Annotated in this window: 106 protein-coding genes and 3 pseudogenes (2 of these 109 cut by a window edge); 61 read left to right on the forward strand and 48 right to left on the reverse strand. The window is 54.7% G+C overall.

What is annotated here, in order from left to right:
• The 5 genes in view from ACLIBF_RS22685 to ACLIBF_RS22705 are tightly spaced (at most 39 nt apart) and all read left to right on the forward strand, a layout consistent with a single transcriptional unit that may run on beyond the window.
• A protein-coding gene (locus ACLIBF_RS22685) for a DoxX family protein (RefSeq protein ID WP_448310735.1) crosses the window boundary here: on the forward strand, positions 1 to 244 show its 3' portion. Its footprint begins 167 nt before the window's first position; only the last 244 of its 411 coding nucleotides appear in the window; its start codon lies beyond the left edge, outside the window; its stop codon occupies positions 242 to 244.
• Positions 245 to 283: 39 nt separating this feature from the next.
• Positions 284 to 955: a sugar dehydrogenase complex small subunit gene (locus ACLIBF_RS22690; protein WP_448310736.1), complete on the forward strand. Its 672-nt coding sequence runs from the start codon at positions 284 to 286 to the stop codon at positions 953 to 955.
• On the forward strand, positions 942 to 2534 hold the full coding sequence (locus tag ACLIBF_RS22695) for a GMC family oxidoreductase (protein ID WP_448310737.1): 1593 nt from the start codon (positions 942 to 944) through the stop codon (positions 2532 to 2534). The genes ACLIBF_RS22690 and ACLIBF_RS22695 overlap by 14 nt, the downstream gene beginning before the upstream one ends.
• Positions 2534 to 3901 (forward strand): c-type cytochrome, encoded by a 1368-nt coding sequence (locus ACLIBF_RS22700; RefSeq protein ID WP_052720639.1) that lies wholly within the window; start codon positions 2534 to 2536, stop codon positions 3899 to 3901. The genes ACLIBF_RS22695 and ACLIBF_RS22700 overlap by 1 nt, the downstream gene beginning before the upstream one ends.
• An 11-nt stretch (positions 3902 to 3912) precedes the next feature.
• On the forward strand, positions 3913 to 4380 hold the full coding sequence (locus ACLIBF_RS22705; RefSeq protein WP_031378109.1) for a GlcG/HbpS family heme-binding protein: 468 nt from the start codon (positions 3913 to 3915) through the stop codon (positions 4378 to 4380).
• 15 nt (positions 4381 to 4395) lie between these two features.
• Here the strand turns inward: ACLIBF_RS22705 and ACLIBF_RS22710 are convergent, their stop codons facing one another.
• From ACLIBF_RS22710 to frlA, 5 genes are all read right to left on the reverse strand, one after another.
• Positions 4396 to 4599 (reverse strand): hypothetical protein, encoded by a 204-nt coding sequence (locus ACLIBF_RS22710; protein WP_031378110.1) that lies wholly within the window; start codon positions 4597 to 4599, stop codon positions 4396 to 4398.
• Positions 4580 to 5311, reverse strand: coding sequence for a GntR family transcriptional regulator (locus ACLIBF_RS22715; RefSeq protein WP_448310738.1), 732 nt, complete (start codon positions 5309 to 5311; stop codon positions 4580 to 4582). Before ACLIBF_RS22715 ends, ACLIBF_RS22710 begins: the two co-directional genes overlap by 20 nt.
• 99 nt (positions 5312 to 5410) lie before the next feature.
• A complete protein-coding gene (gene frlD, locus ACLIBF_RS22720; RefSeq protein ID WP_152659118.1) occupies positions 5411 to 6196 on the reverse strand; it encodes a fructoselysine 6-kinase in 786 nt (261 codons plus the stop codon).
• Between the two features lie 99 nt (positions 6197 to 6295).
• Entirely contained in the window at positions 6296 to 7318 is a 1023-nt protein-coding gene (frlB, locus tag ACLIBF_RS22725; protein WP_448310739.1) for a fructoselysine 6-phosphate deglycase, read from the reverse strand.
• A gap of 21 nt (positions 7319 to 7339) precedes the next feature.
• Positions 7340 to 8680, reverse strand: coding sequence for a fructoselysine/psicoselysine transporter FrlA (gene frlA, locus ACLIBF_RS22730; RefSeq protein ID WP_089562206.1), 1341 nt, complete (start codon positions 8678 to 8680; stop codon positions 7340 to 7342).
• 584 nt (positions 8681 to 9264) lie between these two features.
• Here frlA and ACLIBF_RS22735 point away from each other — a divergent pair.
• From ACLIBF_RS22735 to ACLIBF_RS22750, 4 genes are all read left to right on the forward strand, one after another.
• On the forward strand, positions 9265 to 12093 hold the full coding sequence (locus ACLIBF_RS22735) for a hemagglutinin repeat-containing protein (protein WP_448310787.1): 2829 nt from the start codon (positions 9265 to 9267) through the stop codon (positions 12091 to 12093).
• Positions 12094 to 12159: 66 nt separating this feature from the next.
• A complete protein-coding gene (locus ACLIBF_RS22740) occupies positions 12160 to 13083 on the forward strand; it encodes an IS5 family transposase (RefSeq protein ID WP_001118645.1) in 924 nt (307 codons plus the stop codon).
• A 93-nt stretch (positions 13084 to 13176) separates the two neighbouring features.
• Entirely contained in the window at positions 13177 to 13494 is a 318-nt protein-coding gene (locus ACLIBF_RS22745) for a hypothetical protein (protein ID WP_448310740.1), read from the forward strand.
• Entirely contained in the window at positions 13491 to 13829 is a 339-nt protein-coding gene (locus ACLIBF_RS22750) for a hypothetical protein (protein ID WP_448310741.1), read from the forward strand. The genes ACLIBF_RS22745 and ACLIBF_RS22750 overlap by 4 nt, the downstream gene beginning before the upstream one ends.
• A gap of 88 nt (positions 13830 to 13917) precedes the next feature.
• On the opposite strand, the gene ACLIBF_RS22755 is transcribed toward ACLIBF_RS22750, so the two are convergent.
• The gene (locus ACLIBF_RS22755) at positions 13918 to 14052 is read right to left on the reverse strand and encodes a SymE family type I addiction module toxin (protein ID WP_448310742.1); all 135 of its coding nucleotides are present in this window, start codon (positions 14050 to 14052) and stop codon (positions 13918 to 13920) included.
• A 313-nt stretch (positions 14053 to 14365) separates the two neighbouring features.
• Between ACLIBF_RS22755 and ACLIBF_RS22760 the strand changes: the two are divergent.
• The 10 genes and pseudogenes from ACLIBF_RS22760 (at position 14366) to ACLIBF_RS22805 (ending at position 20093) form a co-directional block, all read left to right on the forward strand.
• Positions 14366 to 15049, forward strand: a pseudogene (locus ACLIBF_RS22760) (DNA/RNA non-specific endonuclease).
• The gene (locus ACLIBF_RS22765) at positions 15039 to 15374 is read left to right on the forward strand and encodes an immunity protein YezG family protein (RefSeq protein WP_448310743.1); all 336 of its coding nucleotides are present in this window, start codon (positions 15039 to 15041) and stop codon (positions 15372 to 15374) included. The pseudogene ACLIBF_RS22760 and the gene ACLIBF_RS22765 overlap by 11 nt, the downstream one beginning before the upstream one ends.
• A gap of 68 nt (positions 15375 to 15442) precedes the next feature.
• Entirely contained in the window at positions 15443 to 16282 is an 840-nt protein-coding gene (locus ACLIBF_RS22770) for a VENN motif pre-toxin domain-containing protein (RefSeq protein ID WP_448310744.1), read from the forward strand.
• A 311-nt stretch (positions 16283 to 16593) separates the two neighbouring features.
• Positions 16594 to 16752, forward strand: coding sequence for a hypothetical protein (locus tag ACLIBF_RS22775; protein WP_448310745.1), 159 nt, complete (start codon positions 16594 to 16596; stop codon positions 16750 to 16752).
• Positions 16753 to 16761: 9 nt separating this feature from the next.
• The gene (locus tag ACLIBF_RS22780; protein ID WP_448310746.1) at positions 16762 to 17109 is read left to right on the forward strand and encodes an immunity 8 family protein; all 348 of its coding nucleotides are present in this window, start codon (positions 16762 to 16764) and stop codon (positions 17107 to 17109) included.
• 2 nt (positions 17110 to 17111) lie between these two features.
• Positions 17112 to 17357 carry a hypothetical protein gene (locus tag ACLIBF_RS22785; protein ID WP_448310747.1) on the forward strand — a complete coding sequence of 82 codons (246 nt, stop codon included), beginning with the start codon at positions 17112 to 17114 and terminating at the stop codon, positions 17355 to 17357.
• Positions 17344 to 17601 carry a hypothetical protein gene (locus ACLIBF_RS22790; protein WP_354475705.1) on the forward strand — a complete coding sequence of 86 codons (258 nt, stop codon included), beginning with the start codon at positions 17344 to 17346 and terminating at the stop codon, positions 17599 to 17601. Before ACLIBF_RS22785 ends, ACLIBF_RS22790 begins: the two co-directional genes overlap by 14 nt.
• 25 nt (positions 17602 to 17626) lie before the next feature.
• Positions 17627 to 17992: pseudogene (locus tag ACLIBF_RS22795) on the forward strand (VENN motif pre-toxin domain-containing protein); the annotation flags it as partial.
• Between the two features lie 103 nt (positions 17993 to 18095).
• Complete coding sequence (locus ACLIBF_RS22800) at positions 18096 to 18611, forward strand: O-acetyl-ADP-ribose deacetylase (protein ID WP_089562405.1); 516 nt, start codon at positions 18096 to 18098, stop codon at positions 18609 to 18611.
• A gap of 477 nt (positions 18612 to 19088) precedes the next feature.
• Positions 19089 to 20093, forward strand: a complete 1005-nt coding sequence (locus tag ACLIBF_RS22805) for a LacI family DNA-binding transcriptional regulator (RefSeq protein ID WP_312759932.1) — start codon at positions 19089 to 19091, stop codon at positions 20091 to 20093.
• Here ACLIBF_RS22805 and ACLIBF_RS22810 read toward each other — a convergent pair.
• The 3 genes from ACLIBF_RS22810 to ACLIBF_RS22820 are packed head-to-tail and all read right to left on the reverse strand — an operon-like array spanning position 20086 to position 23776.
• Positions 20086 to 20970, reverse strand: a complete 885-nt coding sequence (locus ACLIBF_RS22810) for an NAD(P)-dependent oxidoreductase (RefSeq protein WP_312759930.1) — start codon at positions 20968 to 20970, stop codon at positions 20086 to 20088. The two genes, ACLIBF_RS22805 and ACLIBF_RS22810, sit on opposite strands and share 8 nt — an antisense overlap.
• A 57-nt stretch (positions 20971 to 21027) precedes the next feature.
• Positions 21028 to 22383, reverse strand: coding sequence for an NAD(P)H-dependent oxidoreductase (locus ACLIBF_RS22815; RefSeq protein WP_031377937.1), 1356 nt, complete (start codon positions 22381 to 22383; stop codon positions 21028 to 21030).
• A gap of 34 nt (positions 22384 to 22417) precedes the next feature.
• Positions 22418 to 23776, reverse strand: a complete 1359-nt coding sequence (locus ACLIBF_RS22820) for an MFS transporter (RefSeq protein WP_082097626.1) — start codon at positions 23774 to 23776, stop codon at positions 22418 to 22420.
• Between the two features lie 736 nt (positions 23777 to 24512).
• Between ACLIBF_RS22820 and ACLIBF_RS22825 the strand changes: the two genes are divergently transcribed.
• Complete coding sequence (locus ACLIBF_RS22825; protein ID WP_031377939.1) at positions 24513 to 24722, forward strand: YdgH/BhsA/McbA family protein; 210 nt, start codon at positions 24513 to 24515, stop codon at positions 24720 to 24722.
• A 204-nt stretch (positions 24723 to 24926) separates the two neighbouring features.
• Here the strand turns inward: ACLIBF_RS22825 and ACLIBF_RS22830 are convergent, their stop codons facing one another.
• From ACLIBF_RS22830 to ACLIBF_RS22845, 4 genes are all read right to left on the reverse strand, one after another.
• Positions 24927 to 25475 (reverse strand): NADPH-dependent FMN reductase, encoded by a 549-nt coding sequence (locus ACLIBF_RS22830; RefSeq protein WP_448310748.1) that lies wholly within the window; start codon positions 25473 to 25475, stop codon positions 24927 to 24929.
• 34 nt (positions 25476 to 25509) lie between these two features.
• Positions 25510 to 26631, reverse strand: a complete 1122-nt coding sequence (locus ACLIBF_RS22835; RefSeq protein WP_448310749.1) for a porin — start codon at positions 26629 to 26631, stop codon at positions 25510 to 25512.
• 656 nt (positions 26632 to 27287) lie between these two features.
• Positions 27288 to 32858 carry a trifunctional serine/threonine-protein kinase/ATP-binding protein/sensor histidine kinase gene (locus ACLIBF_RS22840; protein WP_448310750.1) on the reverse strand — a complete coding sequence of 1857 codons (5571 nt, stop codon included), beginning with the start codon at positions 32856 to 32858 and terminating at the stop codon, positions 27288 to 27290.
• Positions 32855 to 33241, reverse strand: coding sequence for a response regulator (locus ACLIBF_RS22845; protein ID WP_312760124.1), 387 nt, complete (start codon positions 33239 to 33241; stop codon positions 32855 to 32857). Before ACLIBF_RS22845 ends, ACLIBF_RS22840 begins: the two co-directional genes overlap by 4 nt.
• 485 nt (positions 33242 to 33726) lie before the next feature.
• Here ACLIBF_RS22845 and ACLIBF_RS22850 point away from each other — a divergent pair, with 485 nt between their 5' ends.
• Positions 33727 to 33936: a YdgH/BhsA/McbA-like domain containing protein gene (locus tag ACLIBF_RS22850; RefSeq protein WP_448310751.1), complete on the forward strand. Its 210-nt coding sequence runs from the start codon at positions 33727 to 33729 to the stop codon at positions 33934 to 33936.
• Positions 33937 to 33981: 45 nt separating this feature from the next.
• Here the strand turns inward: ACLIBF_RS22850 and ACLIBF_RS22855 are convergent, their stop codons facing one another.
• Together ACLIBF_RS22855 and ACLIBF_RS22860 are read right to left on the reverse strand one after the other, a co-directional pair.
• Positions 33982 to 35451 (reverse strand): amidase family protein, encoded by a 1470-nt coding sequence (locus ACLIBF_RS22855; RefSeq protein WP_448310752.1) that lies wholly within the window; start codon positions 35449 to 35451, stop codon positions 33982 to 33984.
• 117 nt (positions 35452 to 35568) lie between these two features.
• Complete coding sequence (locus tag ACLIBF_RS22860; RefSeq protein WP_031377945.1) at positions 35569 to 36057, reverse strand: GNAT family N-acetyltransferase; 489 nt, start codon at positions 36055 to 36057, stop codon at positions 35569 to 35571.
• A 94-nt stretch (positions 36058 to 36151) separates the two neighbouring features.
• On the opposite strand from ACLIBF_RS22860, the gene ACLIBF_RS22865 reads away from it, so the two are divergent.
• The gene (locus tag ACLIBF_RS22865) at positions 36152 to 37096 is read left to right on the forward strand and encodes a LysR family transcriptional regulator (protein ID WP_316554040.1); all 945 of its coding nucleotides are present in this window, start codon (positions 36152 to 36154) and stop codon (positions 37094 to 37096) included.
• Between the two features lie 32 nt (positions 37097 to 37128).
• Here the strand turns inward: ACLIBF_RS22865 and ACLIBF_RS22870 are convergent, their stop codons facing one another.
• The 8 genes from ACLIBF_RS22870 to arnB all read right to left on the reverse strand — a co-directional run bounded on the left by ACLIBF_RS22870 (position 37129) and on the right by arnB (position 46380).
• Positions 37129 to 38658: a Fic family protein gene (locus ACLIBF_RS22870; protein WP_448310754.1), complete on the reverse strand. Its 1530-nt coding sequence runs from the start codon at positions 38656 to 38658 to the stop codon at positions 37129 to 37131.
• 355 nt (positions 38659 to 39013) lie between these two features.
• Positions 39014 to 39382, reverse strand: a complete 369-nt coding sequence (arnF, locus tag ACLIBF_RS22875; protein WP_046289404.1) for a 4-amino-4-deoxy-L-arabinose-phosphoundecaprenol flippase subunit ArnF — start codon at positions 39380 to 39382, stop codon at positions 39014 to 39016.
• On the reverse strand, positions 39379 to 39702 hold the full coding sequence (arnE, locus tag ACLIBF_RS22880) for a 4-amino-4-deoxy-L-arabinose-phosphoundecaprenol flippase subunit ArnE (RefSeq protein WP_159224015.1): 324 nt from the start codon (positions 39700 to 39702) through the stop codon (positions 39379 to 39381). The genes arnF and arnE overlap by 4 nt, the downstream gene beginning before the upstream one ends.
• Positions 39702 to 41363 carry a lipid IV(A) 4-amino-4-deoxy-L-arabinosyltransferase gene (gene arnT / locus ACLIBF_RS22885; protein ID WP_448310756.1) on the reverse strand — a complete coding sequence of 554 codons (1662 nt, stop codon included), beginning with the start codon at positions 41361 to 41363 and terminating at the stop codon, positions 39702 to 39704. The genes arnE and arnT overlap by 1 nt, the downstream gene beginning before the upstream one ends.
• Positions 41354 to 42271, reverse strand: a complete 918-nt coding sequence (gene arnD / locus ACLIBF_RS22890; RefSeq protein WP_448310757.1) for a 4-deoxy-4-formamido-L-arabinose-phosphoundecaprenol deformylase — start codon at positions 42269 to 42271, stop codon at positions 41354 to 41356. Before arnD ends, arnT begins: the two co-directional genes overlap by 10 nt.
• The gene (arnA, locus tag ACLIBF_RS22895; RefSeq protein WP_089562415.1) at positions 42268 to 44250 is read right to left on the reverse strand and encodes a bifunctional UDP-4-amino-4-deoxy-L-arabinose formyltransferase/UDP-glucuronic acid oxidase ArnA; all 1983 of its coding nucleotides are present in this window, start codon (positions 44248 to 44250) and stop codon (positions 42268 to 42270) included. Before arnA ends, arnD begins: the two co-directional genes overlap by 4 nt.
• Entirely contained in the window at positions 44247 to 45242 is a 996-nt protein-coding gene (arnC, locus tag ACLIBF_RS22900; protein WP_031377949.1) for an undecaprenyl-phosphate 4-deoxy-4-formamido-L-arabinose transferase, read from the reverse strand. Before arnC ends, arnA begins: the two co-directional genes overlap by 4 nt.
• Positions 45235 to 46380, reverse strand: a complete 1146-nt coding sequence (arnB, locus tag ACLIBF_RS22905; RefSeq protein WP_448310758.1) for a UDP-4-amino-4-deoxy-L-arabinose aminotransferase — start codon at positions 46378 to 46380, stop codon at positions 45235 to 45237. Before arnB ends, arnC begins: the two co-directional genes overlap by 8 nt.
• A 777-nt stretch (positions 46381 to 47157) precedes the next feature.
• Between arnB and ACLIBF_RS22910 the strand changes: the two genes are divergently transcribed.
• Positions 47158 to 47736 (forward strand): YceI family protein, encoded by a 579-nt coding sequence (locus ACLIBF_RS22910; RefSeq protein ID WP_089562416.1) that lies wholly within the window; start codon positions 47158 to 47160, stop codon positions 47734 to 47736.
• Positions 47737 to 47753: 17 nt separating this feature from the next.
• Here the strand turns inward: ACLIBF_RS22910 and ACLIBF_RS22915 are convergent, their stop codons facing one another.
• The 5 genes and pseudogenes from ACLIBF_RS22915 to ACLIBF_RS22935 form a co-directional block, all read right to left on the reverse strand.
• Positions 47754 to 48533, reverse strand: a complete 780-nt coding sequence (locus tag ACLIBF_RS22915) for an anti-sigma factor family protein (protein ID WP_448310760.1) — start codon at positions 48531 to 48533, stop codon at positions 47754 to 47756.
• The gene (locus ACLIBF_RS22920; protein WP_181956060.1) at positions 48530 to 49006 is read right to left on the reverse strand and encodes a sigma-70 family RNA polymerase sigma factor; all 477 of its coding nucleotides are present in this window, start codon (positions 49004 to 49006) and stop codon (positions 48530 to 48532) included. Before ACLIBF_RS22920 ends, ACLIBF_RS22915 begins: the two co-directional genes overlap by 4 nt.
• A 57-nt stretch (positions 49007 to 49063) precedes the next feature.
• Positions 49064 to 49599, reverse strand: a pseudogene (locus ACLIBF_RS22925) (tetratricopeptide repeat protein).
• Positions 49596 to 49823: a hypothetical protein gene (locus tag ACLIBF_RS22930; protein ID WP_046289398.1), complete on the reverse strand. Its 228-nt coding sequence runs from the start codon at positions 49821 to 49823 to the stop codon at positions 49596 to 49598. The pseudogene ACLIBF_RS22925 and the gene ACLIBF_RS22930 overlap by 4 nt, the downstream one beginning before the upstream one ends.
• A 231-nt stretch (positions 49824 to 50054) precedes the next feature.
• Positions 50055 to 51068, reverse strand: coding sequence for a Gfo/Idh/MocA family oxidoreductase (locus ACLIBF_RS22935; RefSeq protein ID WP_089562418.1), 1014 nt, complete (start codon positions 51066 to 51068; stop codon positions 50055 to 50057).
• Between the two features lie 109 nt (positions 51069 to 51177).
• Here ACLIBF_RS22935 and ACLIBF_RS22940 point away from each other — a divergent pair, with 109 nt between their 5' ends.
• The 4 genes from ACLIBF_RS22940 to ACLIBF_RS22955 all read left to right on the forward strand — a co-directional run bounded on the left by ACLIBF_RS22940 (position 51178) and on the right by ACLIBF_RS22955 (position 57194).
• On the forward strand, positions 51178 to 52188 hold the full coding sequence (locus ACLIBF_RS22940) for a LacI family DNA-binding transcriptional regulator (RefSeq protein WP_089562419.1): 1011 nt from the start codon (positions 51178 to 51180) through the stop codon (positions 52186 to 52188).
• Between the two features lie 801 nt (positions 52189 to 52989).
• A complete protein-coding gene (locus tag ACLIBF_RS22945; protein WP_031377956.1) occupies positions 52990 to 53193 on the forward strand; it encodes an Hha/YmoA family nucleoid-associated regulatory protein in 204 nt (67 codons plus the stop codon).
• Between the two features lie 270 nt (positions 53194 to 53463).
• The gene (locus tag ACLIBF_RS22950; protein ID WP_448310762.1) at positions 53464 to 53781 is read left to right on the forward strand and encodes a hypothetical protein; all 318 of its coding nucleotides are present in this window, start codon (positions 53464 to 53466) and stop codon (positions 53779 to 53781) included.
• Positions 53782 to 54290: 509 nt separating this feature from the next.
• Positions 54291 to 57194, forward strand: coding sequence for an autotransporter outer membrane beta-barrel domain-containing protein (locus ACLIBF_RS22955; protein WP_448310763.1), 2904 nt, complete (start codon positions 54291 to 54293; stop codon positions 57192 to 57194).
• A gap of 269 nt (positions 57195 to 57463) precedes the next feature.
• Here ACLIBF_RS22955 and ACLIBF_RS22960 read toward each other — a convergent pair whose 3' ends face one another.
• From ACLIBF_RS22960 to ACLIBF_RS22970, 3 genes are all read right to left on the reverse strand, one after another.
• Positions 57464 to 58018 (reverse strand): hypothetical protein, encoded by a 555-nt coding sequence (locus ACLIBF_RS22960; RefSeq protein WP_448310764.1) that lies wholly within the window; start codon positions 58016 to 58018, stop codon positions 57464 to 57466.
• A 117-nt stretch (positions 58019 to 58135) separates the two neighbouring features.
• Positions 58136 to 58768 carry a helix-turn-helix transcriptional regulator gene (locus ACLIBF_RS22965; RefSeq protein WP_448310766.1) on the reverse strand — a complete coding sequence of 211 codons (633 nt, stop codon included), beginning with the start codon at positions 58766 to 58768 and terminating at the stop codon, positions 58136 to 58138.
• A 45-nt stretch (positions 58769 to 58813) separates the two neighbouring features.
• A complete protein-coding gene (locus ACLIBF_RS22970) occupies positions 58814 to 59404 on the reverse strand; it encodes a helix-turn-helix domain-containing protein (RefSeq protein WP_046289396.1) in 591 nt (196 codons plus the stop codon).
• 1032 nt (positions 59405 to 60436) lie between these two features.
• Here ACLIBF_RS22970 and ACLIBF_RS22975 point away from each other — a divergent pair.
• The 11 genes from ACLIBF_RS22975 to ACLIBF_RS23025 all read left to right on the forward strand — a co-directional run bounded on the left by ACLIBF_RS22975 (position 60437) and on the right by ACLIBF_RS23025 (position 72107).
• On the forward strand, positions 60437 to 60751 hold the full coding sequence (locus tag ACLIBF_RS22975; RefSeq protein WP_031378153.1) for a hypothetical protein: 315 nt from the start codon (positions 60437 to 60439) through the stop codon (positions 60749 to 60751).
• Between the two features lie 12 nt (positions 60752 to 60763).
• On the forward strand, positions 60764 to 60988 hold the full coding sequence (locus ACLIBF_RS22980; RefSeq protein WP_031378154.1) for a hypothetical protein: 225 nt from the start codon (positions 60764 to 60766) through the stop codon (positions 60986 to 60988).
• A 112-nt stretch (positions 60989 to 61100) separates the two neighbouring features.
• Positions 61101 to 61631 (forward strand): fimbrial protein, encoded by a 531-nt coding sequence (locus ACLIBF_RS22985; protein ID WP_031378155.1) that lies wholly within the window; start codon positions 61101 to 61103, stop codon positions 61629 to 61631.
• 64 nt (positions 61632 to 61695) lie between these two features.
• Complete coding sequence (locus ACLIBF_RS22990) at positions 61696 to 62433, forward strand: fimbrial biogenesis chaperone (protein ID WP_448310768.1); 738 nt, start codon at positions 61696 to 61698, stop codon at positions 62431 to 62433.
• Positions 62434 to 62460: 27 nt separating this feature from the next.
• Positions 62461 to 65055 carry a fimbria/pilus outer membrane usher protein gene (locus ACLIBF_RS22995; RefSeq protein ID WP_448310769.1) on the forward strand — a complete coding sequence of 865 codons (2595 nt, stop codon included), beginning with the start codon at positions 62461 to 62463 and terminating at the stop codon, positions 65053 to 65055.
• 11 nt (positions 65056 to 65066) lie between these two features.
• On the forward strand, positions 65067 to 66122 hold the full coding sequence (locus ACLIBF_RS23000; RefSeq protein WP_279811306.1) for a fimbrial protein: 1056 nt from the start codon (positions 65067 to 65069) through the stop codon (positions 66120 to 66122).
• 63 nt (positions 66123 to 66185) lie between these two features.
• Positions 66186 to 66842: a response regulator transcription factor gene (locus ACLIBF_RS23005; protein ID WP_046289394.1), complete on the forward strand. Its 657-nt coding sequence runs from the start codon at positions 66186 to 66188 to the stop codon at positions 66840 to 66842.
• A 35-nt stretch (positions 66843 to 66877) separates the two neighbouring features.
• On the forward strand, positions 66878 to 68200 hold the full coding sequence (locus tag ACLIBF_RS23010; RefSeq protein WP_448310771.1) for a TolC family outer membrane protein: 1323 nt from the start codon (positions 66878 to 66880) through the stop codon (positions 68198 to 68200).
• A gap of 26 nt (positions 68201 to 68226) precedes the next feature.
• A complete protein-coding gene (locus ACLIBF_RS23015; RefSeq protein WP_279811313.1) occupies positions 68227 to 69486 on the forward strand; it encodes an HlyD family secretion protein in 1260 nt (419 codons plus the stop codon).
• A 16-nt stretch (positions 69487 to 69502) separates the two neighbouring features.
• Positions 69503 to 71692, forward strand: coding sequence for a peptidase domain-containing ABC transporter (locus tag ACLIBF_RS23020; RefSeq protein ID WP_448310772.1), 2190 nt, complete (start codon positions 69503 to 69505; stop codon positions 71690 to 71692).
• On the forward strand, positions 71649 to 72107 hold the full coding sequence (locus tag ACLIBF_RS23025) for a DcrB-related protein (RefSeq protein ID WP_238585856.1): 459 nt from the start codon (positions 71649 to 71651) through the stop codon (positions 72105 to 72107). The genes ACLIBF_RS23020 and ACLIBF_RS23025 overlap by 44 nt, the downstream gene beginning before the upstream one ends.
• A 330-nt stretch (positions 72108 to 72437) precedes the next feature.
• On the opposite strand, the gene ACLIBF_RS23030 is transcribed toward ACLIBF_RS23025, so the two are convergent.
• The 4 genes from ACLIBF_RS23030 to ACLIBF_RS23045 form a co-directional block, all read right to left on the reverse strand.
• The gene (locus ACLIBF_RS23030) at positions 72438 to 73358 is read right to left on the reverse strand and encodes a substrate-binding domain-containing protein (RefSeq protein ID WP_031378161.1); all 921 of its coding nucleotides are present in this window, start codon (positions 73356 to 73358) and stop codon (positions 72438 to 72440) included.
• Between the two features lie 72 nt (positions 73359 to 73430).
• Entirely contained in the window at positions 73431 to 74210 is a 780-nt protein-coding gene (locus ACLIBF_RS23035; RefSeq protein WP_046289390.1) for a TIM barrel protein, read from the reverse strand.
• Positions 74210 to 75223, reverse strand: a complete 1014-nt coding sequence (locus ACLIBF_RS23040) for a Gfo/Idh/MocA family oxidoreductase (protein ID WP_046289389.1) — start codon at positions 75221 to 75223, stop codon at positions 74210 to 74212. Before ACLIBF_RS23040 ends, ACLIBF_RS23035 begins: the two co-directional genes overlap by 1 nt.
• A gap of 12 nt (positions 75224 to 75235) precedes the next feature.
• Positions 75236 to 76684, reverse strand: coding sequence for a sugar porter family MFS transporter (locus ACLIBF_RS23045; protein WP_046289388.1), 1449 nt, complete (start codon positions 76682 to 76684; stop codon positions 75236 to 75238).
• A gap of 189 nt (positions 76685 to 76873) precedes the next feature.
• On the opposite strand from ACLIBF_RS23045, the gene ACLIBF_RS23050 reads away from it, so the two are divergent.
• The 4 genes from ACLIBF_RS23050 to ACLIBF_RS23065 all read left to right on the forward strand — a co-directional run bounded on the left by ACLIBF_RS23050 (position 76874) and on the right by ACLIBF_RS23065 (position 82309).
• Positions 76874 to 78832, forward strand: coding sequence for a sigma-54-dependent Fis family transcriptional regulator (locus tag ACLIBF_RS23050; RefSeq protein ID WP_279810261.1), 1959 nt, complete (start codon positions 76874 to 76876; stop codon positions 78830 to 78832).
• A gap of 146 nt (positions 78833 to 78978) precedes the next feature.
• A complete protein-coding gene (locus ACLIBF_RS23055; protein ID WP_448310775.1) occupies positions 78979 to 79593 on the forward strand; it encodes a TetR/AcrR family transcriptional regulator in 615 nt (204 codons plus the stop codon).
• A 249-nt stretch (positions 79594 to 79842) separates the two neighbouring features.
• The gene (gene fabF, locus ACLIBF_RS23060; RefSeq protein ID WP_279810260.1) at positions 79843 to 81129 is read left to right on the forward strand and encodes a beta-ketoacyl-ACP synthase II; all 1287 of its coding nucleotides are present in this window, start codon (positions 79843 to 79845) and stop codon (positions 81127 to 81129) included.
• Positions 81130 to 81424: 295 nt separating this feature from the next.
• A complete protein-coding gene (locus tag ACLIBF_RS23065; RefSeq protein ID WP_159224155.1) occupies positions 81425 to 82309 on the forward strand; it encodes an ROK family protein in 885 nt (294 codons plus the stop codon).
• Here ACLIBF_RS23065 and ACLIBF_RS23070 read toward each other — a convergent pair.
• Positions 82306 to 83259 (reverse strand): LacI family DNA-binding transcriptional regulator, encoded by a 954-nt coding sequence (locus tag ACLIBF_RS23070; RefSeq protein ID WP_279810259.1) that lies wholly within the window; start codon positions 83257 to 83259, stop codon positions 82306 to 82308. The two genes, ACLIBF_RS23065 and ACLIBF_RS23070, sit on opposite strands and share 4 nt — an antisense overlap.
• 289 nt (positions 83260 to 83548) lie before the next feature.
• On the opposite strand from ACLIBF_RS23070, the gene ACLIBF_RS23075 reads away from it, so the two are divergent.
• From ACLIBF_RS23075 to ACLIBF_RS23090, 4 genes are read left to right on the forward strand one after another with little or no spacing between them, the layout of a single operon-like run.
• On the forward strand, positions 83549 to 83878 hold the full coding sequence (locus tag ACLIBF_RS23075; RefSeq protein ID WP_069729930.1) for a PTS sugar transporter subunit IIB: 330 nt from the start codon (positions 83549 to 83551) through the stop codon (positions 83876 to 83878).
• Complete coding sequence (locus ACLIBF_RS23080) at positions 83875 to 85203, forward strand: PTS sugar transporter subunit IIC (protein WP_448310776.1); 1329 nt, start codon at positions 83875 to 83877, stop codon at positions 85201 to 85203. Before ACLIBF_RS23075 ends, ACLIBF_RS23080 begins: the two co-directional genes overlap by 4 nt.
• A gap of 20 nt (positions 85204 to 85223) precedes the next feature.
• On the forward strand, positions 85224 to 86624 hold the full coding sequence (locus ACLIBF_RS23085; protein ID WP_448310777.1) for a glycoside hydrolase family 1 protein: 1401 nt from the start codon (positions 85224 to 85226) through the stop codon (positions 86622 to 86624).
• On the forward strand, positions 86621 to 86935 hold the full coding sequence (locus ACLIBF_RS23090; protein WP_031378229.1) for a PTS lactose/cellobiose transporter subunit IIA: 315 nt from the start codon (positions 86621 to 86623) through the stop codon (positions 86933 to 86935). The genes ACLIBF_RS23085 and ACLIBF_RS23090 overlap by 4 nt, the downstream gene beginning before the upstream one ends.
• A 243-nt stretch (positions 86936 to 87178) precedes the next feature.
• Here the strand turns inward: ACLIBF_RS23090 and ACLIBF_RS23095 are convergent, their stop codons facing one another.
• On the reverse strand, positions 87179 to 87967 hold the full coding sequence (locus ACLIBF_RS23095; protein ID WP_046289443.1) for a MipA/OmpV family protein: 789 nt from the start codon (positions 87965 to 87967) through the stop codon (positions 87179 to 87181).
• Positions 87968 to 88097: 130 nt separating this feature from the next.
• Between ACLIBF_RS23095 and ACLIBF_RS23100 the strand changes: the two genes are divergently transcribed.
• The 4 genes from ACLIBF_RS23100 to ACLIBF_RS23115 all read left to right on the forward strand — a co-directional run bounded on the left by ACLIBF_RS23100 (position 88098) and on the right by ACLIBF_RS23115 (position 94239).
• Complete coding sequence (locus ACLIBF_RS23100) at positions 88098 to 88793, forward strand: response regulator (RefSeq protein WP_448310779.1); 696 nt, start codon at positions 88098 to 88100, stop codon at positions 88791 to 88793.
• Positions 88790 to 89959, forward strand: coding sequence for a sensor histidine kinase (locus ACLIBF_RS23105; protein ID WP_031378228.1), 1170 nt, complete (start codon positions 88790 to 88792; stop codon positions 89957 to 89959). The genes ACLIBF_RS23100 and ACLIBF_RS23105 overlap by 4 nt, the downstream gene beginning before the upstream one ends.
• 93 nt (positions 89960 to 90052) lie before the next feature.
• Entirely contained in the window at positions 90053 to 91189 is a 1137-nt protein-coding gene (locus ACLIBF_RS23110; RefSeq protein ID WP_279810258.1) for an efflux RND transporter periplasmic adaptor subunit, read from the forward strand.
• Positions 91186 to 94239, forward strand: a complete 3054-nt coding sequence (locus ACLIBF_RS23115) for an efflux RND transporter permease subunit (protein ID WP_279810257.1) — start codon at positions 91186 to 91188, stop codon at positions 94237 to 94239. The genes ACLIBF_RS23110 and ACLIBF_RS23115 overlap by 4 nt, the downstream gene beginning before the upstream one ends.
• Positions 94240 to 94291: 52 nt before the next feature.
• On the opposite strand, the gene ACLIBF_RS23120 is transcribed toward ACLIBF_RS23115, so the two are convergent.
• Positions 94292 to 94537 carry a hypothetical protein gene (locus tag ACLIBF_RS23120; RefSeq protein WP_031378213.1) on the reverse strand — a complete coding sequence of 82 codons (246 nt, stop codon included), beginning with the start codon at positions 94535 to 94537 and terminating at the stop codon, positions 94292 to 94294.
• Positions 94538 to 94624: 87 nt separating this feature from the next.
• Positions 94625 to 95515 carry a LysR family transcriptional regulator gene (locus ACLIBF_RS23125; RefSeq protein WP_279810256.1) on the reverse strand — a complete coding sequence of 297 codons (891 nt, stop codon included), beginning with the start codon at positions 95513 to 95515 and terminating at the stop codon, positions 94625 to 94627.
• A gap of 104 nt (positions 95516 to 95619) precedes the next feature.
• On the opposite strand from ACLIBF_RS23125, the gene budA reads away from it, so the two are divergent.
• The 6 genes from budA to ACLIBF_RS23155 all read left to right on the forward strand — a co-directional run bounded on the left by budA (position 95620) and on the right by ACLIBF_RS23155 (position 103225).
• Positions 95620 to 96402, forward strand: coding sequence for an acetolactate decarboxylase (gene budA / locus ACLIBF_RS23130; protein ID WP_031378215.1), 783 nt, complete (start codon positions 95620 to 95622; stop codon positions 96400 to 96402).
• 14 nt (positions 96403 to 96416) lie between these two features.
• Complete coding sequence (gene alsS, locus ACLIBF_RS23135) at positions 96417 to 98096, forward strand: acetolactate synthase AlsS (RefSeq protein WP_046289440.1); 1680 nt, start codon at positions 96417 to 96419, stop codon at positions 98094 to 98096.
• A gap of 23 nt (positions 98097 to 98119) precedes the next feature.
• Positions 98120 to 98893, forward strand: coding sequence for a (S)-acetoin forming diacetyl reductase (locus ACLIBF_RS23140; RefSeq protein WP_031378216.1), 774 nt, complete (start codon positions 98120 to 98122; stop codon positions 98891 to 98893).
• Positions 98894 to 99099: 206 nt separating this feature from the next.
• Positions 99100 to 100551: a flagellin N-terminal helical domain-containing protein gene (locus ACLIBF_RS23145; protein WP_448310780.1), complete on the forward strand. Its 1452-nt coding sequence runs from the start codon at positions 99100 to 99102 to the stop codon at positions 100549 to 100551.
• Between the two features lie 357 nt (positions 100552 to 100908).
• Positions 100909 to 102222: a CitMHS family transporter gene (locus ACLIBF_RS23150; protein WP_279810253.1), complete on the forward strand. Its 1314-nt coding sequence runs from the start codon at positions 100909 to 100911 to the stop codon at positions 102220 to 102222.
• A 163-nt stretch (positions 102223 to 102385) separates the two neighbouring features.
• On the forward strand, positions 102386 to 103225 hold the full coding sequence (locus ACLIBF_RS23155) for an MBL fold metallo-hydrolase (protein ID WP_279810252.1): 840 nt from the start codon (positions 102386 to 102388) through the stop codon (positions 103223 to 103225).
• Positions 103226 to 103377: 152 nt separating this feature from the next.
• Here ACLIBF_RS23155 and ACLIBF_RS23160 read toward each other — a convergent pair whose 3' ends face one another.
• Together ACLIBF_RS23160 and ACLIBF_RS23165 are read right to left on the reverse strand one after the other, a co-directional pair.
• Positions 103378 to 103668, reverse strand: a complete 291-nt coding sequence (locus ACLIBF_RS23160; protein ID WP_031378219.1) for a hypothetical protein — start codon at positions 103666 to 103668, stop codon at positions 103378 to 103380.
• Between the two features lie 152 nt (positions 103669 to 103820).
• Positions 103821 to 104396 (reverse strand): hypothetical protein, encoded by a 576-nt coding sequence (locus ACLIBF_RS23165; protein ID WP_448310781.1) that lies wholly within the window; start codon positions 104394 to 104396, stop codon positions 103821 to 103823.
• Positions 104397 to 104994: 598 nt separating this feature from the next.
• Between ACLIBF_RS23165 and ACLIBF_RS23170 the strand changes: the two genes are divergently transcribed.
• Positions 104995 to 105288 carry a hypothetical protein gene (locus ACLIBF_RS23170; protein WP_279810250.1) on the forward strand — a complete coding sequence of 98 codons (294 nt, stop codon included), beginning with the start codon at positions 104995 to 104997 and terminating at the stop codon, positions 105286 to 105288.
• Positions 105289 to 105393: 105 nt separating this feature from the next.
• On the opposite strand, the gene ACLIBF_RS23175 is transcribed toward ACLIBF_RS23170, so the two are convergent.
• The 6 genes from ACLIBF_RS23175 to ACLIBF_RS23200 all read right to left on the reverse strand — a co-directional run bounded on the left by ACLIBF_RS23175 (position 105394) and on the right by ACLIBF_RS23200 (position 112281).
• Positions 105394 to 105810 carry a type II toxin-antitoxin system VapC family toxin gene (locus ACLIBF_RS23175; protein ID WP_031378188.1) on the reverse strand — a complete coding sequence of 139 codons (417 nt, stop codon included), beginning with the start codon at positions 105808 to 105810 and terminating at the stop codon, positions 105394 to 105396.
• Positions 105807 to 106037: a type II toxin-antitoxin system VapB family antitoxin gene (gene vapB / locus ACLIBF_RS23180; RefSeq protein ID WP_031378187.1), complete on the reverse strand. Its 231-nt coding sequence runs from the start codon at positions 106035 to 106037 to the stop codon at positions 105807 to 105809. The genes ACLIBF_RS23175 and vapB overlap by 4 nt, the downstream gene beginning before the upstream one ends.
• Positions 106038 to 106464: 427 nt before the next feature.
• A complete protein-coding gene (locus ACLIBF_RS23185) occupies positions 106465 to 107928 on the reverse strand; it encodes a YsnF/AvaK domain-containing protein (RefSeq protein ID WP_448310782.1) in 1464 nt (487 codons plus the stop codon).
• 283 nt (positions 107929 to 108211) lie between these two features.
• Positions 108212 to 109141, reverse strand: coding sequence for an alpha/beta fold hydrolase (locus ACLIBF_RS23190; protein WP_279810248.1), 930 nt, complete (start codon positions 109139 to 109141; stop codon positions 108212 to 108214).
• Between the two features lie 63 nt (positions 109142 to 109204).
• A complete protein-coding gene (locus tag ACLIBF_RS23195) occupies positions 109205 to 109777 on the reverse strand; it encodes a pyridoxamine 5'-phosphate oxidase family protein (protein ID WP_279810247.1) in 573 nt (190 codons plus the stop codon).
• Positions 109778 to 109920: 143 nt separating this feature from the next.
• The gene (locus ACLIBF_RS23200; RefSeq protein WP_279810246.1) at positions 109921 to 112281 is read right to left on the reverse strand and encodes a glucose/quinate/shikimate family membrane-bound PQQ-dependent dehydrogenase; all 2361 of its coding nucleotides are present in this window, start codon (positions 112279 to 112281) and stop codon (positions 109921 to 109923) included.
• 346 nt (positions 112282 to 112627) lie between these two features.
• Between ACLIBF_RS23200 and ACLIBF_RS23205 the strand changes: the two genes are divergently transcribed.
• Both ACLIBF_RS23205 and ACLIBF_RS23210 read left to right on the forward strand, forming a co-directional pair.
• Positions 112628 to 113173, forward strand: coding sequence for a GNAT family N-acetyltransferase (locus ACLIBF_RS23205; protein ID WP_279810245.1), 546 nt, complete (start codon positions 112628 to 112630; stop codon positions 113171 to 113173).
• Between the two features lie 60 nt (positions 113174 to 113233).
• On the forward strand, positions 113234 to 114157 hold the full coding sequence (locus tag ACLIBF_RS23210; RefSeq protein WP_031378128.1) for a GNAT family N-acetyltransferase: 924 nt from the start codon (positions 113234 to 113236) through the stop codon (positions 114155 to 114157).
• 10 nt (positions 114158 to 114167) lie between these two features.
• Here ACLIBF_RS23210 and ACLIBF_RS23215 read toward each other — a convergent pair whose 3' ends face one another.
• Positions 114168 to 114413: a hypothetical protein gene (locus tag ACLIBF_RS23215; protein ID WP_031378127.1), complete on the reverse strand. Its 246-nt coding sequence runs from the start codon at positions 114411 to 114413 to the stop codon at positions 114168 to 114170.
• Positions 114414 to 114644: 231 nt separating this feature from the next.
• On the opposite strand from ACLIBF_RS23215, the gene ACLIBF_RS23220 reads away from it, so the two are divergent.
• Positions 114645 to 115178: an SRPBCC family protein gene (locus ACLIBF_RS23220; RefSeq protein ID WP_031378126.1), complete on the forward strand. Its 534-nt coding sequence runs from the start codon at positions 114645 to 114647 to the stop codon at positions 115176 to 115178.
• Positions 115179 to 115343, forward strand: the start of a protein-coding gene (locus ACLIBF_RS23225) for a zinc-dependent alcohol dehydrogenase (protein WP_046289436.1). It continues 1002 nt past the right edge of the window; only the first 165 of its 1167 coding nucleotides appear in the window; the start codon lies at positions 115179 to 115181; its stop codon lies off the right edge, out of view.

Consider the following 115343-nt stretch of genomic DNA (forward strand, 5'->3'; position numbering starts at 1 on the left):
TGCAGGCAGTCTCGCCATAACGTTCGGATTTTTAACCCGTTTTGTTTGCATTTTCATGGTCATCTTTTCTCTGCTTTCCGCGTTTATTTTTTATCCCGGTTATTCGCACGCCCATCTGATGGTGTGGTTGAAAAATATATCCTGCTGTGCCGGATTCCTGATGCTAATAATTCACGGTGCCGGCCCCTGGAGCATCGATAAATGGCTGAACCAGCGGATTCAAAATAAAAAATACGCCGTTTAATCCGCATTATTTCTTACCCTACCTACACCTGGAGGAAAAATGAACAGGCGTACATTCCTGCGCATGATGATTTCATCAAGCGTCATTATCAGCGTGCCCGCTATCATGCCTGCTGCGCTGGCCGGTCCCGGCAGTGAAGAGACATTACTTTTTGTCAGCCAGACCTTAACGGGTCGACAGGGACTGGATCCGGCCATCAGTCAGCGTCTCTATCTGTTGCTATCCCGCCAGACGCACGATTTTGACCAGCAACTTACGCGGCTGGCTGAACGCTTACGTCGCCATATCCACCTGTCGCCGGAAGAGCGTCTCGCGCAGCTCTCTGAAGAGGAGGTTACAACCGCGCTGTCCATTATCACGCCGTGGTATCTGGGCTATACCGGTAATCCTGCCACTACCCGCGCCACTGACGACGCGCAGTTTGTCACGTTCCTCTCGGCATTGATGTATGAGCCAACGGCCAGTATTACGCCACGCCCCTCCTATTCGCAGCGCGGACATGATTACTGGCAGGCGGTGCCAGAGGGTGTAACTGCGCCCCCGATGCCGGAAAACATCACCGCCTGGGGCACCGACTCACCGCGTGCAGCCCGCGTTATCACCGAGCCGCAGCCCGAATGGCTGGCGATGGTGGAAGGGCGAGCCAGAACCCATGCCGATGCGGTGCGTCTGCTGAGCCATGCAGAGGACGTAAATCATGACGCAGTATGATGCCGACGTGGTGATTATTGGCTCTGGCGCACTGGGCGCCAACGCAGCCTGTCAACTGGCCAGAGCCGGCAAGTCGGTGATTATGCTGGAGGCGGGACCCTACATTCCGCGCTGGAAAGTGGTAGAAAATTACCGCAACAGCGCCAGCAAGCGTAACTGGTGCGCGCCTTATCCGAACCTGCCCTGGGCACCCAATAGTTATACCGATGGCTACATTGAGGCGCACGGCGATGCGGATTTTCAGTATGTCACCAGCTTTCTGAAAGTGGCTGGCGGCAGTACCCGCCACTGGGCATCCGCCTGCTGGCGGCTGCTGCCGAATGATTTCAAACTAAAAAGCGTTTACGGCGTTGGCCGCGACTGGCCGATCGATTATGACGATCTCGAACCCTGGTATCTTCTCGCCGAGCGTGAAATTGGCGTAGTGGGCAGCGCTGATGAGGATCAAAGCGGTCAGGGCCGGACGGCATGGCCACCGCGTTCCGCGCCTTATCCTTTGCCGCCGGAAGCCAAACCCTACATGGTGCAACGGATGCAGGCCAGACTTGGGCCGCTCGGTTACCAGGTGATACATGAACCGCATGCCCGGATTTCGCAGCCTTACGATGGTCGTCCAGCCTGTGCCGGCAACAACAACTGCGAACCGGTTTGTCCCATCGGTGCCATGTATTCCGGTGATATGCATGTCGATAAAGCGGTGGCGCTGGGCGTTGATCTGCGCACTGAATCGGTCGCCTGGCAGCTGGAGAAGGGCGCTAGCAATCAGATCGTCGCGGTGCACTACCGCAAACCTGACGGCCGTAATGTGCGACTCCGCGCGAAAAAATTCATCGTGGCTGCCCATGGGCTGGAAACTGCAAAATTGCTGTTGATGTCGGAGGTGGCGAACAGTTCCGATCAGGTTGGCCGCAATCTGATGGATCACACCGGTTTAAGCATGACGTTTCTGGCGGATGAACCCCTCTGGACAGGCCGTGGTTCCGTTCAGCACGGCAGTATTGCCACCCGACGCGATGAGCCGAGCCGTGCCCAACACTCTGCCATTCGCTATTCGTTGCGCAATCTGGTGCCGAATATTGACGTGACACCGTCACTGCTAAAGCAAGGGCTGATGGGACGTGAACTTGATGCGGCGATTCGCGATCGCGCTTCGCGCATCATGAACATCAGCACCATGAGTGAAACTCTGCCCAGCCCCACCAATCGCGTGATTCCGCACCCGAGCCGGCGTGATGCTATCGGACTACCCATGCTGCAGGTGAACTATCAGCTGGACGGTTATGTCCGCGGCATGCGTGCACAGGCTTACCGGGATTTCGCTAATTTTCTGATGGCCTTTAATGGCGAAATAGTTGAGGCACCCACAGGATGGCGTAATCAGTATCACATCATGGGCACCACGATTATGGGCGACAACCCACGCGACTCGGTGGTCGATGCGCACTGTCGCAGCTGGGATCATTCGAATCTGTTTCTCGCCACCACCGGGGTCATGCCAACCTCAGCCACGGTGAATCCGACGCTGACCGGCATCGCGCTGGCGCTCCGTCTGGCTGACACCCTGATTCGGGAGTTGTAATGATGCGAATGACGCTGGTCTTTCTGTTGCTGCTTCCGGTGCTGGTGCGGGCAACCCCTGATGAGGCGACGCTTAAGCGCGGTGAATATCTGGCGATTGCAGGTGATTGCTCGGCCTGCCACCGCAATCCCGATAACGGCAACCCCTTTTCTGGCGGTTACCGGATCTCATCTCCTCTGGGCGATATCATCGCCACCAATATTTCTCCCTCACGGCTGAATGGCATTGGCCGTTATTCACTGAGCGACTTTCGGCGCGTAATGCGGGAAGGCCGACGACCGGATGGCGGTTATCTCTATCCGGCAATGCCTTACACCGCCTTCGCATCGATGACCGATGCGGACATTGACGCACTCTATAACTACTTGATTTACGGCGTACCGGCGGAAGATCACCGCGTGCCTGAGACGCAGCTTCCATTTCCGTTCTCTGTCAGATCGATGATGTCCGTCTGGAATGCCCTGTTTCTGTCTCAGGAAGCCCTGCCCGCCGGAAGTCCTGATCAAATCAGCACAACGCGCGGTGAATATCTGGTGAAAACGCTGGGGCACTGCGGCAGTTGCCATTCACCACGCAACCTGATGATGGCAGAGAAAAGCGGGAGCTTTTTGCGTGGAGGCGAAGTCGGCAGCTGGAATGCCCCCGATCTGACCCAGGCCCATTTGTATGACTGGTCAGAACAGGCGCTGACCACCTATCTCAAAACCGGCTCGCTGCCGGGCAAAGCCATTGCGGCGGGTGAAATGGGCACTGCCGTAGAGAATTCCTTCTCACGTCTTACTGATAATGACCGTCACTCTATTGCCCGCTATCTGTTAACGCTGGGAGAAGCGCCGGCAAAACCTCAGGCTCTTTCCGCGCCGGACAAGTTTAACGTGGTGTCGGTTGAATCCGGGCCGGCGGCAACGCTTGAGGATGCGATATCCGGCAATCATCTGAGTGGGGCGCAGCTCTACAATGCCGCCTGCGCCAGCTGTCATGGGGCAGAGGGCGAAGGCACTCACGATAATCCGCAATCCTTTCCGCGATTAACCGGCAGCTCTGCAGTGATCGCGGCCGATCCCGCCAATCTGATTATGACCGTTGCTGAAGGGGTCAATCGTACCACCGAGGCCGGGCACGCTTTTATGCCTGCCTTCGCCCATCAGATGAGCCGTGGCGAGCTGACACGCCTGCTGGATTACGTTTCAACCCGATTTGGTAAGCCCGATCAATCTGTCACCGAAGCGCAGGTAGAAAAGGTATTGCTACAGCCTAAAAACAACCCCTGGCTGCAGCGCGCGCCGTGGATCGTTTTGTGTCTGCTGGTGCTGCTGCTTATCTGCCTGCTGCTGAAGCAGTATCGCGCCAAAAAAATGAACCGGTAAAAGGAGAAACAATGAAGAAAACACTTTGTACCTCGCTCTGCATGCTCGCCACGCTCTGGACAGCGACGGCTGATGCCACCCTGACCCAGACGATCCTCAGCGCTGAAGATGCACAGCACATGATTGCCCGGGCTGAAAAGCAGGCGCAAACCCTGAATGCGCAGGTTTGCATCGCGGTGCTGGATCAATCGGGCCAACTGCTGGCGTTTAAGCGAATGGATAATGCGCCAATCGGCTGTATCGACTCTTCGATCCAGAAAGGACGTGCCGCCGCGCTTTATCGCACCTCAACCGATCGCTACATGGCGCGTGCCAATGGCGCTGAACCTGCCATCGCCACGCTGCCGGGAATGGTGCCGCTGGGCGGCGGGTCGGTGGTCACCCTGAATAGTCAGGTCACCGGTGCGGTTGGCGTCAGCGGCTCAGCCAACCCAAATGAAATTGCCATTGCCAAAGCGGCCAGTGAGGCGCTGAATTGAGGTAGCCGAAGCCGGTCAGCTCACCTGGTGCAGTAACGCCACATCCGGGTGAGCGACATCCATTCCGTCACGCTGGCGGTAATTGTGTCGCAGCTCTGGAATAGCGGGATCATCCAGACGCGATCTCGTGCGGCTGGTATCCAGACGCGATGTAGCTTCAGGGTTGGGTTCAGCATCATCCCAGCCGATACGGCGATTTTCAGTGACGATGGTTATCAATTGTCAGGCTTACACGGTTTGCCCGACAGAACAGCTCTGAATAGTGCACCGGTTTGTCGTGCTGGTCGTAAGCGATCTTACTGATGCGAAACAGCGGTTCGCCCAGTTCGCACTGCAGTCTGAGCGCTGCGGCTTTGGTGGCGGTGAAAATATCGATGGTTTTTTTGTCGCTGACCACGCGGCTGTCATATTTTTCATGGAAAAGTTTATAGGTTGACGCACCGACGCGATAAACCTGATCAAAGCCGGGATACCGCGAGAGGGGGATCCACGAACAGTCGATAAACAGCGGCTCGTTATCAAGATACATCACCCGCAGCAGGCGAAACATTTCGCCATTGCCAGCAATATTAAGCCTTTCGCAGAAGGGATCACTGCTGACACGTTCCTGTTCAATCACCTCTTCACGCGTCGGTTTTCCCTGCGAGACGCCGAAATCAGTGAAACCGCTCACCGTAAGCAGCGCGTTCTCAACTTTTTTGCTCTGCACAAAGGTGCCTTTCCCCTGCCAGCGGATCAATACGCCATCGTTAACCAGCTCGGTTATCGCCTTACGAATGGTAATGCGGCTGACGTTATACAAGCTGCATAAGTCGCTTTCGGTCGGGATTTGCTGGCCCGGCAGGTAAGTGCCCTGCGCAATATCATCCAGCAGGCGCTGACGTACCGTGGCATAGAGCAATTGATGTGAATATCGCGCCGTCGCTGGCATGAGTCGACCCTGACAGTTGGAAACAGTGGAGGTGATTATAGGAGGCTTTAGGGCGGAGTCATAGGGGTTGGCGCGCCCAGCGTCACGCCAACGCAGGGATTACCAGGCGCCATGATAGCGCAGTGTGCGGGCGGCACAGCACGATCCCTGCTGCATGGCCTTTACGATCGGCAGGCCGGCAGCAACCGCGCAGAGAAAGCCAGCAATGTAAGAATCACCGGCCCCCATCGTATCCACCACGCTCACCGGTTCAGGCGGCATACGCCAGAACTGCTTACCATCCCAGGCGAGACTGCCATTTTCGCCCAGCGTGGCAATCGCGACGCCCGCGCCGCACTCTACTACGGTTTGCAGTCGGTCACGTAGCCAGGCCGATTCGACATGCGCCGACGCAAACAGGTAGTCAAGATGCGGCGGTAAACTCTGCCACAGCGGGTTTTCCCATTTATCGGCAAAGTCGAAGGAGACGATCCTGCCCGCCGCTTTTAACGCCGGCAGCGCCGATTCCGCATGCCCCCAGACAGCCGAATGGATCATATCAAAGCCGTTAAGCCATGCCAGATCTTCATTAGTCAGCGTAAAATCCGCCATAACGCCTTCGGTGTAATCGCCCAAAATGCGGTCGTTGTCGCGCAGCTCAACCTGGGTCTGCGCGGTCACGCCAGCTTTAGTGTGAAGATGCGAAATATCGACACCCTGTTGCAGCAGGTCGCGCTTCAGCAGCGCGCCATACGCATCGTCACCGACCCAGCTCACGCAGGCAGACTGCATGGCGTAACGTCTGCTGTAGACCGCGACATTCACCGCGTTACCGCCGGAAAAGGCTTTGTTGAGTTGAGGATAGATATCCACGCAGTTATCGCCTACCGTCGCCAACCGCATCATCCCGTCAGGCTGCGCTGTTGCACCTTCAGCTGCATTATCCTTTTTCATTTCGCTTCTCCTGGTCGCTACGCCCGGCCCTCATCAGGCCGGGCAAAAGGATTAATACTCAACCAATCCGCCGTAATAACGGCGATCGTCCGGGTTATGATCTTTATAAATAGAGAGGTAGTAGCAGAGCCACTCCATCGGGACGAACATCAGGAAAGGTGCCAGCCACGGATGCAGTCCCTGAGAAATCTCCGCATAATCAATCACGATCACCTTATCGGTGCGCTCGCGCACGAAGCGAATTGCCCGCTCGGTGGTATGACGACTCTCATCGCTGCCCAGCAAAAACAGGAAAGGTACGCCAGGCTCGACGACTTCAAGCGGCCCGTGACGAAACTCACCGCTCTCAATCACCGAACCGTGCGTCCAGGTAAATTCCATTAAGGTGACAATGCCCTCTTTATAGCCGAGTGGACGCAGCGGACCGGCCGATACGGTATAGATCATCGGCCACTGACTCGCCTGTTCGCCAAACTGACGGCCTTTATCTTCCCATGTGCGCACCAGATGCCCCAGCGCCTGCGGCAACTTACGCAGGTCATTTTTGATTTTGCCGATCTCGGTATGCGGTGAGAGACGGGTAATCATTTCGATCACCACGCTGTAGCAGAGCAGCAGGTGTATCTCCCAGATACAATCCGCTTCATAGGCCAGAACATGGTCAGCCGCCTGGGTAATCGGGCTGTCGTGATGTTTAGTGAAGGCAGCCGTGAACGCACCGCAGGCCGCACCCAACTCCAGCGCCTTAATCACCTCCTCGGTTTTACCGTAATCCGAGACGCCAATAACCGCGCAGCGCGCATCGAGACGATGCGGTGTGTTATCGCAAAATTCCCAGCCGGACAGCGCATAAACCTGCAGGCTGGAGAAGCGATCGGCGAGGTGCTTTGCCGTCTGGGCGGCATTGAGCGGTGACCCGCAGGCAACGAAGTAGATGCGATCGATTCCGCGCTGTACCATCTCATCAACCATGGCGTCAACGCGCGGCACATCCCGTTCCAGAATCTTTTCAACTTCCGGTACCATATTTTCAGTTACCAGAAAATCCACACTGCGTTTATCAATATTCAACATGAAACAACTCTCCAGACAGGGTTAAGAAACGTGAGCCAGACGGCGATTGCGCTTTTCCCAGAAGGCGTAAGCGGGCAGACCGGTAGCGATGACAATCAGGGCGCAGATAAGCCCCGGAACAGGCGCCCATACGAAGGTAGACGCCACAAGAATCAGGCTGGAGGCGATAGCGGCGAAGGTCATCAGACCGAAGGCGGGCGTGCGCCACAGCGGTTTGTAATCGTCGCGTTTGCGACACCAGATGATGGAGCTGAAGGTGAGGGTGTTTTTAAAACACATTACCAGCGTAAAGTAGCCGAGCAGGCTGGTGAGATCGGAAACGAAGATAAAGAAAATACCGAGTGCGCATTGCAAAATGATCGAGACATCCGGCGTGTTGAATCGGGGATGAACGTGAGCAAAGCTTTTGAAAAACAGCTTGTCTTTGGCCATCGCATATTCCAGCCGGGGCTGATACATCACACAGCTGGAGAGCGAGCCGAGGATGACAATAATGGCCGTCACCGCGACAAAAATACCCGCTACGCTACCGAGCGCCGGTATATAGGTGAGAGCATCGGAGAGCGGCGTTTCGGATGCAGCCAGTTTGTCGAACGGCATTAGCCCTGAAATCACCAGCGCTAACAGCGAGTAGAGCACCAGAACCAGCAGGCAGGATCCAATCAAGGCGCGTGGCATCGTTTTGCCCGGATTTTTGATTTCGCCGGTCATGTAACAGATCGACGCCATGCCGGTATAGGACCAGCTGGTGGCTGAAATTCCCGCCAGCAGTGCCATAAAGCCTGCTGTCGCGCTGGTCGTTACCGTACTCTGCGCGACGACAAAGTTGTCACCTTTTAGCCAGAAGATACCGATGCCGATCACGATGACAAAAGGAATGATTTTGGCGATGGTGATCAGCGTCTGAAAGGTGGCTCCGCCTTCTACCGAACGCAGATGCAGCAACATAAAAGCCAGAATCAGCCCGGTCGCTACCAGCTTGCCGCTCAGCGGATCGAGTGGGATCAGAAAGCCCAGATTACTGACAATCGCCAGCGCCATGATCGAGAGTGACGGCGCATCATTCGCCCAGAAGCTGGCCCAGCCAGACAGAAATGCCAGCGGACGACTGCCGGCGTTTTTCAGGTAAATATAATCGGCGCCGTTCTCAGGATAGGCAGTAGAGAGTTCCGCATAGACACACATCTGGGGAATGACGATAAGCCCGCCAATAACAAATGCCAGCACGGTAAGCCACGGCGTGCCCGCCGCTTTTGCAACTTCACCCACCGAAACGAAGATACCGGAACCGACGGTGGTTCCGACGGAAATTGCCAGCACGGCCCAGAAGCCGAGCTTGCGTTGCAGATCCTGGCTTTCCATATCGTTACCTTTTTTAATTTTCAGGGTTGTAGGGTTACGAGCAGCTCGTCGAAATAACGCCAGCAGAAAGCCGCATGTCCCTGAACGGCGCGGGTCATGGATAATCAGCCAAATGATTTAGTAACGAGATGACTCATAACAAATATAACAACACATGATGAATGTGATTGGCGAGGCAGATCACAATTTCATCACAATTGGCGACGATGAAAGCTTATTGGCAATCAATGCATTGATTTATATGAATATAATATTTCTGACGGGTAAAGCCAGGAGCATGCGACTCGTCATTACGCAGCAATGTCGGAATCAGTCGGTAAACCCTGATTTTCGCTGTGGTAGCGATTAAACGTCAAAACCCACCAGCGCCAGGCTGGTACTGTTTTTTGCGCTTTTCAAGGCGGATATTCGCGTTATCTCTACCACTAATCTGTCGGGAGAAAGAAATTCTGGTAAATGATTGGTTAATAATTACAGTAAATTCTGACATCCGATGAAATACCCTCAGCGTAACAATTAATAGTTCACCCAGCGATTCAACAAAGACCAAAAAAGGGCTTTTCAGCAAGAAAACGACTCACACCATCAGCGAAGAGAGTTCAACTGTCGAAAAAGGCTCACAGCTGAGCGGTGATCGGGTGTCGATCATTGCGGGTAATGACCTGACGGTAAAAGGTTCATCGGTGATTGGCGAAAGTGATGTGGGCCTGAAAGCCGGTAACGATCTTACCCTCGCAGCGGCTACTGAGAGCCAGACCCGCTATCGTCTGAGTGAAACCAAAAAGAGTGGCATGCTCAGCAGCGGCGGTATCGGCGTCACGTTTGGCAGCGCCTCGTCGAAACAGCAGTTGAAACTGGATGGTACGACCCAAAGCCAGAGTGCCAGCACAGTAGGAAGCACGGGGGGGAATGTCACTCTGGTTGCCGGACGCGATGCGCATGTGGCGGGTTCAGATGTGATTGCGAAGCAGGATATCAGCCTGGTCGGCGGATCGGTTACTATCGACCCGGGCAATGATACGCTGACACGTCGTCAGAGCTATGAGCAGAAACAGAGCGGCCTGACGCTTCAGCTCACCAGCCCGATTACTGATGCGCTACTCAGTCTGGGCTCGCAGGCAAAGGAGGCGGGTCAGGCAGGTGATGATCGCCTCAAGGCGCTTAATGCCGTGAAAATGCTGGAAAGCGGCTGGGCGATGTCAGGTGCTGCCGGGCAGTCCGCCACCGCGCTGGCTAATGGCAACATGAAAGAGGCTGGCATAAAAATCGCTCTTAGCGTCGGTGCCAGCAAAAGCAAATCCTCATCGGAATATAATAGCAATACCGTCAGCGGCAGTTCGCTCAGCGGGGGCGGTAGCGTCGCGGTGGTAGCCTCCGGTGGCAACGGTACCAGCGGCAATCTGACACTGGCAGGCAGTGGGATCACCGGCAACAACGTCACGCTGGCTGCCGCGCACGACCTTAATCTGGTTGCCGCCAGTAATAATACCGAACAGAAGAGTAGCAATAATTCATCTGGCTGGAGTGCCGGAGTCCATATTGCTATTGGCCAAAGCACCGGTATTGGCGTGCAGGCTAGCGGATTTATGGCCAGCGGTGCGGAAAACGGCAACAGTACGACGTTCGTCAACAGCCGCGTCAATGCCAAAGATAACCTGACCCTCAGCAGTGGTAACGACATGCTGCTCTCTGGTGCCCAGGCACTGGGCGACAGTATCAGCGTTAACGCGGGCAACAACCTTACGCTGGCCAGCCTGCAGGATACCGATAACTATCAGAGCAAGCAGCAGAGCGCCAGCGGCGGCTTCAGCTTTACCTTTGGTAGCATGACCGGCTCTGCTGGCCTGAGCCTCAGCAAATCTAAAATCAACAGCGAGTACGCGAGCGTCGGTGACCAGAGCGGGCTGTTTGCCGGCGACGGCGGTTATGACATCTACGCCGGCAACCATACGCAGTTGAACGGCGCAGTCATCGCTTCCACTGCGGATGCGGCAGATAACCGCCTCTCCACCGGCACGCTGGGCTGGGACAGCATCGGGAATCACGCTGCATACCACGCCAGCAGCACCGCCATCGGCATCAGCGGCGGATATGACAGCAGCATGGCCTCCGGCCAGCAGTTTGGCGGCGGCGCGCTTCCGGCGGTAGTGAACATGAGCGGTAGCGCCTCCGGCACCACGCATTCGGCCGTAGCGGATGGCTCGCTTACCGTGCGCGATACGCAGCGCCAGACGCAGGATGTGGCCGGCCTGAGTCATGACACGGACAATGCCAACGGCCATATCGACAAAATATTCAATAAAGAAAACGTTGCCAGTCAGATGGCGTTTGCCCAGGGCGTACAGGAGCTGGCGGGCAAAGTCGCCGGCGACGTCAGGGCCTGCAAGCTGGACGCGGCAGCGAAGGAGACCTCTGACCGCCTGCTTAAAGAGAATCCGGAAAACGCCAGTCTGTCAAAAGATGCGTTCAGCGCGCTGGTGCAGAAAGATGCAGGCTATAAAGCCGTGGCGGCTCAGTGGGGCACCGGCGGTACTTACTCGATGGTTGCCAGCGCCGTGGCGGGTGCACTGGGTGGACTGAGTGCGAATAACCTTGGTGCAGCCGCGGGCGGGGCGATGGCTCCTTACATCGCCAACGCCATCAAAAAGGCAACCACCACTCAAAACGCTGACGGCACGGAAAACACCAACCTGGTGGCCAACACCATGGCGCACGCGGTGGCGGGCGCAGTGCTGGCACAGATAGCAGGCAGCAATGCCGGCGCCGGCGCAGCCGGTGCCGCAGGCGGTGAGCTGGCCGCACGCGCAATTGTGGCGGCAATGTATCCTGACACCGGCATCAGCAAGCTGACGGAAAGCCAGAAGCAGATCGTCAGTACTCTAAGCCAGATAGCGGCAGGGCTGGCGGGCGGTATAGCGGCAGACTCGTCGGCCGGTGGTGCTGCCGGTGCCGGAGCGGGTAAGAATGCGGTGGAGAATAACTCGTTAAGCCTAGTAGCAAGAGGCTGTGCGATGGCTGCACCTTGCAGGACGAAGGTTGCAGAGCAGTTACTGGAAATCAGCGCAAAAGCCGGGATAGCTGGTCTTGCCGGTGCAGCTATCAAGGACGTGGCGGATAAGATGACCTCAGATGAACTGGATCATCTTGTTACCCTGGAAATGATGGGCAATGACGAGATAACCGGTAAATACCTGAGTTCGTTGCAGGATAAGTATGCGCCTTCGCATACAGGGAATAATGATGCTCAGATTAATGCCGGGCCAAATCATACAGGGAACAATGCTGGTCAGGTTGATGCTGGACCGAATCATACCGGTAATAGTGGCAGTCAGATTATTACCGGACCAAATCACACTGGTGGGGACCAGTCTTTAGAGCAGTTGCCAAACAATACTGGTAACAGGCTTTGTTGAATAAATCGAACTTTTGCTGAGTTGAAGGATCAGATCACGCATCCTCCCGACAACACAGACCATTCCGTGGCAAAGCAAAAGTTCAGAATCACCAACTGGTCCACCTACAACAAAGCTCTCATCAACCGTGGCTCCCTCACTTTCTGGCTGGATGATGAGGCGATTCAGGCCTGGTATGAGTCGGCAACGCCTTCATCACGAGGAAGGCCCCAGCGCTATTCTGATCTCGCCATCACCACCGTTCTGGTGATTAAACGCGTATTCCGGCTGACCCTGCGGGCTGCGCAGGGTTTTATTGATTCCATTTTTGCCCTGATGAACGTTCCGTTGCGCTGCCCGGATTACACCAGTGTCAGTAAGCGGGCAAAGTCGGTTAATGTCAGTTTCAAAACGTCCACCCGGGGTGAAATCGCACACCTGGTGATTGATTCCACCGGGCTGAAGGTCTTTGGTGAAGGCGAATGGAAAGTCAGAAAGCACGGCAAAGAGCGCCGTCGTATCTGGCGAAAGTTGCATCTTGCTGTTGACAGCAACACACATGAAGTTGTCTGTGCAGACCTGTCGCTGAATAACGTCACGGACTCAGAAGCCTTCCCGGGCCTTATCCGGCAGACTCACAGAAAAATCAGGGCAGCCGCGGCAGACGGGGCTTACGATACCCGGCTCTGTCACGATGAACTGCGCCGCAAAAAAATCAGCGCGCTTATTCCTCCCCGAAAAGGAGCAGGTTACTGGCCCGGTGAGTACGCAGACCGCAACCGTGCCGTTGCTAATCAGCGGCTGAGCGGAAGCAATGCACGGTGGAAATGGACAACGGAATATAACCGTCGCTCGATAGCGGAAACGGCAATGTACAGAATGAAGCAGTTGTTGGGAGATTCACTGACGCTGCGTGACTACGATGGTCAGGTAGCGGAAGCTATGGCCATGGTGCGTGCGTTGAACAGGATGACAAAGGCTGGGATGCCAGAAAGCGTGCGTATTGCCTGAAAATCCAGCCAGCTACAGGGTCGTTCGCAAGAAATCTTATTTATTCAACAAAGCCCTGGTAACACTGAAGGTGTTCCTGATTTACCAAATTACATGGAAAGTCAGGGTTATGAACCAAATAAAAACGCTGTTGGAAATATGGGTGAATTCCTGAAACAACCGGGGTTCGGTAGTACAGTTAAGGATAACACCCAAAAAACCAATCAGCAGTATCAGGGGCAAGCCATTTACAAAGCCACTGATAATGTTGGCAATTATATTAAAAAAGGCGACCAGTTTTATCTGGATGGTTTACATAAGGATCATATTGAAGTTTTTGATAAACGAGGAAACTTCAGGGCCGTTCTGAATTTGGATGGTTCTATAAACGAAAGAAAAACCCAAGAAGCCGAAGGACGGAAATTAAAATGATGTCAACTTTAAGCAGGCTTAAAAGTAGTCTGCTCACACTGTGGGCAGAGAAAAAAGTAGCATCTGGTATAAACATTGAGTCGGGTGTCGTAGAAAATTATGAGAACTATGTGGCCGATTTTTTCAAGGCGACTAAGCTGCTTGAAAAAACTATAAAAGAAAAAGATCAGGTGGCCATTAGGTGTGCATTAACAAGGGTAAGAATGGCATCTTTAAATATGTCTAATCTTTACCAAGATATTATTGATGACGTTGTAACGATAAATCAGCAAGAATCTTGGCCCGAAATACCAGAAGGGTACAAACTTCCGGATCGTTATAGTGAACCTGATTGAAAAAGTCAGGCAACAATTGCGTAAGGACAAAAAAGGGTTACCTAAATAACTAAAGATTCCGGCCATTGAGCCGGGATCTTTTTGCCAGTTACTCAGCAGGCCGGATCACCAGTTGCCCCTGTTCAACGGCCACGGTAACCGGCGTATCGGTTCCGAATCCGGCCTCTGCCAGCCAGTCGCCCTTCAGGTGCAGGCTGGGCGTGCGGCTGTAGTATGTGGTCATACCGGTAGCCCGCTTAATATGCCGGACACTGGTGTATCCGATTTTAGTTGAGAATAACTCGCTGAGTGTGCCGCAGATAGATGATTTTGCGGCAAGAGCGAAAGGGTGTGACGCTCGTGGTGACTGCGGTCAGATCGTGAAGGAAATGGAAGATCTGAGCCTAAAACAGCAGCAGAAAATGATCGCGGTCTGCTCTGCCAATCCTTTGGCCTGTAAGGATAAGTACGGTGATATCCCGGCTAATGGAATGCTGGTACGTGAAGCGATAGATCGCGTACTGGGTGCAAATGTGCCGTCAAAAATGAAGAATGATATGTCTTCATTGCTGGCGCAGCAGATTGAGGCAGAAGGCGTTGTCTCCAGTACTGAATTTGCTAATCAACTGAAAACCCGTTACGGAATAGACGATCAGCAGGCTGATATTTTAGCGACTGCTGCTCTTGGTGCTGTTACCGGTGGAATGGGCAAAGGCGGGAAACCTGCCGCTGGAACGGTAGGTAAGAATATTGTTGTTGTTGACTCAGGTAAGAAAGGAGCCTGGAACAAAGCGATGAATAAGCCGGAGCCGAATACGGTTTATAAGGTTGATGGTGATAAAACTTTCCATACGGATGCACAAGGTCGAACCAGTCTTGCTGCAAGCACTTTATCTCCGACGAAAAATGATCGTAATGGGTATCAGCAATGTAAAGCAGGAAAATGCGGAAATACGGGTGATGAAGGTGGCCATTTAATAGCCAGTATATTTAATGGCCCTTGAGAAAAATTAAACCTGTTACCAATGGATGGAAACCTGAATAAGAGGGCCTGGAAGCAGATGAAAAATACCTGGACTAAGGCATTAAATGAAGGAAAAGAGGTAAAAGTCCGTATCCAGCCGTCTTATACTGGTAGCAGCCTCAGGCTGGATAAGTTCTATGTAGAGTATTCTATAAATGGCGGAAGGCCGATATCTGATACGTTTAAAAATGCACCAGTGGTAAGTGATGCGAACTGATCAAGAGATTTATAATGACATTGGTTCAATACTGCTATCTATTGTGCCTGAAGATGCATCTAAAGTTATCATGAGAGCAGAACTGTCTTCTGAAAATGATCATTGTAAATGTGAGTTTGATTATATAAATGCAGACACAGGCGATACTGATTGGTTTTCGGCTGGGGCACAAGCAAACAGTGACTTATTTGATTTTCTTGTGGAGTTAAGAAATTATTTTATAGATAATTTTAAATCTCAAGAAAAGCCGTTCTGGCATGGTTGTGAAGTAACAGTAGATGTAGAAACCTTAAAGATTAATATCGATTTTAAATACGACGATTAATATATAATAGATCCCGGCCAAAAGTCGGGAGCACTTTCCTGTTACTCAGTTACAAGCCGGATCACCAGTTGCCCCTATTCTACGGCCACGTTAACCGGCGTGTCGGTCCCGAATCCGGCCTCATCCAGGCAGTCGCCACTAAAATACAGGGTGAGCGAGCATCTTTAACCTACAATGCTGACGGCACGGAAAACACCAACCTGGCGGCAAACACCATGGCGCACGCCGTGGCGGGCGCAGTGCTGGCACAGATAGCAGGCAGCAATGCCGGCGCTGGCGCCGCCGGTGCCGCAGGCGGTGAGCTGGCCGCACGGGCGATCGTGGCGGCAATGTATCCTGACACCGACATCAGCAAGCTGACGGAAAGCCAGAAGCAGACCGTCAGTACTCTAAGCCAGATAGCGGCGGGGCTGGCGGGCGGTATAGCGGCAGACTCGTCGGCCGGTGGTGCTGCCGGTGCCGGGGCGGGTAAGAATGCGGTTGAGAATAACTATCTGAGTCAGAAACAGCAGGCTCAGAAAGAGAAAGAAATTGCTGAATGCCAGACAGTAGCCTGCAAAGCGGGAGCACAGGCGAAATGGACGGCGATTGACTTGGGTCAGGACGGCAGCTTTGCGGCGGGCATGGTGGCCGGGGTTCCGGCAGGTCTGTATGACGCTGTGGACAGCATTGTGAAAACAGCCAACAGTCCGGTGGAAACCTACGAAGCATTGAAGACGCTGTTTAACAGCGGCGATGTGCTGGGCAATGTCTCGGATGCGGTGAAACAGTCCTACATTGACCGTATCGACCAGATGGAAGCGGAGTATCAGAAGGCCGGAGCCAGCGGCTCGTTTAATGCCGGTGTTGAAGGCGGGAAGCTGGTCACGGATATCGCAGGCCTTCTTGCTGGCGGTGCCGGGTTGTAAAAGGTGGTGCGGTACTGACGGAGAAGGTAGTTGCTAAGGTTGCGGGTAAGGCTGAATCGGCAACTGTAAATGCAGGAAAAGCAACCAGTGGTGCGGAAAACGCAGCTACTTATCCGAAGCTGAAAGAAGATCTGGTACAACAAAATCTGAACAATATTGCAAAGCAGGATCCGCGACTGGATGCGGTTGTTAAAGGTGATAACGGGAAACTTAATTATGGTGTTGGCTCAGGTACTAATGCAGAAGCTGACCGGTTAGGTCAAATCTGGGTTGGTGATGGAGCAAAATCGACCAGTGATGGAGCGGGACTAATGAGTGCTGATGGAATGCGTGTATATCGCTATCCCGCACCAAAGAAAAATAGCCCATATGCAACAACAGGTCTTCAAGCTAACTTTGAATCTTTTAAAATAGATCCTGTTACAGGAGACAAAGTTAAAATCGGCAATGGACATCTAAATGTAAAATAGGTAATGAGCATGAAAGCCACTTTAAAAAGCATCTCAAGTGATAATTATGACTTGGATAAATATTACCCAGAAGATGACGAACCATTCTCTCTTCGTTTGCTGATTCGTATAGGGACTGATGATAATGGCGGGGCAGATAATTTTGATCTTCGTATCTGCACCCCCGAATGGCTTTGCAAACACCAGTGGCTACCGGAACTGATGCGCCATACGCTTCTGGTTCGTAAATATGATCTGGATGAGATCAAAAAGACCATCACTGATTATATTGATCAGTGCGAAGGTAATGACTGGATGGAGATAGCGCAAAAGCTTTCCCGCGTCTTCGCCTGGGAGTATGAAGATTATCAGCCCTGAAATTGAATAAGGACGGCACCACCCAGAGCCAGAGTTTCAGTACCGTGGGGTCGACGGGCGGCAGCGTCAGCATCAGCATCAGCATCAGCGTAGGCGGTGAAATAATAAAAGGGGTCGGCTCAAAGCTTGGAAAAGATGCAGTATCTGATTTAACAGGTGCAGTTCTTGGAGGCTACATCGGTGAGAAAACAGGGAATGCTGTAAAAGATGAACTTGATAAGAAGGATAAAACCGATGCTAAAAAATAATCTTTCTAGTTTGATCAAACTCATATTGAGTTGCCTGATTTTATTTCTTATTGGTGATGTTGTAGCTGAACTACTTGCATCAGTGATTATTTATTTTAAAAAAGGTTTTTTCCCGTTCAGTTGGAGGGATGTTTTTGACTCTTTCTTCAGATCCGGGTATGTCGGCGGCCTCATTTTGGGTGTTGGGATCTGGATAAAAATCTGGTTAAAGGAGAGAAAAAGCCAGACAACTCCGTCTGAATGAATGCTCGATTCCAACCCCAGCGGCTAAGTTTGTTGTTGAGAATAACTATCTGAGCCAGAAACAGCAGGCTCAGAAGGATAAAGATATTGCTGAATGCCAGACAGTAGCCTGCAAAGCGGGAGCGCAGGCGAAATGGACGGCGATTGACATGGGTCAGGATGGCAGCTTTGCGGCGGGTATGGTGGCCGGGGTTCCGGCAGGTCTGTATGACGCTGTGAACAGTATCGTGAAAACAGCCAGCAGTCCGTCGGTGGAAATTTACGAAGCACTGAAGACGCTGTTTAACAGCGGCGATGTGCTGGGTAACGTGTCGGATGCGGTGAAGCAGTCCTACATTGACCGTATCGACCGGATGGAAGCGCAGTATCAGAAGGCCGGAGCCAGCGGCTCGTTAATGAAAAATCTGGACATGATTGTTATTCCACTGACAACAACGAAGCGCAGAATCGATGTTCACTGAGCTAATCACTAAAGTTAAAAAGCAGGCAAATACGATGAATAAAATAACCGTAATTCAGGGTGATATCACTAAAATCGCGGCAGAAGCGATTGTCAATGCCGCCAATTCTTCATTACTGGGTGGCGGCGGCGTTGATGGCGCAATCCACCGCGCAGGCGGGCCGGCGATTCTGGCTGAGTGTCAGGCAATCCGCAATCGTCAGGGTGGCTGCAAAGTCGGTGATGCCGTTATTACCGGCGCAGGCAATCTGCCCGCTGATTACGTCATCCATACCGTTGGCCCGCGCTGGAGTGATGGAAGACATGACGAAGATGCGCTGTTAAGAAGGGCCTACCTGAGTTGTTTTAAACTCGTCGACCAGCATGACATCAAAACGGTTTCGTTTCCCAACATCAGCACAGGAATTTATGGTTTCCCTAAAGAACGTGCCGCGGCGATTGCCTTAGAAGTAATCAAACATTGCATCGCTGAGAACAGCAAAATCGGCAAGGTTAACTTAGTCTGCTTTGATGCGGAAAATTATGATCTGTATCTTAAACTACTGGCCTGAGGATTGGTGCGAGCAGGTCAGAGGATGCGTTTATTAGCCAGGACAAACGTCCTGAAGGTCAGCCGCATTGGCATCCCGCTGAAGAGCAGTGTCTTCGTTGTTGAGAAGGCTCTTCGAGACAGGCCGGCCTGTCGAATGCTGTCTGAATCTTAATCGCCAGGGCAGCTGAAAGGCGCCAGAGCGACAGACAGGGTAAAGGAAATCACCCGTCACGCTTAAGACTGCTCCCTATGCTGAGGACTATTACTGGCTGCGCGTGGATCCTGGTGTGACGGATCTGCCGGAAAAGAGTTTGGCTAAAGCCCGGACATCTCAAAACAGCCTTAATCACCTCCCGCCAACACCAAATCCTCCAAAGCTGAGTAATGCAGTCTCACGCCTGCTAAAGAAGGCTGATCACTGAAGAACGTTTATCTTATGAAGTGATTAATCTAACATGACCTTAGCTAACCTGATGATGTGAGGCTGAGTGTTGCGTTGACAGAGAAAAAGAAAAGTACCATCAAAGAGGTGGCGGCCTTAGCAGAGGTCTCTATCGGTGTGGTTTCTCGGGTATTGAACCCCGGTTCAGGTTCAGTATCTGAACGCACCCGTCAGCGTATTCTGGAGGCAATGCAAACGCTGAATTACACTCCTCAAAGTGCCGCTCGTGAGCTTAAAACCAGTCTGAATAACACTATCGGCCTGGTTGTAGCAGACATCGCAAACGATTTTTTTTCTGAGATCTCCGATCTCATTGTCCGCCGCGCCAGAGAAATGGCGATGAATGTCATTTTGGTGACTACCCAGGAAGACCCGCTGCTGGAGCGGGAAAGCTTGAGTATGTTGATGCAAAAGCGGGTTAAAGCCATCATAGCAACGCCCACCAGCGCAAATAGCGATATGTGGCAATCCATTAGCGAAATGGGTATCGCTATTGTTTTCATCGATCGCTACCTTAGCGAGGTGACACATGCCAGTGTCATCGGCTTTAACAATGAAGCTTCCGCTTGTGAGGCAACCCGTTATCTTGCTCAGCAAGGCCATCGCCGTATTGGCTGGATAAGCGGGCCGCTGAACACCTCGACCTCTTTGCAAAGGCTGAAGGGTTATAAACAAGGATTGAAAGAGTATGGAATTGACTGGGAAAAACAGTATGCGGTAGTGAAGAACTTTCGTGATCCGCTAGCCAGTCAGGCGCTTGATGAGTTGTTATCGCTTGAAGAACCACCGACTGCAGTCATTATTGGAAATACGTCGATTGCACCGATGATTATGTCGCGCATCCGGCAGTTGAAGCTCTCTGTTCCTGAAGACCTCTCGCTGATTGTTTACCATGACAGCCACTGGAGCCGTCTCCTGAGCCCGTCAATAAGCGTTATCAAACATCCTCTTGAAGCGTTGGCCGATAAGGCACTATTAAGTCTCTCCGTTGAGAAGCAGACGACCTGTGAACTAAACAGCACGTTAATCAAACGTGAGAGCGTGGCCCGGGTTAAATAGTCATGCCGTTTAAACGCTGAATTTGCCTGATAATGGCGCAGTGATCTAAGTCGCCATCGCCAGCTTCAATCATCTGGCTGAAAAGCTGGTTCACCGTCTCAGTCAGCGGCAATGTCAGACCAAATTGCTCAGCCAGCGCCACACTACTGCGCGTATCTTTAAGCTGCCACTTTGCCGCGCCGCGGGCCTTAAAGTCCTGGTTTACCATACGTTCCCCTTGCTGTTGCAGCAGGGTTGAGTCAGCAAAACCACCCAGCAATGCTTCCCGCACTTTTGCCGGATCGGCTCCGCCGCGCTGGGCAAGGGTAAAGGCTTCCGACAACAAGCTTAGCGTGCCTGCGACAATAATCTGATTGGCGAGTTTTGTCAGCTGACCCGCGCCCACCTCACCGACCCGCGTGACTTTTCCCAGTTGAGACAGCAGAGGGCGTAACCGGTCAATAGTTTCTGCCTTACCACCGGCCATCAATGACAATGTGCCGTTTTCAGCCCCCGAAGTGCCACCTGAGACAGGCATATCGATATAGTCCGCCTGTGCTGCGTTCGCCTTGTGTTGCTGCTCAATCACAATCTGTGGCGACAGGGTGCTCATCATAATAATGACTGCTTTTTTCTCGATGTGCTTCAGCGCATCATCAGTAAAAAGAACATCGTTACAGGCTTGAGCATCGCTCAATAAACAGATGATGACATTACTGCCTGCTATTAACCGGGCGGGCGTGTCTACCGCCGTAACGCCATACTTTTCCAGCGCATACGCTTTATCTTTAGAACGATTCCACACCGCAACGGAGTAACCGGCAGCAGCTAAGCGCCGTGCCACCGGCTGTCCCATTAATCCGGTGCCAGCCAACCCAATACGTATTTCTGAAGCCATGTTGTTCCTCCTGACATTACCCGCTACTGCAACGTCAATAGCGGGTAATGTCACTGTTTATAATCCTGCCAGACTGACCATCTGCTTGCGCAACTCGACGATATCCAGATTGTTATCAAACTGAACATCTGAAAAACGCACCGCTTTGTCTTTGGCGACATCTTTCACCAGACGAACGTGATGCGCTAATCCCATAGGTAACAGATCCTGCGCCACGCTGATGTTAGCAGGCAGAGCATTGGCCCAGACGGTAAACCCACCTTCGCCATCCAACATTTCGCCCGCTTTGAGGTCTCGTTTAGCCGTTGCGACAGCATCACCCCGGAAGCTTAAAGCCGAACCGGTGGCTTCATTACGCAGCACCGCAGAGAGAATACTGATGCTGGTTTCAAGGCCAATGAGATGGAAAGGGCGCCACATAGAGGCATACCAGCCACTGGGATCGGTCAACAGTCCGTACTGTTTAAAACAGGCGCGGCTGTATTCATCCCGGGCTTTAAAGGTGACAAATACGCCATAGCGAATGTTGTTCAGTACCTCCCTGCCATCAGGCTCCTGGCTGGCAGCAATATCCACCAGACCGCTACGGCTCAGTCGCCCACCGTCAGACTCAGGTGAGAAGACCCGCGCCAGGTCATGCACACCGGCTGGAGGGAAGGCCAGTCCGTTATCAGGACAATCCAGTCCGGTAGCGTTGGCCACCGCCGCCATTTCAATTGCCGCTTTAGTGCCGTCGGTGAAGGAATTGTACATCTTTGGATTAAAGTCTCCGGCCGCCACTTCTTCTTCGCTCCAGCCAAAAAATCCCCAAACTGTATCCGGAGTAGAATAGCGATAGCGTGGTTCAAAGTTCATGCCTTTGCCGGCCGCAACAATTTCAAATCCACAGGCTTTGGCCCAATCCACCAGCTCACAAATAATGGCGGGTTGATCGCCGTACGCCATGCTGTAAATCACACCATTTTGACGTGCACGCTCAGCGATTAACGGGCCACACAGCACATCGGCCTCAACGTTTACCATCACCACATGCTTGCCATGTTCAACCGCATGGAGTGCATGACGCGTTCCCGCCAGCGGATGTCCAGTGGCTTCAACAATGCAATCGATCTGCTCGCAGCGGAACAGTTTTTCCGCATCCTCAACCACACAGGTTGAACCTTCGCGTAACGCAGCCTCGATAGTTTGTGCCTGATACTGAGATTCAGGCCAGCCCACACGCGCCAGAGCTGCACGGGCTTTACTCACGTCAAGATCGGCAATGGCGACCACCTGTAAACCGTCCAGATGGCGCAGTTGGGCAAGAACCATCGACCCAAATTTACCTGCGCCAATGATGCCAACCCGGATCGGTTGTGCTGCACCTGATTTCACGGCACAGGCACGCTCAGCTAACAGTGCTGCTAAGTTCATTTTCTACTCCTTGACAGGGTTTGATGCGTGGGATTTAACGCCAGCCAGCGACCTGACGGCGACTTTTACTCAGGAGATAAATCAGTAGCGGCGAGAACAGCACCAGAATCGATAACAGATAGAGGCCGTTTTGTGATTTACCGGTAAGAGAAATAGTGAGACCCACCAGGAAAGGGCCAAAGAAACCGCCAACATTCCCGATAGAGTTGATGAGCGCCAGGCCACCCGCAGAACCCTGGCTGGTAAGGAAGGAGGCGGGCAGAGTATAAAACGTCGGTACACATGCCAGCATACCAACAGTCGAAAGCGTCAATCCCAGCATGGATATGACGGGAGAATCGCTGATAGCTGCGACCACGAAACCGACAGAAAACAGCAGCGAAGGCAGAATGAAATGCCAGGTGCGCTCGTTGGTTTTGTCAGAATGATTTGACCACCAGCACATCACCACGGCACCCACGATATAGGGAATAGTGCCAAGCAGTCCTACCACCGTGTCTGAATAGTCGAAGCGTTTAATAAACTGCGGCATCCAGAAACCGAGACCGGTTAAGCCAATGACCGTAAAGAAGTAAGCCAGGCCTAAGATCCATACCCGCCGGTCTTTGAACATCGCTTTCAAACCAGAGTGTCCCACCGCTAATGTTGCCTGCTGCTCTTTTTCCATCAGCTCCTGATAGGCCTGACGTTCCTCAGGCTTAAGCCAGGAAGCTTTAGCCGGTTTATCCGTGAGGTAAAGAAAAACGATGACTGACAAAATTACCGGCGGACATCCTTCAATTAAAAACAGCCACTGCCAGCTTTCCAGCCCACCCACATCATGGAAATTGTCGAGAATATATCCTGATAAAGGATTGGCAATAATAGCGGCCAGCGGTACACCTAAATAGTAAATGGAGAAAACCCTGGCCAGCTCTTTTTTGGGAAACCATGTGGTGAGATAAAAAACAATACCAGGCGCCAGACCTGCTTCGGCTACACCTAATAAGAATCGCAGGATACTGAGACTCACCACACCTTGTGCGAACGCCATCGCCATCGAAATAACACCCCAGGTGATCATGATCCTGGCTAACCAGAAGCGTGCACCATAACGTTCCAGCAGAACATTGCTGGGAATTTCAAACAGGATGTAGCCAAAAGAGAAAATGCCGACAGCGAAGCCAAAATGCTCAGGCGTTAACCCTAAAGACTGGTTCATGGTTAATGCCGCCATGCCGATATTAGAACGATCAATAAACGCCAGCAGATACATCATCAGGATCAGCGGCATTAAGCGCATCCGGGCTTTTTTGATCGCGCCACTGGCCAGTGATGATATTTCTGGCTGAGGATGATCCGGCATCACATCAATGCCGACCAGTGAATTATCGTACTCTTCTACGTGTTTCATGATGTATCCCAGTAGAGTTATAACCCCCGGAAATATCACGGAAAATGCATATATACCGCGACGCCTGAGTCGAAAAGTAAAACGTTTTACTTTCTGCAAGTTTTACGACAGAGCGGTGAACAGTCAAGAGATGGAAGCGTGAAGTTAAAAAATTGTGACTGAGTTAACGCATAGCACTCGCCACGGGTAAAGCGCCTGTCACGAGATCTAAAATGACTCCACTGGGGTTTCGACAGCGGCAATCATAACGTGGAGTTCTGGCTGCTCTGACGCATTGGCTTTGTAAAGGGCGGCAATCGCTCGCTCGCCGCCGGTATCCTGACGAGTGAAGGGAGGGGTGTACCCGCGATATCACCTGTGATGAAGACAGATATCCGTAAAGCTAACTTCACTATAATTTAACATAATCTATGTTTTGCGCACTTAAATCTCTGGCATATTTCATTCTTCTTTCCAGACAGCAACGCCTGTTCAACCATCCCTCAGCAGCAGTTGCCGCCAGACAAAACATGCCATCACTCCGACGTCACCACTCATCCGCGGCTCTCGAAAGCTACGGCCACGCATACTAAAAAAGCCTCCTCTGTTTAAGACTCTGTGCCGCACAGACATCATTCATATTTTTTGATAAAGCAAAGCAATAAACACGGATTTTCATTGTCAGGCCTGTTCTCTATTATTCATTCCATCGAGTCACAACGCCTCACAATCTAAAAATCAACTTCAGGAACTGACCATGAAAAACTTCAAAAAATTCGTTGTTGTCGCTGTACTGGCCTTCATCTCATCAGCAAGTTTTGCGCAGACCGTAACCGCGACAGCCTCCACGCTGGATGGTGCGGAAGCACAAATTGCGGCCCGGGCAAAAATGGCCGGTGCGGATTACAGCATTACTGAGGCGTACAGCGGGAATCAGGTTCATATGACCGCGCGACTGATTAAATAATCATGGTCGCAAAAGGATTTGCCAGAAAGGGCTGCCGTCAGGCGGCCTTTTCTGGTTTTGCGGGTTGCTGAAGCGGTATAGAAATTCCACGGCGGATAGGCCTCAGCCAGAGTCTGGCTGCCCGTCACTGTGCCGTTTAAGGGGCTGCCGCAGCGACTGTTTTGTACAGAATCACGTCAGACCTGCGCGTAAAGAGATCCGCGTTTATTTAACTGCAAAATCTCTGAAAGCCAGCAGCTGGCGTGACAGGAATTGACGGGTAGATTCATCGGTCAGGATGCCGTCTGTAACCTTATCACTCACTTCACCAATGATAGCCTCCGGCTTGTTGAGGATACGGGCATCGAAGTAGCCGAGGATCTGTCGCAAATGCAGTTGCGCCCTTACCCCACCCAGCTTGCCGGGCGAAGCTGACTGAATCAGTACCGGTTTACCGGCGATCGGCTGAGGTGATACCCGGGACAGCCAGTCGAGGGCATTTTTGAGCACGCCCGGAATCGAATGGTTGTATTCCGGTGTAATGATAATCAGCCCGTCGGCTTTGAAAATCGCCTCAGCCATCGCCAGCACTTCAGTTGGAAATCCTGCTGCTTCGGTGTCCTGGCTGTAATGCGGGAATGAACCTGGCGATCCTAACGGCTCAAAAGTGACGCCTTCAGGTCCCAGTTCCGGTAGCGCGGCTGCAATGGCGGCATTAAATGAACCGGCTCGCAGGCTGCAGGTTAGCGTGACAAACTTCAGGGCAGTATTCATGGTGATCCTCATTATTCAGTAAACAACGGCACAATCAGAACTGATAAACCAGACCGACGGCCAGAATATCATCGGTGGATACGCCGGCCTGTTGAGAAAATTCGCTGTTATCAATCAGGTTGAGTTTGTAATCGACGTACGCCAGCATATTGCGGTTAAACAGGTAGGAGCCGCCAAAGTCGATGAACTTCACCAGATCCTGACTACCGTAGACGCGGCCATTACCTGCCGCGCCAAGGTCTTTTGCCCGGGACTGGCTATAGGCGATAAAAGGAACCCAGCCGGTATCAAAGGTATATTGCGCAAACAGTTCGATGATATCTGACCGGTTAGCGTAGCCATAAATCCCGGTTGCACTGCTGCTGCCAAACCGCGAGGCATTGAATGCCTGCGTATACATCACCGCCAGATAGAGGTTGTGGGCGTCATATTTAAGCGACGCAGAGTAAGCTTCCGCTTTGTCGCCCTCCCCCATCATTCCGGCGTCACTGTTCTGGGCAGCGGTACGACCAGAACGGGTTAACGCTCCCACCGCTTTAAAACCTGCGCCAAAGGAATATGAGGCAGAGACGCCGTATCCCTCACCATTCTGACGCAACACATCCCGTGTACCCGGTTCACCAGTGCCGCTATTTTTCCCCTGATACTGCAGGGCAAAATCCAGACCGTTCACCAGGCCAAAGAAATCGGTGTTGCGATAAGTGGCCAGGCTGTTTCCTCGCCGAAACATAAACTGATCGGTGTTATAGGTTTGCGCATCAAACTCGGGCTGCATGTCGGTCTGGCTCAGCGCGTCATACAACACGCCGACATTGCGGCCATAATCAAATGACCCGTAGCGACCGACCTTAATACCGGCAAAACCGAGGCGGGTGAACAGACTGTTGCTGTCACTTTCTGACTGGTTAGTGTTGAACTGACCCTGCCACTGGCCATAGCCAGTGATCTGCTCAGCGATCTGGCTTTGTCCTTTAAAACCTATTCGCATATAAGACTGATCGCCATCCTGGCTTTTGTCATCACTTATATAACGGAGTCCGGAAACCAGACCATACAGATCAATCTTATTCCCGTGGTTATTATAAATTTCAGCGGCAGACACTGGCAGGGTTAAAAAAAGACAAGACGTCATTAGCGCCAGATAATTCGCTTTCATTTATTCCTCATAGCCTGTTAAGACCGCTTATCGGCCTCGTCAGACAGGTTCACGACGCCGCTGATTGCTTAATGTCAGGGCAATAATTTCCACAACAGGAGACCAGGGATTATCAGGCGCGAACGGGGAAAAGAGAAGTTATACAAAGGGATAGGTATACCAATGGATAATAGCTAAAACGGCACATCTGTTTTTTGCCGTTCGCCCAGCCCCTTTTCACTGCAGCAGGATATAAAACGCAGGATGTTCAAATTAACTGATTTACTTCAGCATAATCTCTCTGTTTCAAAGCGGGTGCTGAACGCATAACATTCATCTCGACGACACCGGTTATCGCCGTGCTGAATATCAGCGCAAAGATAAGGTGTTGAGAAAATGAGAGTGAGTTTTACACCCGCGCCATCAACAGGTCCGCAGTGCGGATAAATAATACCGCCGCCGGTCTGCCGGCAATTAAATGAGATAATTACCGTGAATATGCTGAAAACCTGGGTTGTGCTGATCGTTGTTGGCCTGTTTTTGCTGATTTTAAACAAATACGCCAGGCCTGCGGGATGAGGACGGTGATAAACCGGCTCGCGAAGGTGGGCGAACCCGGCCGTTCAGCCTGCCCGCCCACCCTGCCCGGTTCTGCGCTCAACACAACGGGAGCGCACTCAGGCGGTCGTCTCTTTTCCTTCTAATGGCAATGTGAACCAGAACAGGCTGCCGCCCTGCGGACGGTTTTCTGCGCGTAGCTCACCGCCGTGACGTTTAATAATCTCATTGCTGATGGTCAACCCCATGCCCATCCCTTCCGCTTTGGTGGTGTAAAACGAGTCGAATATTTTTCCGATCACCGTATCAGACAGACCCGCGCCGTTATCAGCAACCTCGATGCGAATCACCTTAGCGGAAGGATGTGAAGAGGCGATGCGTAAATGACGCGCACCGATGTTATCGGCCATCGCTTCAATTGCATTGATCACCAGGTTGAGCAGCACCTGTTGTATCTGAACGCTTTCACAGAAAACATTGTCGTTATCTGCCGCCAGATCCAGCTCCAGTGAGACAAACCGACGTTCCAGCTCCAGACGCGACAGAACGATAATATCGCGGGTAATCAGGTGCATTTTTGCCGGCGCAAATTCGGCAACCTGATTCCGCGTCAGCGCCTGCAGTCCGCGAATAATATCGCCAGCCCGCCGGCCTTCCCGGATGATCTCATCAAGACTGTGACTGGCATTTTCCAGATTCGCCGGATCACGTTTAAGCCAGCGCTGGCTGGCACCGGCATTGGCCACGATTGACATCAGTGGCTGATTAATCTCATGGGCAATGGAAGAGGTAAGCTGGCCAACGGTGGTTGCCCGCGCGACGCGAGCCAGTTCCGCCTGAGCGATGCGCACCGCATCTTCCGACTGGCGCTGAGCCGTGATATCGGTGAGCGTGCCAAAATATTCGGCCACTTCTGGCCAGTTTTCATTGGGCTCGCCGATGCCTTTGATGTAGCGGCATTCACCGTCATCGCGAATGATACGAAACTCAGCCTGCATCACCGTCCCTTTTCGCACACTGGTCTCGATCAACTCCCTCAGGCAGAGTATGTCATCCGGATGAACGCGACGCTGAAACTCCACCATTGAGGTGCTTGCCTGCTCCTGTGGCAGTCCCATAATGCGTTTATATTCATCGGAGATGTACTGAATATCCGGTTCAAGATGCCAGTGCCAGGTGCCGGTATGACTGATTTTCTCGCCGAGCATTAAAGAGGTCTGGCTGGCACGCAGCTGCTTCTCAATTTTGCGGCGTTGAATATTCTCATCAACCAGCTCGGCGTACAGGCGAGCTGTCTCAAGTGATACCGCAGCCTGCGCTCCCAGCATTGAAACGATCCGCGAGTGATCGGCGGTAAATACGTCTGGCATCAGGCGGTTTTCCAGATAAAGCACACCTACCATCTGCGCCTGTCTGAACATCGGGACACACATTACCGCCGCGCCGGAGGCAACCAGATAGTTATCCTGACTGAAGGGGCTGAATACCTCTGGCTTACCGGTACGGATCTCCTGCCCGGTACGGATCACCGCAGACAGCACTGACAGCGGCAGATCGGTGGCGACCGGCAACTCACGTACGATTTTGACCTTAACGCCGTCGACGGTGGTCGAAGCCCTTGCCTGGATTTCCGGGATATTGCCGTCGACCAGTCGAATCAGCATGCAGTGCTGGGCACCGGCACGCTCCACCAGCATCATCATCAGCACATGAATAAGCCGGTCCAGATTAATCTCTTCGGTGAGCGCTCGCATCACCGTCACCATACTTTGTAAATCGCCGATCACCGCACTTTGCTCAAACGGAACGGTACTCAGCGCGGTCTGCGTTGCCTGGCTGGCCAGCGCCGGATGCTGCATCTCCAGCTGGCGAACCTTAGCCCCGGCTCCCCAGCGATCCCAGGCGGCGATGGCCCCTTTAATGTAGGCATCGCCAGCAAACGTCATATTACTGGCATAGGCCATCCGTGCAGCCAGTTCGCAGGTCAGCCCGTTAATATGATGAAACTGCCCTTCGCGTGACAACACGATCGCCTTTTCAAATTGCTCAAACGCCGGTGCGGTTTTCCCTTCCAGACGCAGCCACTCGGCGCGCAGCAGCGCCTCTTTATCGGCGAACGTTTTGCTGTTTTCGTTTGACCAGGTCACGATCCTGTCGAGGTGCTGCTTCAGCTGCAGTCGTAACTTATCCGTCATCGCTCCGGTTTTAAGCGGCACGGTCAGCGAAAGCGCGCTGTAGAGATGATAATCGAGCATATGCACATGCCCCGGTATACGTGCGGTGAACGGTTCGGCCTGCTTAAACCATGCCTCTGCCGCCGCATACTCACTGGCAAAGAAGTGGGCCATCGCTTTATAAAGCCGGGACCAGAACTGCATCAGGTAGATAGGTTCAACCGCATGTTCAGGTTTAACCACCGCCAGCACCGGCGGCTGAAAGTCATCACCGGTGAAGATAGTGCTGCGCGGCTTGCGCAGGAAAAGGACGTAGTCCAGCTGCATCCCGAGGATCACTTCCACGTCGCGGTATTGTGCCTTTCTGACAAACTGCATGCCTCGCGCAATCGAGGTGTGTACGCCATCAAGATGATCGCCGCGCGCCAGATAATTCATGACGATGTGCCGCAGTGCCAGACACGCCGACGTCCGGTCGCCGGTTTCAACCCCCACGTCAAAGGTGGCCTTCGCCCGCTCGATGGCATAGGTTAGCGGCATCGTCCAGATACTGACCTGATCGAGCGGGAGCAGCGTCCGGGCTTTAAAGCTGACAAAGTCATGCTTATAGACCAGCTCGCGCGCCAGCAGCGTGCTGGCAAAGCCGCGGCTGTACTCATCATACTGGTCGCCGCACACCACGCCATACCACGAGAGCGCCAGCGTCGAGGCGCCACTTAGCCCACGCTCCATTGTCAGGTGCAGCAGCTGGCACAGGATCATAAAGTGCAGTCGCGGATTGATGAAGGCGGCAAATGTACTGGCGCTGGCCAGCAGATTCATCACCGCTTCGGTATTTTTACAGTCGACCCGGGCCAGCGAACGGAAGCGGGCATAGGGATTTTTCCCCACCGCCTCCTTCAGCTTCACTCTGGCCGCATCGCACTCCGCCTGGTCCGGATGACGGTTCAGATGAATGCCAAACACCGCCAGCCAGGCGAGCGCGTTCTCCAGCGCCAGCTTACTGTCCGACTGACGCATATGAATTTCAGCAATCAGGCAGGCCGCACCGGCTTTATCGGCGGCGTCGCCGGGTGAAGACTGGACCCGGGAGCTTAAGGTCAGTGCGGCGGGCAGATTGCCGTTAAGAAATTCGCATTCCGCCTCTTCCAGCAGAAATTCGCTGCTTCCGGCATCACCGGCACCGTCGTGCAATACCCGGGCGGTCTGCAAATAGCGCAGCGCAGAGAGATAATCGCCGGTAGTTTTTGCCCGCCGGCTGGCGCTGAGCAACAGCTGGCAGAACGGCCCGGTTTCATGTTGGAGGAGCGTAAGCTTTTTAACCGCCAGCAGGTGATGCGCCGCCCGGAACAGCACCGCATTGGTGATATCGTGCTGCGATTGATGCATGTAAAAGCGTGCCGCGGCGCAATGGAAAGCATCTTTATCTGCATCCGGCAGAAGATTAAGCGCCGCCTCATGCACGCTGTCATGCATAAAGGCGTAGCCCTCCTCATTGCGGGTGACCAGCCTGGCCGTCACCGCTGGCAACAGTATCGCCTCTATCTCCGCGCTGGAGACGGCAAGAATCTGGCTCAGGACCTGCAACTCGCCGGCACTGCCCAGCAAGGCCAGCTTACCCAGCATATGCCGGGCCATCAGCGGTAGCGAGGCAAGGTGCAGCAGCACGCTGGCCGCGACGTTAGCGGTGTAGTGGCTGTTTTTAAGCGCCTCTGCATCGTAGGTCCATCTGAACGGTGCATGGTGGGTAATCAATCCCTGCTGCACCGCCTGGCGGAAAAAGTTATGAGTGGCGAGCGGATTACCGCCGGTTTTTTCGTGGATGACCCGTGCCAGCTCAGCCGTTGCCGAACTGCGGGTATGAAACTGCCCCGCCAGCCAGCCCGCAATACTCTTTTCCGACAGCGGCTCGGGCGTGATCGCCATAATGCGCAGGGTGCTCGCGCAGAGTTGGTTCAGATTACCCGCAATGAGCGGACAGGGTAACGAGGTGATATCCCGGTGCGCGATCACCAGCAGCAGCGGGATCTCTTCACCCTGACTCAGCAGATTTTGCAGCAACAGCAGCGTCGCCTGATCGGCCCAGTGGCCATCATCAATAAGAATAACCAGCGGCCGCCCCTGGGCCGTAAACGCTTTAACCAGGCTACAGGCAACCAGATTAAAGCGATTTTTCGCATCAAGCGTATGCGAGTGCGGCAGAACCGCCGCTTTCTGATTAAGCAATATTCCCAGTTCTGGCACCAGGTTTACCGCCAGTCCGGCATAGGCACCGAGCAACCGTGAAATATGTGCTTTCCACTGGGCCATTTCCTCAGCGGGCAGACCCAGCACGTGCAGGGTCAGCGTCCTGAAGGCTGCAGTAAAAACCGTATAGGGTAACACCGGCGCATGCTGATCGACTTTCACCAGGGTGAGCAAGGTTTTCCGGGTGCGCAGCAGTTTGAGCGCGGAGGCAATCAGGGAGGATTTCCCGGCACCGGCAGCGCCACTGATGGTTACCAGGCTGTGTTTGCCGCTGTTGCTGACCTCATCCAACGCCGCCAGGATGCTGCTGGCCTGCGGATGATCGCTACACAGCGAATCAGCAGACAGACTGGCGGCAGGTAAATCCTGCAGTCCCAGCGTAAACGGCTCAATCATGCCATCCGGCTGCAGCGTGGCCGCACAGCGACGAAGATCGGCCAGCAGCCCATCGGCGGTCTGATAACGGTACTCCGGCGATTTGGCCAGCAGTCGCAGGATGATGGAGGAGAGGATCACCGGCACGTCAGGACGCAGCAGATGAGGCGGCAATGCTTCCGAGGCGATGTGATGGTGCACCCACTCCGCGTGGCCGCCCTCAATGCTGCCATAAGGCAGTCTGCCGGTCAGCAGCTCATAAAGCACAATGCCGAGACTGTACAAATCACTGACGTGACTCACCTGATGGGCTGAACGGGAGGTATGTTCTGGCGACATATAGGCAAGAGTACCGCCCGTTACAGGCAGGCGCTGCTGCTCCGGCAGCGGATTATGCAGCGAGGAGAGCCCAAAGCCCCCGAGATAAACGCCATCCTCATCGCTCAGAAAGAAGTTTGCCGGTTTGATATCACCGTGCACCAGTCCCTGTTGATGTAGCTGGCTCAGCGTACTGCACAGCATCGCGGCAGATTTGAGAAACTCAGAGAGGGGGCCAGGCGGCATGCACAGCACATCCGTCAGGGTGCGATAATCAAAGGCGGGATAAACCAGCGCATAGCGTCCCTGGTAATGGGTGTGCCATTGCGGTTTCAGCGCCCAGCTTTCCGCTAACCGGTCACGAAGGGCATATTCATTTTTCAGCAGCTGCGTGACATGAAAGACCGACGCTTCATTGCCTGCGGTCGCCAGCACAAAGGTGTCACCGGAGGTGGTGTGCCGGCACAGCAGCCAGTCGATATTGCCCTCCTGCGCCAGCGGGCTGAAGAGAATATCCTCTGATAGTGCGATTTCATCGTTTTCTGCTGAATGTAACGCCTGCGGATTAGTACTCATTGGCGGGCAGCCCTTGAGGAGAATTCCTGTCGGATATGTTCAAACAACGTATCAATTTCGATCGGCTTTGGCAAAAAGGCAATCGCCCCCAGGTTGATGGCATACCGCAACATGGTGTCGTCACCGTTGCCGGAAATGATAATCCCCGGCGGATTTTCAATGCGCTGGGTCAGGTTGATAAACAGCTCAAACCCATTCATCCCCTTCAGTTGCACATCAATGATAAAAAGCGCGGCACTCGCTATCGCGGCTTCATCACAAAGCAGAGATTCTGCCGACTCGAAGGCATTGGTCAGATAGCCCTCAGACTGGAGCAGGTTGGTCAGACCACTACGAACAGAACGTTCATCATCGATGACGACAATACGCTGCGACAGCTGCATGCTGTTTTCCTTAAATAAAGCTCAGGCCTGTGTCAGGCACGTCCGTAGCAGGATTTGTCACCTGAGAACGGTGGAGAGTTGCCGATGTCAGCGGAAAGTCCGTGACGAAACGGCTGGCGGTTCATTCCGCTTGCCGTCCGCCTTTGCTGGGCAGCATGCCAGGCAGCAGAGCCGGTCACGAGCGCGGATTGGTCAGCTGAATCAAACCGATCCGCCCTGAGGCCAGCCGCTTTCGCGTTGCGTAACGGTCTGGCGCCATTGTAAGAACCTTTTTTTCTTCGGACTATTATCTTTAGGTATAACTATACCGACCCGGACTGTCTGTCTGTCTGGCTGACGCCGGGTTACCGGAAAATCGCATGCATCAGTTTTTTTGATTTATTTCAGCATATTTTCGAGATTTTCATCGCCGCCTTTCCTGCGTAATCTTCACTCCATCGAGGTAGTCCGCCTCACAAACACAGATTAACGCCGGGAAAATCGCCATGAAAAACGTCAAAAAATTCGCTGCAGTCTTCGTTATGTTACTGATTTCAACCACCAGCTTCGCGCAGACGGTGACAGCCACAGCCTCCACGCTCGACGCAGCCGAAGCGCAGATCGCCGCCAGAGCGAAAATGGCGGGTGCCAGCTACAGCATTACGGAAGCCTACAGCGGCAATCAGGTGCACATGACCGCCCGCCTGACTAAATAATCCCTGCTTCTGCACCAGGGCTGCTTGCGGGCAGCCCTTTGTTGTTCAGATTTCTGTTGTGATTAATGACTCAGTGTCAGTGATAGCGGGCATCAGACGCTGGCCAATGACGCTTTCAATGACCATGGCTGCCTGCAAAATAGCTGCATCCTGGCCCGGCGCGGCGTATACCGTAACGCCGAACGGCAAGCCTGCCGAATCTGCGCCTGCGGGTATCGCCACCACCGGCGCGCCCGCTTTTCCGGTGCATTTTGCCGCTGCCGACATCGGCGACAGCAGCACATCTGCCGGTCCGGCGTTCAGCGCAGCCAGAATGCCGGCATTCAGGCTGAGGGCAATGTCCTGCCGCCGATCGTCAATATAGGCTGATGAGCGAAGATCCGGCGCGGCATCCGTCGCTTCAAGCAGAGACTGACCATAGGGAATGCTCTGCGGATGTGCGCTGTTCCACGCGATAATGTCCTGCAGAGAGCGCATGCCGCACGGCTTAAGCGCCGTAAGCAGGCTGTTAAGACCGGCACGAAACTCCGCGCGAAAAACGCATGAGCGCACGCCATTCAGCTGTTCTGCCGAAGGCAGATCGCAGGGATCGACAATCACCGCCCCCGCCTGGGCCAGTGCGTGCAGCAGGCGTTCAAACACTGCCTCGCGGTCGGGCGTCAGCACCGTGTCGGCGATAAAGCGCCGCGGGATGCCGATTCGCAGCCCCTGCAGGCTTTGATTACCCCGGGTTTCAGCCGGAAAAACGGTAAGCGTGGCGGTATCTTTCATATCCGCCCCGCCGATCGCCTGATAAACCAGCTGCGCGTCATCAACGGTCCGGGTAAGCGGACCGGGAGAATCCTGACTGGCAACCAGCGGAATAAAGCCGTGACGACTGACGCGGCCTACCGTGGGTTTAAAGCCGACGACCGCACTGTGAACCGCCGGAGCCTGAATCGAATTTTGTGTTTCCGAGCCAATAGCAAAACCGCAAAAACCGGCTGCCACCGCGGCCGCCGACCCGACGCTGGAACCCATTCCCCGATCGTATCGCCCGCCCAGCGGATGCCGCACCACATCGCCCGCTCCGCTAAACTCAGCGGGCATGGTTTCGGCAACGAAGTCGGCAAATTCGGTCAGGTTAGTTTTACCCAGCAGTACAGCGCCCGCCTCGCGAAGACGCGCCACAACCGTCGCTTCATAAGGCGGGATAAACTCTGCCAGCGCACTGGCACCTGCCGAGGCAAAGCTGCCGTCGAGGGTAAACGCATTATCTTTGATCAGATAAGGCACGCCATGCAGCGGTCCTGCCGCCTGACCGGCAGCCAGCGCGGCATCGGCACGTCGCGCCTCTTCCCGCGCCAGACGGGATACCGTTCTGACGCAGTTAATGCCCTCTTTACCCTGATCTAATCGCTCAATACGATCCAGGTACCATTCGGTAGCTTCAAGCGCGCTGATTTCACCCGCCGCAATCGCCGCACCGATCGCCCGTGCTGAGCCCGAAGCCAGCAATGCTGATCTCTCTTTCATTACAAATTCCGCCCTTTCCGCGCGAACACGAGGTGCGCAGTGCTTTTCCCGCCCTCAGGATGAGGCGGCTGAGATCATCCTGCCACGGGACGGGCCGGCCGGTTTTTACAAATTGGTTCAGTTGAGTTCACGTGAGGCAAATCGCGCCAGCGCCGGGCCATCCAGCCGGTAGCGCACCCATTCACTCAGCGGAAGTGCATCAATACTCTGATAAAAATCTTTCGCGGATTTATCCCAGTCCAGCACATTCCACTCAATCCGGCTGCATTGCCGGCTGACTGCCAGCTGAGCAACGTAATGGAGCATCGCTTTGCCCGCACCTCTGCCGCGATAATCAGGCGTAAAGTAGAGGTCTTCCATATTCAGGCTCTGGCGGCCAATCCAGGTTGAAAAGCTCATCGAAATGACGCAGTAACCTGCAATCACCCCCTCAATTTCACAGATGTAGGCTTCTGCTGTGCTGTCAGCTCCAAACAGGGCGTGTCTGATTTCGTCAGCGTCCGGTATCGCCTGCAGGGGGGCTTCGCTGTATACGGATAAGCCGTTGATCATGTTATAGAGGGCATCCGTATCTTCCGGGCTGGCCTGGCGAATAATCACGCTCATAAATATTCTCTGATCAGTACTGTTTGATGCCCGTAAGGATAATCGCTATTCTTTAATGAATTAAGTGCAATAAAATCAATTACAGGTGAATTTCATGCATCATGTGCTGAGACGTCTCGATCTCAATCTTCTGCCTGTTTTCGATGCCGTCTACCGCCACCGCTCTGTCAGGCTGGCTGCGGTTGAACTCTCTATGAGTACTTCTGCGTTAAGTCATGCGTTAACCCGCCTGCGTGAATTCCTGAAAGATCCGCTGTTCTATCGCGAAGGGCATAAGATGTGTCCCAGCGTCTTTGCGCACCAGCTGGCACCGCATATTGCTGCCTCACTCGCGGTGCTCAATCAGCATCTCAGCCCGGTACAACCCTTTGATCCCCGGACCAGCACCCAATCTTTTCGGGTTGCCGTAACGGACTACACCGCTTTTTGTATCTTTCCGGAACTGATCAAAGCGCTGGAAAAAACCGCGCCCGGCGTTAATTTCGAACTCTGCCACCTGCCGCACAACCCGGCGCTGACAGAATTACTGGCCGGTGAGGTTGACCTGGCGTTGAGTTTTAGCGAGCCGGATGATGTCCGGCATCAGGATCTGGATGAGGTGGATTTATTCAGCGATGAATTTGTGGTGATCGGTAACATCAATCGCCAGAGCCTGACGCTGGAGGAGTATCTGGCCGCTGGTCATCTGGTGGTGACGCCGTGGAATGAAAAAAAAGGGTTGCTGGATACGCATCTTGCCCGGCTGGGGCTGACGCGCCGGATCGCGCTCAAAACCCCGTCAATGCTCAGTTCGCCGCACATTGTGGCGGAGAGTGAATTGCTGATGGCTATTCCCTCCTTTGTCGCCGGTAAAATTGCGCCGGTCGCGCAGGTCAGAATCTTCAGATTGCCCTTCCATGCGCCCCCTTTTACGGTAAAAATTTTTTCCCACCAACGCAGCGGCAAGAAGTCCTCTACCGACTGGCTGAAGAACAATATTTTTCAGAGCATCCAGCGACAGAATCTGACGCTTAACCGGCAAGCCCAGCCGGTCGGCTAATGGCCTGATAGCCCTGCCACAGACGCTGCTGCCTAGCGCACCGGCTCTTCAAACGCCGATCTGACTGCCGCGATAATCCGCTGGGCTTTTTCGGCATCATCAAGCTGCGGGAAGGCCTTTTTCAGTTTGCCGGAAACCTGCCAGCCATTCTCTTTCAGCGAACGGATGATGCGGCTGGCGTCCTGATCGGGCATCTCAATCACCTCTTTCAACCGCTCCTGCGCCCGCTGAAAAATCACCAGCACTCTGGCCTCATCTGCCATTTCGGTTCGCACCGTATGCTCGACCACCCGGGCGGTATACAGCACCTGTTCGGTCAGGTCGGGATAACGCCAGGCAAAACGCGCATCGTCATAGTCAGTGAAAACAAAGTTACTCAGCGTGCCATCTTCATAGGTGATCAGTTCAGCAAACCGATAGCTGCCGGCGTAGCGCCGCATCAGCCGTTTTGAAAAAACGTCCAGCGTGCGATCGTAGCCAGCGCGGAAATCAAGTGAACTGGTGATGGTAGCCGAGACCGGCAGAATAACGCCCTCCGGCACGGCATGGTCGCGGATCAGCGTATCGTTGATTAAAAAGCGGTGGATGCGGCCGTTACCATCGCGCATCGGATGGATATAGACAAAACCAAAAGCGATCACGCCAGCCCGCGCCAGCGGTTCTGCCCCGCGCGTTGCCTGCTCGAAGGCTTTCAGGCCCTGCATAAAACGTGGAACATCGCTAAACTGCGGCGCAATGTAATGGACGATATCTTCGCGCATTGTCGCCTGGCCGACAAATACCGGCGAGCGGCGCAGCCCCAGTCCGAGCGCATCGTGACCGAGAATGCCCTTCTGCAGGGTGTGCAGACTGGCATCGCTGAGCGGATCGTCAAGCTGGCCGCAGTATTGCGCGATGACGTGCGCAAAACGCTGAATACGATCGGCCTGGCTGGCCTCTTTCTCTATCAGAAAGCTGGCGCGGGATTCCTTAAACGTCAGCCAGCTGGCGGTACGCAGCAGGATATCGGCACCAAACGCATTATCCAGCTCAGCGAGGGCGCTCTGCAGATCAAAAGCCAGCGCCTGTTCGGTGGCGGCCGTCCGACGCACTATCGGGCAGAAATCAACGCTGCCAGGCAGATTGTCATTGATGCGCCAGCGTTTTGACCGCTTCAGGCTGGTGCGGGTCAGGTAGGCCTTGGTTGAAATCGCATCCACATAGCCGCCGTTGGTCACATCCGGCACTGCCAGCGTCTCGCCGGTCAGCCACTCATAGAAAAAACCGGCGCGGCGCGCATATTGCCCGTAAGGCTCACGGCGGCACCAGTTCACCAGCGGTTCGGGGCCGATGGCTGCAAACAGGCGGGCAAAAAACTCCAGATGGATCTCTTCATATTTGAGACCAAAGGCGAAGTGACCAGCAATATCGTCTTCCGGGCGGTAGCTCGGCGGATAGCGGTTCTCTATCTGCCCCTGACTCTCGTGGCGGGATCGTACGGTGCCGATAAAGGACGCCACACGCAGCGGTTGCGCCAGTTCAATAGCATAACGTTCAGACAGCGCTTTAAAACCGACCAGCATGGGTTAAATCCTTTATCAGAAGACGAAAAACGATAATAAAAAGCAGATTTAACACGGAAATGATAATTTCGCCAGCCGCGAAACGCTAATGCGTGCGCGAAAAGGGTAATCAAAACGACATTAGCAGTGAAAATGATAACCGGCAGGCGTGGCGCAATTTCATCACCGCGCCAGTCGGGACAGCAGGGTAACCACCGGGAATGGGGATGGACGTAAGAGTAGAGAGGGAACGGACCGGCAAACCTTTCCCCGCCGATAATCTGCGAAAGGCCAGCATTGCCTGGTCAGACGGCAGATGCGTCCGTTGCCGTTTGACCACAGTAAGGTGACGCGAGTGGCCGGGGTGGTGAAGGTTTTATTCCTCCAGCACCAGACACGTTACCCCGAGAATGATAACGGCGATACCTGCCAGCCCGCGCCAGCTAAAAGGTTCATGGAAAAATGGCAGGCTGACAGCCGCCAGCCACACCAGCACATAGCTCAGGCTCAGCAGGGGATAAATCCGGCTGAGCGGAAAACTGTGCAGCGCCCGTAGCCAGCACAACATCGACAATCCGTAGGCCACGAGCCCGACCATCAGCAGCAGAACCGGCAACAGGGCAAACGGATTGCCGGATGAGATCGGTCCATACAAATCGGGCAGTTGCGGCATTGCCCAGCGCATCATCAGTTGGGCCGCTGACACCAGCAGCACGCTGCCCGCTATCCAGCCGTAGCCTTTCATAGCTGGCTGCCCATCAGCGTCACCCCAATTACCACCAGCAGCGTGCCGCCGATCTGGCGCAGCGTCAGGCGCTCACGCCAGATGATGCGCGCCGCCAGCGCAACAAAGATAAAATTGAGGCTCAGCATCGGATATGCCTGGCTGACCGGCACCCGCTGCAACACCGCCAGCCACAGGATCATGGCGATCACCAGCAGCAGTACGCTGCCCGCCAGCCAGCCAGAAACCGCCAGCCGGGAACCGCTGACCCGCGTGGCCTGTTTCTGACACAGTTGCGCGCTGCAGCTGAGCAGGCTCACCAGCACAATCAGCAGCACCATCAGGGAGTCTGACCATAATAGAGGCTGACCAGTCTGCCCTGACGATAAACCGCATCCGGTACCGGGATTGCCGCTCCGATATCGCTGTGCACCGAGTCAACCAGCAACAGCAACGACACGCTACCGGTACGGCGATGCGCCGCGAGCCAGCCGCCCAGAGCGGCCTCGCTGACAAAGCGGGATTGCGCATCCGGATAGCCCAGCCCATATTCCAGTTCGCCTTTCTGGTCATAAAAACCGATATCGCTGCGCCGCAGATGCCAGGCAACCGCCGCGGCGACGCCCGGATTATCCGCCAGAATATAACGGCTGCCAGCCAGCCGATCGCTGATTGCCGCCACAAAATGCTGTGGCTGCTTGGCATCACGTATTTTATCCGGGATCACAGGGCCGATCGTCAGCGCAACGACTAACGGGCAAAGCGCCGCTGCCTGCCAGCGATGGCTGGCGTAACGGGTGCTGTACAGGCCGATCAGCGACCAGCTGAGGAACGCCAGCGCCGCCAGCGCCAGCTTGCTGTTTTCATCCGGCGCAAACAGCGGATGGTGTGTCAGGCTCCACGGTGCCAGCACCAGTAGCAAAGCAGCCAGCATCACCACGCCATACAGGGCATTCAGCCAGCCGTTGATCTTCAGCGCCCGCCCCGCCCGCTGCGCCGTCTGTAGTCCGTAGTGCGCCATCAGCAGCGACAGCGGCACAAAACAGGGCAGAATATAGGTCGGCAGTTTGCCTTTTGCCAGGCTAAAAAACAGCAGCGGCATCACCGTCCAGCTCAGCAGATAACGTGCGGCAGCCTGATACTGACCTTCGCGCCAGCCCGTCATCAGCGCACCGGGCAGCAGTCCCAGCCAGGGTAACGTCCCCAGCAGTAAAACCGGCAGGTAATACCAGAATGGCGCTTTGTGTTGCGCATTCGGTTCGGCAAAACGCTGAATATGCTCAACCCAGAAGAAGTAGTGCCAGAAATCGGGCGCCTGATGCCAGATCGCCAGCGCCCAGGGTGCGCTAATCGCGGCAGCCGCCAGCACCGCCAGCGGACCATAGAACAGCAGTTCAGTGCCCCGCCGACGCCAGACCGCCCACGGCAGAATCGCCAGCACCGGCACCGCCAGCGCCAGAAATCCTTTGGTCATGAATCCCATACCGCAGGCGAGGCCGAGCAGCAGGTAGCCACCGACCCGGGTGGTGCGCGCGTCATATTGGGTTGCCAGCCAGTAGCTGCACATCGCCGCCGCCAGCCACAGCATCAGCATCGGATCGAGCACCGCATAGGTACCGATGCCGTAAACCAGCAGAGAGCTGAGGAAAATCACCGCGCCCACCGCTGCCGTACGCCGTGAATCAAACAGCCGTTTGCCCAGCCAGTAAATAAGCGCGGCGGTCAGCGTGGTAGTGATTATCGATCCGGCCCGCACGCCAAAAAGAGTGTGACCAAACAGCCACTGGCACAGCGTGTTGACCCAATAGCCCGCCACCGGCTTTTCAAAATAGCGCAGGCCGAAAAAATGCGGTACCACCCAGTCACCGGTCGCCAGCATCTCGCGGCTGATCTCAGCATAGCGGGTTTCATCCGGCTGCCAGAGATCGCGAAACATCGGCGGGATCAGGTAATACAGGGCAAAAAAACCCAAAAAAAGCAGCCATTTGCTGGTTATCCGCATCGGGGCTCTTTCACCTCATCAATCAGTTTCTGACAGCCCAGCCACCCTTCCCGCCCGGCAATTTCGCCTCTCACCACTTTGCCGCGCGGCAGGGTTGAGAGATCGGCAGGCAACAGCGCGCTTAACGGGCAAAACTCAATGCCGTTGCGGCCCGCCCACGTCAGCAGCGTGGCAAAGTCCTGATAGCCGACAATGCCTTCCACCTCGGCATGAATGGTGTAAACCGGCGTTTCCCCGGCGGAGAGCATCTGCTCGAGGATATAGCCATTGAAACCGTTCGCACTGACCTGTCGGCCCACTACTTCATCCCAGGTGGGCAGCGTGACCGGTATCTGTACCGTGCCGGGCTGCCCGTCAGGCAGTATCGGCAGGAACGGGCCGCTGCCACGGCAGTCGCTGTTGTAGTGAAAGCCAAAGTTCTGTTTAGCAGCCATCACCCGCCCATCGGCGCGCCAGCCTGCGGCGGCCGAGCAGCTGATGGGCTGACCCAGGATCTCGCTCAGCGTCTGGTTGCCGCGGGCTATCTGCTCAATCAGTTTCTCTTCCGGCCAGACACCGGCCCAGGTTTGCCAGGCAAAATGATCCCAGGCGTGCAGTCCGACCTCATGCTGCCGGGCCGTCTCCTGCATAATGCGACTCAGGCCGCGCCCAATCGGCTTGCCCGGCCATGCGGTGCCGGCCAGCAGGATGTCCCAGCCGTACAGCGAGGCGGCGCGCGAACGCATCATTTTCCACAGAAAAGCCGGCTTAATCAGACGCCACAGATGGCGTCCCATGTTGTCGGGTCCGACACTGAAGAAAAAACTGGCGCGTATGGCGTGCTGCCTGAACAGCGCCAGCAGCGCCGGTACGCCCTGCTGCGTGCCGCGCCAGGTATCCACGTCAATCCGCAGACCGATCCTTTTCATCGATGATCAGCCTGCTGCTCAAGGGTTCGCAGGAAGAAGTCGAGCGTATTATCGATGGTGGTATCCATCGTCACGGTCGGCGTCCAGCCCAGCAGCCGGCGCGCGTTGCGGATCGCCGGTTTGCGGTGCTCGACATCCTGATAGCCTTTGCCGTAGTAGCTGCTGCTCTCCACCTCACGGAAACCGGCAAACGGCGGGAACTGGTGACGCAATGGATGACGTTCGAAGCTGGCCAGCAGCTGCTCTGCCAGCTCTTTAATGCTGGCTTCGTTATCCGGGTTGCCAATGTTGATGATTTGACCATCACAGTTCTGCTGCTTGTTTTCGATAATCCGGAACAGCGCTTCCACCCCATCCTGAATGTCGGTAAAGCAGCGCTTCTGCCTGCCGCCATCTATCAGCTTGATCGGTGAACCCTCGACCAGGTTGAGGATCAACTGGGTGATGGCGCGTGAACTGCCGATGCGCGCCGCATTGAGGTTATCCAGCCGCGGTCCCATCCAGTTGAACGGACGGAACAGGGTGAAACGCAGCCCTTCTTTCTCGCCGTAGGCCCAGATCACCCGATCCAGCAGCTGTTTTGATACCGAATAGATCCAGCGCTGCTTGTTAATCGGTCCGACCACCAGATTGGAGCAGTCCTCATCAAAGCTGGCGTCGGTACACATGCCGTACACCTCCGAGGTAGAGGGGAAGATGATGCGCTTTTGATACTTCACGCAGTCGCGGATGATTTTGAGGTTCTCCTCGAAATCCAGCTCAAACACCCGCAGCGGATTACGGGTGTATTCGATCGGTGTCGCAATCGCCACCAGCGGCAGAATGACGTCACATTTCTTAATGTGGTACTCAATCCACTCGGAATGGATAGCGATATCCCCCTCGACAAAGTGAAAGTGTGGATGATCGAGAAAACGGCTGATGGCATCGGAACTGATATCCAGTCCATAAACCTCAAAGTGGTCATCCTGTAATAGCCGTTCGGTGAGATGGTTACCGATAAAGCCGTTTACGCCGAGGATCAACACCCGGGTACGGCGCTGCAGTACCGACTGCGGTTGCGAGTAGAGCAGCGCGCCCGGCACCATCCCTAAGCTTTGCGCCAGCTGGCTGCCGTTCATGTAGACGCCATGCTCAGACTGCCCGGTCTGGATCTCCAGCGCGCCGTCACCACAGGCGATCAGAAAAGGGTGTTTCGACAGCACCGTGCCCGGCCTGGCGTGGTGTTGCTGCGGATGAACCCGGCTCTTCCAGACGATAAATTTTACCGAGCCGGCAAAGGCGAAGGCACCCGGCCAGGGATCGGTGACTGCCCTGACCAGATTGTGAATCGCCTGCGCCGGCTGATGCCAGTCGATGCGGCCATCTTCGGCGGTGCGCCGTCCAACCCGGCTAGCCTGGCTCTCCTCCTGCGGCCATTCGCTGATTTGCCCGCGACGCAGATCGGGCAGCAGATCGTTCAGCAGCTGTTCCGCCGCCGCCGACAGTTTGCGGTGCAGGGTCAGCGCCGTGTCCTGATCCTCAATCGCCACCCGCTGCTGCGCCAGGATATTACCGGCATCGGCCCGTTTCACCATCCGGTGCAGGGTGACGCCGGTCTCGCGCTCGCCATTGATCAACGCCCAGTTGAGCGGTGCCCGGCCCCGATATTTTGGCAGCAGCGAACCGTGCAGATTAAACGCGCCATGACGGGCGCACTGCAAAATCTCGTCGCTCAGCAGATGCCGGTAGTAGAACGAAAAAATCATGTCGGGTGCCAGAGTGCGGATGCGGTCAAGCCAGATCGGATGGTTCGCCTCGTCCGGGGCATAGACCGGGATACCATGCTCAGCCGCCAGCCGCGCCACCGATCCGAAAAAGTGATTTTCGGTCGCCTCATCGTTGTGGGTAAAAATGGCGGCGATCTCATAGCCAGCATTCAGCAACGCCGTGATACCAACACAGCCCATGTCGTGGTAAGCGAAAACGAGGGTCTTCATAGTGAACTTTCCTGTACTGATGGCTGTACTGAAGGCGCTTGCGGAGCCTTAACAACCCGTTGAACGAAATAGCGCGGACGCGCCCGAACATCGTTATAAATACGCCCGATATACTCACCGAGCAGGCCCATACCGACGAACTGCGCGCCGATAAACATGAACAGCACGGCAAACAACACGAAAACGCCGTCGCCCGCCCAGGCGGCACCAAAAAACAGCCGCAGCACAATTAACACCAGGGAAAAGGCGAAGCCGGTCAGCGCAATCAGGCTGCCGACCACGCTGAGCAAGCGCAGTGGCGTGGTGGTCAGGCAGGTCACCAGGTCATACATCAGGTTGATCAGCCGCATGAAGCTGTATTTCGAGTCGCCAAACGCCCGTTCGGCGTGGATGACCGGCAGCTCAATGGTGTGGCGGGCAAAGGTATTCGCCAGTATCGGAATAAAGGTGCTGCGTTCGTGGCAGTTGAGCATCGCATCGACAATATGACGACGGTAGGCGCGTAACATGCAGCCGTAATCGCCCATCGCCTGGCCGGTCACCCGCTGGATCAGCCGATTGAGGGTGCGGGAGGCCTGACGACGGAACCAGCTATCCTGCCGCTGTTGCCGCACGGTCCCGACCACGTCATAACCCTGACGGGCGGCGTCAACCAGCCGCGGGATCTCTTCCGGCGGATTTTGCAGATCGGCATCAAGCGTGACAATGACGTCGCCGCGGACGTGGCTGAAGCCCGCCATGATGGCGGAGTGCTGACCATAATTACGGTTGAGCAGCACCCCAATCACCGGGCTATCCGGAAGGGCTGCCGCCTGTTCAATGACCTCTGCTGAGCGATCGCTGCTGCCGTCATCAACCAGCAGGATTTCATACTCCAGTTCCAGCGGATCGCAGGCTGCGCGGGTGCGGCGAATCAGTTCAGGCAGACTCTCCTGCTCGTTGTAGACCGGGATAACCACGGACAGCAGGTTGATGGGTTTTACGTCACGCATTACAGGCTCCCGCAATGTCATGCAACGCCGCGATCACCCGTTCCACATCCTGATCGGTCATGCCGGGGAACAGCGGGATCGAACACATTTGCTGGCTGTTGCGTTCACTGGCAGGCAAACGCAGCTGCGGGTAGTGCTCACGGTAATATTTGTGGGTATGGGCAGCGCGGAAATGCAGTCCCGATCCTATCTCCCGCGCTTTCAGCGCCTGCATAAACGCATCGCGTGACAGTCCGCAGCGCGACTCATCGATGCGCAGAATAAACAGATGCCACGCATGCTGATGCGGCCAGTCGGGCAGCGACAGTGGCGTGAACGGCAGCGTTTGCAGGGCATCCAGATAGCGCCGGGCAATCTCACTGCGGCGCGCGATAAAACCCGGCAGTTTTTTTAACTGCACCAGCGCTATCGCGGCGCTGATGTCAGGCAGGTTGTATTTAAAGCCCGGCATCATCACTTCAGCCTGCGGCTGGCGGCCGTGAGTCTGGCGGTCGAAGGCATCAACCGCCAGACCGTGAAACTTCAGGCTGCGGATCCGATCGGCCAGCGCGGCGTCATCCGTCACCACCAGGCCGCCCTCCGCGCAGGTGATATTTTTAATCGCATGAAAGGAAAAAATCGCGGTGCCCTGATGCCCGACATGCTGGCCATGATAAGTGGTACCGACCGCATGGGCGGCGTCTTCGATCACCGCAATGCCGTGCTGGCGCGCCAGCTGATAAATCGGCTCCAGATCCACCGGCACACCGGCGTAGTGCACCGGTATAATGGCGCGGGTGCGCGGCGTGATGGCGCGGGCAATCTGCCCGGGCATCACCATCAGATGATCCGGGTCCACATCAATCATCACCGACGTTGCCCCAAGCAGGGTGATCAGATTGAGGGTGGAAACCCAGGTCATCGACGGGGTAATCACCTCATCGCCCGGCTGAATGCCGAGGGCCATCAGCGTGACGTGCATCCCCGCCGTCGCCGAACTGACGGCGATTGCATGCTGATTGCCGGTCAGCTGAATAAATGCCTGCTCCAGTTCGGCGCATTTCGCGCCGGTGGTTATCCAGCCGGAGTCAAAAACCGCTTTTACGGCGGCCAGTTCCTCATCGCCAAACGCGGGGCGTGAAAAAGGCAAAAATGCCATGGTGAAGCTCCTGCAGTTCTACACAATAAACAGGCACGCACGGTTAATCATGCGCAACGCCAGTAATAGCGAGGAAATAGCGAATCTCCCGCCGACACCCTTTCAAAACAGAGCACGTTGATCTTCTTAATAAATTAAAAATATCAGACTGGTGATACACGCTAACGCACAAAAGTTAACTAAACATTAAATGAAGTGGGTTAAATCCAATAAAATAAAAACAGTTTCATTTAATGATTTCTGGAAAAGTTCATTTATTTAATATTAATAATCATATCGATTGCCACTCTCTCCATTTTATTGACACTACGTTTATAATCGATGAATATCAGGAGAGTTAATGGCTTTGTCATAAAATTGAATTAATAACCAGAATTCGATTAAAATGCGTTTGTTTTCATAATGATAAAAATAGTCCCGACACGCAAAATGAATTAAAAACCGCTGTGACTCACACGGAAGAATAATTTGAGAAGAAATGTTATCAGCTTAAGATTTTCTTAATATTAGCCATGCCGGTTTACGCACGCACTGTACTCACCTGTTAACCGTGCGTGGAGATCGATGTTGTTAGCACCCGGCTATTCCCCCGCAGGCCAGCGGTTTCAGTTGCGAAAATATGCTGATGGCGGTCAGGCGCGGTGCCGGGCAATAACGCTGTTCGCGCTACTGGCCGGAGTTATTCAGGCGATAGTAAAGCTGGCCGTGCGATAAAATGAATACATACAGCCCGACAGACGTTAACACCTTACCTGCACGTATAAAGAGAGCCATCTGATGATCCGCACCGCCTGTCTGTTAAGCCTGAGCTGTTTCTTAAGCGCGTCGCTTCACGCCGCGCCGATCACCTACGCCATCGCCACCGATAAAACTGCCATCGGGCTGTCGTGGCGTGCCTTTGGCCACAGCTTTTCACAGGCGCATCTTGAAGGCGTGACCGGTACCGTGACGCTGAACCCCGATCAGGACAGGGACGATCGTGTTGAGGTGAATATTCCCGTCGATACGCTGGTCGCCTCAAATACGTTATTAACCTGGCAGCTAAAAAGTGACATGTTCTTTGATGCGCAGCATTACCCGGGGATTCGCTTCGTCAGCAGCCGGGTTGCCGCGCTGGGAGCGGGGGAATACCGAATCTTTGGCGTCCTGACGGTGAAAGATGTCAGCCGTCCGGTGGTGATGCTGGCGACACTGGAAGGTGGCCAGCCGCTCACGTCTTCATCACAGTCGCTGACGCTGCATGCCAGCACCGCGATATCCCGCACCGCCTTCCGGGTTGACCGGCTGGTCGGGATAGTCGATGACCGCGTGGCGATTGCCCTTACCATCACGGCTCAGACGAAGTCCCCGTTATAACCGCTGTGCAATCAGCCTCAGCGCAGCGCTGACCGTAATGCTTCGGCGATTGCGGCCAGTTGCCGCGGTGGATTACGGCCGATCAGTACAAACTGATGTCGCTGATCTGCCCACCAGGCGAGCTGCATACCGTGGCGCTGCTCGCGCTGAACGACATGGCTTGCCTGCGTTTCGGGCGAGATACAGAGCGCCAGCGGGCCGAAATCGGCGTGTAGCCAGGCAATCTGCGCAATTGAGGTGCGCTCATAGCGCAGCATCCGCACCATTTTCAGCTCAGCCTGCGGCAGGTGCAGCTGCTGTTGCGTAATCTGCAGGCCCAAATCGAGCCGGGTGCGATCCAGGCCACGTTGCAACAGATCGGGATCGCCCGGCGTATCCGCCAGGGTTTCCGCACTGTAAAGCGACATGTAGCGCGCCTCAAGATCGCGGACATTCTGGCTTTCGTCGGCGCTTTCCGGTGCCGGGCGGGCCAGTAAACCGAGACCACTTCCCACCAGCAGAAAGCTCACCGAGGCGGCAATCAGCGCACGGCGACTGTAGCCAGCCACGGGTGACACCGGCGACAGCGCCGCCAGCCGCTGCGCCATTATTTGCTGCGGCGCCTGTTCCAGTAACGGTGCAAAAGCCTGCTGAAAATCGATGCTGCCATTACGCAGTTCCTCAACCCGTGCCGCCAGCAGCGGATCACGCACGATATCCTGTTCAAACTGCACCGCATCGTGACGGCTCATCTCACCATCCAGCCAGGCGACAATCGCTTCGTCGCGCCACGGCGGCATAAAATTCCCTGTGGTCATAGCCGTTTCTCCTGCGGGACGGGCGGGGCCGTGGTTGTTTTCGCCAGCGTGGCGCGGGCGGCGGCCAGACGGCTCATAATAGTGCCAATCGGTACCGATACCGTATCGGCCGCTTCCTGATAGGAGAGCCCTTCCACGTAAACCAGGAACAGGGCATTCCGCTGCGCTTCGGGCAGCGCGTTGACCTGCTGCATGATGCGCCGGAAATGGCGGTTATCATCATCTGCGGGGTGCGTATCGGCAGCCAGCAGCAGATCGGGATCGACAAAACCCTGTCCCTGCCGGACTTTACGCGCGCGCAAATCACTGACCCAGATAGAGTGCAGAATAGAGAACAGCCACCTGTCAATGCGGGTGCCCGGCGTATACTGCGCGCTCCGCTCCAGCGCGCGCACGCAGGTCGACTGCACCAGCTCTTCGGCCAGATCGCGGTTGTGCGACAGCACATAGCCATAACGCCAGAGGCGCGTCAGGTGCGCCGCAAGGTGCTGTCGGACGTCGCTATAGGTAATTTTGCTCTCCCCCACCGATCAGGTTTCAGGATGCCCGTTGATGGCTGCCTGCAGATCACGATATTCCTCGCAATCTGTACCGCAAATTCCGGCAATGGTTTTTAACTGCTCGCGCGCCAGATCGGGACGCCCTTTGATCATCCAGGCTTCCCAAGATATTCGCGCACTTTAGCGTAACGCGGATCGATCGCAATGGCGCGCTGGTAATAACCAATCCCTTCATCGGTGCGGCCCAGCTTGCGGGTGGCATAACCGCGATAATTCCACGCCTCGCGCGTATCCGGATTTTTCAGCGTATCCAGCAGGTTCAGTGCCGCCTGATATTCGCCTTTTTTCGCCAGATGGTAGGCGTAGCGCGTTTTATCCTCATCGCTGAGCATGCTGGTCTTTTCCGGCACGCAGGTTTTGGTTTTACCGTTATAAACCTGCCCTTTGGGGCAGTCCGGCACCTTTGTATCACTGTCATTATCGCCCATCGCCATACTCAGCGGCGCGTGCAGGGTGAGCAGCAGTACGGGAACGGCAAACAGGCGGACGCCATAGCACTTTTTCATGATTGATCCTTGAATCGCTGAGTTAGCACGACGAGGCAGTACTCTGTCGCGAGGGTGAAAATATTGACGGTGCGCGGCCAGCGCAGGCGGGCCTTCAGCGTCTGAACGATTTCACGTTGCCGGCTGTCGTGCTCAGGCAGCGCCCGGCGAAGCGCAGTGCCACGCGCGGCCGTCAACATGGAAAAAGAGACCTGTCGGGCCGGGAAGAAACGAACAGAGGGCATCGTCGTTGTCCTGAAAAGGTTCACTGAGCAGTAAACACTTCACCGCCGGTTTCTATTCGATAATTTTTTTGTCACTGCGGTGGAGGGCGGCAGCGAGTCAGGCGCATGCCAGGCACGGGATAATCAGCAGCGCGGGCTGAAGCTGTTACCACACTCAGGGCGCGATGGCGGCAGACGGCAAACTCAACAGCGCATCAGTGACCGGCAGGCAGATCGTCCTGCCGGTCCGGATTACAGCGAGACTTTTTCAACCGGACAGAAGCGATGTTCGGCCAGCGAAATCACCGCCGCCTCAGCAATCGCCTGGGCTTGCAAACCATCTTCCAGCCCAGGCAGATCGGCAACCGTCTCGCCATTCAGCGAACGGACAAACGCATCCAGTTGCGCATACCAGGTCGCCTTTACCCGGCTGAGCCAGTCAGGCAGCAGCCCGGGCTGCTGGATCTGCTCGCGCTGATAGCAGGTCACGCCCTGCTGCTGCTGACTGCGGGACTCCAGCATACCAAGCGGCCCCATCACGCTGATCCGCTCGTCGTAGCCGTAGCCGGTGCGGCGGGCGTTATCCAGTTGCGCCAGCCCGCCACGTTGCAGCCGCAGCAGCAGCGTGCTGGTGTCTACGTCTGCAAAATCGCTGATGGCCGGCAGCGCCAGCGCCGCCCCCATGGCGGCCACTTCCGTCACTTCGTCATCGGTCAGCCAGCGTAGCAGATCAAAAAAATGGATCGCCTGGTCACGCATCTGTCCCCCGGACGCCTGCAGATAGGCCAGCGGCGGCATCTCTGAAGAACGGCAGACCATCTGAATCAACTCAGCTGGCCCGACTCTGCCCTGCCGGAGCTGCTGTTTAAGCTGCTGGTGACTGATGTCGAAACGGCGATTGAATCCGACCGTTACCGGCACATTACAGGGCAACACCTGAGCCACCACCCGGCGCGCGCGCTCCAGAGACAGATCGATAGGTTTCTCACAGTAGATCGCTTTGCCGGCACGCGCCGCCGCCACCAGCAGATCGGCATGGGTCGGTGTCGCACTGGCGATGAGCACCATATCGATACTGTCATCGTTCATTACCTGGCTGACTGGCGCGGCGTGAGCAGCAAAACGCGCAGCAAATGCAGCGGCGCGTGCGCTATCGGTATCGGTTACCGAGACCAGTTCTGTGGCCGGATGCGCCTGCAGATTGACGGCATGTACTTCGCCTATAAATCCACAGCCCAGCAGGGCAACACGTTGCTTTTTATTCATTTATTTGAACTCCATCATAGTCCGGTGGAAAGCGCCGTTTGCAGCTTAGCCTTGCTGGTTACACTGGTGACATCGCGTTGTTGAGGTCTTTACCTCAGGGGAGAAAAGAATGTCGCTGAAAGAGATCGCCCGGCGTGCGGGTGTCGGTCTGGCGACCGTGGATCGGGTGCTCAATGAGCGCGGTGGCGTGTCACCCCAGACGGTGCGTAAAGTCCTGCAGGCCGCGCGTGACAGCGGTCTGAAACGCATTTTGCCGCAAGAGCATCGCCAGCCGTGGCAGATTGAGGTGTTAATCAGCAGCAACGATGCCTTTTTCTTCCGCCAGCTGGCGCAGGATTTGATTGAAGCGGCAATGCATCCGGGCTATCAGCGGCTGACGCTGCACCGTACCTTTGTGCCTGAAGCGCAGCATGAGCGACTGGCACAGCGCATTATGGCTGGCAGTGAAACGCGGGACGGCCTGATGGTGTTTGCGCAGGCACATCCGGCGATTTACGCTGCGCTGGCGCACTGTGAGGCGCGTGGCGTGCCGGTTATCACGCTGGTGACCGATCTGCCTGACGCGGCCCGGCTCTGTCACGTCGGCATAGATCAGCGAAAAGCAGGACGCACCGCCGGTCAACTGATGGGCAAAATGCTGCAACAGCCGGGTGAGGTACTGATGGTCAGTGGACGGATGGATTACACCGCGCACCGGGAGCGGATCGACGGCTTTCGGGATGTGCTGAGCGCGCGTTTTCCGCATCTTCATTTGCGGGAGGAGCTGGCGGCTGAGGAAAATCGCGATGTCATCAGCAAACTGCTGGAAAAACAGCTGATCCGCGGCGGCAATCTGCTGGGTATTTACAATACGGGACTGGGAAATACCGAAATAGGCCAGGCGCTGGCGCGCCATCGCCGCCTGAATCAGTGCGTGTGGATCGCCCATGAGCTCTATTCCACTACCCGCACGCTGCTGGCGCAGCAAAGTCTTGCCCTGACGCTGGACCAGAACACCCGGCAACATGCGCAGCTGGCACTGCAACTGATGCTGAACTATCTGGAACAGGGAGAAAAGCCCGACACCTACGCTGCCGGAAAAGTTGAGTTCGTCATTTACACCTCTGAAAATAGTGTTTAAGCAACAGGCTATCAATGCCTGCCCTCCCACCCTGCACGCCAGCTTCAAACCAGCTGCGGGATTAGCGGATCAGCCATTTATGTCACCACTTTACCCTTTAGGGTTTGCGGCTGCGCCTTCCAGCACGCGCACTGCGGGTCATCATATCCTCCTGGTCAAACTTATTTTATTTTTCCATTTTATTTCTGGACCAGCCGTTGTCTGGTTATTTAGGGTTTGTTGAAATCAGGTTAATAATAAAACCAGGAATATTTATCCGAAAAAGAAAATACCCTTTAATTACAGATAAATAGCATTCAGTAGTAGAACGCACTTAAGTATTAATTTTATTTAACCTAAATAGCACTGATTAATAAACAACCAGACCCGATCACTATGACGATTTATATCAACTTTATCCTGGCTTGAGATGTCTGATAATGACGGCGCTTACAGATACCTCTTACGGTTCTGTTAACACCGGAACGCGTCACTATTGCAGCTGAGCCAGAAGAATCTGCTTAGCCAGTATTCACATCGGGTTTTAGCATCATAAAACGTCCGGTGGGTTGGAAATCAATTACCTTTCTGCCGAACAAGGAGAGAAATAACGAGAAACTGTAACGCGCCCGGAGGGTATCGATGCATCAGCGATGCGGGAGACGACACCGCGACCCGCAGGTTAATGCCCTGATGCACACGATTACTCAGGCCGGACCTAAGCAGTGCGCCTTACATTAAACTTATCAGCCAGATTGCCGAATGATTGGCGTCTCATGTTGAGACGTCGCGAATTTTTACGCATTGATTTTACGAGGATATATGGAAAAGATTGATTATTTAATGCAGCTGCGACATTGTCCCTGCACAGACATTCTTGATATTGTCACCAGTTATATGCGCTATCGTGTTCCGGCAGAGGATCTTTCCTCGTTTGAAGGTGCTTACGATCATCGCAAAGCGGAACTGGTGATGAACGAAATCTATAACCAAGTACCCATTGAAGCCTGGCGGTATGTCAGTTAACCCCGTTCGTTTCTGTATCAAATCAGGTTATGACTATTTCCGGCCGCCATTATTGAATGAATAATCGTCTGGCCGAGAGAAAAACAGAGCAGCACCGCACAGGGTGATGCTCTGTAAAAATGAGCCCCTGGCCGCTAGTCGATATCTAAGTCAGCGGCTCTCTGACTTTGCTTTTACGCAGGCATTAACGCGCATGGTGTCTGCAACCGCCACGGCGAATCAAAAGTGAGCAACAGACACGCTGCCGCTTTTACTAAGGTGCTTAACACTGTGGCACTGCAGCCTTTTCCTGGTTCTGGACACGCCAAAGCAACAGCAAAATGGCGTCACGCTCAATCGCGCTGCATCGGCCCCGGTGCGGTCAAAAGAGATAACCGTCGCGTACCCACGTCAGAAATGACATTAACTGCGTTCCCGGCAACGCCTATTTATTTAATTCAAGTGAGTTTATTTAATTCATCCGATTTGCGCCCGCTGCTTAACCTCAGATGCCTCTGTTTCAATGGTTGCGGAACAAATGGCAATATGTCTGCCACTGCGCGCCATATGTTTCTGCAGTTTAAGCAGAGAAGTAAGTTATTTAATTAACAGATGAACCTTCTGCCAGCCACGCACTTACCAGAAAAAATTTAATTAGCGGCATTACTATTAAAAAGCAATTAATCCGGGAAGCTGAATTTATCTTACCCACCCTGCCTTTAGCTCTCGCCGATTTTAAACATAATCAAAATGCAATGCAGGTGAATTATTTTAACATTTCTAACCTGCGGACTAATGCCGCATCGCCTTAATTTTTAAAGAAGAATGTTTCCGACAGATGTTCTTAACCTGCTGGCGGCCTGAAAATAGCGCATGACCTTATCTTTACATAATTCGGCCCTGCCCGGCATAATCCTGTTACCTGCACTCAGGATGGGAGCGTAAATTAATTCATTTCTTTCAATCTGACCCGTTTTTATTCAGCCGGTTAATTCATCACGCCTAATGACATACTAAAGGTGTTCGGGATTAATTGCGCTGAATTTGGGTCATCAATAAAATCTTAAGGAAGAGTTACGGGCATGAATAATCAATTCAGAATAAGCAGAGTCGCAAAAATGCTAATGCTGGCCAGTGGTGTGAGCGTTATGCCAGGCTTCGGCTATGCAGCAATGTCAGGCAGCCTGACGGGCAGCGAGATTACCCTGCCTGACGCGACCATGCTGATAGCCGACCAGACCCTGAATGGCGGACTGTACGGTATCATGGTGCCCAGCACCGTTCCCGGTAAGGTGGTTATCGGCACTGGCAGTACCGTTCGCGTTACCGATGCCGAACACTATGCCCAGGGCATTTTTATCAAAGGGCCGAACAGCCTTTTTACGGCAGATAAACTGATTGTGAGCGTGTCGGGCATAACAGCCAGCGCCTTTGAGCTTACCGGTAAACAGTCCACGGCTGATTTAGGCACCGGCAGTTCGCTAAACACGGCGGCAACCGGCATTGCCTATGCGGAAGGCCTGACGGTGAGCAATGCTTCCAGCCTCACAGCAGAACAACTACAAATCTCTACCCAGGGCATTAATGGACTTGCCCTGCATATTTCCGGCTACGATACGCAGGTCAGCCTGGGGAATAACAGCGCCATTCAGACCAACGGCAACAACAGCGATGGCGTGCGGATTGATGCCTTTACAGGCAATCCCACCGGCAGCTCGCCGTTACTGACAGCCAATCATCTCACTATCAATACGCTGGGCAACAGTTCGCCCGGCATCAATATTCAGTCAGACAGCGAGGTCAGGCTGGGCAGCAATTCAACCATCATCACCTCAGGCGTTACCTCTGTCGGCATCGTGAACATGGGGACTGTCACGGCAGATCACCTGACCATCAGCACCGCCGGTGATGATTCGGCGGGTCTGTCTGTCAGAGCAAGCGGGCTTGCCAACATTGGCGCAGGTAGCCAGGTTGCGTCAGCGCAAAGCGGTGCCATCGTGGCTATGGATGAGGGTTCCACGTTAAATTTTTTCGGCACTGAGGCAGAACGTAGCACGCTAAAATCCGCCGGATTATATGGTGCGATGGCGCAGCTGGCAGGCGCGACGGTAAATCTGCGTAACACCGATATTGCCATTAATAGTGTCAATATTATTGGGCATGGCTTGCTGGCAATCAGCGGGCAGATCACCGGTCAGAACCTGACTATCAACGGCCTGGCGACAAGTACCTATGGCGTTTACGCCGTGGCCGGCGGTCAGATTCATCTTCAGGGCGACCTGAAGATTGATATGGGTTCGCCAGATGGCGTTGCGATGGCTACCGAGCACTTTGATGGTTTTGCACCCGGCGTGATTGATGCTGACGGCAGGATGAACATCACCGGTAGCGTTGGGTCGCTGGGCGGATTAATCGACCTTAACTTTGCCCCAGGTTCGCTCTGGTCTGGCAGAGCGGTCAGCGATAACGTGAACGGCGGCCATCTCAACGTCCAGCTGACCGATAGCCAATGGCGGGTTGCCGGTGATTCCGTAGTCGATAACCTGCAAATGCAGCATTCTCTGGTCGATCTGACCGCCGCCAGCGACGATAACCGCTACGCCACGCTGAAGGTTGCTAACCTGAGCGGCAGCGGGGATTTTGCGTTGCGCACGGATCTCGCGGGTGACGGCAATGGAGTTAATAACATTGGCGATAAAGTGGTGGTGACCGAAAGCAGTGCCGGTGATTACCGGTTGTTAATTCAGAACCGGGGCAGTGCTGCCACAAACGGTGATGAAGTATTGACGGTGGTCGAAACGCCGGATGGCGTCGCACGCTTCACCGGAGATTCGGCTGTTGAACTGGGCGGTTATGTTTATACCGTCAATCAACAGGGCACTCATTGGGTACTCTCTTCACCAGCGGCTGAAGCCGAAGCGCCGGAAATCATCCCCACCGTACCGGCAGAGAAGCCTGAAACCGTTCCCGTCGCGCCGGCTGAGGATACCGAAGCCGCACCTGCCACTCCGCCAGACAGCGCAGAAGCCGCACCGGTCATCACCGGAGATAACGAAAGTCCCTCACCCGCTGCCCCGGCAGTTATTCCGCCCGACTCCAGCGGCCCATCTGTGATCAGCAGCAGTGCCAATGCTGGCGCGAACTTCCTTAATATTGGCTATCTGATCAACTATGCCGAAACGCAAACGCTGATGCAGCGTATGGGTGATATTCGTCAGGGTAAAACGGATGGCAATGTCTGGCTGCGAGGGATTGATGGCCGTTTCAGCGGTTTTGCGACGGGCAAATTAAGCCACTTCAGCCTGAACTATACCGGCTATCAGTTCGGGGTGGATAAACGCTTATCCGATGAGGTGCCGGTTTATCTCGGTCTGTTTATGGGAGCGACGACAGGCTCGCCCCACTATCAAAACGGCAACGGAACCACCCGCTCCAGCCATTTTGGCCTCTACAGCAACTGGATGAATGAGGAGGGTTTCTACATTGATGGCGTGGTGAAATTCAACCGACTGAAAAATCAGTTTAGCGTCAACGATACGCAGCAGAACCGGGTGGCCGGGAGCGGCGTCTCGTCCGGTTTCAGCCTGTCGCTGGAAGCCGGTAAGAAGTTCAGCCTCTCCGATAATGCCAACGGTTTTTACCTGGAACCTCAGATGCAGATGACAGCGGGTCACCAGAATGGCAGTTCGCTGCGTGCCTCGAATGGTCTGAACATTGATCTGTCGAACTATAAATCCGTTCTCGGCCGGGCAAGCGTGTTGGCGGGTTATGAGATTAATCAACGGGGCTACCAGCTCAACGGCTACCTCAAAACCGGCATGATGCGCGAATTTGCCGGCAACGCAAATTATGCGCTGAATGGATCTCGTGAAACGTTGTCATTCAAAGGGAACAGCTGGAATAATGGCATTGGCGTCAGCGCTAAGCGCAATAATCACACGCTGTTTATCGAAGCCGATAGTGATGATGGAAGCCGTTTCAGGCAGCGCCAAATCAATGCGGGTTATCGTTTTAGTTTTTAACCTGCAGCCCCGTTAGCTTACCTCCCTCACAGCAGCGGGTAGTCAGGAAAACGGGTCATGTGAGGTTCATCCTCCTGTTGGGCAGAACAGGAGGATGACGGAAGCAAAAACAGGGGGACGGTCGGCACGTCACGTTAACGAATATCGTGAGCGGACAGGGTGATTGCAGCTGCCGGACGGAATGCAACGACATAGCCATCAAAGTCCGATGCTGAGTGCGGTATTGCTCAGCATCCGGGTTGCCGGAACGGCTTAACCTATCGCATCACTTATTTCAGGCAGTGTTCATTGCCAACGCGAAACAATCTCAGCAACTGCGGTTTCTGATTAAACAGCGCGTTATCTGCCTCTTTTTCAGACACCCAATGTACCGATATCCTTTCCAGCTTGTTCAACATAATCCGATAGAAATAGCGCTTTCCTGCCTGCAGGGTAGGCGTAATCGCTGGCATATTTTCAGATCGCCCGAAGCGATGTTTATCCAGCTGGCCGATAGCGATATCAAGCGTGCCGATTCTAGGACAGAGGATAAACTCCACCGCGCGATTGTGGGGAAGAATACTGGTATGGTATTGATTATTAATAAAGATACTCACCACTTTATTTGAAACCGGCAAGTTATCTTCATCTACCCGATAGACAATGACATGCGCATAGTTATCCGGTTCGTTTACTGCAGGTTCAGGTTGTACCGGGGGCGCAGCGACGGCATAGTTGCAGTAAAGATAGCTCCCTGAAACGATCAGCATACCGATGATGATAACGGTGACAAACCTGACAGGAACAGCAAGGGGAGTGATGTTTATTTGAGAATGATCTTTCATTACAGGATCTCAAAGAATTCGAAAAGAAACTGATCGGTGCTGCGCCAGAATGACGCCCGGTGGTGAACGCTGATGAAATGTGGATAGCGGATGCACGTTTAACAACGTGCATCCGCTCTATGCATCTTCTATTACACCTTTATATAATTCGATTAAAGAAACAGTATTGAGGAAAGCATGAAACTCGTAATCTCCCTTGATATTGTATTTTTTCATCACGTTATACTTATGCGCGTAAACCGTTTTCACTGACAGGCCGAGGAACTGTGCCGTATGCTGAACATTGTTCCCTTTCTTGAGAAAACTCATTACCTGTAACTGCACCAGTGAAATACGGGAAAAGCAGCAGCGTTTACAGTCTGATGGGTGATAGTCACGCATTGGATCATCATGCGCCTTCAACCAGGCTTTAATAATCTTATTTTTGATGTTGGTGACGTTCTCGTTCCACGAGATCACGGTTAACGACTGATAGCACACCGGCATATGTTCAGCGATAATTTTGTCAGGCTGCTCGGTAAAGACCAGCAGTACACTCCCGCTTTTGCGGTACTGGTAAGCAGGCTGACACAAATAAAGTCGCCATAGCGAGACACTGATGATCACTATGTCTGCCTTTGCCAGGTTCTCACTATCAAACCCGGTCAGAAATCCGACGTTCGCGCTAAAAAGGAAAGCCTCATTAATCAGCTCAGATATGCCGAATCTGAAATAATAGTTATCGTCCTTGCAGATAATCTTAACATCCATTTTTTTTCCTTTTACATCCAGATATCCGAGCCTAAGGGTGTCCTGCTAGGTAAACTTACCGTTAATCAATTCCAGCTCCCCTTTCTCTTTCAGATCCTTTAAAACCCGACAGATAGAACTTTTTGAAAGGTGAGAGCTATGCTCAATCAGGTAAAGTGCAGAGAAACGCCGCTTCAGGTGCGGAGGTAATTTTGTCCAGCGGCCAATTAAAGAAAGCACTTCATCGTAAGAGTTGCTTTTCGGTAACTGGATGTAGCTCATCAGATCAGAATACTGACCCGAGAGAATTGACATCGCATCGTTGAACAGATTTTTTTCAAAAACCAGCATCCAGAACTTTTCATAGTCAATAAAGCTTATCTTGCCGTAATCAACCCTTTCAAGATATATCGGGGGCTCATCCAGCGCCGGTGTTACCCCAACTACCGCCGGCGCGGATAAGATGTTGAGGACTTTATTCTCTCCTTTAATTTTAACCAGAAAATCGCCATCCAGAATGAACATTACCCGGCGAACGTTATCCTTCGTTAAATGATAGCGGCGCTTTCCGCGCGATATCTCATCGGGATTAGCGATTTGGGTATAACCCGCCAATGCGTCGATGATTCGCTCATGATTTTCAGTCACTCTATGCATATCGATTAACTCAATCCAATTGATAGACAAGGCAAGGCTGACTACCTCGTTATCGGTATTTCAATTATAAAAAAACCAGTCTGCGCTGTTCTCTTTGCTTAGTGCTGGCGAATCGATTTCTATAGCTACTTATCCTTAAAATCCGAGGCATGAGAAAAGAGGGTTATCGGTTTCGCTATAATAAAATCAGTCCGGTAAAATTCAATCCCACAAACCCGTGAAAAGGAAGGATCAAAATCCAGCAACAAAGAAAACAACCACACCATACACTGCTAACAACTTATTTTTCAGATCATATATCCGCGAAACTGAGATATAATTATTGTGTTATAACTTTTTTCTGAAAATTTGTATTTTACATCACCATATGAATACCTATGTTATCTGGTCGATTTGTAAAACATTTAATATCACAAATATTTAATTATAAAAGTACATTTGAAATACCCCTTTCATTTGTGGAACCAATGTTAATACGCGAGCAAAAACAATTCCTGGTCTGAAAGAGTCATCATTCTTAAAATTAACCAGGCGAGTCTCAAAACAGAGATTTAAAGAGTCGAATCAAATTTACTTAGGGTTTTATTCTGATAATTTGAGGTCAATAAGCCTAAAACACCAAACAAGAGGCAGGCAGGCTGTAAAGTTATGTGGCATTAAGAAAGGATGATTCAACTAAATGGATTAACTTGTCAGGGACCTGCCTGGCTTAATGACAAATGTATTTGCAGTTGACCTGATCCTACCCTCGGTGAGAACGGACATTAATGTCCGCTAACGAAAGCGGTAATAAGAGCTGACCAATAAACCGCAGATATTCCCTGGAAAAAGTAGCGCTTATGCCAATACCCCATAAGCATTATATTATCATCATGAAGGTTAAATTTTTGTAGTCAAAATAACAGGAATATTACTCAGCATTAAAACCCATTAAATTATGGATAATTTACTATTTAAATTGAGTCAATTAATCCATTTAATAACGCAGCTCAAATGAGAGGGCAAAAAAAATAAATATAGGGAGATAGGTAAGTGAGAGAGTTAACTTCTTTTGAAATGCAGCATGTTTCAGGCGCAGGTTTTTTTGATTTTGTTGGTGCAGTTGTTGTTGGCTCATTGGCTGGCGTCACCGCTTTCGGTTTGAAGTGGGCAATGAGCGGCGGAAGCGCGGGCGGCGTCCTGGGTGTAGGTCTTATTTCCGGCGCCGCAGGCTTAATTATCGGTGCCTCTGTCGGCCTGGTGATGGGTGCGATGTATGGCGCGCTAAATGGCTGGGATCCCACAGTCGCCTGGTTTAACCAGATTGTCGAAAATCAGTTTGATTTAGATACCAAGCCCGTTACCTGATAAGGAAATAACATGCGTGAATTAAAACAAAATGAGATTTCAACCGTCAGCGGCGGATCACTGACCTCAATGATCCTCGACTTTTTTAAAGGCCTGCATTCCCCTTCGCAGGAGGAATCCACCGAACGGACCCGTCCGGAAGGTATTCCTCCGGTGAACACCATCAGTGGTGAAGCCTTTGGCATGGGTATTGTCGGTGTAGTTACTGCGCTGGTGTTTGGCCTGCTGTTTTTTTAATTTACAGGAGAGGGTTATTTCTCCGGTAAATCCGTTATGAGCAGTTACGGCTTATCGTAACGACTCATTGTTAGTGCAATTCATTTTTTTATTTTTATACAAAGGAAAGTATATGAAAAAGGTATCAATGATTTCTCTCGGTCTGTTGCTGGCAGCGGCTCAGGTTAATGCAGCAGAAGCATCTGATGGCACCATCAGCTTTAATGGTCAGATCAACAGCCAGACCTGTACCGTTAGCGTCAACGGTGGCTCAAGCACCGGTACCGTAGTACTGCCAACCGTTTCTTCTAGCCTGCTGAAAACAAAAGGTCAGACGGCAGGAAGCACCCGCTTCACTATTGATCTGACCGAGTGTGCTACCAAGACCGGTAACGTTTATGCCTACTTCGAACAGGGTGCTAACGTTAATGCCGATGGCCGTCTGATCAACACCGGCACCGCAGCAAACGTTGATCTGCAGCTGCTGGATAAGGTTAACAATGCGCTGAACGCCGGTAGCACCGAGCAGACTACTTCTCCGACCACGGCAGCACTGGATCAAGGTGCGGCAACCCTGACCTATGCCGCTCAGTACTATGCAACGGCTGCTGCCTCTTCAGGTACCGTTGCTTCATCAGTGACTTATTCAATCAATTACCTCTAATTGATCAGGGTGGGGAGTCATCCTCCCCGCCTTTTCTCTTCTTTTTTAGATATTCATTCATCTTATGAAAAAAAAAAGTTTTAACCTCATCCCTTCACTGCTGCTTGCCGGCTCCCTTTCTGCGCCCTCTCTCGCCAGTGTGACCATTATCGGTACCCGGGTAATTTACCCTGCTGCCGAAAAAGAGGTGACGGTGCGGCTGGATAACCGTAGCGAGCGTCCTGCGCTGGTTCAGGCATGGATCGACGATGGCGATGTAAATCAGGCAATGGATAAAATTAACGTTCCTTTTGTCTTACTGCCGCCGGTATTCCGTATGGAAGCCAATAAAGGACAAACGTTACGCATCGTATTTACCGGCAGCGATCTTCCTGCCACTAAAGAGTCAATATACTGGCTCAACGTGCTGGATATTCCCCCCCGCGATAAAAGTCTGGCTGATAAAAACCAGCTGCAAATGGCGATCAGAAGCCGTATTAAACTCTTTTATCGACCAACTCCTTTAGACTACAAAGGCGCGCTAGCCGCGGCTAATATGCTGGTCTGGCGTAAGGGTAATAAAACCAACCAATTAACCGCAGTAAATAACTCGCCTTATTACATAAACGTGGCGCAAATTACCGCGGAAGATACGACCGGCCGTAAAATCGCCAGTGAAAAAGGCGACATGCTGGAACCCGGTGGAAGCAAAGATTTCACCCTGAAAGGGGCAAACGTAAACCTTATAAAATCCACGTTCCATTACCAGTATCTGGATGATTATGGTGCCGCGCAGGAAGTCGAAGGAAAAATCAGCCAGTAATCCGGATGGTGATCATTAAGGGTAATCATGATGGCAAGGACAGTCTCTGTAAAACCGCCAGTGGGCAGACATTTCTGTCGCTCTTTTTTAGCGCTATGTCTTACCGCAGTAACAACCTCAGCCCTGGCTGACAATAATTTCGACTTTGACGAATCCTTTGTAAAGAATTTACCTGGGGTGAAGATTGATGTATCCCGTTACGCCAATGGTAACCCGATTGACCCCGGTATTTATACGCTGGATATCTTTCTTAATGGCCGGCAGGTCAGCCGTGATAATGTCCGGGTTGTTCGAGAGGGTAACGCGGCACGGGCGTGTCTTTCGTACCAACTGGTAAAAAACCTTTCCCTCAGGGAGAGCGTTTTTAATTCGAAGCAAGCGGAAGCGTTACGATCCGGAAAAGATTGCCTGTCACTCGAAGACGTTATCGAAGACAGTAATGCTGCAATAAACAGTGCAGATATGCAAATGGATATATCTATTCCGCAAATCTATTTACTGCGTTCGGCACGCGGCTATGTCGCACCTGAATTCTGGGATAACGGTGAAACGGCTTTAACCCTGAATTATAACACCAACTACTATCGTTCTGTTTACAGCGGCGGCCGTGAATATGACTCATTCTATGGTCGGGCGCTGGCAGGTTTCAACGTGGGCGGCTGGATGTTCCGTCACGATGGTGCGCTCAGCTGGCAACGTCAGCAGGGTAGCGAAAATCACCATTACGACGACATCAATACTTATGTACAGCGTGATATTCCCCGATTGAAATCGCGTTTACTGCTGGGTGAAGGCAATACCAGCGGTGACATTTTCGATACCCTCTCCTTTCGGGGCGTGCAGATTTCAACGGTCGATCAGATGTGGCCCGATTCACAGCGTGGCTATGCGCCGGAAATTCGTGGCGTAGCCCGAACCAATGCTCAGGTCACCGTCAGCCAGAACGGCAGCAAAATCTACGAGACGACCGTCTCACCGGGTGCTTTTAGTATTACCGACCTTTACCCGACCGGATACGGTGGAGATTTAGAGGTTACCGTTAAAGAAGCTGACGGCAGTGAAAGCCGTTTTTCGGTTCCTTACGCAGCGATGGCGCGATTAAAACGTCCCGGCATGACCTATTATTCCCTGACCGGTGGCGTATCACGGCGCGATAATATGGCGTATACCCCGTCAGTTTATCAGGGCACCCTTCAGCATGGCTTCAGTAATATTCTGACCGGCTACACCGGATTTCTGGCTTCGGATAATTATGCCTCACTGTTAATCGGTGGCGCGCTTGGTTTACCGATTGGCGCCCTTTCGATGGATATCACCACCGCGCAGACAAAATATGCCGATGAGAAGAAGCAGGGTGTCAGTTATCGCGCGACATACAGTAAGAAAGTCTCTGAGACCAACACCAACTTCACACTCGCGGCTTATCGCTTTTCATCATCCGGCTATTACAGTTTTGACAATGCGTTGCAAATTAACAGCTATTATAAAAAACACCGCAAAAATGGCACCGCAAATTACCTTTCGCGTCCTAAGCAATGTTTTTCAATGACCGCCAGCCAAAACTTTGAAGATTCATTTGGGAGTCTCTATCTTACTGGTTTCATTCAAAACTACTGGAATGATACCGGTACCAATACGCAATTTCAGCTGGGCTACAATAATATAATTGGCCGCGTCGCCTATACAATTTCCGCGAACCGATTATTATATTCAACCGGCGGACAGGACACACAACTATCACTTGATTTCTCTGTTCCATTAGGCAGCGATAACCGACATTATTTAACCGGCAGTGCGACGCAAACAAAAGATGGCGTCAATGCACAAACGGCAATTAATGGTGTTCTGGGCGAGCAGAATCAGATTAATTATAACGCTGGCGTTGCCCGTGATGTTGAAAATAATCAATCAGCCTCGGTTGGTGGACAATATCGGTCGCCTTACAGCACGCTGACCGCCTCTTATACCAAAGGGGAAAACTATTATTCCGCATCAGGTGGAGCCAGCGGTACCGTGATTGCCTTACCGGATAGTCTGACGTTCAGTGCTTATCAGTCATCAACCTATGCCGTAGTGAGCGCAGATGATGCAGAGGGGGCGCGGGTTCTGGGTTATCCCAACATCGTGCTTAACAGCCGTGGTCGGGCGATTGTACCCAATCTGAACCCGTATCGGATAAACGAGCTGGCAATCGATCCGAAGGGCATTCCGCTTGATGTCGAACTGGAATCAACGCAGCAGCGGGTGATTCCGGTAGAAGGCGCGGTGGTCAGACTGGATTATAAAACCAGTAAAGGTAAGCCGCTGCTAATCCGCGCGAACCAGCTCAACGGAAATGCATTACCTTTTGGCGCTTCGGTTAATGATGAAAATGGCAACCTGGTTACCACCGTCTCTCAGGGTGGACAGATTTACGTCAGGTTGAACAAAGATGTCAGCCGCCTGCATGTCTCATGGGGTAAAGCGCCCATGGATAATTGCCTGGTAAACCTTGAATCGGGTGCAGTGCAGACCAGCGATAATAAATCACTGGCCAGACTCACCACAATATGTAGCAGCGATCAGAATCAGCCTGTTCGCTATGTTTCCAATAGCGTAAACGAAAATGACAGTCAGGGTTAAGCGGGTGAATCATGATGAATTTTATTAACACGATAAAAAAAGTGGCCGGAATATTCACGCTAACCCTGACTGCATTCACTGGCGTTATGCTGTCGGCTACGAATACCTACGCGGATGCAGATACCGAATTAATCTGTAAAGCACCGATGACCACCAACGCATTGGATTTGAGAACCCTCGGGATTACGCTGTCATCTGCCATTCCTATTGGTACCGTGGTTTATCAGGGGGAAATGAAAGTTGATGTGCAATGCGGCATCAACTTCCTCGACTACAGAGACGGTCTGACGGGTGAAGTTTATTTCAAACGGTTGAATATTGCTGAAGGATCGCTGGGGTATGGGCTAACGCTGTATCTGGGCTATGGCGGTGAATATTCTAATGAAGCAGGCAACATCCCGACAGGACAGATGGTCAGCACCTATGCTGGGATCACCGGTGGCGGTATTCTGAATAATTATACCGAGTTCTCACTGACCGTCCCATTCAAAATTGTGCGAACCTCCTCCTCACTGACGCCGATTACGCGCACCACCCTCAGTATGTTCCGGGTAGGTTCACTGGTGACAGGCAGCGATGAACAATATGTCGCTACTAATCTCAGAAATAACGCGATTACGGTAAAAGATGAAACCTGCTCGGTCGCCGGTAATGTCACTCAGCAAGTTCCCTTAGGGAGTTATTCCCTGAGTAAAAGCGGTGGATTAGGCGCCGGTGTTGGACAGACCAGCAAGCTGGTTTCTTTTGATGTCCAGCTCAATTGTGAATCGCTGTTATCAGGCACCTTTGATGTACTGATGCAGTTCGATGGCAATGCGGTCAGTGGTTTAGCGGATTCCGGTGTGGTGGCCCTGAATAGCAGTTCTACTGCGCGTGGCGTTGGCGTGCAGATACTGAATGAAAGCCAGCACCCGATTCCCCTGGCCGTACCTTTTACCGTTGCCTCGTATCCGATCTCCGCAGCGTTAATCAACGTGCCTTTATATGCCCGTTATTATCAGACGGCGGAGACGGTAGGTCCAGGAAGTGCCAATGCAGTAGCGACTTATACATTAAGTTACCAGTAAACAGGCGCAGGGCAGTTATCTGCCCTGCTTTTATCCCACTCTGACTGATCAAAGGATTCTTCAGTGGTTTCGCCCCCAACAAAAAATACGCTACGGATTGGTGTATCTGATGAGAGTCCATTCATTGTGTACGCAGTCCAGTCGATTTTCTCAACCGAATTTGTTCAGCATGAAATTCATGCTTATCCGGTTGAGAAAGAAGGTTTACTTTTACATCTTAAGGAGGACACACCCGATATCCTGATTACCGATTTTAATTTTGAACGCTATGATTTAAATGGCGTGAAGAAAATTGAGGAGATCCATAAGCAGCTACCTGAGCTGAACATTATTATCTTTACTGCGCAGAACAGCCAGGCGGTATTAAACAAGCTTTTGCAGATACCCGTCATCGGCATTGTGAGTAAACGGGATGACTGCAGGCAACTGGTCGATGCTTTCAGGTGGATATGCTCATCCAACAAAGGGATTTATTATTCTGAAAAAATGAAATGCCTGGCCCATGAGATGAAAACAGGCACAACCAACAGTCTGCTATCGCCGTCAGAAAACGAAATCATTCGATTATTCGCGATGGGGCATAGCCTGATGGATATTGCCAAAATACGAAAGCGCAGCGTCAGCACCATTGCCACGCAAAAATATAATGCAATGAGAAAGCTTCACCTGCACTCCAATACCGAGTTGATCAAATATGTTTTTGCCCAGGAATTAATTTAACCCAGGCATTTTTACTGTATGAAACAGCGAATAATATGAAAACTTATTACTTAAACAGATTTGTGCTGGCCGTTATCTGCATGCCGGCTTATACGCACGCCGCAAATTTACAACAAGCCGCGCAGGCGGCGTTAAATTACGATTCGGCATTACAGGCCAGTAAGCAAACCAGCGAAGCCGATAAACAGAAATACTGGCAGGGAATGTCAGGAATGCTGCCGACACTCACGCTTGAAGGAAGCTGGGATCGTCAGGAGCAGCCGGACAAGAAATACCAGAGTGGCGTGACATCGCATAATTATAATGTTCGCGTCAGACAACCGCTGTTTGACATGAGCAAATATGCGGGCTGGCGAAAAGGCGCGGCGATCGCCAATACCGCCGACGCTCAGGCCCGTCAGGCTGAAGAAAAACTGCTGGGCACGGTGGCTAATGCCTATTTTACCGTGCTGTATCAGCAGGAAGTTTTACAGGCCGCGCAAGCGGCAAGTCATAACTTCAAGCAGCAGATGGAAAAGCTGCAGGCCGGTTTGAACAACGGCCAGAACACCCGTACCGAGGTAGATGAGGCGAAAGCGAACTACGCTATCGCACAGGCGAAACAGATCGAAGCCAGCAATCAGTTGTTACTGGCAGGTGAAGCAGTGCGGCGGCTGTCAGGCGTTAATCCGGATACGCTGGAGCCGGTTAACTTTCAGTGCCTTAACGCCGCCCCCTATTCCACCTTATCTGAAGCGATCAGCGCCAGTCAGCAGCGTAACAACGATATTAAAGTTGCCATGTTTCAGCACGATCAGGCGGATGCCGATGTGCTGGCCGCCGATGCGGCGCACCTGCCAGTGGTGTCGCTTTATGCCAGCTATGGCACCAACTGGAGCCGCAACGATAATGATCAGAACTTCCTCTATGACGCTATTTTCGGTACTAACTCGAAAACGAATAATCTGCAATATGGAGTAAACGTCTCTGTGCCGCTGTTTGCCGGCGGCAGTCAATTGTCACAATCCTTTGAGGCGGCCTACCGCCGCGAGTCCTCGCGATTCAGCATTATTGAAGCCCAGCGCAAAGCGGTGCAGGAAACACGTTCCGCCTGGCTTAGTCTCACTAATGGCAAAGCGCTGATCAACGCTGAAAAAAATGCAGTTTCATCGGCGTGGGAAAAAGTCGTCTCGGTGAAATATGGCCGCGAGATGGGTTTTCGCACGGTTAACGACGAAATGGATGCTCAGCAAAAATATTACAGCGCGCTGAAAGATCAGGCGGAAGCTCGATTTAATTATCTCAATGCTCTGCTTAATCTGGCCCAAAGCACCGGATCGTTATCAATCGAAATGCTGAATTTTTTTCAGTGTCGTTAATTCACCCTCTTACGATGAATAGTTAAATGGAACAGTCACTTTTTCGCCAGGAAGCACTTGATGCTGCCAATCGCGGCAGTCTGGGCACCGTCGCACTTTATTGTCCTCCCTACCGATGGCTGGTTATTTCCATCGTGGTCGTCATTACTGCTGCGACAACGCTCTTTTTTATTTTTGGTAGCTATACCAAATATGAGTCCTCTACCGGGGAGTTATTACCTAAAAACGGCATGTTGATCATCCCGCCGCCCGTAAGCGCAACGGTTATCGCTATTCCGGTTAAAGAAGGCCAGCGGGTCGAGAAAGGCGATGTACTGATGGTGTTGTCATCAGAAGTCTCGACGCAATTTGGCCAGACCCGCCAGGTAGTGGCTGAAAACCTGTCGGCACAACGTGAACGTCTGCAGCAGGATCTAAAAACCCTCAGCAAGCTGCATGAGGTTGAAATGCAGGGGCTGAAAGAGACCATCAACAGCCTGAAATTACAGCAAGAACAGCTGCGGCTGCAGATGACCCATCGCCGAAAACAGGTTGAGCTGGCGCGCTTGCAGCTAACCAAGCTGAATGCGATGCATGACCAGGGCTATGCCTCGAATCGTCAAATGGAAGAGCAGGAGTCGGCCTTGCTCGACAGTCAGGCCCGCTACCAGGAGTATCAACGGCAGCTGCTGGATATTGCTCAGAAGATCCTGCAGGCGCAGCAGCAACTGCACCAGAAGCCGCTTGATGACGCGAAAAAGCGTAACGATATAGAGCGACAGCTGGCGGACAACCGTCAGTCACAGGTTGAAAATGAAGCGCGCCGTTCGTTTGAATTGCGTGCGCCGAAAAGCGGCTACGTTGGCATGATTATGATCAAGAACGGTCAGATGCTGAGTGCAGGCCAGTCAGCCATGGCGATCCTTCCCAGTGACAGTGAACTGGTGGCGCGCATCATGGTAAACACCCAATCGATCGGTTTTATCCAGGCCGGACAACGCGTTGTGCTGCGTTACAAAGCCTTCCCATATCAAAAGTTCGGTCAGCAATATGGCAAAGTCATCGAAGTCTCACGCACAGCCCTCACCCCGCAGGAAGTTTCAACCTTAACCGGGAAAAACAATATCCAGGAACAGCAGTACCGGGTACTGGTGGCGCTGGATAAGCAGACCATTAAAGCCTACCTGCAAAACGAACCGCTGAAACCCGGTATGGCGCTGGACGCCGATTTTATTGTCGACAAACGTCGTCTGTACGAGTGGGTCCTGGAGCCGTTATTCGCGCTCGGCCACAAAATTTCGCTCTGATTAAAAGGTCTGTGCTGTGTTGTTAAAAGATAAACTTAATTTCAGATGGTTTAACCGTCTGCCGATGATCCGCCAGTCACAAGCGACCGAATGCGGGCTGGCCTGCCTGGGGATGGTTGCCAACTACCACGGGCATGAGATCGATATGATCACCCTGCGCCGGCGGTTTGCTACCTCGCTCAAAGGCGCCACGCTGGCCGATGTGATTGCAATGGCACAACAGCTGAATATGAGTTCGCGCGCGCTGCGGGTCGATCTTGAAGAGCTGTCTAAGCTGCGCATGCCCTGTATTCTGCACTGGGAACTGAACCACTTTGTGGTACTGAAAAAAGTCCGCGGCAATAAGATCACGCTGCACGATCCCGCACGCGGAATCCGCGAGCTGACGTTCGCCGAGGCCTCGAAAGCGTTCACCGGCGTGGCGTTAGAACTGATTCCCTCTTCAACCTTCGAAGTGAAGGAAGAAAAAGCCAGCATCTCAATGATGAAGCTGGTCGGCAGCGTCACCGGCGTCAAATCGGCATTCTGTCAGGTGCTGATTCTGTCGGTAGTGCTGGAGCTGTTCGGCGTGTTATCCCCGTTCTTTATGCAGTGGGTAATGGATATGGTGCTGGTCTCGGCCGATTATTCGTTGCTTACCCTGCTGGGGGTGGGCTTCATTATGATTGCGCTGTTCCAGACAATGATTTCCGCCCTGCGCTCCTGGGTGATGAGCTGGTTCTCCAGCCAGCTTAGCGTGCAGTGGACGGTCAACGTCTGCCAGCATATGTTGAAGCTGCCGCTCGATTGGTTTGAGTCACGTCACGTCGGCGACATCCTGTCACGCTACGGTTCACTGAATACCATTCAGAGTACCCTGACCTCGCGTTTTATCAGCACCGTGCTGGATGGGGTCATGTCGATCGTCACCGTCATGATGCTGTTTATCTACAATGCCAAACTGGCCTGGTTAGTGATCGCCCTGTTCGTTGCTTATGGATTATTGCGCTTCCTGGCCTATGATCCGGTGCGCCGTGCTAATGAGGAGCAGATCATCAGCTCAGCGCGCACCCAGTCGTCGTTGCTGGAAACGCTACGCGGTATCCAGGCGGTTAAAACTAACAACAAGCAGATCCCGCGTCTCTCTGCCTACATGAATTTTTTGGTGGAGAGTACCAATAAAGGGATCGTGATGCAGAAGCTCAATATCCTGTTTGGATCGGCGCAGGGAATACTGACCTCAGTGGGTCGGGTGGTGCTGGTGTGGCTGGCGGCATTGCAGGTGCTGGATGGCAACTTTTCTGCCGGTATGCTCACCGCGTTCATCAGTTTCTCTGACCAGTTCATGAGCCGCGGGGCGGGTTTAATCAATGCAATTATTGATTTTCGCATGTTGCGCATGCACGGCGAGCGTCTGGCCGACATCGTACTGTCGGAGACAGAACCCTGCGAAGAGGCCAGCCCGAGTCTGCTCGATCACAGCGACGAACCCGAGATCCCTCAGGATATCGCGCTGGAGAATATTTGCTTTCGCTATGCACCCACCGAACCCTGGGTTATTGACGATATCAGCCTGACAATCAAAGCCGGTGAAAGCGTGGCGATTGTCGGTCCGTCTGGTCAGGGTAAAACCACGCTGGCGAAAATTATTCTCGGTTTATTGCATCCGGAGAGTGGCGTCATCACCGTTGGCGGCATGGATATAACCAAGACCGGCTTACAGCATCACCGCAACCGTATTGGCTGTGTGATGCAGGATGATATTCTGTTTTCTGGTTCGATCAGTGAAAATATCAGCTTTTTTGATAATGAACCTGACCATGCAAAAATCACCCGGGTTGCGCGTCTGGCTCAAATTCATGGCGATATCATGAAAATGCCGATGAATTATCAGAGTCTGGTAGGCGATATGGGATCTTTCCTGTCCGGCGGACAGTTACAACGTATTTTACTTGCCAGGGCACTCTATCGGGAGCCGAAGATCCTGGTGCTGGATGAAGCGACCAGCCATCTGGATATTTATAATGAAAAACAGATAAATAACGCCATTAAGCGGATGAACATCACGCGCATAATTATTGCGCACCGCCCGGAAACTATCCGCAGTGCAGACCGAATCGTTATGCTGAACAACGGTAAATTCAGCGAAATAACTGCCGACCAGTTATTTTCACCCGCAGACAATGAAAGAAAAGTGGAAAAAGAAAATGAACAACCAGATATGTAAATTTAGTGAAGGTATGGTTACGATTCCGGAAGGCTATACAGAAAGAACACTTAATACGCTGGCGGATAAGCGATCGGTTTTGCCGCCGATTACGCTGTCACGCGATGCATTAGGCAATCATAACTGCACCGAAGAGTATATAGAGAGCCAGCTTGGCATGTTAAGCAAACAGGTTAAAGACTGGCAGCAGGCACCGGGTGAGAGCATCACATTAGGCGATAACGTCGCGACCGGCCTGCTCATTAGCTATAACTTTTTACGCCCTGATAACCATCGTCAGTACCAGAAACAGGCCATCTTCACCTTTAATACAGATGATTTACTTATTTTCACCCTCTCGAAAGCGTCACCGATTACTGACAAAGAGATGCAGTGTTTCACTGACACCTTAAACAGTTTCAGAACGCACGATTAACGGTTACCCGGCATCACGCCGGGTAATATTGGTTTATTTTTGTTTTTCAGTTGTTTCATGCCTGTCATGAATTTTGCCGCTTTTAAGCGGCTTTTTTTTTATGCTTCCGGCTGTGCCGCTGTTATCACGCCTCAGAAACACGGGCAGGTAAACAGGTCAGACACGGCTTCAGTCAGCATAACGCCAGCTGACGGCTGCCGCATTATGCTGAAATAGCCGGATAGCCTGATTAACACGCCACGCCGGAATGGGTAAGCCAGCGCGCCAGACAAAATATCAACATGCCTGGCGCGGGGGATAAACAGATAAAAATCGGTAAACGGCCAGAATCTATTGCGCACTGGCCGCCGCAAATTCCGTATAATTGTCGTGCGTAATGGTTTTATAAGGGATCCAGTTAATCTCATCCACTTTCTGTTTATCCAGCAGCGCCTTCGCCACTTTTACCGCGCCCGTCGCCTGTCCTTTTGCATCCTGAAAAATGGTCAGCGCCATTTTGCCGGTTTTCACGAACTGCTGACCATCCGGAGTGCCATCAATGCCGGCTACCAGGATATGGCTGTTTTTAGCCTGATTCAGCGCCATAATCGCCCCGATAGCCATTTCATCGTTATTAGCGGCAATCGCATCAATCGGACGCTGGTTGAGCAACCAGCCCGACACCACATCCACCGCTTCATTACGCTGCCAGCGTGCGGTCTGCTTTTCAATAACCGCCATCTGCTGGTACTTTGCGATGACCGCTTCTACTGCGCGCGTGCGCTCCCGCGCCTCTTCGTTCGACAGCGCGCCCATCAGGATGGCGACGTTACCGCGATAGTTCATCCTCTTTGCCAGCGCTTCCATCTGCATTTCACCGCCCAGCGCAGAATCTGAGCCGACATAAGCCATATTTTCCGGCAGCTTAACTTCCGGCTTGCGGTTAACAAACACCAACGGAATGCCTGCTGACCGGGCCGCTTTAATCATCGGTAACACGCCCTGCGTATCCACCGGGTTGAGAATAATGGCATCCACGCCCTGGTTAATGAAATCCTCAACCTGTTGTACCTGTAGCGCAACATCGCCTTTGGCATCAACAAACTGCCCGTCCATCTTCAGCGCGCTGATTTCCCCAATCATCTGGGTGCGCAGGATCGAGACAAAATTAAGGTCAAAGTTTGCCAGTGCCACGCCGATTTTGGGCGTTTTAGCACCGGCTGACACGCTGATCAGCATGCCGAGGAACATCGCAAATAGTCTGGTTTTCATGATCTTATCCTGTAGGGTTTTTTATTATCATAAGTCCGTCGGGCAACAGACAAATACCCGACGGGGAGGTGATTACACGGTAAAATGATCGCGGAACTGGGCCAGTGCCTGTTCGCTGTCACCGGCGGCCCAGCCTTCCAGCGCCACGACGCCGCGATAGCCGACCTGCTCCAGCACGCGGGCAATTGCACGATAGTTGATTTCGCCGGTGCCAGGCTGCATCCGTCCCGGCACATCCGCGACCTGTATTTCTCCGATCGCCGGACCACATCGGCGGATCAGCTCAATCAGATTGCCTTCGCCAATCTGGGCGTGATAGAGATCCAGATTCATCTTCAGCGCCGGACTGTTGACCGCCTCGACCAGCGCCAGCGTATCCGCCGCGCGGGCAAAGGGGGTGCCCGGATGGTCAACCGCCAGGTTAAGGTTCTCGAGGGTAAAGACGCGTCCGGCCCGCTCACCGAGCGCGGCGAGGCGGCGCAGCGTATCAGCCGCTTTGAGCCACATCGCCCCGGTCACTCTCTCCACCGGCCTGATTGCCTGGCCATTCTCGTCCAGTCCGGTGCCGTGCAGATTCAGGCTCGGGCAGTTAAGCCGTTCCGCAATCGCCAGCGACGTTTCAGCACTTTGCAGTAGCGGCTCGATTTGATCCTCATCCGTCAGGTTACCGCTCAGATAGCCGGTCATTGAGGTGAAGCGCGCACCCGTCGCCACCAGCGCATCGATATCCTTATTGGCCCAGTTCCAGATTTCGACTCCAAACCCCAGCGCATGAATACGCTCAACCCGGCGGATAAACGGCATATCGAGAAACACCATCTCGGCACAGACAGATAACTGATAACCGGCCATTAGCGTGCTCCCAGCAAGACAGGCTTGCGCTGCTGCACCGACTCAATACAGGCCAGCGCAATCTCCAGCGCATTGCGGGCATCAATGCCGGTAGCGCGTGGTGTCTCACCGTGCAGGATGCAATGCGCAAACTCGGTCATTTCCGCCACGTAGGCGTCACGCAGCAGATCGGTATCCATCCGTGAGGTTGCTATCGCAATACCGTCGGCGTGATAGCGGACGCAGTTATCCTGATTGATGTTGCCGGCCTGCAGCATGCCTTTGCTGCCAAACACTTCACCACGCACGTCATAACCGTAGACGGCCTGGAAATTGGCTTCGGCCGTGGCAATCGCCCCGTTATCGAAACGGATGGTCACCACAGAGGTATCCAGCAGCCCCTTATCTTTAAAATCGGGACGGACCAGCGCATCCGCCAGCGCATAGACTTCAACCGGTCGGGCACCGGGGTTGAAATGCAGCAAGGTATCGAAGTCGTGGATCAGCGTTTCCAGAAAGATGGTCCACTGCGGGATCGGAGCCGGATCGCGTAAGGCGGGGTCGCGGGTCACCGAGCGGCTTAGCTGGGTAGTGCCGTTTTCACCGGCTTTGACTGCGCTGATGGCGGCGGCAAAGCCGGCGCTGAAGCGACGATTGAAGCCGACCTGTAAAACCACGCCCGCCGTTTTCGCGGCCGCAATTGCCCGGTCAGCTTCCTCCAGCGTCACCGCCATCGGTTTTTCACAAAAGACATGCTTACCGGCCTGCGCGGCGGCAATCACCAGCTCAGCATGGGTGCGGGCCGGTGTCGCAATGGCCACCGCATCAATCTCACTGTCGTTGAGTAATGCCTGCAAGTCGGTATAGGCCTTCTCAACCCCCAGCCGATCGGCCAGGCGCTGCGCGGCACCAGGCTGCAGATCCGCAACGGCGGTCAGGCGGGCACCGGGTACCCGCAGCGCCAGATTCTCCGCATGAAAACTGCCCATTCGGCCTGCGCCAATCAATCCCACACGCACAGTTTTATGATTCATAACAGCTCCTGTTTATTTATTGTTTGCCCAGTCAGGCTGGATAGAGGGTCCGGATGTCTGCTGTGCCTCAGCGGCAAAGCGACGGGATTTCGATAACATCAGCGGCTCGATGTGCTCCAGCGAGACGCCGCGGGTTTCCGGCAGAAAACGCTGCACGAACCAGAAGGCCACCAGACAGCCAACGGCGCACAGCATCAGCGGAAACGCGCCGTGGAAGTGGTCCATCAGCAGGCTGTTGCGATTCATCATCGGGAAACTCTGGGTGACAATGAAATTGGCCAGATACATTGATGAGAAGGCGTATCCCATAGCGACGGCGCGGATGCGGTTGGGAAAGATTTCTGAGATCAGTAACCAGGCACCCAGGCTCCACGACATGCCGAAAATCAGCACGAAGGCCACCAGCCCGATCACCGGCAGCAGCCCGCCGGTTTGCGCAATAAAGGCCCACGAGGTCACCATCAGACAGACGGCACAGCCCAGCGCGCCCCAGCGCAGCAGGCGGGTACGTCCCCAGCGATCAACGGCGTTGAGGCAGAAGGCCACGCCGGCCAGCAGCGCTACCCCAAGGAAAATGCTGTGGAACAGCGACGTTTGCGTATCAGAGGAGATGTTCTGCAGCAGTGACGGTGCGTAATAGAGCAGGATATTAATGCCGGAAATCTGCTGCAGGATGGCGATGGCGCAGCCAATCAGCAGGATGTAGCGCGCCCGGGCATCACGCAGTAACGCGGGCCGGGCACCGCCGTCGCGCTGATCGGCAGCGGAAGCACTGATCTCTGCCAGCAGGCGGGCGGCATGCTGTGGCGTAGACAAACGGGTCAGCACCGTCAGCGCCCGATCGCGCTTGCCGTTCAGCGCTAACCAGCGCGGCGATTCCGGCATAAACGGCACCAGCGCCAGAAACAACAGGCAGGGCACCACGCCGGATGCCAGCATCCAGCGCCAGCCTTCGCTGACGATCCAGCTGTGAGTCATGCCGCGGGCGATAAGATAGTTGACCACATAAACCGTAACCTGACCGCCCACCATCAGCATCTGCTGCAGGCCAAGCATGCGGCCGCGCCAGTCTTTTGGTGACACCTCGGCAATATAGAGCGGCGTAATCGCCGAGGCCATGCCAACGGCCAGCCCGCCAACCAATCGGTAAAGCACAAACTGGGTCAGGGTATCGGCCAGCGCCGAACCCACCGCTGACAGCGTAAATAACAGGGCGGTGATCACCAGCGTCGGCTTACGGCCGATCCGGTCAGAGAGTGCGCCAACACACCAGGCACCGGCCACACAACCGAGGATCACATTTGAAACAGCCCAACCGCTTTGCCACGGCGACAGAGACAGATGTTCGGTTAACGGCTCTATCACCCCGGAAATAACCGACGCGTCATAGCCAAGGATCACCCCGCTGAGCGAGGCGATGGAACAGATAAATAGCAGCAACTTCAGATTATGTTTACGCATAACAGCTTAACTTTCCCGTTAATTTTTACCGGTGAGCGTTAGCCTGAAGATTGCAAAACAGGTGCCAGTTTTTAAACCGGGTTTTATGTGAACGACCTCTCAGATAACCGCGGCCGGATGAAAATAAAATTTACATGTCAACTTAACATGTCATTAAAATGGACATTCCATTCTGACCCGGAGGCAGAGATGCCCACGCTGCACGATTTATTGCCGAATAAAGAAGAGAGCGACGCCATTTTCAGCCTGCCTGAAGGCAGCGATGCGGCACGCTGGGAGCAGCTGCTTGCGCAGGGATGGCAGGCCTTTGAGGCGGGTGAACAACCGCACTGGATCCGCAGCAGCATCCTGCAATCCTGGACACGCTCCCGGCAGCGCGGCATCGATCCGACCCGGTTCAGCTACAGCGCGCCGGCCTCGGACGAGGTGGCCGCGATTCTCAGCCTGAACAGTGAACTGATTGCGGTGGCACGCAGCGTGATGGAGAACCTGCTGGCCTACAATCCGGATGGCCACATCAACCTGACCGATGCGCAGGGCGTGGTGCTGAGCTTTTGCGGCAGCGATCTGACGCCAGTCGGCAGCATCCTGCGTGAAGAGGTGCTGGGCACCAACTGCACCGCACGCTGTTTACGCGAACAGCGGCTGGTCTATGTGCTGAGCGGAGAGAACTGGAAGATGGCCCTTCGCGAGCGTAACCAGCAGTGCGCGGCGGCACCGATTCGTGATGCCAGCGGGCGGATGATCGGCGTCCTGACGCTGACGGCAACGCCTGACAGTTTCAACGTTCACACGCTGGGCACGGTGCAGGCGGCGGCCGAAGCGATTGGGCAGCAACTGACCCTGCGCCGCCTGCTGGCTGAGCAGCAGTCGATTCTGGAAACCCTGAATGAAGGCGTGGTGGTCTGCGATCGCGACGGCCGTATCAAAACCCTGAATCGTTACGCCCGTCAGATTTTTGCCGGCATGGCGACGGACGGTGCGCTGATCGACCAGCTGCTGCAGCCGCAATCGGGATCGCTGCTCACCCTTCCCTGCTGTAACGATCGTGAGATGGTGTTTCGCCCGGATGGCCGACGCAGCGTCTCCTGCCTGGTATCACTGATGCCGGCACCGGATGGCGGACGTATTTTATCGCTGCGCGAAAACCAGCGAATCCGGGCGATCACCCGGCGGGTGCTGGGGGTCAGCGCCAGTTATACCTTTGACATGATTCGTGGCAATGCGCCCACGCTGCAACAGGCGATACAGCATGCGCGAGCCAGTAGCCGCAGCGACAGCACGGTGCTGCTGACCGGCGAAAGCGGCACCGGTAAGGAGCTGTTTGCTCAGGCGATTCATAACGCCAGCAGCCGGTCACAGGAGTCATTCGTGGCGGTTAACTGTGGCGCACTGCCGCGCGATCTGGTGCAGAGCGAACTGTTCGGCTACGTTGACGGTGCCTTTACCGGCTCGCGCCGGGGGGGTTCAGCCGGAAAATTTGAGCTGGCCGACGGCGGCACCCTGTTCCTCGATGAGATTGGTGAAATGCCGCTCGAGGCACAGACCAGCCTGCTGCGCGTACTGCAGGAGAATGAGGTGTTGCGCATCGGTGCTGCCCATCCGGTTAAGGTGGATGTACGCATCGTGGCGGCCACCCACTGCGATCTACAGAGCGCAGTGGAACAGGGGGCTTTCCGGCGTGACCTGTTCTATCGTCTCAACGTCATTTCGCTGACCATTCCAGCCTTACGGGATCGTCGAAGCGACATCCCCGACCTGGTGAATACCTTTATCAGCGCGCTATGTCAGCGACTGAACAAACGCCCGCCGCAGGTGACGACAGAGGCGATGCACTGCCTGCAGGCCTGGCACTGGCCGGGCAACGTCCGTGAGCTGGAAAATCTGGTCGAGCGGATCGTCAACCTCTGCCAGAGCAGCACCATCGGGCTGACCGATCTGCCCGCCGAATTTGTTGCCAGCGCCTCCCCCGCCGTCGTCGAGGTGACCAGCCTGCTGCAGGATAATGAGCGGGCCTGCATACTGCAGACCATCCGCGCTCAGGGCGGTAATCTGCGGCAGTCGGCTAAGCTGCTGGGGATTTCACGCACTGCGCTCTACAACAAGCTGAACCAGTGGAACATTCCGATCGACAGCCTGCGCCAGTAACCTGCCGCGTCAGGGCACGTGCAGGTTAGCCGCCTGGTCATCGCCACACAGCGGGAATCATGGCTTTTGCCGGCTAAAAGGCCTAAAATGTGACCATCTAACCCAGTGGTCACTGAATAACCCACTTCACTTATCAGGCGGTGAAAATGTCAGAACAGCATACCGATGCCGGCGTCCGCGGCCCTGCCGAGCACAACGTGCGCGACCAGATTGTTGATGCCGCGATGCAGCACTTTGCCCATTACGGCTATGAGAAAACCACCGTCTCTGATCTTGCCAGGACAATTGGCTTCTCCAAAGCCTATATCTACAAGTTTTTTGAGTCTAAACAGGCGATTGGCGAAGTGATCTGCTCCAGCCGGCTGACGATGATTATGCAGCGGGTGGAGGCGGCGATAGCCGATGCGCCCAGCGCTTCTGAACAGTTCCGCCGCCTGTTTCGTACCCTTTCGGTGACCGGCACCGAGCTGTTTTTTCACGATCGTAAACTGTATGACATCGCCGCAGTGGCCTCGCGCGATCGCTGGCCCTCAGCCCAGGCGCATGAAGAACGTGTGCTGAACCTGATTCATCAGATTCTTCGTCAGGGCAGAGAGGCGGGCGAATTTGAACGTAAAACCCCGGCTGATGAAGCGGCAGAAGCCATCTATCGGGTGATCAAACCTTATGCCAGCCCGGTGCTGCTGCAGTATAACCTCGATGAGGCAGAAGCGGCCTCAGTTCAGCTGGCGGCACTGGTATTACGCAGCCTGGCGCCCTGAACTGTGACCATTGACTAAATCGGTCACTTGATCAAAGATAGCGATGACTTTGATCGGCCGATCAGGTCATTGCTGTCGTTACGCTCACCGGTTTTCTTCCCGTTAAGCCTGATGGCCTGCAGGCGACGCTCTGCGCCAGGTGCGCAGGGTTGCCTCATCCACGCTAAGGTTGAAAGCGTGCATTGATAAAACTCACGCGTCTGTAGCAGATGAATTGCCACAGCACAGACTGACCACAGGAGGAAACACATGAGTCATTCAGCGGCGTCTGAACGCATTGTCATTACCGGTATGGGCATCGTCTCGCCTCTTGGCTGCGGCGTGGAAACGGTCTGGCAACGCTTAACAGCAGGTCAGTCGGGGATTCGTGGCCTGTCCGACGAGATGAGTGCCGGCACCGGCATTTCGGTTGGCGGTAGCGTCCCAACGGTCGATGAAGATCCGCTGGCAGGGTACGATCCTGAAGCCTTTATCCTGCCTAAAGAACGCAAAAAAATGTCCCGCTTTATCGAGTTTGCGCTGCTGGCGGCGGACGAAGCGCTGAAGCAGGCGGGCTGGCATCCTCAGCCGGAAGATGAGGCCGCGCGCGAACGCACCGCCACCATTATCGCCTCAGGCGTAGGCGGCTTTGGCGCTATTGCTGAAGCAGTGCGTACCACTGACGCTCGCGGTCCGCGCCGGCTTTCCCCTTTCACCGCCCCTTCCTTCCTCGCCAATATGGCGGCGGGTCATGTCTCGATCAAACATGGATTTACCGGGCCGCTTGGCGCCCCCGTCACCGCCTGTGCAGCAGGCGTGCAGGCGATCGGTGATGCCGCCCGACTGATCAGAAGTGGCGAAGCGGATATTGCTATCTGTGGTGGCACGGAGGCAGCGCTGGATCGGGTGACGCTGGGCTGCTTTGCGGCCGCACGTGCGCTGTCGGTGGGCTTTGCCGATGATCCGCATCACGCCTCGCGGCCGTTTGATGGCGACCGCAACGGTTTCGTGATGGCTGAAGGCGCGGGCCTGCTGGTGATTGAGTCGCTGGCGCATGCCGAAGCGCGCGGTGCTACGCCACTGGCAGAACTGGTTGGCTACGGAACCAGCGCCGATGCTTACCACCTGACCGCCAGCCCGGAAAATGGCAGCGGTGCCGCGCGGGCGATGAAACTGGCCCTGCGCCAGGCCGGGATTGGGCCGGAAGCGGTGCAGCACATCAACGCCCATGCCACCTCGACTCAGGTCGGCGATCGCGGTGAACTCGCGGCAATTCGCTCGGTATTTGGCGACGATTCATCGGTAGCCATTACCTCGACCAAATCAGCAACCGGGCATCTGCTGGGCGCGGCGGGCGGGTTAGAGGCAATATTTACCCTGCTTGCGCTGCGTCATCAATGCGTTCCACCGACCCTCAACCTGCATCATCCCGATGAAGCGGCGGGCAACCTCGATCTGGTGGCGCTGAACGCCCGCCCGATGGACCTGACCTATGCGATGTCGAACGGCTTTGGATTTGGCGGGGTAAATGCCAGCATCCTGCTGCGTAAGTGGTAACCACGTCTGACTGAGTCGGGTCCCGCTGCCGTGCGGTTGTCTGTTGCACGGCAGCGGGTCCTCTTACCACGCTTAACGGTTTCGGGACCCGCCTCACCGCTTACGCGCCCGACAGATCGGGTGCTGAAACCCCGGTCGCCTGCCGATCTCTGCCTGACGATGCAGACCCCGGTGGGCCTGCACGATTATCTTTATACTTCTGTACCTTTCCTGACAATATCGCCCGCCCGTCGCCGCTTACGGTTAAATTTCAGCGCTACAATTAGATCGACCACAATAACCTCAGGGAAAGCGAATGAATATTGCAGCCTTCGATATTGGCGGGACCTCATTAAAAATGGGCGTAATCGATCGTCAGGGAAATATTCTGGCGAGCGACAGTAGCGATATCTCCCATAATGACCGGGATAAGATTCTGGAGCAGATTATCGCCTGGCTAAAGAAGAACCCGTCCTGCAGCGGCATTGCGGTCAGCACGCCGGGTTATATCGATCCGGATAACGGCTATATTGCGATGGGCGGGACGGTGCGTGACTTTGATCGGTTTCATCTGAGCCAGTGGCTGACCGAAAAAACCAGCCTGCCCGCTACGGTTGAAAACGATGCGCACTGTGCATTGCTGGCAGAGCGCTGGCTGGGAAAAGCGAAAAAGCTGAATGATTTTCTGATGTTAACCATTGGCACCGGACTCGGTGGCGCAGCGTTCTGTAACGGCGCACTGATCCGCGGGGGACGCAATCGGGCCGGAGAATTTGGCTGTCTGCTGACCTCGCGTCCGACCGACAGCAATATCGAGCCGCATACCATGGCCCAGAGTTGCACCATGACCGCGCTGCGCGAAAATTACGCTCAGCTCAGCGGCCAGCCCGCCGATGATATCAGCGGTAAAGATGTGTTCGATGCTTTTGAGCAAGGTGATGAGTTAGCACAAAAAGTGGTTAATACCTTTTACCAGCATCTTGCCGCCGGTTTATATAACCTGTTCAGCGTGTTTGACCCGCAGACCATTTTCATCGGCGGCGGTATAACCGAACGCGAATCCTTTCTGCAGGAGCTTTCACAGCAGCTGGAAAAATATCAAATCGATATCCGCATTGATACTGCCACCTACGGCAACGACTCCGGCATGCTGGGCGCAGCCTATCACTTTTTGCAAAGCCAGCAGAGTGAGCTCTCTTAGCGCTGCCGCCAGTCCGGAATGATTAAATCGCCGCGTAACACCGAACTACCCAGCATCTGTTGGGTAGTGGCGGTTAACCAGCCGACAATGCGTGATGCCAGCAGATCGAGTGAATATTCAATAGCCGGAATGGTCGGTAACCCGGGTAAATTAACCGATCCCGCCAGGCTGAATACCATCACGTCCTTCGGCACCGTTTTATTAAACGCCTGCAGCTGCGCCATGGCGTTTTGCGCTTCCTGCTCGTTAGCCACCAGCAGCGCATTAAAACTCCGGCTGCTGGCATTATTCAGCAGCATCTGAATTGCCACCGACGAGGAGACCGCTTCGGTGATCACCAGATTGCGGTTAAAGGGCAGAAGATTGTTTTCCAGCGCCAGCTTGTAGCCCAGTAATAGCTGCCCTGCGGTGCCCCCGTTCTCAGGCTGAATTAAGGCGATCTGCCGGCGGCCCTGATTGATCAGGAAATTGCAGGCCGTCTCAGCGGCAAACGCGTGGTCGAACTGAATACTGTTCGGCCCTTCGGCTTCGGCACAGTCAACCAGAATGACATGTTCATCATCGATGTTAAGAGGAAAGCGCGCGCCGATGATCAGCACATCATCGCACAGGCCACAACTCAGCTCGTCCAGCGCGGTCAGAACCTCACTTTTGCTGCGGGCAAAGCGCAACAGCAGATGTTTCTGATGCTGGCGCAGCTGCTTTTCCAGCGCAAAAAGCCAGGCGGTGATCTGGTTTACGTTTTCCTGGGCACAGATAACGCCGATGCAGTGGGTAGTCTGGCTGAATAACGATTGAGCTATTACGTTAGGCCGGTAATTCAATTCCTCGACTGCCTTCAGTACCGCCAGCCGGCTGGCTTCTTTCACGCCGCGTGAACCGCTCAACACCCGGGAAACTGTGGCTTTCGATACCCCAGCTAACCGTGATACATCGTTGATAGTAGACATGTTATTCCCCTGAAAACGGCGCTATGCCAAAAAAAGCCAACCTGTGCTTACTGCCCATTTGTTCGCCGGGCAAAGTATAGCCATTTCAGCATTCTATGGAAACCGATTTTCCAAATGCCCGAAAAGGCTGCGCTATTACAGCCATTTTTGTGACCGGAATCCAATAAAAAAACCCCGCATCATCGGCTTATTGACCGACATCACACTTCTGAGCACCGCCAATGGAAACCGGTTTCCATATGATATCCAATCAGCCTCACTTTGGTGTCAAAGGTGAGGAACAGTAACCATGTACAGAATCATGTTGTGTTGTTCAGCAGGAATGTCTACCAGCATGCTGGTGCGGAAAATGGAAGAAGCGGCCGCGCAACGGGCGCTTGAAGTTGAAATTAAAGCGTTTGGCGTGGCGGAGTTTGATGAGCAGTTTTCCCGCTATCAGGTGGTGTTACTCGGGCCGCAGGTGAAATACATGCTGAAAAGCCTGGCCGACAAAGCGGCAGGCCAGAATGTGCCGGTACAGCCGATCGATATGATGGATTACGGCATGCAACGGGGTGACAAGGTACTGGACTTTGCGCTGTCGCTGATTACGGCTGCCAATGAAAAGGCGGCCCTATGAGCTCACTTTATCAATCGATGATTGCGGTGATCGAGCAATCGATTACGCCGCTGGCCGGCCGGCTGGGCCAGCAAAAATATGTCATCGCCATTCGTGACGGCTTTACCGCCGCGCTGCCGTTTATGATCATCGGCTCCTTTATGCTGGTGTTTATTTTTCCCCCATTCTCAGCCACCAGCACCAACAGTGTGGCCCGGGCCTGGCTCGATTTTTCCACCACCTACCGTGACCAGCTGATGCTGCCGTTTAACCTCAGCATGGGGGTGATGACCTTCTTTATTTCGGTAGGCATCGGCGCCAGCCTGGGACGACAGTTCTCGCTGGATCCGGTGATGTCCGGCCTGCTGGCCTTTATGGCCTTTTTACTGGTGGCAGCACCTTACTCCAATCACACCATCTCTACCGAATATCTTTCCGGTCAGGGGATTTTTACCGCGTTGCTGACCGCCATTTATGCCACCCGCGTTTACGCCTGGCTGAAACACAACAATATCACTATCCGCCTGCCGAAAGAGGTTCCGACCGGGGTGGCGCGATCGTTTGAAATTTTGATCCCGGTGGTGGTGATTATCGGCACCCTGCATCCGCTCAATCTGTTGATTGAGGCAAAAACCGGGATGATCATTCCGCAGGCCATCATGCATCTGCTGGCACCGCTGGTCTCCGCCTCTGATTCATTGCCAGCGATTCTGCTGTCGGTGCTGCTGTGTCAGATCTTCTGGTTCGCCGGTATTCACGGTGCGCTGATTGTGACCGGCATTATGAACCCGTTCTGGATGGCTAACCTCTCCGCTAACCAGGCGGCACTGGCGGCGGGCACGGTATTGCCGCACATCTATCTGCAAGGCTTCTGGGATCACTACCTGTTGATTGGCGGTGTCGGTTCTACCCTGCCGCTGGCTTTTCTGCTGCTGCGCAGCCGCGCCACCCATCTGCGCACCATCGGCAGAATGGGTATCGTGCCGAGCTTCTTTAATATCAACGAACCGATCCTGTTTGGCGCGCCAATCATCATGAATCCGCTGATGTTTATTCCCTTTGTCTGCGTACCCATGCTGAACGCCGTGCTGGCCTACACCGCCACCCGACTCGGCTGGCTGGCACAGGTGGTTTCGCTGACGCCGTGGACCACGCCCGCACCGATTGGCGCATCCTGGGCAGCCAACTGGGCCATCAGTCCGGTGGTGATGTGCCTGGTCTGTATGGTGCTTTCCGCCCTGTGCTACCTGCCGTTCCTGCGCGCCTACGAACGATCGCTGATGAAAACCGAACTGGAAAAGGCGCAGTCGCAAGCCCCCCTGGCTGAAAGCGCCAGTACTCACTAATCCCGCAGGAGAGAGGCACCATGCACTACACGTTTCCCGATAACTTCTGGTGGGGCAGCGCCAGTTCCGCCCTGCAAACTGAAGGCGATAGCTTAACCGGCGGCAAAAGCGCCACCATCTGGGATCACTGGTATACGCAACAGCCATCGCGTTTCCATCAGCAGATTGGCCCGGCTGACACCTCGACCTTTTATCAGCACTGGCGTGAAGATATCGCCTTGCTGAAGCAGCTGAATCACAACAGTTTTCGCACCTCAATCAGCTGGTCGCGACTGATCCCGGACGGCAATGGCGACGTCAATCCGCAGGCGGTGGCGTTCTATAACAATGTGATTGACGAACTGCTGGCACAGGGCGTCACGCCGTTCATCACCCTGTTTCATTTTGATATGCCGATGGCGATGCAGCAGCTGGGCGGATGGGAGAATCGTCAGGTCGTTGCAGCGTTCAGTCGCTACGCCCGCCTCTGTTTTGAGCTGTTCGGCGATCGGGTGCAGCACTGGTTTACCTTTAATGAGCCGATTGTGCCGGTTGAGGGCGGATACCTGTATGACTTCCATTATCCCAACGTAGTCGATTTCCGCCGGGCGGCAACGGTGGTTTATCACACCGTACTGGCCCATGCTTCGGCGGTCCGCGCCTTCCGGGACGGCCGGTTTGCCGGTGAAATCGGCATTGTGCTTAATCTGACGCCCTCTTATCCACGTTCGCAGAACCCGGCCGATCTGACTGCGGCGCATCACGCCGATCTGCTGTTTAACCGCAGCTTTCTCGACCCGGTGTTGCGCGGCGAATTTCCGGCGGATCTGGTGGCGCTGCTCAGGCAGTATGACCAGCTACCGCCAACCCAGCCGGAGGATCAGGCGCTGATCGCCGACGGCGTCATCGACCTGCTCGGGGTCAATTATTATCAGCCCCGTCGGGTAAAATGCCGCGACAGCGCAATCAATCCCGCTGCGCCGTTTATGCCGGAATGGTTCTTTGACAGCTATGAGATGCCAGGGCGGAAAATGAACCCTTACCGCGGCTGGGAAATCTATGAGCCCGGCATCTATGACATTCTCACCAACCTGCGGCTGAATTACGGTAATCCACGCTGCTTTATCTCAGAAAACGGCATGGGCGTAGAGAATGAACAGCGTTTTGTTGAGGACGGACAGATCAACGATCAATACCGCATCGACTTTGTCGCCGAACACCTTAAATGGGTTCACCGGGCGATTGCCGAAGGCAGCCAGTGTCTCGGTTATCACATGTGGACCTTTATCGATAACTGGTCATGGTGTAACGGCTATAAGAACCGTTATGGCTTTGTTCAGCTGGATATCACCACTCAGCAGCGCACGGTGAAAAAAAGCGGTGAATGGTTTGCGGCGACCTCGGCCCGTAACGGTTTTAACCACCCGGAGAATTTATCATGATCGATCAGGAAGAGGCGGTAATGGAGATTATTGTTAATGCCGGCCAGTCGCGCAGTCTCTGCTTTGAAGCATTGCAGGCGGCGCGTCAGGGGGAGATCGAGCAGGCGCGGGAACTGTTGCAGCAGGCCGATACCTTCACCCGCCAGGCGCATAAAATGCAAACCCGGCTGATTGAACAGGATGCCGGTGAAGGCCGCCAGCCGATGACCTTAATTATGGTCCACGCCCAGGATCACTTAATGACGTCGATGCTGGCGCGCGAACTGTCTGAAGAGATTATTCATCTGTATCAGCGGCAACCGCGCGCCTGATAGCGGGCAGCCCGATGTGCTGCCGGGTAAACACCGTTATAAACTGGCGGCGTGGCGCAGCCCCTCTGCGCACGCCGCCCGTCACCGCAGGCTTCGCCATCTGTTCATCGGGCATTATCCCCGCGGCGCATCAAACAGGCTGATCGCCAGTCCGAGCAGCCCAAACACCAGCAGATACAACAGCAGCAGTGCGGCAAGCAGCGTTCGATGGCTGCGCATCTCATCCTCCCCGCCATGTCGTCATCAGAAGGTGTAACTCAGTGCAAGGGTGGCGGAGACCCCGTTGCGCCGTGCAACGATCGGGCTATCCGAGGCGTGTTTATCCAGCCAGGTGTAATCACCGATCACGCTGGCGGCCCACGCCGGCGTGAACTGATGGCTCCAGGTCAGGCTAGTGTCAGTGCCGTAAAATCCACCGGCCGCGTTATAGCGTGCAAAACCGCTGCGCGCACTTTGCTGGCTGTTAACGCCATAAAAGGTATTGAGGTAACGCCCATCGCCGAACAGGCCTGCTGCCTGCAGGGCGACCGTGTCGCTGTCGGTCTGCCAGGGAATAAGGGTGACAGAGGGGCGATACTGCACGCCCTGACTGTCGCTCAATGGCAGGGTCGCCTTGCCTTCTACCGTCAGCCAGGATGTGATCGACCAGCCCACCGCCAGGGACGTATTAACCGTGGCGTCAATCTTGCCCATGCCTTTGAGTCGATCATCGCCGTCACGCCACGAAGAGTGGCTATCAGCCCGCCCCAGCCCGTAACCCAGCGTATGTTCAAGATAGAGACCGTTATCCGCCTGCAGGTCATAACCGACACCCTTTTGCGTATCGAGAAAGAAGGCGCCGTCACGCGCCTGAATCAGCGGCATTAACTGCCAGTGGCGTTTATCCGCCCCGCTGTAGCGCGGCGCATTGATACCCGCGATGCCCAGCGTCAGGCTGGGCGCGGGCGTTGTACCCTGATCGGCCATGGCTGCCGCTGCGCTTATGCTCAGCGAAAAACAGACCATGTGAAGCTTTATTTTTCCGGTTATCATCACCTTTCCTCATCATCACATCACGTTGCGGAACTGAGGGGGTCAGTGCCGCGTTTCTGGCCGGAGTATGCGAGGCACGTATCAATGAACGGCCAGGGATTTATGAAGAAACAGTCAAGGTGGTGCGAAAATGCAGTCAAAACGTATACTGATTATTGAAGATGATGCGGATGCGGCCGGCGTGCTTGAGGCCTATCTGAAACGTGAAAATTATGACGTTACGATTGCCGGAGATGGCCTGAGCGGTCTGGATGCGGCCCGACGCTGGCAGCCCGATCTGATCCTGCTGGATATCATGCTGCCCGGCATGAACGGCACCGAAGTGCTGGCGGCGCTGCGGCGGCGCGACGACACGCCGGTGATTATGGTCACCGCGATGGGCGATGCACCGGACCGCATCGGTGCGCTGCGCTATGGCGCGGACGACTACGTCGTTAAGCCCTACAACCCAGGCGAAGTGGTGGCACGGGTTCAGGCGGTATTACGCCGCAGTCAGAACCCAACACCGCAGCCGGAAACCTTACGCTGGGCCGGGTTAGAGGTCGATCCGCTGGCGCTGATCGCCGTGGTAAAGCATGACGGTGCCGAACCCCGCCGCCTCGATCTGACCCCAACCGAGTTTTCTCTGCTGGTAACAATGATGCGTGCGCCAACCCGCCCGTTTACCCGCCTGTTCCTGCTGGAGCACTGCCTGCCGGAAAGCGATGCGCTGGAGCGGGTGGTGGATACCCACGTCTATAACCTGCGACGCAAGCTGGAAGTGGCGGGTATTACCGACGTGTTACCGGCGGTACGCAGCGTGGGCTACCGGTTCAGACAACCATGAAAAACACTTCTCATCCTTCACTCTGGCGCTGGATTTGCCTGCGGGTGCTGTTTCTGGCGATAGGCAGCGTTGTGCTGATCGCCATCTGCATGTGGCTGCGATTCGCTGTACAGGCATTCTGGGTTTATTACCGTATGCCGCCCGCGGTGCTGGAGGAGTTCACCCAGCTGCGGCAACATCCCGCCAGCGATCCGGCCCGCTTCCATCAAATTATCGATCAGTGGTGGGGCATCAACTTTTCTGATCCGTCGCTGGCTTCGTCAGACTGGCTTACGGTGATCGTGCTGGTGGTGGTGACGATCCCGTTTATGGTGCTGATGGCGCTGCGTTTCGCCCGTCCTCTGTCTGCGCAGTTCAGCCAGCTGGCAACGGCGGCGCGTGCAGTCTCAAAAGGGGAATTTGGTCGATCGGCAGCGCTGGTGAAAGAGGCACCGCAGGAGCTGGTGCGCTTCACCGAAGACTTCAACCAGATGACGCAACAGCTGGCGCGCTACGAGCGCGAACTGCGTGCCTCGCACGTTGCGATGGCGCACGAACTGCGATCGCCGCTGACGGCCGCTATCGGCCGGTTACAGGGGATTCTCGACGGCGTGTTCCAGCCTGAGCCGCAGCAGCTGGCGATGATCATGAAACAGCTGACGCAGCTCAGTCGTCTGACCGATGAGCTGCATCTGTTGTCACTGGCGGATGCCGGCCAGCTGACCCTGAACCGCGATCGCTTTAATCTCAGTGAACTGCTGCGGGAGCGGACCGGCTGGCTGATGCCACAGGCGCGGGAAGCGGGTGTCGCCATCAGCGTGACGCCGGCGCAGGATCTTTACCTGACTGCCGATCCGTTTCGTCTGGGTCAGGTGGTGACCATCATCTGCGAAAACGCCCTGCGCTACGGCGCGGAGGGCGGACGGCTGGAGATCCACGCCAGCCAGAGCGATCGCGCCACGGTTCTGACCTTCCGCGATTACGGCCAGGCAGTGGATCTTAATTTCCTGCCGACGCTGTTTGATCGCTTTACCCGGGCAGATTCGTCACGTGCCCGCCACTCCGGCGGCAGCGGCCTCGGCTTATCGATCGCCAAAGCGATAGTCGACGCGCACGGCGGTACCCTCCACGCCAGCCTGCCCGCCGGAGGCGGTCTGTTAATCGGTATGACCCTGCCGGTGAGCTGAATCGGCGCAACTTGACCGTTTCTTGACGGATCATCGAAGGATTCTGGACACAAGCCGGGTTCAATGAGCACAACTCATTACAGGAACCCGGTTATGACAGACTTACTTCCGGATGCTGCCCGACAGCTGTGGCGTCATCTGCTCAATGTTCACATCTTTGCCCCGATAGTGTTGGTGTTGCTGGGCGTACTGATCATCACCGGCTGCCGTGATGATAATTCCGCCCCGCCCGCTGCCCCGCTGCGGCCGGTTAACACCGTGGTTGCGCCGCCCTTCAGCAATGATGCCTCTGCCTCCCTGACCGGTGAGATCCACGCCCATCAGGAGGTGGCGCTGGCCTTCCGGCTCGACGGCCGCGTTATCCGCCGGACGGTCGAATTGGGTGACACCGTCACAGCCGGTCAGCCGCTGGCCATGCTTGAGGACAACCCGGCGCAAAACCAGTTGAGCAGCGCCCGGGCCGATCTGGACAGCGCCCGCGCCGCCGAACGTGTTGCCGCCCTCAATCTGCACCGGATGCGGTTGCTGATGCCAGGCGGTGCTATCGCCCGCAGCCAGCTGGACAGCGCGCAGGCGGACTTTCAGAGCGCCCAATCCCGTCGCCTCAGCAGTGAAGCAGCGCTGAAAAATGCCGGAGATCAGCTCAGCTGGACCCAGCTCAGGGCACCAGCCGCTGGCCGGATCACGGCCGTCAACGTTCAGCCAGGTCAGGTCGTCAGCGCCGGGCAAAGCGTGATGACGCTGGCGGCGGGCGACGCCCGCGATGCGGTGTTTGATCTGTCAGAGCCGGGTCTGCTGCGGCCTGACGACGCCACGCCGCTGAAGGTGACGCTGCTTGCCGACCCGCAGGTGCAGGTCAGCGGCCGGGTGCGTGACATCAGTCCGCAGGCCGATCCGCAGACCCGGACCTGGCGACTGCGGCTCAACCTGACTGACCCACCGCCCGCGATGGCGCTGGGTGCCACGGTGATGGTCAACCTGCCCGATGGTCAGCCGCCGGTGATCGCCTTACCCGCCAGCGCCCTGACCCGCGCCGGTGAAAAGCCGGCGCTGCTGGTGGTGGATCGCCCGACCCGGCGGTTGCAGCTGCGTCCGGTGGTACTGGCCCGCTTCACGGCGGATCAGATTTTCATCAGCGGCGGGATCGTGCCGGGTGAGCAGGTAGTGACCGCCGGCGTCAGTACGCTGCAGCCGGGCGAACAGGTCGCGTTACAGCAGGAGCAGCCATGAAAGCGCACGCCTCTTCATCCGGCTTTAACCTGTCAGGCTGGGCGCTGGCACATCAGCAGCTGGTGATCTTTTTCATGCTGCTGGTGATGGCGGCAGGCGTTCTGAGCTATGAGCACCTGTCGCGTAACGAAGATCCGGCATTTACCATCAAAACGGCGGTGATCTCCGCCCAATGGCCGGGCGCGGACGTGGACACTACCGTGCAGCTGGTCACCGACGTGCTGGAAAAAAAGGTGCAGGAGATCCCGTCACTGGACGCGGTTGAGAGCGAAACCCGGGCCGGGCAGACGGTGATTTATGTCAATCTGCGCGATGACACCTCACCTGCCGCGGTAGCAGGCATCTGGTATCAGCTGCGTAAAAAAATGCAGGATATCGCGCCTTCGCTGCCGCAGGGCGTACAGGGGCCTGCCGTCAACGATGAATTTGATGACACCTTCGGCACCATTTATGGTTTTACCGCCGAAGGCTTCACCTCGCGGGAGCTGCGCGATCGGGTCGATAATCTGCGGCGCAGTCTGGCCGATCTGCCGGACATCGGCAAAACCCGCTTACTCGGAGTACAGGAGCAGCAGGTGGTGATTGCCTTTTCTCCGCGCCGGCTGGATGGGATGGGGCTGGATTTACAACAGGTCAGCGATGCGCTCAGGTCGCAAAATGACGTAGTGCCTGCCGGCAGCCTGCGTACCGATCGCGAAAACATCGCGCTGCGGGTGAGCGGGACTCTGACCTCGGTCGCCAGCCTGCAGGCGGTGACGCTGCATATCGGCCAGCGTTTTATTCCGCTGACCGATCTGGCGACCATCAGCCTGCAATCCGCCGAGCCGCCAGCGCCAGAATTTCGGGTTAACGGCGTACCGGCCATCGGACTGGCTATTTCCATGGCCGCGACCGGCAATATGCTCGACTTTGGCCAGCAGCTGGATCGGCGGATGACCCGATTAGCCAGTCAGCTACCGCACGGCATTACCCTGACCCGGGTGGCCGATCAGTCTGCGGTGGTCAAAACGGCGGTCAGCGGCTTTGTCCGGGTGCTGGGTGAGGCGATTGTGATTGTGCTGGCCGTCTCGTTTGTGTCACTGGGGCTGCGGGCCGGTCTGGTGGTGGCCGCAGCGATCCCGCTGGTGCTGGCGATGACTTTCACCGGCATGCTGCTGGCAGGGATCGGGCTGCAACGCATTTCGCTCGGTGCGCTGATCATCGCGCTGGGACTGCTGGTGGATGACGCCATGATTACCGTGGAAGCGATGGTCGCGCGGCTGGAAGCGGGCGACAGCAAATGGCAGGCCGCCACCTATGCATTTAAAACCACCGCCTTCCCGATGCTGACCGGTACGCTGGTGATGATAGCCGGCTTCATTCCGGTCGGATTCGCCGCCTCCAGCGCAGGCGAATATTGCTACTCGCTGTTTGTGGTGATCGCCCTGGCCCTGCTCTGCTCGTGGGTGGTCGCCATTCTGTTTTCACCGCTGACCGGTAGCTGGCTGCTGTCAGTGGGCAGCATCAAGGCACACCGGCCGCCGGGTATCCTGATGCGTGCCTACCACCGGCTGCTGGCGGCGATCCTGCAGCGACGGTTCATTACCCTCGGCGCAGCGCTGGCGGTATTAGCCGTCAGCCTTTACGCCACCACGTTTATGCAGGGTGAATTTTTCCCCTCCTCCGATCGCCCCGAACTGCTGGTCAGCCTGACGCTACCCGCCAATGCCGCCCAGGCCGAAACCGCGCGCCGCACTGAACGGCTGGAACAGAGCCTCCATAACGACCCTGACGTCGCCAATTTTACCAGCTACATCGGATCCGGTGCGGTGCGCTTTTATCTGCCGATGGATGTGCTGCTGGATAATGAAAATACCGCCCAGCTGGTGGTGGTGGCGAAAGATCTGGCGGCACGCGATCGGCTGCGCAGGCGGCTCGAAAGACGACTGGCAAACAGCTTCGGCGACATCACCACCCGGGTCTCGCCGCTCGAACTTGGTCCGCCGGTCGGCTGGCCGCTCAAATACCGCATTACCGGTACGGATAATGCCCGGGTGCGTCAGGCTGCTGATCAGCTGGCGGCCGTGATTGCCCGCTCGCCGCTCACCCGTGAGGTCAATCTCACCGCCGGCGAACCGGAACGGGCGATCACCCTGGCGGTCAATCAGACCGCGGCCCGCGCGGTCGGGGTCTCATCCGACAGCATTGCCCGCACGCTGAATACCGTGATGTCCGGCAGCGTGGTCACCACGCTGCGCGACCGCAACCGGTTAATCGATGTAGTGCTGCGCGGCAATGATGCCGGTCGGCAGGATACGGCGGTGCTGGCCGGTCTGATGCTCACCACCGCCAGCGGGCAGAAAATTCCGCTGAGTCAGGTGGCAACTCTGCAGTGGGGCGTCGACGATCCGGTGATCTGGCGACGCCAGCGGCTGGCTTACATTACCGTGCAGACCGATATCGCTCCGGGCCAGCGCGCTGAAACGGTGTCAGCGCAACTCGCACCACAGATCGACGCGCTGCGTGCCACCCTGCCCGCCGGATACGGTATTGAGGAAGGTGGCGTGGTGGCGGAATCGGACAAAGGTAACGGTTCGGTGTTCGCGCTGCTGCCGGTGACGATCTGCGCCATGCTGGTGCTGCTGATGATCCAGCTTCAGCGCTTTTCCAGCATGCTGCTGGCACTCTGCATGGCACCGTTTGGCCTGCCGGGCATCGTGTTAGCCATGTTGCCGGCGGCTACCCCGCTGGGGTTTGTGGCCCTGCTCGGGATTATCGCGCTGGCCGGTATTATCATCCGCAATGCGGTGATCATGATCAGTGAAGTGGACGCCAATACCCGCGCCGGACTGGCGGCTGATGAGGCGATCCGGCAGGCGGCACACCATCGCGTCCGGCCAATTCTGCTGACCGCCTGTGCCGCGATCCTTGGCATGATCCCCATTTCGCATCAGGTTTTCTGGGGACCGATGGCGTTCGCGATTATTGGCGGACTGGTAAGCGGCACGCTGGTCACGCTGACGGTGCTGCCCGCCGCGCTGAGCCTGTTAATGAACAGAAAACCGGGCTGATTCAGTCAGGAACGCCGATCCCGCCACGCGACGGCGGGATCGGCCAGCAGGCTTACTTCATCACTTCAACCAGAATCAGCGGGCACTTCCGGACCTTACAGGCCTGGCTGTAGGCTAGTGAGCAGACTGAACAGAGATCGCGGATGTCAGATTGATACTCATACTCCATAAAATAGCGGAACCTGCCGCTGGCGGACGCTGTTCTCCAGAATCGCTGCGGCTCCAGAATCTCATCCAGTTGCCTGAATGTCAGGGCTGACGGGTTGTGAAACCCGACTCTTACGCGGTATGTAGTCATGGCTCGATTATTCGCAACCCGGACCCGCGTAGCCAGTCGGTTATTGTGTTCAGTTCAATAGCCTGCGCTTATCAACGCCGCTTCGCCTCAGGCCGGTAGTTTTTCCGCCAGCATCGACAGCAAATGCAGCACCGCTTTTGACGGATGGTAGCGCCGCCAGGCGAATGCCACGTCGGTGAATAAGGTGTTATTTTCGATTTCGCAGAAGCAGATTTGGGGATTATCAACGCAGCGCATCGACTCCGGCACCAGCGCGATGCCGCATCCGGCACCGACCATTCCCAGTGAAGAGGTTATCTGCGGTGCCTGCTGAAAAGCCTGGCGCGAAAAGCCGGCCCGCAGGCAGGCGCTGACGATCAGTTCATACAGGCTGGGTGCCACCTCGCGCGGGAAGATCACCAGCGTTTCTTGTGCCAGTGCCGACAGCGCCACCGCCGGAGCCTGACTGAGTGGGTGCTGGCGCGGCAGCGCGATCAGCATTTTCTCGGTGGAAATCACCCGCAGGTTAAACGCCTTGCTGCTCTCGCACGGCAGGCGGATAAACGCCGCATCCAGCAAGCCTTCCTGTAAATCCTGCATCAGCAGCGCCATGTTCTCTTCACGCGTCAGCAGCTCCATTGCCGGATAGCGCGCGGTGAACTGACGGATCAGCGCAAATATGCGGGGATTAAACGCCACCGAACTGGCAAACCCCAGCGACATCTGTCCACTGATCCCCCGGGCAATGCCTCGCGCATTTTCCAGCGCATGATCGGCCAGCTGGACAATCTGCTGTGCCTCTTCGAGGAAAGCCTCACCCGCTTCGGTAAGCTCAACGCCGCGCGTCAGCCGCTTCAGCAGCGGCGTCCCGATCTCCTGCTCCAGCCGCAGGATCTGCTGACTCAGCGGCGGCTGTGATATCCCGAGCATTTCAGCAGCCCGGGTGAAGTGAAGCGTCTGGGCGACGGCGACGAAATAACGCAGATGGCGAAGTTCCATATCAAAAACGTCTCAAAGTTAACAGGTTTTGCTATTGGACCCACCGACTGAATCGGTTCAACCTTAGGTTAACACGGCTTAACGGTTAACTGATGAGGCACCAAATGAGCAATTATGTAACTGATTGTTCCTGTGAGGATCAACTAAAGCATACCGTGCGAAAACTGGCACAGGATGCACCAGAAAGCGTTATCTATCAGACCTCACTGATGAGCGCCCTGCTGAGCGGCGTTTACGATGGCAGCACCCGGATTGCCGATCTGCTGCGCAAGGGGGATTTCGGTCTGGGCACCTTTAACCGGCTGGATGGCGAACTGATCGCCTTTGACAGCCAGGTTTATCAGCTGCATTCAGACGGCACGGCGCACCCTGCCGATCCGGAACAAAAAACCCCGTTTGCGGTAATGACTTTTTTCAAACCGCAGCATCTGTACGAATTTGAACGGCCGGTCTCACGTGAAGAGATTCACCGGGTGATCGACAGCGAAATCACTTCTGATAACCAGTTCTGCGCATTGCGGATCAGCGGACGCTTTAGCCGCGTCGAGACCCGCACCGTGCCCTGCCAGTGCCGCCCTTACCGTTCGATGCCGGAAGTGCTTGGCAATCAGCCGACCTTTACCTTCAGCCAGCGCGGCGGCGAGCTGATTGGCTTCCGCACGCCGCAGTATATGCAGGGCATCAACGTAGCGGGCTATCACGAACATTTCATTACTGACGATCGCGAAGGCGGCGGCCACATTCTCGATTATGCGCTGGAAAAAGGCACCCTGACCTTTGGCGCCATCAGCAAGCTGGTGGTTGATTTGCCGCAGGACAGCGATTTTCTTAATGCCAACCTGAATCCCGCCAATCTTGACGCCGCCATTCGTGCAGTTGAAAGCTAAACAGAGGAATGAAGATGAAAAACCCAACCGATAACACACTCTGGACCTGCGGTGCCGACCTGGTGGTGGCGCAACTTGAAGCACAGGGCGTGAGCCACGTGTTCGGTATTCCCGGCGCAAAAATCGATAAAGTTTTCGACTCGCTGCTGGATTCCTCGATTCAGACCATCCCGGTGCGCCATGAAGCCAATGCGGCCTTTATGGCGGCAGCGGTGGGCCGGCTGACCGGCAACGCTGGCGTCGCGCTGGTCACCTCCGGTCCCGGCTGTTCTAACCTGATCACCGGCATGGCAACCGCCACCAGCGAAGGCGATCCGGTGGTGGCGATTGGCGGTGCCGTGAAGCGTTCTGACAGCGCCAAGCAGGTGCACCAGAGCATGGACACCGTTTCGATGTTTCGTCCGGTCACCAAATATGCGGTTGAGGTAACCGACCCGGCCGCGCTGTCTGAATGTCTGTCGAATGCGTTTCGCCACGCCGAACATGGCCGCGGCGGCGGTGCGTTCATCAGCCTGCCACAGGATATCGTTGATCAGCCGGTCACCGGTAAGGCGCTCAGCAGCAAAGGCCGCCCGGTGCTCGGCGCAGCGCCTGATGCGATGATCGACACCGTCGGCCAGGCCATTGCCGCGGCGAAAAACCCGGTGATCCTGCTGGGCCTGATGGCGAGCCAGCCAGAAAACAGCGAGGCGATTCACCATCTGCTAAACAGCAGCCATATTCCGGTCACCAGCACCTATCAGGCGGCAGGCGCGGTCAGACAGGAACATTTCTCCCGCTTTGCCGGACGCGTCGGATTGTTCAACAACCAGGCGGGCGACCGGCTGCTGCAACAGGCCGATCTGATTATCACCATCGGTTACAGCCCGGTGGAATATGAACCGGCAATGTGGAACACCGGCAACGCCACCCTGATCCATATTGACGTGATGCCCGCCGAAACCGACAACCGCTATCTGCCGGACGCCGAGCTGGTCGGGGATATCGCTGCCACATTGCGCAAACTGGCAAGCCGGATTACGGCACCGCTTCAGCTCAGCCCGGAAGCGGCCAGCGTGCTGGAAGATCGGCAACATCAGCGCAAATTACTGGCGATGCAGGGTGCCAGCCTTAATCAGTTTGCTCTGCACCCGTTACGCATCGTGCGCGCCATGCAGGACATCATTAACAGTGACGTCAGCCTGACCGTCGATATGGGCAGCTTCCACATCTGGATCGCCCGCTATCTCTACAGCTTCCGCGCCCGCCAGATCATGATCTCCAACGGTCAGCAGACCATGGGCGTGGCGCTGCCGTGGGCGATTGGTGCCTGGCTGGTCGACCCGCAGCGCAAAGTGGTGTCGGTATCGGGCGACGGCGGTTTCCTGCAGTCCAGCATGGAGCTGGAAACCGCGGTACGGCTGCAAGCCAATATTCTGCACATTGTCTGGGTCGACAACGCCTACAACATGGTGGCGATGCAGGAACAGAAAAAATACCAGCGCGTCTCTGGGGTGAATTTTGGCCCGATCGATTTCAAAGTCTACGCCGAAGCGTTTGGTGCCGCCGGTTTTGCAGTCAACAGTGCGGCAGAACTTGAACCGACCCTGCGTAAGGCGATGGATGTTCAGGGCCCTGCCGTGGTGGCGGTACCGGTCGATTATGCCGACAACCCTCTGCTGATGGGCCAGCTGCATCTGAGCCAGCTTCTTTAATTTCAACCTGAAAGGATATGATGATGAAAACCAACGTAGCGTTTGTTACCGGTGCAGGACAGGGAATTGGTGAAGCTATCGCCCTGCGGCTGGCCCGGGACGGTTTTGCCGTGGCCGTGGCCGATTTCAATCCTGACACTGCCCACCAGGTGGCAGAAAAGATCATTCAGAGTGGCGGTAAAGCGGTGGCGCTGAAAGTTGATGTCTCCCAGCGTGATCAGGTGATGCATGCGGTTGAGGAGGCTCGTCAGGCGCTGGGCGGCTTCGATGTCATCGTCAATAATGCCGGCATCGCGCCCTCCACACCGATCGCCGGGATCACCGAAGAGGTGGTGGATAAAGTCTACAACGTCAACGTGAAAGGGGTGATCTGGGGCATGCAGGCCGCCATCAAGGCGTTCGCCGCGGAAGGACACGGCGGTAAAATCATCAACGCCTGTTCACAGGCTGGTCATGTCGGTAACCCGGAACTGGCCGTTTACAGCTCCAGTAAGTTCGCGGTACGGGGCCTGACCCAGACAGCGGCCCGAGACCTGGCTCCGTCAGGCATCACGGTTAACGCCTACTGCCCTGGCATTGTCAGAACACCGATGTGGGATGAGATTGACCGGCAGATCTCCGATGCGGCCGGTCAGCCCGCCGGTTATGGCACCCGTGAGTTTGCCAAACGCATCACCCTTGGACGCCTCTCCGAGCCGGAAGATGTGGCGGCCTGTGTCGCCTACCTCGCCGGTCCCGACTCCGATTACATGACCGGACAGGCGTTACTGATTGACGGCGGCATGGTGTTTAACTGATTGCCGCATCGCCCTCCCCTGCTGCGCCCGCGCGTAGCAGGCTTTCCCCTTGCTGAATCGTTAAATTTTTTTATCAAAAAAGCCCACTGCCTTCAGCCACTTGCCCGTACGACCGCTATAACAGCCACAATATGCGTCTTCGCAGGTTAAAGCTGCTAATCGTCATGCCGATAAAACACAGACCCTACTCCCTGTTCGAAGCGACTATGTTAACGATCAACCATAACGAAACCGCCGCATTTACGAACAATATGCGGTACAGCACTGAGTCAGTTCTGGGAAGAACGATTGAACGGTTATCATCAGGGATGCGGATAAACAGTGCCAAAGACGATGCAGCGGGCCAGGCGATTGCCAACCGCATGACGGCCAACATTGGCGCCGATAGTGTGGTCGCCCGCGGCCTGAACGATGCCATTAGCTATGCCCAGACGGCAGGCGGTGGCCTGGGCAGCATAGCGGACCTGTTGATTCGGGCTAAAACGCTCTCTATCCAGGCCGCGACCGGTACGCTGTCGGATGCCGACCGCCAGAGCGTCAACGGCGAATACCAGCAGATTCTGGCCGGCATTAACGAGATTGCCGACCAGACGGAGATTTTCGGTAAATACCCGTTAGCCACTAACGATCCGGACCTGCCGCCAGCGCTGCTCGGCAACGTCCAGCCGATCAACACTAAATTCCCGGTTGCGGGAAAGAGCTATTCGTTTACTTCCGGGGTGATCCCGCTGGCCTATATCCCGGCCGGCTCGACCGCCATCACCATCTCCATTGACTCACTGGGTCAGGATGATGATCTGCAGCTGTTTACCCGCGACGGTAAGCATCTGGCCGGCACCCCGATTGACGGCAGCGCGCCCGATTATACCTGGATGAGTAAAGGCATCACCGATGACGCCACCGCGCAGTCTCGCCTGCTGACCAGTAACAACGGCTTCGCCAGCGGCGCGGCCTATGACGGTTCGCAGCTGCTGGAAGGCGGAGCCAGCTGGTCGCTGGCTGGCAGTAACAGTGGCAACTATAACGGGATGAATATCACCTACAGTGGTGACGGCGATCGCTATGAAGATGTCGCCAGCGGCGATTTCAACAACGGCACCAATACCGGCACCCGGCTGGAGCGCATTACGCTGGATACCGTCAGCGAAGATCTGATTGTGGTGGTGGTCGGCAATGGTTCATTCACCAGTAACCTGACCTGGGGAAATCTGCCTGAGCCAAAAGCGAGTCCGGTTACGCCGCCGCATCAGAGCGAGCCATTAGAAGTGATCATCAGCGCCGACTTCGGTCAGCCGATACAGTCTGATCATATTCCGGCTACGCCGTCGGATACCAAAGCGCTCGGGCTGAATAACACTACTCTGCTGACACCGGGTGATATCAGCAGCACCATGCACGCGCTGGATAGCGCACTGGACAAAGTCAGCCGCTATCAGTCGACCTATGGCGCGAAAATAAATCGCTATGAGTCCAACCGCACGGTGCTGTCTCAGCAGAGCGTGGATACCTCGACGGCCCGCAGCCGGATTCAGGATGCTGACTATGCAGAGGAAGCCAGCCAGCTGGCGCGCAGTCAGATCCTTCAGCAGGGCCAGAATGCGGTCATGAAAATGGCGAATAAGTCGCCTGAATTGATCATGCAATTGTTAGGCAGTTAACGTCGTTACTCTCCACCTGATAGCTGAGCTTTCCGGCTCAGCTATGCTGCCGTTCCCTCTCCCGTCATCCAGACACTCACCCGTTGCTTTGCGCCTTCTCTGGCCCTGAAAAGCCGGTAAATCGTGCGCCTCAGTTGATCGCAATCACACAATCTCGTTTAACAACCGTTTAATAACGATCGGGATCACTCTTTTTTGTTAAATAAATGCTAAATCCTGATAACTAATTATTATCATCTTTAGGTGCATGGTTAATTAAAACAACAGGTTAACCATTAATGCGCTAAGTATAACGTGAGTTTTTATCGCACTACGTAACTTTTCTATTACTTTTTAGCCATGACGAGGGCCATTAATTTGCTGACCATACTGGGATTTTCGATGGTTGTTTGCTTCATGTATCTGATCATGACCAAACGCATGTCAGCCTTGATTGCGCTGATCCTGATCCCGACCCTGTTTGCGCTGATTGGCGGCTTTTATCAGGGCCTGGGCACCATGATGCTGGACGGTGTCAAAACGCTGGCCCCGACCGGCGTGATGCTCACTTTCTCTATTCTCTATTTCGGGCTGATGATTGATGCCGGCCTGTTCGATCCGCTGGTACGCTTTATCCTGAAAATCGTGCGCGGCGATCCGCTCAAGGTGCTGGTCGGTACCGCGGTGCTGACCTTACTGGTCTCACTGGATGGCGACAGCTCCACCACCTACATGATCGCTATCGCCGCCTTCTTACCGCTCTATCAGCGGCTTGGCATGAACGTGCTGGCGATGACCTGCCTGGTCAACCTGGCCAGCGGTATTATGAACCTTTCGCCGTGGGGCGGACCGACGGCGCGCGCCGCAGCCGCACTGCGCATTGATGCGCTCGATATCTTCATTCCGATGCTGCCCGCGATGTTGATGGCCTGCATGAGTCTGGTGGCGATGGCGGTGCTGTTTGGCCTGCGTGAACGTAAGCGTTTAGGCGTGATGACCCTGAAAGATCACCATCTGAATAATATCGAACTGGGGCTGGGAGATGCCGAAGAGTGTGCCGCTAATCGCCGACCGAAAATGTTCTGGCCTAATTTCATCCTGACCACCGTGCTGCTGGTGCTGCTGGTGATTGGATTGATGCCGATCCAGATCCTGTTCATGCTGGCATTTGCGGTTGCGGTGATGCTCAACTATCCGTCGCTGGAAGAGCAGAAAGCGCGTATTGGTGCCCATGCCGGTAACGTGCTGGCAGTCACCGCGCTGATTTTTGCCGCTGGCGTGTTCACCGGCATTCTCTCCGGCACCGGCATGGTCGATGCGATGGCGAAGAGCCTGCTGGCGGTGATCCCGCACAGCTTCGGGCCTTATCTGGCGCTATTCACTGCGCTGGTCAGCCTGCCCTTCACCTTCTTCATGTCCAATGACGCGTTCTACTTCGGTATCCTGCCGGTTATCGCCCAGACCGCCGCCAGTTACGGCATTTCGGCAGAAGAAATCGCCCGCGCGTCGATTGTCGGACAGCCGTTCCACCTGCTCAGTCCGCTGGTGCCGTCGGTCTACCTGCTGGTCGGACTGGCGAAAGTTGATATCGGCGATCACCAGCGCTTTGCGATTAAGTGGGGGATTCTGGTCAGCCTGGTGCTGATAGCTGGCGGTCTCCTGACCGGCGCATTCCCGCTGTTCCACCGCTAAATCACAGATTTCTGGCGGATAACCGGCAATTTTGCCCGGTTATCCGCTGCACCGCTCCGCCTACTGCGTCATCCCTTTCTACACTCTAAAGCCAGACAGACGTGCCACGCGCCAGGCTGGCCGGGCCGCGTCGTATCTTGTGTATTGACCTTATGGAGGCCAGATGAAAATTCACCACCTCAACTGTGGCTGTATGTGCCCGCTGGGCGGCGCGCTCTATGACGGATTCAGCAAAGGCCTGACGGCCCAACTGGTGTGCCACTGTCTGCTGATTGAGACCGACCGCGAAGGTCTGGTGCTGGTCGATACCGGGTTTGGCCGTCAGGATATGCGGGCACCCGGCAGCCGCTTGTCCGGTTTTTTCCGCGCCATGAATAACATTCAGCGCCGCGATGAGCTGACCGCGCTGGCACAGATTACCGCGCTGGGTTTCAGGGCTGAGGATGTGCGCCACATTATTCTGACCCATCTCGATTTTGATCACGCTGGCGGCTTAACGGACTTCCCGCAGGCGCGCATTCATCTGCTTCAGCAAGAGGTTGATACTGCTCATCAGCGGCATAGCTGGCTGTCGCGTGAGCGCTATCGTCCCGGCCAGTGGGGCGGGATCAGCAACTGGGAAACCTATCAGCCGCAGGGGGAAAAGTGGTTTGGCTTTGAGGCAGTGCACGGATTGCGCGATCTGCCGCCGGAAATTTTGCTGGTGCCGCTGGCGGGACATACGCCTGGCCATGCCGGTATCGCGATTCAGCAACCCGATGGCTGGCTGTTGCACGGCGGTGACGCCTGGTTTTATCGCGATGAAATGCGCCAGCCGATGCGCCACTGCGCGCCGGGACTGCGTTTTTACCAGTGGATGATGGCGATGGATAACGCGGCACGCCGGCATAATCAGCAGCGGCTGCGCGAACTTTCCTGCCAGCGTGGTGGCGAGATCACCTTTTTCTGCAGTCACGATGCGCGCGAACTGGACGCGTTGCGGGTTAACGCCCCGCTGCGCTAAGAGCATTAAACTGCCGAAGTAGTGGATACTCCCAATGATTAAGCAAGACACCAGGATTACCAGCAAACTCTCCATCTGATCCGTGATGAGAAAGCAGGCTGGTGTAATGATAAAAACGCCATCCGTAAAGATGGCGTTTATGCAGCAATGATTTACTCGATACCGTATTTTTTCTCGGTCACGAAAGCCGGGGCTTTCCAGTCAGGGCCTTTCCGACATCCAGAACCATAAGATCGGTCAGAGAAAACTTGCCCACTTATCTCAAGTTTTTTTATCTCATGAATTAATTTAATATTATACGACCCATACTTTTCGGCAGCATTATGCCTGCCAAAAAAACGATCTATAGATGGATACGCCATGCCGTTTTCTCCACGACTAACCAAAAACAAAATAACATCCGCCATATCCTCATTTTTGACCATCGTGTCAAAATCAATCATTTTAATACCTCAATATTTATTCTGTGAATTTAAGGATTCAGGCACATACAACAGCTTTTCATCAGAACTCAACTTGAAATCTTCTAACGTCGCCGTGTGGGTGTTGTTCCAGACTTCATAGCAATTTTCAGGAACCGTAACATCTGCAATACCTAAGCTAAGGCCACTTTTTCATGACGCTTTTGGCGGACAAAATGAATAATTCCGAGTTCGTTTTTTGCTTCCCAGGATTTGTTCCGGGCTGCAGTAATCCTCCTGCCTGCCTGTGTGCTGTTTGCCAGGTTGGCATTATCGTCAATAATTTTCTTTAAGACTGCTATACGTGTGTCTGAAATATCGGCCTGGTAAGTGTCACTGATACTGCTGTTAGCTTGCGCTATTATATCTTTACTATTACTGGTATTTCTCAGGTCTGCCGGGACAGGCCCTAACTCGACCCAGGCAGGCGAAATATCTCCGTTAACTTCCACTATGGCAACTTTACTCAGCCCATACATTATGTTCTCTTCGATAAAATAAGATATAAACTCAACGGGCTGTAGGCCTGATGATCTCGCCATTTTATCTCCGATAGAGCGCAGGCTTGCTGAATTAATATTCCCCGACGTATTCCCTCCACCAGAATGGGTATTACCAGAACCACCACTATTTCCGCGTGGACTTTGTGAGCCAGGATCAGATGTAGATCCGCTAACCGTCATCGAACCCTTGTCGTTGCTGTTACTCATCTTACTTTACCTCTTCCTTATGGTTGATAAGAGCATTAAATCCATAGAGCATCGACTGAATATATATCAGTTATTACTCCTATGCCGGGTATTCTGAAGCACAGCAGGGCCTCTCCTGAAAATCGTCACAAAGAATAGTTCCCCTCGCCGGAAATTATTAACCTTCACTAATTGTCGAAGGAACCTTCATATTAACCACTATAGCCCTTCACTGATTAATAATCACAGATGATATGCCATTACCCTTTAATCATAGCCGTTCACACTTTGTCTATTTGCGATCGTCATTCCGTTATTTATTCTGATCGTTATGTTCACCTTAAAAATCCATCCATTTAATAAACAACATCGCCAATAAGTTGCTATTTTAGTGATTCATGGGGTTTAATTGTATATTTGATGTTAAATCTTACTTGTTTTAAATAAATAAAAAGGGGGCAGGCTGATAGCTGTACTAAACGCGTTTTGCGGTAGCGACTGAGACAGACAGGTAATCCAGGCCCGCTGAAGGCCGATAAAAAACTCAATGCGTAGCAGCGCCATGATTAGCCTGATTACTCAGTAAGAGATTACGAACGTTGTAGGAATAATGCTGAATATGATGAACCAAAGCGCAGTCGGAAATGCTATAGCGATTCAGCAACCCGATGGCTGGCTGTTGCACGGCGGTGACGCCTGGTTTTATCGCGATGAAATGCGCCAGCCGATGCGCCACTGCACGCCGGGGCTGCGTTTTTACCAGTGGATGATGGCGATGGATAACGCGGCACGCCGGCATAATCAGCAGCGGCTGCGCGAACTTTCCTGCCAGCGTGGCGGCGAGATCACCTTTTTCTGCAGTCACGATGCGCGCGAACTGGACGCGTTGCGGGTTAACGCTCCGCTGCGCTAAGAGCAAACCAATTATTGTATTGATCAGGTTGGCCAGCAGACTGAGCCGGATAAAGCCCGCTATTTATCCACGGAGCGATTAAATAGCGGGCTGGAAAACCCATGCTTACTTCACCCAGTCTTCGAACACCAGGCCCGGTACCCGCTCAAACTCCCTGACATTATTGGTCACCAGAATGGCCCCTGTCGCAATCGCGTGTCCGGCAATGGCGGTATCGTTAGGGCCGATTGGCGTTCCGGCCGAAGCCAGTGCCGCTTTAATTTCCGCAGTGGCGTCCACCGCTGCCCGATCCCACGGCAGGATTGCATCAAGGCGGGCGCAGAAGGCATCAACCAGCTTTCCATGGCGCGGAGAAGCGTTTTTCCCGATCGCCCCGAAACGCATTTCGGCATAGGTAATCGCCGATACCACGATACGATGATTACGCAGCACCGCCTGCTCCAGACGTCTGATCACCGCTTCCGGCTGCTCGCGCATAATGAACGAACAGATGCAGGTGTCCAGCATGTAAGTCTTACTCATAAGTCAACGCGGCCTTCATCACTGATAACGTCTTCACGCTCTGTCATAAAGTCAGGGTCCGCTTTCTCTTCCTGAATAAATGAGCCCCATGTTGGACGTACCGGGCGAAGAATGATGCTGTCGCCTTCACGGATGATCTCCAGTTCGCTCACCCCCTCAAAGTCCATATCACGCGGCAAACGGATGGCGCGATTATTGCCATTTTTAAATACTGATACGGTTCGCATGATTTTTCTCCCATAGAGTAAATGCTGTACAAAGCGGGTGCATCAATACCAGCAAGCACCCCAAGCATATGCCAAGTATATGCAGATGCAAAGCATATGTATAGCTGGCACACCTGCAGATTGCAGACACCACCGGAACGCTTTATTGGTAAGGGAAGAGTGGGCACAGACAGACAAGCCCTCTTTACGGCAAAGAACTGTTTGAAATCAGATCAGCGGCTGCCGGAACATACAACAGCCATAATAGCGATATTGAGCCTGCCAGCCTTACTGAACGGGCGCGAGGCCAGATGCTATCGCGGGGTAATTTTTGTCGTCATGCACAAACTGGACGCGTTGCGGGTTAACCGCCCCGCTGCGCTGAAGGCAAAAAAATGCCCGTATTCACTAATACGGGCAGTGGACTAAGCCGGATACAGCCGCAGCCTTATGGCTTTTTGAATTTGTCTTCAACCTTATCTTTGGCTTCGGCAATTTTATCGCCTGCCTTCTCGATTACGCCCTCTTTATGCGCTGGATCCCGGCCAGAGAGGCCACCCGGCGATACAGCCGGACTGTCGTGACCGGTGCGGGCCTGCTGCGTAGCGTCGAGCAGCGGATCGGTCGCAGTGCGGTTGCCGGCCACGTTATCCGTGCTGGCACGGTCAATATCCACTTCCTGGCGACGTACCGAGTCATTGATGGTTTCAACCCGATCGCTTTGCTCTTTACGCAACACCACTTCTTCAATGATTTGCGCGGTTTTATTCACCACCGGTTGTTCATGGGTCTCTTCAACTTCGATGGTTTTTTCCGACCAGTCGACCTGATCCGGCGCGCCGGTTTCGCTCAGCGGACGGCGGAAAATCTCCGCATGCTGCTCACGCAGCGACACATTTTCTGACACCTGATCGGTGACCGTGTAGCGGCGTACCCGGGTTGAGCCTTCGCTGACCAGGCGTTTTCCCACTTCCAGTCGCTCTTCGGCCAGACGCAGCACGTCTTCTTCACTTTCATCGCCGGTCAGCGAAGGACGTACGGTCGCGCTATGGGCCGGATTGCCGGTGAGATCGCTGCCCGGCGTCGGTTGATTCAGCGAGGCACCCGGTGCGGTGGTCAGGCCATCATCGGCGGCGTAATCTTCCGGCAGGGCGGCGCTGCGCTCGGTGAGTTCTTCATGTGCATCAAGAATACCCAGCGCTCGCGGCAACTGATCTTCATCTGCACGCAGCGACAGCACCACGCCGCCAGTCCGCATCGCATCTTCATAGACTTCGGCCTGATCTTCTTCCAGCGTATTGCCGAACAGACGCTGCCAGAAGCCAGGATGACGCGCTTCCTGACCTTCAGTACGCAGGCGCTCTCCGGAAATAATATCAATGTCATCGTCCAGGAAGCCCGCTTTGATCAGGTTGCGCTTTGCGCCTTCTGCCAGTGAGACATTGCTGAACATCGTTACGATTGTTTCACGCGCCATAGTTTTCTCCTCGGTGATGGGTTCAGACTGTTTTGGTTGCTGATGTCTGTCTATCTGAGCGTACTGTTTTTTCAGGGTGACCACCTGTTCCAGCGGAACCTGGCTAACCACCTTGCGGATATGCAGTTCCTCTTTCAGCACCAGCCGGCGGATAATCTCAACTTCCTCTTCAACCACAGGAATGATGATCACGCCGTTTTCTTCGCGGATTTCCGGCATCGACGTCAGCCGTTCCGATTTAGGGACTCGCTCTATTTCGGCTGTCTGCTGCCTGAGTAACAGGGCGATTTTTTCTTCATGCTCCGTTACCCGCCGGGTAACCCGAACATGGCCGTCACTGACCTGCTGCTTCGAGACCTCAAGCTGCTCTTCCGCCAGCCTGAGTCGCTGGTCATTTTCCCCTGCCTCCGGTTTTTCAGGCGGTCGATCGTTCATGGTTAACCTGCCCGTAGTCCTGAGAAAGTTATGCTGGGATAAGCGTGCAGAGAAATAATGGTGACTTTTCCTGTCATGAAGCATAAGTGACTGCTTCATGAGAATTTAAAGCCTGGCACAAGCGAAGCTAAAAGAAAGGAAATAGCGTAAAAAGATGGAAATATGAGGATAACGTGGCGCTAAAATCCGTTAAGCGATGCGGCAGATAAAAAAACGCCAGCGCGGCGGCTGGCAGTGAATATGACATTTTAACGCTGGATGGTGCTGGCTGCCGGGCTGCAGGTTAATCAGCCTGATTTTCTCCGGCGGAGTTCAGGAAGGCCTGCAATTCTGCCAGAAACGCTGACGGCACCTCTTCCTGCGGCGAATGGCCGCACGGTAACGCCCGCCCCCGAATATGTGAGGCTTTGTCAGCCCAGGTTTGCGGCACATCATACAGCTGACCGACCGTGCCCTGCTCTCCCCACAGTAACAGCAGCGGGCAGCGGATTCGCTCTCCTGCGCTGGCTGCATCATCCTCTAAATCTATCGTCGCACTGGCGCGATAATCCTCACACACCGCGTGCACCATCGCCGGATGCTGATAGCAGCGCAGGTAATCTTTCAGAATCGCTTCAGGCGTAGCATCAGCGACTTTAAGTTGCGCCCGGATATGCTGACGCAGGAAGAATTCGGTATTTGACCCGATCAGCGTTTCCGGTAATGGCTCAGGCTGGATTAGGAAAAACCACCAGAAATAGCGGGTGGCGAATTCCCTGTCTGTCTGCTGGTACATGGTGGCTGTCGGTGCAATATCGATAAAGGTACAGGCGCTGACGCGATCCGGATAATCGAGCGCCAGCCGATGGCCTACCCTGGCTCCCCGATCGTGTCCGACAAAAGCAAAGCGCGGGTGGCCAAGCGCAGTCATCAGCAGCGCAATATCCTGCGCCATCGCCCGTTTTGAATAGGGCCGGTGCTGCGCATCGCTGGCCGGTTTATCACTGTCGCCATAGCCGCGCAGATCGGGCAGCACCACGGTATAATGCTGCGCCAGCACTGGTGCCACCTTATGCCAGCAGAGGTGATTCTGCGGATGACCATGCAGCATCACCAGCGCCGGCCCGCTGCCGCCAGTGGCGACGCGCAGCGTGATGCCGTTATCCAGCGTGACATCCTGCAACTGAAAACCCTGAATAAACGGGGACTGGCCCCGATTGCTGATTAAACCCACCCTGACCTCGTCGTTTCAAAAAAGTCTGTTCAGTCAGTGTAGACCGGGATTAAAGCCGTCTGCTCAGGGGGCGATCTGCTGGCCACTGACCAACGCACCGTCAGTGGCGTAGATCAGCAGCGCCCGCTGATTGTTCTCCCGGTGTAGCTGATACCAGTCCAGCGCACTGACCCGCATCACCACTACGCCGAAATGCTGCCTGCCGGCATCGTCATCCGCTGGGGGTACTGCAGCCTGCTCATCACTGTCAGACACCTCGCCCGGCGGGCCGCCGGTGTAGGTGCTGCGGGTCCGCGCCGGTGACCGGGACCACGCAGCATCCGCAATATCGCTCTCCCCGGCATACAGTCCGACCTCTCCCTGCAGGCGCAACTGCAGCCGGGTCTGCAGGGCATATCCCAGCACCGTCACCTGCGGATTGGCGCTCATCTCCTGCCACTTCGGACTGCGGAGATCGGTATGAAAGGTCAGGGTGCGCAGGCGGCTATCAACCTGACGTAAAACCACGGTACGCGCCTGTGGCCGACTGGCGGCATCAACCGTACACAGCGTCAGGTAGCGGAATTCCGCCTGCGGATCAGCGGCAGCATCGCTCAGTGTGGTCCAGGCAGAGGCGTCAATCTGTTTCAGATCCATCCGTTTTGCTCTCTCAGTGGCAAGGGGGGCGGCTCAAGCGTAGCAATGAAGCCACGGCTTTACCTGTCAGCGCGCTAATGTCAGCAAAAAAAAGCCCCCGCAGGCGAGACCGACGGGGGCGTGATTTTACAGATTAACGCCGGTTACGGCAGCGCATAAGCGATAAGCGTATCGCCCATTTTAGTGCCGAACGAGCCGTGTCCACCGGCCATGATCACCACATATTGCTTACCGTTGACTGCATAGGTCATCGGCGTCGCCTGACCACCCGCCGGCAGTCGGGCCTGCCACAGCAGTTTGCCGTCACGCACACTGTAGGCGCGCAGGTAGTTATCCAGCGTTCCGGCAACAAAGAAGACGTTGCCAGCGGTGGTCACCGGGCCGCCTAACATCGGCACGCCCATTTTGAACGGCAGCGGAACCGGCGCACTGTCGCGTACCGTACCGATGCGTTTCTTCCAGACAATCTGATGATTCTGCAGATTGATCGCCGAGACAAAGCCCCATGACGGCTGCAGGCACGGCAGACCTATAGGTGACAGGAACGGATTCAGTTCAACGCCATAAGGTACGCCATACATATGCTGCACGCCGGATTCCGAACCGGAACCGGCAGCACCCGCCGCACCAGGCTCAATCGGGTTGCCCGGTCCGCGTGGGACCAGCCGTGAAATAAACGGCATCGCCATCGGGTTCGCAATCGCGATCTGACGGTCGGTATCAACCGCAATACCGCCCCACTCGAACATGCCGAAATCACCCGGGAACACCAGCGTGCCCTGCTCTGAAGGTGGCGTAAACGGGCCTTCATATCGCAGGCGATGGAACATTACGCGGCACGCCAGCTGGTCGAACATCGTCGCGCCCCACATATCCTTGCCCTGCAGATTCTGCTTCGGCCGGAAGGTGAGTTGCGAGAAAGGCTGAGTCGGGTTGAGATGATCGCCTTTCGCTGGTCCCTGCGGTACCGGGGTTTCCGGTGCAGGTACCACCGGCTGGCCGGTTTCACGGTTCAGCACAAAAATGTTGCCGGTTTTAGCCGGAACATACACCACCGGTACGCGCTTGCCGCTGCTGTCCGTGATGTCCGCCAGGGTTGGCTGCGACGGCAGATCCATGTCCCACAGGTCATGATGTACTGTCTGATAGAACCAGGCCAGCTTACCGGTCGAGGCGTGCAGCGCCAGCAGGCCGCTGGCATAACGCTCCTGTTCCGGCGTGCGATGACCACCCCAGATATCCGGCGTCGAGACGCCCATTGGCAGATAGATGATGTCACGCTGAGCATCATACGCCGCCGGTGCCCAGGAGTTAGGTGAGTTGGCGCTGAAGGTCTCCCCTTCTGCAGGCAGCGCATTCGGATCTTTCGCGCCAGGATCAAACGCCCACACCAGCTTACCGCTGTCGATATCAAAACCGCGGATCACGCCAGACGGTTCACGGGTTGACAGGTTATCGGTGACCGAGCCCGCCACGATGATCACTTTGTCGGTGACAATCGGTGGTGACGTCGGCTCATAACCTCCCGGATAGGCATTTGGCTGCTGATGTTGCAGATTCAGCTCACCGTGGCTGGCGAAGTTCTCGCAACGCTCACCAGAGGTGGCATCCAGCGCAATCAGACGACCGTCGTCCACCGGCAGGAAGATACGACGCGCGCAGTGGGCAGGCTGTGAAGCGCTACTCTGCTGTGCCGCCGGCATTTCGTGATAGGACACGCCACGACAGGTGATGTGCTGGAATGACGGATCGGATTTGAGCTTCGGATCAAAGCGCCATTTCTCTTTGCCACTCACCGCGTCCAGCGCCAGCAGAATCTGGTGTGGCGTGCAGAGATAGAGCATGTTGCCCGCCTTGAGCGGCGTCACTTCATTGGTAATCTCACCCGGATCGTTCGCGGTTTTGACATCGCCGGTGTGATATTGCCAGGCCACCTGCAGGTTCTGCACGTTGCGCTCATTGATCTGCTTCAGCGGCGAGTAACGCACGCCTTCCTGCGTCCGGCCGTAGGCGGTCCAGTCTTCCGCCGGTACCGATGAAGCGGCTGGCGCAACATCGGTCAGCGGCAGTTCGCCGTTTATCTCCTGCGGATCGTGCAGTGATGAGCCCACCAGCAGCGCTCCGTTAGCCAGTAAGGCGATAACCATCGCCGCCAGCGGTTTTTTACCGGCCGGGCTAAACTGACGATAGCTGAAAGGCAAAATCAGCCAGATCCCCAGCAGTACCCAGACGTCGAGTCGCGGCACCAGCGTCCAGTAGTCGCTGCCTGCTTCCTGCCACGCCCACAGCGCACTGGCGATCAGAATCGCGGCGTAGAGATAGAGCGCACTGCGTTTTCTGCGCCACAGCAGCACGCTAAAGCCCGCCATGGCCAGGCCGCTGATCAGGTAATACGCGCTACCGCCCAGCGATAGCAACCAGACGCCGCCGATCAGCAGCCAGGCAGAGCAGGCGACAGAGAACAGCAGCGTTAACAAATTGAGTGTTCGGGATACCCGTGACATGTGTTTAACCTTGATAAAAAGCGGGAAATGTAAAGAAACATCAGTGCAAGTGTAAACGCTATCACATGCCATTTACATTGCCTTTTCGTGGCAGAGTGTAAACAAATCTCTAATAATTCTTATATATCAGCCAATTACATTAGAAATGTGTTAACTAAAAAATTTCAACCGATGCGAACCACGCAGCTCATCGTAAGAATCCCGGTATAAATGGAAGCGATACCACAACCGCCGTCTTCAGCGGTGCACGGCTGGCTGGCGAGTTTGACTCCCGCTTCTCCGGCGGCTGTGTTAGCTTGCTGGCATCAACTTTCGCCCTGAAGCTCGGCCTGCAAGGAGTAGCATAATGCAACCTGATGTGATCACCTCTGCGCGGCTGCGTTACCGGCCGTTGAGTCAGCAGGACTGGCCGTTTTATCTGGCGGTCAGTCAGGATCAATCGGTGATGAAATATATCTCTGATCCACGCTCTGCCGACGAAATCAGAACCCACTCGTTTGACGTTCGCTTGCCCGCCTGGCATAAAGGATGTGATCACTGGCTTTGCCTGGTGATGGAAGAAAAAACCTCAGGATTGCCGACAGGATTCAGCGGATTTATCGATCGGGGTAACGGCATTGCCGAGTTTGGTTTTATTCTCGCCGCTGACTTTCACGGCAATGGTTACGGTCGCGAGTCACTGAATGCGGTGATCGGGTTTTGTTTTGACCAACTGGCGTACCGCAAGCTGGTGGCGACCGTTACCGCTGGGAATATCGCCTCACGGAAAGCGTTAATCTCCGCCGGCTTCGCGCAGGAAGGCACCTTAAGGCAGAACTTTTTTCTGAACGGTAAATGGCAGGATGACTGGCTGTTCGGTCTGCTGAAAGAGGAGTACCAGAGCCGGCGCTAAGCCGTTACGTTCATTCAGCCCCGATGCTGAACCTGAGACGGGCAACAAGGTGGAAAGGGTATGCTGGATTATATGGTGTCGCGCTACCAGAGCCTGCCGGTTTCACCGCACCGGCTCAGGGGCTGGCTGATTAAGTGGCTGACGCAGCAGCAGGCATGGTGTCGTGATGCCCGTTTCTCTGCCGCCTTTCCCTGGCGTGAAACCGGGTTGCCACAGCGTTATTTTCTGCAACGTGAACTCCACATTGACGGTCAGCGTTATCTCACCGGTCCCCGCTATCTCGGCGGCGATCTGGCCCAGCCGTTTATCGATGTCGTCGCGCTGGATGGACCGATTAACCAGCAGGTTGCCTGCGCCATTATGCAGGCGTGGCAGGCGCTGAACCCGCAAACGCTGCGCGTGCTGCTGCCCGCCGACCATCCTGCGATCGGCTTCACCGATCAACTGATCTTTCTTGGCCGCCCGGACTCGCTTTCCGCCCCGACCGGGCAGGATGTTTCGCTGGTGACCGCCACCAGAGAGGATTATCCGGTCTGTCTGACCACTATCAATCGCGCCTATCGTGCCAGCTGGCGTGCCCTGCCGCAGCTCAGACATCTGCTGCTGGCAACCGATAAACGGGAACTGCGTGAGGATATCGCCCAGGGCAACGTCTCGCTGATTGTCAGTCAGGGTCAGCTGGCCGGCTTGATCATTTGCGCGATGCGCCGCGTGGGGTTCATTGAGGCGATTCAGATTCTGGATGAGGTGATTTTGCCCGAATACCGCGGCCGCGGACTGGCAGCGCGAGCCCAGCAGATGCTGTTGCAGCAGCTCGATCAGCGTTACGGCGACAGCGTGCTGCTGACCGGCACTATCCTTCCCGGCAATACGCCTTCGCTGAAAAGTGCAGAAAATGCCCAGCGGCGTTGCGTACTGAAGTATCAGTTTTTCACACCGGCCGACTTAAGTGCAGGTCAGCGGGTGATGGCCGCTGACGGCTAAATGCACTGCCTTACCATAGCGCCAGCTCAATTAATTTATCCTGCACGCTATAAACCCGCTGTTTCAGATTCAGACTCTCTTCTGCACTGATACGTTTTGCATCAAACGCGCGGTTAATCTTTTCCAGCGCCATTTTGGTTTTGCTTTTCAGACCGATGTGCCAGTTTGCCTGCGGGTAACCTGCCACCTGATTTTCTAAACTCAGCACCAACTCAACCACACTTTTACCACCGGTAGAAGTTTCAGATGCAGACATATCTACCTCTATTTGCTGCTAAAACAGATGCCTCTTTGCTGCAGGCATTATACATAATCCCGCCGTCCGCAACGGGGTTTTCCTGCGCCCCGCACCGCGCTGTCCGATACATAACCTGCGGCCAGACCTGCCGTACCGCAACGCTACGGCTTCGCTCGCAAAATTCCGCAGGCTGTTCTTAACTCATTTTCAGTGATTTCCGTTCGACTGAGCCTGCTATCGGAGGACCTTTTGGCCAAAAAACCTCAAACAACCGCCAGCGATAATACGCTTACGCTCCGGCGCTGGATAACCGTCGGTCGTCCGGCGACCGAGCTTTTTTCCCTGTGGCTGGAGCCGGATACTCTGCCGCGTATTATGAGCCACTTTGCCACGGTGACGCCGGTCAATAAAAGCGATGCGCACTGGCAGATCGAAGGCCCGCTGGGTAAACACTACGCCTGGGAGAGCCGGATTGTCGAAGCCCAGCCGGGCGAAATTATTGCCTGGCGATCGCTGGAGGGTGCCGACATCCCTAACGAAGGCGAACTTCTGCTGCGCCCGGCGCCCGGCGAATGGGGCACTGAACTGGCGCTCACTCTGCGCTTCATCCCGCCGGGCGGCGCGCTGGGGAAAAAGGTGACCAAAGTGTTTGATCTGTTGCCGAAAGAGGTGGCCAGCAAAGCGCTGCATCGCTTTAAAAGCCTCGCCGAGACCGGAGAGATCGCCACGCTGGATGGTCAGCCTGCTGGCCGCCACGCCGAACGTCAGGATAAGGAGAAATAAATGCGCGCACTATGCTGGAATGGCGTTAACGATTTGAGCGTTGAGACCGTGGCCGATCCGGGCCTGATAAATCCTCATGATGCGATTGTTCGCGTCAGGCTGACCACCACCTGCGGCTCCGATCTGCACGTAATTGATGGCCTGATCCCGAGTATGCGCGAAGGT

The organism is Pantoea sp. PGP6, from assembly GCF_053474785.1.

Coding starts and splice junctions, on each gene's coding strand:
- arnE (WP_159224015.1), bottom strand. CDS start 39,702: ATGGTGCTGCTGATTGTGCTGGTGAGCCTGCTCAGCTGCAGCGCGCAA.
- ACLIBF_RS22990 (WP_448310768.1), top strand. CDS start 61,696: ATGAAAAAAAAAAGTTTTAACCTCATCCCTTCACTGCTGCTTGCCGGC.
- ACLIBF_RS23100 (WP_448310779.1), top strand. CDS start 88,098: ATGCAGTCAAAACGTATACTGATTATTGAAGATGATGCGGATGCGGCC.
- ACLIBF_RS23000 (WP_279811306.1), top strand. CDS start 65,067: ATGATGAATTTTATTAACACGATAAAAAAAGTGGCCGGAATATTCACG.
- ACLIBF_RS23070 (WP_279810259.1), bottom strand. CDS start 83,259: ATGTCTACTATCAACGATGTATCACGGTTAGCTGGGGTATCGAAAGCC.
- ACLIBF_RS23110 (WP_279810258.1), top strand. CDS start 90,053: ATGACAGACTTACTTCCGGATGCTGCCCGACAGCTGTGGCGTCATCTG.
- ACLIBF_RS22815 (WP_031377937.1), bottom strand. CDS start 22,383: ATGAACTTAGCAGCACTGTTAGCTGAGCGTGCCTGTGCCGTGAAATCA.
- ACLIBF_RS22935 (WP_089562418.1), bottom strand. CDS start 51,068: ATGAATAAAAAGCAACGTGTTGCCCTGCTGGGCTGTGGATTTATAGGC.
- ACLIBF_RS23170 (WP_279810250.1), top strand. CDS start 104,995: ATGATGAACCAAAGCGCAGTCGGAAATGCTATAGCGATTCAGCAACCC.
- ACLIBF_RS22820 (WP_082097626.1), bottom strand. CDS start 23,776: ATGAAACACGTAGAAGAGTACGATAATTCACTGGTCGGCATTGATGTG.
- arnA (WP_089562415.1), bottom strand. CDS start 44,250: ATGAAGACCCTCGTTTTCGCTTACCACGACATGGGCTGTGTTGGTATC.
- ACLIBF_RS23205 (WP_279810245.1), top strand. CDS start 112,628: ATGCAACCTGATGTGATCACCTCTGCGCGGCTGCGTTACCGGCCGTTG.
- frlD (WP_152659118.1), bottom strand. CDS start 6,196: ATGATGCGGTTGGCGACGGTAGGCGATAACTGCGTGGATATCTATCCT.
- ACLIBF_RS23115 (WP_279810257.1), top strand. CDS start 91,186: ATGAAAGCGCACGCCTCTTCATCCGGCTTTAACCTGTCAGGCTGGGCG.
- ACLIBF_RS22915 (WP_448310760.1), bottom strand. CDS start 48,533: ATGACCACAGGGAATTTTATGCCGCCGTGGCGCGACGAAGCGATTGTC.
- ACLIBF_RS22860 (WP_031377945.1), bottom strand. CDS start 36,057: ATGAGCGTGATTATTCGCCAGGCCAGCCCGGAAGATACGGATGCCCTC.
- ACLIBF_RS22930 (WP_046289398.1), bottom strand. CDS start 49,823: ATGCCCTCTGTTCGTTTCTTCCCGGCCCGACAGGTCTCTTTTTCCATG.
- arnF (WP_046289404.1), bottom strand. CDS start 39,382: ATGAAAGGCTACGGCTGGATAGCGGGCAGCGTGCTGCTGGTGTCAGCG.
- ACLIBF_RS23215 (WP_031378127.1), bottom strand. CDS start 114,413: ATGTCTGCATCTGAAACTTCTACCGGTGGTAAAAGTGTGGTTGAGTTG.
- ACLIBF_RS22940 (WP_089562419.1), top strand. CDS start 51,178: ATGTCGCTGAAAGAGATCGCCCGGCGTGCGGGTGTCGGTCTGGCGACC.
- frlA (WP_089562206.1), bottom strand. CDS start 8,680: ATGGAAAGCCAGGATCTGCAACGCAAGCTCGGCTTCTGGGCCGTGCTG.
- budA (WP_031378215.1), top strand. CDS start 95,620: ATGAGCAATTATGTAACTGATTGTTCCTGTGAGGATCAACTAAAGCAT.
- ACLIBF_RS22780 (WP_448310746.1), top strand. CDS start 16,762: ATGAAAGCCACTTTAAAAAGCATCTCAAGTGATAATTATGACTTGGAT.
- ACLIBF_RS22910 (WP_089562416.1), top strand. CDS start 47,158: ATGATCCGCACCGCCTGTCTGTTAAGCCTGAGCTGTTTCTTAAGCGCG.
- ACLIBF_RS22985 (WP_031378155.1), top strand. CDS start 61,101: ATGAAAAAGGTATCAATGATTTCTCTCGGTCTGTTGCTGGCAGCGGCT.
- arnD (WP_448310757.1), bottom strand. CDS start 42,271: ATGAAAAGGATCGGTCTGCGGATTGACGTGGATACCTGGCGCGGCACG.
- ACLIBF_RS22835 (WP_448310749.1), bottom strand. CDS start 26,631: ATGAAAGCGAATTATCTGGCGCTAATGACGTCTTGTCTTTTTTTAACC.
- ACLIBF_RS23055 (WP_448310775.1), top strand. CDS start 78,979: ATGTCAGAACAGCATACCGATGCCGGCGTCCGCGGCCCTGCCGAGCAC.
- ACLIBF_RS23175 (WP_031378188.1), bottom strand. CDS start 105,810: ATGAGTAAGACTTACATGCTGGACACCTGCATCTGTTCGTTCATTATG.
- ACLIBF_RS22970 (WP_046289396.1), bottom strand. CDS start 59,404: ATGCATAGAGTGACTGAAAATCATGAGCGAATCATCGACGCATTGGCG.
- ACLIBF_RS22750 (WP_448310741.1), top strand. CDS start 13,491: ATGATGTCAACTTTAAGCAGGCTTAAAAGTAGTCTGCTCACACTGTGG.
- ACLIBF_RS23075 (WP_069729930.1), top strand. CDS start 83,549: ATGTACAGAATCATGTTGTGTTGTTCAGCAGGAATGTCTACCAGCATG.
- ACLIBF_RS22850 (WP_448310751.1), top strand. CDS start 33,727: ATGAAAAACGTCAAAAAATTCGCTGCAGTCTTCGTTATGTTACTGATT.
- ACLIBF_RS22995 (WP_448310769.1), top strand. CDS start 62,461: ATGATGGCAAGGACAGTCTCTGTAAAACCGCCAGTGGGCAGACATTTC.
- ACLIBF_RS22830 (WP_448310748.1), bottom strand. CDS start 25,475: ATGAATACTGCCCTGAAGTTTGTCACGCTAACCTGCAGCCTGCGAGCC.
- ACLIBF_RS23140 (WP_031378216.1), top strand. CDS start 98,120: ATGAAAACCAACGTAGCGTTTGTTACCGGTGCAGGACAGGGAATTGGT.
- ACLIBF_RS23185 (WP_448310782.1), bottom strand. CDS start 107,928: ATGAACGATCGACCGCCTGAAAAACCGGAGGCAGGGGAAAATGACCAG.
- ACLIBF_RS22945 (WP_031377956.1), top strand. CDS start 52,990: ATGGAAAAGATTGATTATTTAATGCAGCTGCGACATTGTCCCTGCACA.
- arnT (WP_448310756.1), bottom strand. CDS start 41,363: ATGCGGATAACCAGCAAATGGCTGCTTTTTTTGGGTTTTTTTGCCCTG.
- ACLIBF_RS22715 (WP_448310738.1), bottom strand. CDS start 5,311: ATGCCAGCGACGGCGCGATATTCACATCAATTGCTCTATGCCACGGTA.
- ACLIBF_RS23160 (WP_031378219.1), bottom strand. CDS start 103,668: ATGATTGATTTTGACACGATGGTCAAAAATGAGGATATGGCGGATGTT.
- ACLIBF_RS22960 (WP_448310764.1), bottom strand. CDS start 58,018: ATGAAAGATCATTCTCAAATAAACATCACTCCCCTTGCTGTTCCTGTC.
- ACLIBF_RS23050 (WP_279810261.1), top strand. CDS start 76,874: ATGCCCACGCTGCACGATTTATTGCCGAATAAAGAAGAGAGCGACGCC.
- ACLIBF_RS22810 (WP_312759930.1), bottom strand. CDS start 20,970: ATGGCTTCAGAAATACGTATTGGGTTGGCTGGCACCGGATTAATGGGA.
- ACLIBF_RS22745 (WP_448310740.1), top strand. CDS start 13,177: ATGGAAAGTCAGGGTTATGAACCAAATAAAAACGCTGTTGGAAATATG.
- ACLIBF_RS22765 (WP_448310743.1), top strand. CDS start 15,039: ATGCGAACTGATCAAGAGATTTATAATGACATTGGTTCAATACTGCTA.
- arnC (WP_031377949.1), bottom strand. CDS start 45,242: ATGCGTGACGTAAAACCCATCAACCTGCTGTCCGTGGTTATCCCGGTC.
- ACLIBF_RS23035 (WP_046289390.1), bottom strand. CDS start 74,210: ATGGCCGGTTATCAGTTATCTGTCTGTGCCGAGATGGTGTTTCTCGAT.
- ACLIBF_RS23095 (WP_046289443.1), bottom strand. CDS start 87,967: ATGATAACCGGAAAAATAAAGCTTCACATGGTCTGTTTTTCGCTGAGC.
- frlB (WP_448310739.1), bottom strand. CDS start 7,318: ATGTTGAATATTGATAAACGCAGTGTGGATTTTCTGGTAACTGAAAAT.
- ACLIBF_RS23165 (WP_448310781.1), bottom strand. CDS start 104,396: ATGAGTAACAGCAACGACAAGGGTTCGATGACGGTTAGCGGATCTACA.
- arnB (WP_448310758.1), bottom strand. CDS start 46,380: ATGGCATTTTTGCCTTTTTCACGCCCCGCGTTTGGCGATGAGGAACTG.
- ACLIBF_RS22800 (WP_089562405.1), top strand. CDS start 18,096: ATGAATAAAATAACCGTAATTCAGGGTGATATCACTAAAATCGCGGCA.
- ACLIBF_RS23120 (WP_031378213.1), bottom strand. CDS start 94,537: ATGACTACATACCGCGTAAGAGTCGGGTTTCACAACCCGTCAGCCCTG.
- ACLIBF_RS23045 (WP_046289388.1), bottom strand. CDS start 76,684: ATGCGTAAACATAATCTGAAGTTGCTGCTATTTATCTGTTCCATCGCC.
- ACLIBF_RS22980 (WP_031378154.1), top strand. CDS start 60,764: ATGCGTGAATTAAAACAAAATGAGATTTCAACCGTCAGCGGCGGATCA.
- ACLIBF_RS23080 (WP_448310776.1), top strand. CDS start 83,875: ATGAGCTCACTTTATCAATCGATGATTGCGGTGATCGAGCAATCGATT.
- ACLIBF_RS23090 (WP_031378229.1), top strand. CDS start 86,621: ATGATCGATCAGGAAGAGGCGGTAATGGAGATTATTGTTAATGCCGGC.
- ACLIBF_RS22705 (WP_031378109.1), top strand. CDS start 3,913: ATGAAGAAAACACTTTGTACCTCGCTCTGCATGCTCGCCACGCTCTGG.
- ACLIBF_RS22790 (WP_354475705.1), top strand. CDS start 17,344: ATGCTAAAAAATAATCTTTCTAGTTTGATCAAACTCATATTGAGTTGC.
- fabF (WP_279810260.1), top strand. CDS start 79,843: ATGAGTCATTCAGCGGCGTCTGAACGCATTGTCATTACCGGTATGGGC.
- ACLIBF_RS23105 (WP_031378228.1), top strand. CDS start 88,790: ATGAAAAACACTTCTCATCCTTCACTCTGGCGCTGGATTTGCCTGCGG.
- ACLIBF_RS22690 (WP_448310736.1), top strand. CDS start 284: ATGAACAGGCGTACATTCCTGCGCATGATGATTTCATCAAGCGTCATT.
- ACLIBF_RS23040 (WP_046289389.1), bottom strand. CDS start 75,223: ATGAATCATAAAACTGTGCGTGTGGGATTGATTGGCGCAGGCCGAATG.
- ACLIBF_RS22775 (WP_448310745.1), top strand. CDS start 16,594: ATGAGTGCTGATGGAATGCGTGTATATCGCTATCCCGCACCAAAGAAA.
- ACLIBF_RS23155 (WP_279810252.1), top strand. CDS start 102,386: ATGAAAATTCACCACCTCAACTGTGGCTGTATGTGCCCGCTGGGCGGC.
- ACLIBF_RS22695 (WP_448310737.1), top strand. CDS start 942: ATGACGCAGTATGATGCCGACGTGGTGATTATTGGCTCTGGCGCACTG.
- ACLIBF_RS23065 (WP_159224155.1), top strand. CDS start 81,425: ATGAATATTGCAGCCTTCGATATTGGCGGGACCTCATTAAAAATGGGC.
- ACLIBF_RS23200 (WP_279810246.1), bottom strand. CDS start 112,281: ATGTCACGGGTATCCCGAACACTCAATTTGTTAACGCTGCTGTTCTCT.
- ACLIBF_RS22755 (WP_448310742.1), bottom strand. CDS start 14,052: ATGACCACATACTACAGCCGCACGCCCAGCCTGCACCTGAAGGGCGAC.
- ACLIBF_RS23195 (WP_279810247.1), bottom strand. CDS start 109,777: ATGGATCTGAAACAGATTGACGCCTCTGCCTGGACCACACTGAGCGAT.
- ACLIBF_RS23125 (WP_279810256.1), bottom strand. CDS start 95,515: ATGGAACTTCGCCATCTGCGTTATTTCGTCGCCGTCGCCCAGACGCTT.
- ACLIBF_RS23010 (WP_448310771.1), top strand. CDS start 66,878: ATGAAAACTTATTACTTAAACAGATTTGTGCTGGCCGTTATCTGCATG.
- ACLIBF_RS22700 (WP_052720639.1), top strand. CDS start 2,534: ATGATGCGAATGACGCTGGTCTTTCTGTTGCTGCTTCCGGTGCTGGTG.
- alsS (WP_046289440.1), top strand. CDS start 96,417: ATGAAAAACCCAACCGATAACACACTCTGGACCTGCGGTGCCGACCTG.
- ACLIBF_RS23085 (WP_448310777.1), top strand. CDS start 85,224: ATGCACTACACGTTTCCCGATAACTTCTGGTGGGGCAGCGCCAGTTCC.
- ACLIBF_RS23025 (WP_238585856.1), top strand. CDS start 71,649: ATGAAAGAAAAGTGGAAAAAGAAAATGAACAACCAGATATGTAAATTT.
- vapB (WP_031378187.1), bottom strand. CDS start 106,037: ATGCGAACCGTATCAGTATTTAAAAATGGCAATAATCGCGCCATCCGT.
- ACLIBF_RS23030 (WP_031378161.1), bottom strand. CDS start 73,358: ATGAAAACCAGACTATTTGCGATGTTCCTCGGCATGCTGATCAGCGTG.
- ACLIBF_RS23210 (WP_031378128.1), top strand. CDS start 113,234: ATGCTGGATTATATGGTGTCGCGCTACCAGAGCCTGCCGGTTTCACCG.
- ACLIBF_RS23015 (WP_279811313.1), top strand. CDS start 68,227: ATGGAACAGTCACTTTTTCGCCAGGAAGCACTTGATGCTGCCAATCGC.
- ACLIBF_RS22855 (WP_448310752.1), bottom strand. CDS start 35,451: ATGAAAGAGAGATCAGCATTGCTGGCTTCGGGCTCAGCACGGGCGATC.
- ACLIBF_RS22845 (WP_312760124.1), bottom strand. CDS start 33,241: ATGCAGCTGTCGCAGCGTATTGTCGTCATCGATGATGAACGTTCTGTT.
- ACLIBF_RS23145 (WP_448310780.1), top strand. CDS start 99,100: ATGTTAACGATCAACCATAACGAAACCGCCGCATTTACGAACAATATG.
- ACLIBF_RS22870 (WP_448310754.1), bottom strand. CDS start 38,658: ATGCTGGTCGGTTTTAAAGCGCTGTCTGAACGTTATGCTATTGAACTG.
- ACLIBF_RS22825 (WP_031377939.1), top strand. CDS start 24,513: ATGAAAAACTTCAAAAAATTCGTTGTTGTCGCTGTACTGGCCTTCATC.
- ACLIBF_RS22955 (WP_448310763.1), top strand. CDS start 54,291: ATGCTAATGCTGGCCAGTGGTGTGAGCGTTATGCCAGGCTTCGGCTAT.
- ACLIBF_RS22965 (WP_448310766.1), bottom strand. CDS start 58,768: ATGGATGTTAAGATTATCTGCAAGGACGATAACTATTATTTCAGATTC.
- ACLIBF_RS22840 (WP_448310750.1), bottom strand. CDS start 32,858: ATGAGTACTAATCCGCAGGCGTTACATTCAGCAGAAAACGATGAAATC.
- ACLIBF_RS22865 (WP_316554040.1), top strand. CDS start 36,152: ATGCATCATGTGCTGAGACGTCTCGATCTCAATCTTCTGCCTGTTTTC.